Origin of the sequence: Snodgrassella gandavensis, from assembly GCF_914768025.1 — a bacterium.
GTDB lineage: Bacteria > Pseudomonadota > Gammaproteobacteria > Burkholderiales > Neisseriaceae > Snodgrassella > Snodgrassella gandavensis.
The window spans coordinates 230,687-346,029 of sequence record NZ_CAJZCE010000001.1 but is presented as its reverse complement, the minus strand read 5'-3'; the positions used below and the strand labels follow the sequence as shown (position 1 = coordinate 346,029).

Sequence of the window (115,343 nt, the reverse complement as noted above, 5' to 3'; positions counted from 1 at the left end):
CGAAAAGCGGTATACCTTTGTCAATAAGCTGTCGGATAAGCGGTAAAGTGGTATGGTCTCGAGCCGTGTCCTGTAGTGTTCCTTCACGTACAGTGGCTTCGCCATACCATTGTGGATCGATATTGGAATATGAGCCAGGTAGAAAAACACCATCTACCAGTGTTAGCAAACGCTGTAATACAGTTTGGTCAGCTAGTGCTGGTAGCAGAATCACATCGCCGACACTATCCTGCACGGCCTGTATGTATTTTTCGCCCACAGCGTGAAAATTCCACTTACCCATCTGCTTCACATCACACGGAATACCAATAACTGGACGCAATTCCATAAATCAGTCTCAAAGTTTTAATAGTTAAGAGAATTTCCGAATTCTGTATTGCATAATCCCATGCCGTGAAAAAAATGGCAAGAATTCTTAAGTTAAAGTATCGGAGTGAAATTTTTTCTGTTTGCATGCTCTGAAAGATAATGCCAATTGCACGCGAGAATGAACATTTTTCTTGTCTGTCTGAACTAAATACTCACACTAATATGGCTGACAACAATAAAAAAGCCCTGAAAATTTTCAGGGCGAAAATACACAGAATTAAGCAACTTTAGAACCGGCGCTGTAACTTTGCTGCCAGAATAATACTTGCGGCTAGTTCTTCAATCGATTTATGAGTCGTATTGGTATAAGGAATATTAAAACGGCGAAACATATCTTCCGCGGTTAAAATTTCACGCCGGCAATTATCTCGGCTGGCATAGCGTGAATCAGGACGTCGCTCCGAACGGATATGATGCAGGCGGTCAGCGTCAATAGTTAACCCATATAATTTTTGCCGGAACGGCTGTAGCATTCTAGGTAATTCACTGCTTTCCAGATCTTCAGGAATAAGGGGATAATTGGCAGCGCGAATACCATACTGTAGTGCCAGATACAGGCAGGTAGGGGTTTTACCACTGCGGGATACACCCATCAGAATCACATCGGCTTTTTTTAATTCCCGGTCTGTAATACCATCATCATGATTAAGGGTAAAATTAATTGCCTCCATACGCTTGTCGTAACGTTCTGTGTCATGCATGCCATGGGTGCGGCCGATAGAATGATTGGCCTCGGTGGCCAGCTCATCTTCTAGTTCTCCAATAAAAGCATCATAAAAACTCATATGCAAACCGGCACTGGTTTTAATCAATTCGCGAACATTTTCATCAACAATACTCGAAAAAACCAGCGGGCGTGTTTCACAATGGCTTGCAGCATTATTGATTAAAGCAACAATTTCACGTGCTTTTGTTTCCGTGTCTACAAAAGGATAGGTAGCACGTTTGAATTCAATATTGTCAAATTGATTCAGCAAAGCCAGCCCCATACTTTCAGCTGTAATCCCGGTGCGGTCGGAAACAAAAAAAACTTGGCGTACAGGTTTCATAATTATTTATACAATCAAAGTTAAAGAAATTGCGACAGTTGAATAGATTGCCTATTGTAAATGAAGTTTTCCCTTAACTCATGTTTCAGTGTTGGCTTTTTTCAATAACTGGTTTGGAAAAATAAATCACATTGAACTTGCGCTATTGCGGCATATATACGCAGATTTTAAGCTGAATTTGTCATATATTTAAATTTAAATTGTTAATAAATAAATTAAATTGATATATTCAGCTAAAAAATCGATATTGTAATTAAAATACTTATGCTATCAATGATTTGTAGGTAAAAGATGTTTGACAAAAGCTAAACTATATTCACAAAGAGCAGATAAATAGCCAAAAATACATGACATTTTATATCTGACTAGTTAGAATAGACCGTCTTCAACTTTCACACTCCACACTGGATAACCATCATGGCCGGTAATAACGTAATCTGGTTTGAAAATTTGCGCATGACTGATGTTGAAAGCGTCGGCGGCAAAAATGCTTCTCTTGGCGAGATGATTTCACAGCTCACCGAAAAAGGTGTGCGTGTTCCCGGTGGTTTTGCTACCACTGCCGAAGCGTATCGCAAATTTCTTGCTTACGAAGGTTTGAGTGAACGGATTAATAACGAACTCAATGCACTTGATGTCGATAATGTTGCCGAATTGGCAAGAGTAGGTAAACAAATCCGTCAATGGATTATGGATACCCCCTTTCCGCCTGAACTAGAATCAGATTTACAGGCTGCATGGGAAAAAATGGTAGCAGATGCCGGTACAGACCAGATTTGCGTGGCTGTGCGCTCTTCTGCTACTGCTGAAGATTTACCGGATGCCTCTTTTGCAGGACAGCAGGAAACATTTTTGAATATCAGTGGCTATGAAAATGTCAAGGAAGCCATGCATCATGTATTTGCTTCCCTGTATAATGATCGTGCCATTTCCTATCGAGTTCACAAGAATTTTGCTCATGATGTAGTAGCACTTTCTGCTGGTGTACAGCGCATGGTACGTTCTGATAAAGGCGCATCCGGCGTAATGTTCACCATGGATACCGAATCCGGATTTGATCAGGTGGTATTCATTACTTCATCCTATGGCTTGGGTGAAACCGTAGTACAGGGTGCAGTAAACCCTGATGAATTTTATGTACATAAGCCTACTCTGCGTGCAGGCCGCCCGGCTATTCTGCGTAAAACCATGGGTTCAAAACTGATCAAAATGGTTTTCACCGATGCGGCACAGGCAGGTAAGTCTGTTCAAACCGTAGATGTAGAGCCTGCTGAGCGGAAAAAATTCTCTATTAGTGCGGAAGAAATTACCGAGCTGGCTCAGTATGCGCTGATTATTGAAGAACATTATGGCCGTCCGATGGATATCGAATGGGGACGTGATGGTATTGATGGCAAACTGTATATTCTGCAAGCTCGTCCTGAAACCGTAAAATCACAGGAAAATAACAGCCGCGTACTGCGTCGCTACCAGATTAACGACAAATCTGCCATCCTGGTTGAAGGTCGCGCCATTGGCCAGAAAGTGGGGCAGGGCAAAGTAAGACTGGTTAAAAGCGTTGATGAAATGGACAAGGTTTTGCCAGGTGATGTGCTGGTAACCGACATGACTGACCCAGATTGGGAGCCAGTGATGAAACGCGCTTCTGCCATTATTACCAATCGTGGTGGCCGTACCTGCCATGCTGCTATTATTGCGCGTGAACTGGGTATTCCAGCCGTAGTAGGGTGTGGTAATGCAACTTCTGCCTTGCAGGATGGTCAGGAAGTAACAGTATCCTGTGCCGAGGGTGACACTGGCTATGTTTATGAAGGTTTATTGAAAGTTGATGTTAATGAAATACCTCTAGACAATATGCCTGAATCACCAGCCAAAATCATGATGAACGTAGGTAACCCAGAGCTGGCTTTCAGCTTCTCCGGCTTACCTGGTTATGGTATTGGTCTGGCACGCATGGAATTTATTATTAATCGTCAGATTGGTATCCACCCGCGCGCCTTGCTGGACTTTGACCAGCAGGATGAGCAAATGCAGGCCACTATCATTGACCGTATTGCTGGCTATACCTCTCCAGTAGATTTTTACGTTGATAAAATTGCTGAGGGTGTTGCTACACTTGCTGCTTCCGTTTATCCGAAAAAAGTGATTGTGCGTATGTCTGATTTTAAGACAAACGAATATGCCAATCTGTTGGGTGGTAACAAATACGAACCACATGAAGAAAATCCGATGCTGGGCTTCCGTGGTGCAGCACGTTATGTGTCAGATGATTTCAAAGACTGCTTTGCGCTTGAATGTAAAGCCCTGAAATATGTCCGTGATGAAATGGGTCTGACCAATGTTGAAATCATGATTCCATTTGTACGTACCTTAAAAGAAGCAGAACATGTAGTTCGTGCCCTGAAAGATAATGGTCTGGAGCGCGGTAAAAATGGCTTGCGCCTGATTATGATGTGCGAATTGCCAACCAATGCTGTACTGGCTGAACAGTTTCTGAAATACTTCGATGGCTTCTCTATTGGTTCTAACGACATGACTCAGTTAACTCTGGGCGTAGATCGTGATAGTGGTGGCCCGATTGCTGGCACTTTTGATGAACGCGACCCGGCAGTTAAAGTGATGTTCAGTCTGGCAATTCAGGCTTGTCGCAAGTTAAACAAATACATTGGTATTTGTGGACAGGGTCCATCTGACCATGCGGATTTTGCCAAATGGTTGATTGAAGAAGGAATTGAAACCATTTCTCTCAATCCTGATACCGTGATTGAAACTTGGTTGTATCTGGCAAAAGAATTGAAAAAATAAATTTTTCAATTAATTATGCCCAAGGCCGCTAGTTAACAACTAGCGGCCTTTATTTATTACTGGCTGAATGCATAAATTTTTCGCACAAGAATTCTATTAGAACGGCTGAAATGCCGGTTGTTATTAGTGAATCAATTCCAATTAATGCTGGAAATTTCTAGTGCAAATTACCTAAATTTTTGCAATACAAATTTGATATTCACCCAGTATATTTATGAAATAATAGCATTGCAGAGAAATCCCGATGTGGTTACTGAGCTGGGTGGTACTGTTTTGTGCTCTGAATAAAGTATAAACCACTGATATTAATATACATATACTATTATACTATGCACCAAAACAGTCTATACTGAGCTAACGTTTTATTCATGATTCAAACAAAGATTTCTAAGCACTGCTCTGGCTAAAAATATCAGTAGAAAGGTGTGTAAACATAAATACACCGATAAGCAATTAAAGTATTAGAAAAAATGGCCTTGTTCAATTAAAACTAGGTATTTTTTATGATGATATTAAATCAATGTAGCAATACAATCACATGACAATGGTAATCACATAAATAAAATAGAGGTCACAGAGGTATTGAAAAGAGACGGATCATCACCTTATGATTATTTCTTGATTTCCAGGCAAAAAAGTAATTTGTCTGCTTAATTTATAAAAAAAGCAATGTATAGACTACATTGCTTTTACTAGTTTTAGGTTAGGCGAATAATCAAAAAATCAATTTAACTTCAGATTTTATTTTTTGGATTATGGTCTACAAAAGTACGATCTGGATAATCATCATTTTTAGTAAATGTACGGTTAAAATTACCTTTAGATATTGTGATATTGCCATTGGCCCATAGCACAATATCCTGCTTTACACTACCCATACTTTTCCACTTGGCAGATTTATCTAAGCGCCATTCCAATGGAATAGTCAACTTCATGCTGCCACCATTACCGATATCGGCTTTGGGGTCGTTATCACCTCCGCCCACAATATCAAAGGTATTAGCAATATTGATTGTATTACCTATAGCTTTAAAATTAACTTCCTCACCATTTCCTGTGCATTGGGTATCACCAGGTATGTGTATATGGCAGTTTGGACCTTTACTTGCATCCTTAAAATAGCCTGTATTGACTGAGGCACAGTTCAATTCACGTACTAAAACATTGCTAAAGTTAACTGAGATGGGCAGTAGTTGAATTCGTAAGCCAACTAACCCTTCATAAGTGCCCTTTGAGTGATAAAGCATCGAACCTTTCCCCTCTAACGGTTTATAATCCTGATATTTAGCCAGTGAATATCGGAGCATTTTAGGTTCTACAATAGTAAATGTGATACTATTCTTAATGGTTTTACCTTTACGTTTATAAGAAGCGGTAATGGTGCAGATACCGCCTTTATCTCTGGCTCGGATACATAATTCTTTAGCTTCGCGCTTGACGATACTGACCAATTTACTATCAATACGCCATGTTACGCCAACATTGGATTTGATGGTGACCACTTCGCCCACACCGATGTTTCTACGTGAGCGCGGAGCTGGGAAAGTATTTTCGGTTTCTGAGGTTAGCTCAATTTCACCATCCTCATAAGCCACCATTTCATAGTTATAAATGTAGCCGGCTATGACAGAATCCAGATCATCATCGCTAAAGACTTTGCCTCTGGCAGTGACACACCAATCAGTGCGATCTGATAATGTTACAAATTCTCCTTTATTAAGGGCGCAATGTTCCATAGGTGGCAGACCTTTTAAGGTAGAGAGTGGTAACTGGGGGCCGCCTAAAGGAGCCAAGGCAAAAACACTGATAACTTTATCGTTGTTTCGGTGTAGTTTATGGTTATTTGAATTATCCATTAATGTAATTCCTTTCTATTTTTCCAGTAGATTAAGTTTTATTATGTAGTGCTGCTCAATAGCAGTATCAGTACATTGGCAATCAATATCTTCAAAAAAACCTGCAGTTTGGCATGGCCGATGATGCGGGTATCCATCTGCGGGTAGTTTCGTATCTGTTATTTTAGGAAATGTATGCCAAGTGCGGTAATTATTTCACAACAATTGTTATTTTATGTCAAAATTTTTTACAAAAAATAACAATTTTATAAATTTTATTTAACTATATTTTGTTAAGTATAGATACATTGAGCCAATTACAGATATTTCTTCAATATTATAAAGTAAATCATACTGTGCGGTGATTCTGCTCAACTCTGCTGCTATAAGAATATTTTTTAACTTGTCGGAGCTAATACTGTTAGCCAGATGAGCTTAATATCCGATATATGTAGTTATGCTGGCTGCTATATTCTGCATTTCACAGTCTGGTGCTTGCATTTGTACTTTGTCTTTTTTAATCATTACAGCTATTTCCGTTTGCTTTCTTATTTAGAAAAATTATCATTTGTAATATAGGGAAATATAATTCACCTATATTGCTGGGTTTGGCCAAAACCCATAGTATTTTCAGAGCGGTGGTACCGTTATCAAAATTTAAAGCAAAAACTATTACGCCCCAAATACATAAATATCACATTATCCAAAACATAAAACAGGCTTTTAACCACAATTCAAATATTGTTGAAAAACCTTATTTATAATTTGCTCAAAAAATTTAAACAATTGTGCAGTTTATGTGCAAAAAATTTCAAAGCTGAGTTTGTAATTTTTGATATTTTTACCTCTATAACTAACTGTATTTCAATATTTTTTTTTGTATTACGCAGAATCGAAGAGGTGTTTTAAGATTGGTAGGTTGATTTTTAATCAATCATATAAAAATAAAACAGTAGTAAGTCTTGATGATTCAAGAATGAGTTAAAGTATATTTATTTTTTAGTCGGATAGGGTATCTATTTTTCAACGATGGTTTTTATTTCTTATCTTTTTATCTGAGGTTTTTACTGGCTTTTGGGCAGCCAGTCCCAGCGCCTGATTCCATTTAGCTGGGTCTTTTACCAAATCAAGAGCAGCTTTTAATTGTGCATCTTTAGCTGGATTGGGCTCGTGTCGTGCAAGCCAATCTTCTTCTTAATTTCCACACAGCACCAACAAATAAACGCTAAATATGAATAAAAAAAGCTGAACCCTGTAAAATCACAGGATTCAGCTTTGCTCATAAATATACTTTATAGACCTTTAGATTTCAAGCGTGCAGCATGTTCCAAATAAAGTTTTACCGGGTCTGGTTTAATCGGATGCGCACCAGCAATTTGATTGACTGCATCGAAATGATCCATCTGGTAGTTAGAACAGATAACTTTACCCAAGTGAGTGCTATAACGGCCAACCAGACCATCATTTTGTCTACGCTCTTTTTTGAAGAAAGTACCTAATGCAACCAAAATAGCATGCGATGGATCTGCCAGATTTAAACCTTCATTAACCGGGTTTGATTTAATAATACCACTCCAAGAATAGTAGTAAACACCATTAGTTTCTAGCTCTTTACCCTCGCCACCCCATCGGTTAGGCAGACCTTGCGGATATTTTTTATTAAACGCGTTAGTACCTGCAGTTGACAAGCTTTGTAGTGCGCTTCTAAAGTCTTGTGGTAAAAATGGCTTAGTACTAAATAGACCAATAAACTTCATAAATGTTTCAACAATCATATCAGCAGCAGGGCCAACCAATTTGCCAGAAAGAATTTCCAACATTAAATCTGCAATTTCAGAACCGAAATTCACACCATTTACAGAAGTTACTGAACCGACTATTTCTGGATGGAGCGCAGCAACATAACGGCAAGTAGGCGCACCTTGGCTATGACCAATCAGATTTACTTTTTGGGCACGTGTTTTGTTCAGTATTTTTTTAACTTCAGCCAGCAACTGTTCACCACGGATTTCAGTTGAATTAGTAGCTGAAATTGCAACAGTATAAACTTCAGTACCTTGTTTTTTTAGAGATTCAGCAATATTAAAGAAATATGGGTATCCCATAATTCGGTCGAAACCAAATAACCCATGGACAAGTACGATTGGATATTTTGTTTTAACGAGTTTTTTGCTAGGTTTGATAGGTACCAGACCTTTTAAGGTAGTGCTAGCTTTATCGTTGTTGCGGTGTAGTTTGTGTTTATTTGAATTATCCATTAATGTAATTCCTTTCTATTTTTCCAGTAGATTAAGTTTTATTATGTAGTGCTGCTTAATAGCAGATCAGTACATTGGCAATTGATATCTTCAAAAAAAACCTACAGTTTGGCGTGGCCGATGATGCGGCTATCCAGCAGTGGGTAGTTTCGTATCTGTTATTTTAGGAAATGTATGCCAAGTACGGTAATTATTTCATAACAAATGTTATTTTGCGTCAATTTTTTTTACATAAAATAACGATTTTAAACTTTATATTATATTTTAACTATGTATTGTTAAGTGTAGATAGTTTAGTTACTGCAATAAAGAGCATCTACTGTGCGGTGATTCTGCTTAATTTTGCTGCTATAAGAATATTTTTACTTGTCGGGGCTATACTGCTAGCCAGATGAGTTTAATATCCGATATATGCAGTTATGCTGGCTGCCATATTCTGCATTTCACTGTCTGGCGCTTGCTATTTGAACTTTGTCTTTCTTAACCATTACAGCTATTTCCATTTGCTTTTGTATTGAGAGTAATTATTATTTTCAATAAAAGAAAATGCAATTTACCTATATTGTTGGGTTTGGCCAAACCCCCTAGTATTTGCAGAGCGTTTGTACCGCTGTCAACATTTAAAGCAAAAACTATTACGCCCCAAATACATAAATATCACATTATCTAAAACATAAAACAGACTTTTAACCAGAATAAAATTCAAATATTGTTAAAAAACTTTATTTATAATTTGCTCAAAAAATTTAAACAATTGTGCAGTTTATGTGCAAAAAATTTCAAAGCTGAGTTTGTAAATTTTGATATGTTTACCTCTCTAACTAACTGTATTTCAGTTTTTTTTCATTGCGCAGAATCACAGAGGTGTTTTAAGATTGGTAGGTTGATTTTTAATCAATCACATAAAAATAAAATAGTAGTAAGTCTTGATGGTTCAAGAATCAGTTAAAGTATATTTATTTTTTAGTCGGATAGGGTTTCTCAGTAAAGCCTAATATAAAGTATATGCCCCCTCAATAATTGATATAAAAAAGGCGTAGAAATGCACTAGGAATTCTTGGCTGAATTAAGTAGGTTTGCGGATAAATTTAATTCACTGTTTATAATGCTAAAAAAACAGATAGCAAAGCTATCTGTTTTTCAACGATGGTTTTTATTTCTTATCTTTTTTATCTGTGGTTTTTACTGGCTTTTTGGCAGCCAGTCCCAGCGACTGATTCCATTTAACCGGGTCTTTTACCAAGTCAAGAGCAGCTTTTAATTGTGCATCTTTAGCTGGATTGGGCTCGCGTCGTGCCAGCCAATCTTCTTCATCTTTTTTCTTGCTATCTTTTGATGCAGCATGGGCTTTAGTATCTTTAATGCCATCTTTATTGGCTTTATCATCAGTATCCTGAATGGCAGGTTCACTGGCAGTAGCCGGCAGAGTAGTTTTTTTCTGACTACCTAATAGTTCGCCGTTAACTTCTTTGCCTCCCAATGGATTACTCAGATGTCCACCCAAATCGGCCTCGCGGCTTTCAAATTTGCGATTTTTATCTTTTACCTCTACATCAGGTACGATGCCTTGTGCCTGTATAGAGCGGTCATTAGGTGTGTAGTATAAAGCTGTAGTTAGTTTAACCGCGCCACCATTGGATAATGGGATAACGGTTTGCACAGAACCTTTACCAAAGCTCTGTGTACCTACAATCACGGCACGCTTGTAATCCTGTAATGCACCGGAAACGATTTCTGAAGCCGAAGCAGTACCTGAATTGACTAAAACTGTGATTGGGATGGTTTTCAGTTCATCAGGCATATTAATCAGTGGGTCATTCCCTTTTACAACATAATCCTTTGGAATCGCTTTTAAGACCATTCCTTCTTTTTTATCCCGGTTTTTGGTGCTGACTACTTTTACTCCGGGTTTTAGGAATACTGAAGATACGCCAACAGCGCTATTTAATAAACCGCCGGGGTCATCACGTAAATCCAGTACCAGCCCTTTTAGCGGCTGCTTATTCTGTTGTTCCAGATTCTTGATGGCATCAGCCAGCAGGCTTACTGTGTGTTCTTGGAACTGGGTGATACGTATATAGCCATAATCTGGTTCCAGTAGTTTGTAGCGTACACTTTTAACTTTGATGATTGCCCTTGTCAGGTGTACCACTATAGGCTGGGTCTCATCTTTACGTGCCAGTGTCAGTGTTATGCTGGTTCCGGGTTTACCACGCATTTTTTTCACGGCTTCGGTAGCTGTCATGTTGCGGGTAGATTCATTGTTGATTTTAACAATGTAATCCCCACTTTTAATTCCAGCGCGATCAGCCGGAGTATCCTCAATTGGTGCCACGATTTTAATCAGCCCGTCTTCCGAACTGATCTCCATGCCCAAACCACCAAATTCACCTGTGGTGCTTTCCTGTAAATCAGAATAATCTTTACCTGTCAGATATTCGGAGTGCGGGTCAAGGTTATTGACCATGCCTTTCATTGCACCTTCCAGAATTGCATCATCGGTTTTATTCTCGACATAATTGGCTTTAATCTGTCCATATACTTCAGCCATAGTATGCAGAGATTGTACAGGTAAAGCTTCGGATTTTTCATTGGCATAACCTTGTACACTCAGGGTAAGAATCACGCCACTGAAAGCACCTAATGTGTACAAAGCAGCTTTTTTTAATCTAGATTTAGCCATTATTTCTGTTGTTCTTTCTGATAACGACAATAATTCAAGGTATAAATATTCTGTTTATAACAGGAATTCATAAAAATTTAAAACCGGGCAAAGTGTACACTATAAAGTCACCGAAGGTAATAAAACGCTATAGTCTGCGTTAATGTAACCATGATAATGGGTTCATTGCCTGATTATGGTAACGAATCTCAAAATACAATCCGTTCTGGGCGTCTGGTAATTTACCACTTATACCAATGTTTTGACTAGCGCTAACTATACTGCCGGCAGAGACATTGACTGAAGACAAACCCGTATAAATGCTGATATAGCCTTCACCGTGATCAATAATGATGGTATTGCCATAGCCCTGTAAAAAAGCCGCATAGGCAACGGTACCACTGGCAATGCTATGTACCGCAGCATTATTGCAGGCAAAAAACAGGCCTTTCCAGATACCTCCATTTGGTCTGCTTTCACCAAATTTTCCGGTGATGGTGCCATTAACTGGTCGTGGAAGGCGTCCCTGTTTTTGTGCCAGTCCTTTGTTTACCGGTGCTTTGATGCTTTCCGTAGCCTGTAATGCCATATCTTCAGCAGTTAAAGTAGAAGGTAATCTGCTGCTGTCGGTATCAGTATTATTAGTGGTGGTAGCTGTATTATGCGATTGAGTGGAATTTTTAGGCTTCCCCGTGTTTGGTCTGGCGGGTTTTGCAGGAACCTGTGCCAGACGCCGCATAGTTGCCTGGGCAGACAGGCGGCTTAACAGGTTATTCAATCGTTTTTCATCGGCTTTTAATGATTGAAGCTGCTTATTCTGTACTGACAATTGCTGGTTAAGAATACTGGATTTATTTTGCTGGCTTGCATGCTGGGCATGCAGTTTGTTAATGAGTTGCTGTTGTTTTTGCTGTAATGCAGCTAGCTGCTTTTGTTGACTGTTAATCGCCTGTTGCTGGTCATGCATGCGCATTTGCTGTTCACGCAGTTGCTGAATAACCTGCTCATTTGCTTCATTCAGATAGCGAATATATTGCAAAGAGCGACCTTTTTGGTCAGAAGGATCTTTTTTCAGCATTAAATACACACTGTTGGGCTGACGGTTGCGGTAATGTGCATTGAGCAGACGTGCTATCTGGGTCTGGGTTTCAGCAATCTGAGTGCGGGTTTTATCCAGACTGGTTTGCAGCAAGTGTAATTGCCGCATACTGGTTTGCTGCTGCTGCTGAATACGGCCAAGTTCATTTTGGGCACGCTCTAGCTGCTGACGGGTTGCAGCCATTGAGGCATCTATTTTTTTCTGTTCTAGCGTGGTTTTACTAATCTGGTGCTGTGTTGCTGATATGGCTTGATGAACCTGTTTCAGTTCACCGGTGGGTTGTATTTTCCCGTTACTGGCCGCCATGGACACAGAAGTAGCAATGCTGCAACAGACCAGAGAAAGTCTGGATAGAGATTTCATTATTTATCTGCAAATTTTATCAGGTTTTGGCCAGTCATCTCTGCTGGTGGGGTTAGGCCCAGTGCAGTTAATAGTGAAGGAGCCACATCTTTAAGTGCACCGCCAGAATGGATGGTAGCTTTACGTCCAATATAGATAAATGGTACTGGTTCTACTGTATGCTGAGTATGAGGCTGCTGATTCTGTTCATCATACATGTGCTCACAGTTACCATGGTCAGCTGTGATGATAACTTCTCCGCCGGCGGCCAGTGCTGCATCAACCACGCGAGCTACACAACTATCCAATGTTTCCACTGCTCTGATGGCGGCATTAAGTGAACCAGTATGGCCAACCATGTCACCGTTGGCAAAATTACAGATAATAACGTCATGGCGATGGTGTTGCAGACTGTCAATAATCTGCTCAGTAATGCCAATGGCACTCATTTCCGGTTGTAAATCGTATGTGGTGACTTTGGGCGAAGGTATCATAATCCGTTCTTCGCCGATATAAGGTTCTTCCCGTCCGCCACTGAAAAAATAGGTTACATGCGGGTATTTTTCTGTTTCGGCTATACGCAGCTGGCTAAGTCCCTGTGCAGCCAGAAATTCGCCCAGACCATTATTTACTGATTGGCGTCCGAACATGACTGGATAGGCAAACTGTGTGCCGTAAGCGGTAATGCTGGCAAAATATCCAGGTTGTACCCGATGCTGACGTTCAAAACCGGTGAAATCGGTAAAGGTGAGTGCCTGAGTTAATTCACGCGCGCGATCGGCACGGAAATTGAGAAATAAGATGGCATCGCCATCGATCAGACCAGCCTGTGGACTGACAACTGTGGGTTTGACAAACTCATCCTGTTCGCCCCGGGCATATGCTGCATCTAACGCGGCTGTGGGAGTGGCAGCCTGATAGGGGGCATCGTCAAACAATGCATTGTAGGCAGCCTCTACACGATCCCAGCGGTTATCCCTGTCCATGGCAAAAAAGCGTCCAACCACTGCTCCACATAATACTTGCGGGTGTTGCTGCATATAACGTTCCAGACGTTGCAGATAGGGACGCGCACTTTGAGGTGGGGTATCACGGCCATCTAGAAATGGATGAACAACAATTTTCTGCATGCCTGCGGCTATTGCTGCATCCATTACTGCAAAAAAGTGTTCTATGTGGCTATGAACACCCCCGTCAGAAAACAGTCCTAACAGGTGCACAGTGCAATTAGGATTATCCCATGCCTGCTGCAATACTGAATTGTGTTCAAGAGTATGGTCTTCAATCGCCATATCAATGCGGGTGATATCCTGTGGCACAATCCGTCCGGCACCAATATTTAGATGACCTACTTCGGAGTTACCAAATTGTCCTGTGGGTAAACCAACCATGCGCTCGGAAGCATCAATAGTGCCATAGGCATAATGCTGACGATAGTTATCGATATGAGGTGTATGTGCCAGCAAAATAGCATTGTCGTCACCTTCGGCGCGATGGCCGAAACCATCCAGAATTAAAAGAACAATGGGTTTGGTTAATGACACAGTTGGCCTTTCTGTGATGGTGTGTTGGCTATCCTGAAAAAGGTTGCCAGTACTATCTGTGTGAATATGGTTTTAAGAACCGGATAAAACAATCCAGTTTAGAGTAAGATATGATTATAACGAAAAGCACTGTCTTGAGAAACTGCCAGACAGACCCAACTTAACGATAAATTAACTCTGTATAGTCTGATATCATTTTCATGGACAAGCACAATATGGTTGCACAACAAGTCGCTCCTTCCAGTTTTTCTCTGGCTAATCACTTTCTGATTGCCATGCCGGCAATGGAAGATCCGTTTTTTAAAGAAAGCGTAATTTATCTGTGTGAACATAGTGCAGAAGGTGCAATGGGCATTATTGTCAACAAACCATCGCCAATTATGATGGATTTGTTGTTTGATTCTGCCAAGACTCCTACGCCAGAGCGTTTTCATGGTCAGAATGTACTGATGGGTGGTCCAGTTCAGGTAGACCGGGGCTTTCTGGTACATACTCCTGCTGGTTCATGGGAAAGCAGTTTAATGGTCACTGATGATATTGCGATGACTACTTCTCGCGATATTATTATGGGGCTTACACAGGAAAATGAAGTAAACAAGGCTGTAGCCACAATCGGCTATTCCAGCTGGTCGGCAGGGCAGCTTGAGCAGGAACTGGCAAACAATAGCTGGATTACGACGCCAGCTGATATGCAGATTCTGTTTGATATGCCATATAAGCAACGTTATAAAGCGGCCTTACAGTTATTGAATATTGATATTACTAATTTGAGTGTCTTGGTGGGTCATGCCTGAGTCAATTATACCTTCTTTACAGTGTGGTACTGTTTTAGGCTTTGATTTTGGTGCCGCGCGAATTGGCGTGGCTGTAGGTGAAGCGGAGCTGTCTACGGCGCATCCGCTGGAAACCATTGCTGTTGTTAGTAATGAAGAACGTTTTACCCGTATTGCGGCGCTAATTAAAGAATGGCAGCCTAAGGCTCTGGTCGTGGGTTTGCCCACGCATGCGGATGGTACAGCCGATGAGGCTACCGCATTATGCCGTCGATTTGGTAACCGGTTACATGGCCGTTTTCATTTACCAGTCTATTGGGTAGATGAGCGCTGGACTTCTGTTGTGGCCGATAGTCTGTTAAGTGAGGCCAGAATATTTGGCAAGAAGCGCAAGCAGGCATTAGATCAGGTTGCCGCCCAGAATATTCTGGCCACTTTTTTCAGTGCCGGTGGCTGTCTGGCCAGATTAGATTAACTATCTCTTTCAGTTTTAGTAGTTTTTGTTCATGTTTTCTATAGCTGGCTAAGTTAGATTCAGTCTTTCATCTGGATGTATGTCTGCCTGAGTTTTTATTCTGTTTTAACTGTTTGTCTGATAATACTATTTCATTTTTGTGTATTTATTAGTTATTTCAATCATCTGAAATAAGCCTTTCATCACAAAATATGGTTTTATTTTATTGAATCCGGCGATAAACTTAACCGTATTAAGTAGAGAAACGGTTTAATCAGACTAGGATAAATAATGAGCACAGACAGTAGCATAAGCCTTAATACTATTGAGGCCAAAACCAAAGCCAATATTCTTGCCGAAGCATTACCCTATATCCGACGCTTTTCTGGGGTCACCATGGTCATTAAATATGGCGGTAATGCGATGACTGACCCACAATTGAAAGAAAGTTTTGCCAAAGATGTGGTGTTGCTGAAATTGGTGGGTATTCATCCGATTATTGTACATGGTGGTGGCCCACAGATTAATGAACTGTTACAGAAAGTAGGCAAAGAAAATCATTTTATTCAGGGAATGCGTGTCACTGATAGTGAAACCATGGATATTGTGGAAATGGTGCTGGGCGGCTGTGTTAATAAGGAAATCACTTCTTTGCTGAATCTGCATGGCGGGCATGCAGTAGGAATCACTGGTCGGGACAATCATTTTATCAAAGCTAAAAAATTGTTTGTCACCACGCCTGAGAATACTCAGCAGGACATCGGGCAGGTGGGCGAGGTTGAGGCAATTGATACTGCCTTGATTAAGGAAATGGTAGAGCACGGCTATATTCCTGTTGTTGCGCCTGTTGGTGTAGGTGAGCAGGGTGAGGCATTTAATATTAATGCTGATGTAGTGGCCGGCAAGCTGGCAGAAAGCCTAAAAGCAGAAAAGCTGATTATGCTGACCAATACCATCGGAGTACTTGATAAAAACAATCAGTTATTGAGTCGATTAACCCCGGCTGATATCAATGCTTTAATTGCTGATGGCACCTTGCAAAATGGCATGCTGCCTAAAATCAATGCTACATTGCAGGCTGCTATGCATGGTGTGCACAACACTCATATTATTGATGGGCGCGTTCCTCATGCTTTGTTGCTGGAAATATTTACTGATAAGGGTGTTGGGACGATGATTCTTGGCCGGAATAAGCAGGCTGAATAAACTGTTTTTATCAGCTTATCAATATTTAATTATTGTGTAATTAATGATTTAATAAAATTTAAGCAGAAAATTTGTTTAAAAAGCTTGACAGTAAAATTACAAACGCTATAATTTCGCCTCATTCCCTGATAGCTCAGTCGGTAGAGCGACGGACTGTTAATCCGCAGGTCCCAGGTTCGAGCCCTGGTCGGGGAGCCAGATTAGAAAAAGCACTCAAATCTTTGAGTGCTTTTTTCATTATTGATGCTATTGATTATTCACCAACTTTAAGCAGCTTCACATCGAAGATTAATACGCTGTTAGCCGGAATGGCACTCGTTGGACTTTGTTCACCATAGGCCAGATTTGCAGGAATATAAAAAGTAAATTCGCTGCCTTCAGACATTAATTGCAAACCTTCAGTCCAGCCCGGTATAACGCCATTAAGCGGAAATGTGGCTGGCTGATTATTCCGTTGTGCGGTGCTGTCAAATACAGTGCCATCTATTAACCGGCCTTCGTACTGAACGGTAACCATATCCGTGGCTTTAGGTTTCTTGCCTGATCCTTCATGATTAATTTTGTATTGTAAACCTGAAGCGGTGGTTTTTACACCTGATGCCGTTTTATTTTTGGACAGAAACTCATCTCCAGCCACCTGTGGGTTTCGGGTAGCCGAAGTAGAAGCAGCTACCGGCTCACTGCTGTTATTTTTATAGCCATTATCAGTGGAATTACAGGCTGATACAGCCAGCAGAGTGGTGATCCCCATAATAGTAAAAGACAAGCGTTTCATAATTTCTCTCTAAAACATTGGAAGAAGAGTAATTATAGCAGCATCAGGAAAAACAAACTTTCTGCTCTGCATAAAAAGTTAAGCAAATACAAGACGCGGACGTAAACCTTTATTTAAATGGAATTTGTCATTTTGAACAGATAAAGGCATATATTTCAGGTACTGTGTTTTGCCGATATTGGTTAAACCCAGTTGATAATGGCTATTACTCATAGATGGGCTGATCTGTAATACGCTGAAAACAAATTTTTCTGAAAGTGTAGCGGATTATGGTTACTTATGCTGGTAACCAGTCTCGTCAGATTAAATCGGCTTTAGCTGTAACTGTTGTCTTTTCGATACCTTTGGTCTTTAATTTACATTAGTATACTAAATTTAATAATAAGGTAAATATACAGCCTGAATAACAGTATAAAGTTAAAAATAAATGGTTAATATAACAATAAAAAAATTATATTAACTTGAATTGTGGTTTGGCTGAACTGCTCCGCTGAGCAGATTAAAAAAATTGTTATGCCTATTTAATCGCACAGTATTTCCAGATGTCAGATTTTCATTTTGCGGGTATGCTTGTCACCAGTGTTATTCGAATGTTGATAATGGCTTGACACTATCAGACCTGAAGAATAGAATTGCTTCCTATAAGAAGATGTCAATTCTAAATCTTTGTTTAATGTCTATAGCGGCAGGTTAAAACCAAATCGACTTTCAATAAAAACCTTACCATTCTTTTGCATGCACCATGTATATAAGGCTCGGTAACTGGAATTATTATGAGTCTGCCGACTCATTTTATCTTGAATTCTAATAAATAAGTTCATTTATATCTTTATGCACGTTTCTGAATTACAAAACCTACATGTGTCTGAATTATTGGGCATAGCTGAAGAATTTGGCATTGAAAATGCCAACCGTTTGCGTAAACAAGACCTTGTTTTTGCGATTGTGCGCATTAAAATGAAGCAGGGAGAAGCGTTTACCTGTTCCGGTACGCTGGAAATACTTCCTGACGGCTTTGGTTTTCTGCGCAGTATGGATACATCCTATCTGGCCGGCCCGGATGACATATATGTCAGCCCCAGCCAGATTCGCCGTTTCAATCTGCATACTGGTGACACGATTGAAGGCAGCGTACGTGTACCTAAAGACAACGAACGTTATTTTGCACTGGTACGCCTCGATAAAATCAATGGTGATAACCCAGATGTGTGCAAACATAAAATTCTGTTTGAAAACCTGACCCCATTATTTCCAGACCGCCAGTTTGTGCTGGAGCGAGATATTCGCTCCGGTGAAAACCTTACTGGCCGCGCCATTGACCTGATCGCTCCGATTGGTTTTGGTCAGCGTGCCTTACTGGTCGCACCGCCGAAATCCGGTAAAACGGTGATGCTGCAAAACATTGCGCATGCGATTACCGCTAATTATCCCAAAGCAGAACTACTTGTGCTGCTGATTGATGAGCGCCCCGAAGAAGTAACTGAAATGACCCGCTCTGTACGCGGTGAAGTGGTTTCTTCCACTTTCGATGAGCCAGCTACCCGCCATGTACAAGTAGCAGAAATGGTAATTGAAAAAGCCAAACGTCTGGTGGAACACAAAAAAGATGTGATTATTCTGCTGGATTCAATTACCCGTCTGGCTCGTGCTTACAATACGGTTATTCCTGCTTCTGGCAAAATTCTTACCGGTGGTATTGATGCCAATGCCCTGCATCGTCCCAAACGCTTTTTTGGTGCAGCCCGCAATGTGGAAGAGGGTGGTTCATTAACTATTATCGCTACAGCTCTGGTTGAAACTGGTAGCCGTATGGATGATGTGATTTATGAAGAGTTTAAGGGCACGGGTAATATGGAATTGCATCTTGATCGACGCATGGCTGAGAAACGTCTGTTCCCGGCAATCAATATCAATCGTTCCGGTACCCGTCGCGAAGAGTTGCTGGTTTCCAATGAGCATTTGCAGAAAATGTGGCTGTTGCGTAAATTTCTGCATCCAATGGATGATATTGAGGCAATGGAGTTTATTATTGATAAATTAAAACAGTCTAAAAATAACGCGGACTTTTTTGATTTAATGCGTGGTAGCAAATAGCCAAGTATTCTGGCTTACTTAAACCGTGTTTAGTTTATAAACACGGTTTTTTTATTTAAGCCAGTATCGCTATAATCAGGCGCTATTTCAGCTTGGCTGGTTAGGTAAACAAGTATACTTACTACCGAACTAAGTGTGTATACGAATTTTTAATATTCAATATGTTATCTTGGGGAGACAGTTTTCCTGTTAATACAGTCAGTATTGAACAACAAGCAGGAGTAGTTGAGTACACAACAATTGAACCATACCAATATAATGCAGTATGGTTCTGTTATCTATGCTAAGGTATGGCAAGAATGAGCAGAAGATATATATTTGTCTGCTAGCTTAAAAACCAATATGCCTGATTAAAGCTTAAGCTCGTGTACGTGTACACCTTCTGCATCAACAGCCAGATAACCACCATAATTTTCAGCCCAGTCTTGTATCACATAACGCTTGAAAGCCTGATTGTTTAGCTGTGATTCATGCACGGCCGGACGGTGAGTATGACCATGAATCAGCGTAGGTAGCGTGGCCTGAGCATGGCTGGCCATCAAGGTATGAATGGCACTTTCAGTCACATCGGATATTTCGCTTTTGCCTTCATTATTCTTGCGTGTTTCACTCATCTGGCGAATTTGTCCGGCCAGTAGACGGCGTTCAGCGATAGGTTTACTTAGTACAGCCATTTGCCATAGCGGGTTGCGGGACTGGGTGCGAAATTGCTGATAGGCTACATCATCAGTGCATAACTCATCACCATGCATGATTATATAATCGTGGCCATAAAGATTTATCCGTTGAGGTGCTGTAAGTAGTTTAATACCGCTTTCTGCCGCAAATTTTTCGCCAAGCAAAAAATCGCGATTACCATGAATAAAATAAACTGGGGTATTTGCAGTGAAGACTTTCAGTTCATTTTTGATGTGGCGGATAAAATCATTGTCGTCATCATCACCAATCCAGACATCAAAAAAATCGCCCAGAATATACAGTGCATCAATATTACCTTGCCATTGTTGCAGGCAGCGATGAAATAATTCATTTAATGGCGGTGTTTGTTCGGATAAATGTAAATCAGAAATAAAGATAGTGGTATTCATGGTTTGTTTTATAGAAGTATCAGGCTAAAAAATCAGTATACTGTTGTGCATCAAAACCAACCAGTACGCGCTGGTTATTTACCAGTACTGGGCGTTTAATCACAGAAGACTGGCTAATCATCAGATCAATGGCAGCTTCATCGCTGCTTAGTGCATTTTGCTGCTCACTGGTACTTAATTTGCGCCATGTAGTGCCTTTACGATTAATCAGTGTTTCTTTGGGGATGTGTGTAAGCCAGAACTGGATATCTGCGGCAGTAGGCGGTATTTTTTTGAAATCGATAAATTCTGCGTTAATATGCTGTTCTGCCAGCCACTGACGCGCTTTTTTTACTGTATTACACTGGCTAATACCGTAAATTCGGATATTCATGGATGAAAACCTGTATGTTCAGATAGGTTGGTATTATACCGGTTTGCCCATACTTGCTTAAGTGTTGGTTTTATGCCGATTGGCCATTCAATATTGCTTTAGCAGGCCTAAGGTATACTGGCTACATTGCTAATCTGGCATATTGGCAGTATGCTTTACTCAGGCCAGTTTTTATTTTTGATGAGGAAAGCCAGAATGAAAAAGATCAGTATACTTGCTATCAGCCTGTTACTGGCAGCCTGTGGTAGTAAGCAGGAGGCAAGTAACCGTAATTTTAGTGAAGCGATTGATGAATTTGCCAAAAATGATAAAGTTTGTCTGGCCGTTAATCTGGTGCTGGATAATGCTCAGGGTGATATGAACAATATGGTAACCTTAGGCAGCAAAGAAATTCGCATTGCCAGAAAAAATGGTGAGGGTGATAAAGTTAATAAAACTGCTCTGAGACAGATGGATATTCTTACTGATGCAGATCTATACGAAAAAGGTAAAGATTCCACCCTGATTGTTAACGGCGGATCGGATATTCCGCAAGCTGTGTACTATCGTACCAGTAAAGGTGAAGCCAATATATTGAATAATGCACAGGGTAGTTTGCTGTGTCTCGGTACACAGAAGGTCGATAAAATCATACTTTTTACAGAACCAACGCCCGCAAATGGAGTAACCATTTCCAAAGTGGTTTATGATGCAAAGCTGGTACCAGAAAAATGGGCTAAAGATTTACTCAAAACTACCGATGAAAACTGGTGGAAATCTTTGCAGGAACCTCAGCGTCGTACTGCGGTACTGGTTTTAACCGATAAAGGCTGGAAAGACGAACGGGTATTGCACTAGGTGAAGATTCTTTGCCTACTTGCCTATAAATGATAGGCTGCTTTAATCAAAAGTCGGTAACAGAATTATCTGTTTGATAAATTCGGTTGATTTGGAACTGTTACGCAGCTAAATCAAGTTTGGTAATTTGGCCGGCTAGCCAAAAAAATATCTCCAGAAAATTGTTTTAGTCTGGAGATATTTTTTTGTATTAGCAGGATAGACTGCACTAATTGGGTTTTATACCACGGCTTCTTCCTTGCGTTTCGGTGGTTTAACCAGATTCTGCCGGTTTAAGCCAAACATCAGCAGTAACGGGCTGGCTACCAGTACGGAAGAGTAAATACCAAATACAATACCAATGGTTAAAGCCATGGCAAAACCATGCAAGGCTGCGCCACCAAAAACCAGCATAGAAATAACCATTGCTTCAGTGGAACCGTGAGTGATGATAGTTCGGCTCATTGTGGCGGTAATGGCGTTATCGATGATGGCCGGAACACTTTTACCGCGCATATGCGGTTTGCGGAAATTTTCCCGGATACGGTCGAATACCACCACGGATTCATTCACTGAATAACCGAGCACGGCCAGTACACCAGCCAGTACGGTGAGAGAGAACTCCCAGCGAAACAAGGCAAAGCAGCCTAGGATAATCACTACATCGTGCATGTTGGCAATGATGGCAGAAACAGCAAATCGCCATTCAAAGCGCATGGACAGGTAAATGATGATGCCAATAACGACCATGCCCAGAGCTAACAGGCCATGGGTAACCAGCTCTTCACCTACCTGCGGCCCGATAAATTCAACCTGGCGCAGATTCACACCTTCCTGATGCTGTTTGAGCAAGTTCATTACCTGATTGGACAGTTGTGCAGAGGTCATGTTGGCTTTATTGGGCAAGCGTATCATGATTTGCTTATTGGTACCCAGCGCCTGTACCTGCACCTCGCCGAGTTTCAGTCCATCCAGCTCACTGCGAATTTTATTTAAATCTGCACTTTGCTTGAATTCCACTTCCATCACAGTACCACCAGTGAATTCCACAGAAAAATTCAGCCCACGAGTGACAAGAAAAAATACGGCCAGAATAAAAGTTATTAATGAAATCGCCGTTGTCAGCTTGCCATAGCTCATAAACGGGATATCACGTTTGATTTTAAAGAATTCCATAATTAATTAAGCCTTACTTTTTACCTGTAGTGGCGCTATCAGCAATCCAGATATGGCCAATGGACAGCATTTTCAGTTTACGTTTGCGGCCGTACCACAAATTAACAATGGCACGTGAAACCACTACGGATGAGTACATGGAAGTGAGAATACCCAGACAGTGCACCACGGCAAATCCACGAATAGGGCCTGAACCGAATATCAGTAATGCCAAACCGGCAATCAGTGAGGTGATGTTTGAATCCACAATGGTATGCCATGCGTGATCATAACCGGCATTAATTGATATCTGTGGTGTATTGCCATGGCGTAATTCCTCGCGAATACGCTCGTTAATTAATACATTCGAGTCAATAGCCATACCCAGTGTAAGGGCAATGGCGGCAATACCTGGGAGTGTCAGAGTAGCCTGCATAGCAGACAGAATGGCAATCAGAAACAGCAAATTGCATGACAGAGCAACAACCGAGAACACGCCAAACAGCCGATAGTAAAGCATCATGAATATGGCTACGACCACAAAACCCCATAGGGTCGAATGGAAGCCCTTGCTGATGTTTTCTTTACCTAGTGATGGACCAATGGTGCGTTCTTCGATAATTTTCATTGGTGCTGCCAGAGAGCCGGCACGCAACAGCAAGGCGGTATCGTTGGCTTCTGCAATATTCATATTGCCGGAAATGATGGTTTTGCCACCAGGAATCGGTTCGTTGATTACCGGTGCTGTAATGACTTCTGCCTTGCCCTGATCAATGAGTACCATGGCCATACGTTTGCCAACGTTGTTGCGGGTAAGGTCGGCAAAGATGCTGGCACCAGTGCTATCAAAGTTTACACTTACACCCGGTTGCCCACGATCGTTGAAGCTGGCCTGTGCATCATTGATGTTATCTCCAGTAAGCTCAACTTGTTTGCTGACCAGTGTTGGGGCACTGTTGCCGGTTGATGGCAACAATTCATAGCCATCTGGACTATGTCCCTGCAATGCTTGCTGATACTGATTGGGATCGTCACTAACCATACGCACTTGCAGGGTAGCTGTACGGCCAATAATATCTTTGGCTTTGGCTGTGTCCTGAACACCTGGCAGTTGTACCACAATCCGGTTTGGTCCGGCCTGCTGAATAACAGGTTCTGCTACGCCCAGTTCATTAACGCGGTTATGCAGGGTATTGATATTCTGTGTTACTGCATCAGTGCGGATTCTGGCTAAAGCAGTATCACTCAGACTTACAATCAGGCGGTCACCATTCTGAGTGAGTGTGGCGTCGTTAAGATATTTTTTTAATCCTGATACGGCTGTCGTGGCATCGGTAGCAGACTGGAATGGTACTACCAGTGTTTGTCCGTTTTTAACAATATTACCACTGCGGATTTGTAATTTGCGCAACTGGCGACGAATATCCCCAGCATAGCTATCGAGCGTTTTATCTACGGCTGAATTCATATCAACCTGCATGGTGAAATGCACACCGCCGCGTAAGTCTAAACCCAGAAACATAGGCTTGGCGTGAATTTTTTCCATCCATTCCGGAGTATTGGCCAGCAGGTTTAAAGCCACGATATAGCCATCGCCAAATTTAGCCGCAATGGCGTCTCGTGCTTTGAGTTGGGTTTCTGTATCACTAAAACGCACTTTCAGGCTGCCATCGGTGATGAACATACCCTGATGTTGGATATGGGCAGCAGTCAGTGCTTGTTTTACCGTATTTTCGGTTTGCTCATTAATGGTAATGGCCTGACGGTTGGTAGAGATTTGGACTGCCGGTATCTCGCCAAAAAGATTGGGAATGGTATATAACAGTCCCAGTATGATTGAAACGATGATAAGCAGGTATTTCCACAAAGGATAACGATTCATATTTGCTGCCTTGCTTGCAGACTGTTGTTTTACAATTTAGGTAAAGAAAACAAAGGCCGCAACTGCATAGCTGCGGCAGGGAAACTGATTTATTCTGGTACTTTGCCACTGATGGCATTGCGTTCGAATTCAACTTCTACTTTCGGAGCAATTTCCAGAGTGAAGTATTGTTCATTAACTTTGGTAATTTTGCCGACAATACCAGCCAGAGTGATTACTTTATCGCCTTTTTTCAACTCAGTTAGCATCTGCTGATGTTTTTTATGCTTGCTTTGCTGCGGGCGGATTATGAGAAAATAAAATATAACAAGTATTAGTAAAAGTGGTAAAAATTGCATGAGCCCACTCTGGGAACCGGCAGTGTTGGCAGCATAAGCAAAATCAATCATGGGGGTACTCCGTATGATTCAAGTAAATAACGCTATTAAACCAGATATTGTAATCGGCAATGGTAATTTTATCCAGTTTTGCGCAGCACTATCGGTAAATAAACGGCCTCAGGCTATAATGATTGCTAAAGCAGGTTTAATTCTGCCATTGAGGTAGTCTTTTCAGCGGTGATAATGAAATGATCCAGTAAGCGTATTTCCAGCAGATTCAGTGCATCTTTTAGCTGTCTGGTAAAGTGTATATCATTTGTCGAGGGCATCGTCGATTGCCCCGGATGATTATGCGCCAGAATGATTGACGCAGCGCAATGATTTAAAGCGGCTGCAGCAACTTCGCGGGTATATACTTTGGCTTCATTGATGGTGCCACGTGCCAGTTCGATGGTATGCATTAATTCATTGCGCTGATTCAGCAATAATGCTACGCATACTTCCACTTTTTCATGGCCTATGTGCAGCCGCAGGAAATCAGCTACGGCTTTGGGTTGGCTAAAAACAGGACGGCGTTGGATTTCTTCTGCCAGCATACGCCGGCTGATTTCGCGAATAACGGCAAATTGGGTATAACTGGCCACGCCCATGCCACGATGCTGACAAAGCTGCTGGCAATCAGCTTCAAGTAAGGCACGCAAGCTACCCATTTTTGCGATAAGCTCACGTGCAAGGTCTACCGCACTCATGCCATGTGTACCGGTGCGCAGTAAAATGGCAAGTAACTCAGTATCGCTCAAGGCAGCAGCACCCAGTTTGAGAAGCTTTTCCCGTGGACGATCGTGCTGCGGCCAGTGTTTAATGCTCATTATTACGTTGTTGTCATTTAAAGACACAATCATAATATAACTTTACAATAAAATGAACTGGCTTTTTGTTAGATTTTTTCACTTTACTAACTGCTTCGAATTCAGATTAATTTAAAGTAAAGCTATTCTGCTTGGTTATGATAGCGTTTATATGCTTGTTTAAAATGATGTTCCACTATTTCATTTGGTTTTTTATCGCATAAGCTAAAAAGCACAATGGCGATAGAGGCAAACAAAAAACCAGGAATAAGCGAATACAGATTAAACCAGTTAAAGTTGATCCACAGTAGTACCGTTATAGTGCCGGTTATCATACCGGCTAGTGCGCCATTACGTGTCATGCGTGACCAGAATACTGAGAAAATAATAATTGGACCAAATGCCGCACCAAAACCAGCCCAGGCATGGCTCACCAAATCCAGAACGCTATTATTTGGATTAATCGCTAATAAGATGGCTATTACGGATATTAGTAACACCATAATCCGCCCAACCCAGACAAGCTCTCTTTGTTTTGCTTGAGGTCTGAAAAAAGCGCGATAAAAATCTTCTGTTAAAGCACTTGAACAGACTAATAACTGGCAACTTAAAGTGCTCATCACCGCAGCTAGTATTGCTGCCAGCACAATACCTGCAACCCACTGATTAAACAATAATTTTGACAGTTCTATAAAAATGCGTTCATGCTTGCCATTATTAACCAGATAAGCCAGCTCAGGATGCTTGGCAAAAAATGCTATTCCAAAAAAACCAACAGTAATAGCGCCGGCCAAGCATAAAATCATCCATGACATACTAATGCGACGTGCATTTTTCATCACTTCATGTGAATCAGCAGCCATAAATCTGGCTAAAATATGCGGCTGTCCAAAATAGCCTAATCCCCAACCAAGCAACGAGATTATTGCAATAACATCCACATGAGCAAAGAGGTTTGTATAATCTGGATTAAGGGATTCAATATAAATTATGGCGTCCGAAAAGCCGCCAGCGTTTATCATCACCATAATCGGCGTTAAAATCAGGGCAAACATCATCAAACTGGCCTGAATGGTATCTGTCCAGCTAACAGCTAAGAAGCCACCAATAAATGTATAAGTAATGGTCGCACCGGCACCTGCTAACATAGCCCAGCCATAACTCATACCAAAGGTACTTTCAAATAATTTAGCACCAGCAACTACCCCTGACGCACAATAAATAGTAAAAAAGATAAGAATGATAAGCGCTGAAATGATACGCAGTAACGAACTGTTATCATTGAAACGATGAGCAAAATAGTCTGGCAAAGTTAACGAATTATGGTTGATTTCAGTAAAAACACGTAATCGACCTGCAATCAATAACCAGTTTAAATAAGCACCAGTTATCAAACCGATGGCAATCCAGCTTTGTGAAATACCAAATAAAAATACAGCACCCGGTAGCCCCATGAGTAGCCAGCCACTCATATCAGAGGCTCCAGCAGAAAGTGCGGTTACCACACTGCCAATACGACGCCCACCCAAAATATAATCACCAAAATTTTGCGTTGATCGATACGCAAAAAAACCGATTACAATCATTCCTAAAATGTACACAGCAAAGGTGACAATCATTGGTAAGGACATATCTTAGAAAAACCCCGTTTATGAAATTAGAAAAATAGTGGGCTAGTTTTATCACAAAAGCATCATGCCAGAAAGCAGACAGTTTATTAAAGTTAATTCACTCTACTTTAGCTAAGCCGATAAAGATTCAAACAGAACAAAGTGGTAATAGATTACTGCTTCAATAAGCATTTGCACATATGAATCTCGATAAAAAGCCAAATTTAGCCTGCATATAATCGACATATAAAGTATATAATATTTTATATATACACTGATTATAATTATTGTGTGAAACAGGCAACTTGAATTCAAGTTATAGGAAGATTAAAAGTTTATATTTAAAATATCCAATGACTAAGACTATCTGTCAAATCCACATTTGAACTACGTATTGCTACAATACTTTCGGTTCAAGCCACAAATGTAAATGTTAACAAAACCATTAAACTACTATTGTTACTGCCAACCTGCTGAGCAAATTTTAGCGTTAGAATGGGTAAGATCCAAAGTTATATTTGCACAATAGATAAAAAGGTTTATCGGTGGTGACGATTTTTAAGTAAGTGCGTTACGTTTTTAATCCTGTGTTTATTGTATCTAAAACGTCCTGTCTGGAAGATGGTTTTTATCAATATTCATTGATAATAAATGAGTTATTAAATATTAATCATTGGCTTTGTGAACATAAAAAGCCAGCTTAGCAACGCCAAACTGGCAAACATTTGAAGCAGTGTGGGCAATACCATACTTCGTTTTTGCCAAATTTAGAGAAAATTTTGTTGGAAAGGTTTCATGGTAAAACAAAAAACTCAGTTTCAATGTCGCAGTTGTGGCGGTAATTCACCCAAATGGCAGGGACGTTGTCCACATTGTGGCGAATGGAATACGCTAGAAGAAACGAAACTCTTACCCACGGCTGCGTCCAATAGTCGCTTTCAGTCATGGGCTGTCGGTCAAACGCAGGTGCAGTTGCTGGCAGAGGTGAGTGCGGTTGAAATACAGCGTACTGCTACCGGTATGGGGGAGCTGGACAGGGTGCTTGGAGGCGGGCTGGTAGAAGGTGCGGTTATCCTGCTAGGCGGAGATCCGGGTATTGGTAAATCCACTTTATTGCTGCAAACAATAGCCCAGATGGCAGAAAAAGAATCGGTATTGTATGTTTCTGGCGAGGAATCGGCACAGCAGGTTGCGTTGCGTGCGCAGCGCTTGGGCGTACAGGCAGACAGAGTGCATTTGCTGGCAGAAATCAGAGTTGAAGCGATTAGTGCAGCTATTGCGCGGCAGCAACCAAGAGTGGTGGTGATTGATTCGATTCAAACCATGTATTCCGACAGTATTACTTCTGCACCCGGTTCAGTATCGCAAGTACGCGAATGTGCTGCCCAGTTAACTCGTCTGGCTAAACAGCAGGGTATCAGTATGCTGCTGGTTGGACATGTAACCAAAGACGGAGCGATTGCCGGACCACGTGTGCTGGAGCATATGGTAGATACGGTGTTGTATTTTGAAGGGGAAACCCACTCAAATTACCGCATGATTCGGGCGATTAAAAACCGTTTTGGCGCCGCCAATGAACTGGGTGTTTTTGCGATGACGGAAAAAGGACTAAAAGGGGTGTCTAATCCTTCGGCGCTGTTTTTATCCAGCTACCGTGATGACGTACCCGGTTCCTGCGTGCTGGTAACACAGGAAGGTTCGCGTCCGCTACTGGTAGAAATTCAGGCATTGGTTGATGATGCACATGGCTTTGCGCCCAAGCGGTTAACTGTGGGGCTGGCACAGGAGCGTCTGGCCATGTTGCTGGCTGTGCTGAACCGCCATGCCGGTATTGCCTGCTACGATCAGGATGTATTTCTGAATGCCGTCGGTGGCGTAAAGATTACGGAGCCGGCTGCCGATTTGGCCGTTATTCTGGCCATGTTGTCCAGTTATCGTAACCGCCCCTTGCCAGAAAAGCTGATTGTATTTGGTGAGGTTGGTTTATCTGGTGAAATTCGCCCCGTACCACGCGGACAGGAACGGCTGCGCGAGGCAGAAAAGCTCGGATTCACACATGCCATTGTTCCAGCGGCCAACTGTCCGAAACGAGTAGCTGATTTTCCGGGTTTGACTATTATCGGGGTAAACTCGGTTCAAGAAGGTGTAGATGCTACCCGCCGCGAGTAATTTTATATTTGCCTGAACCTAATTAAAAGGATAGGCTTAAACCTGTAGGTGCTATTGCCTAATATAAAATTCTGGAGATGAAGATATGTCACAACCAATTAAGCTAGTTGCCATGATGGAACTGAAAACCGATGCATGGCCGAATATTGCGGCAGCAGTTGAGCGGTGTGTGACTCTGTCACGTCAAGAACTGGGCAATATATCTTATACAGTTAACAAGGACTTGGATAAGACTGATCGCATTGTATTTATAGAATGCTGGGCTAATGAGGCTGCGATTGATGAGCATAACAGTACCGCTCATTTCCAAAATCTGATTAAGACTGTTGAGCCATATTTGCGTGAACCCATGCAATTATTAAAATTAAGTGAAATTACTACCTTTTAAGCCAGCTAAATCTGTATTCTGCCTAGTAATCACAGATAATACGGGCAGAATTTGTGATTTTGACAAACCGTTTTTGTCGGATTAATTAATTGGTGTTTTCAGACAGTAGTTAATAGTCAGGCTTGAACTATATTTTGGTAACATATGATGAAAACCATTCAAATTGAAGGACAGCAAGCTGCTTTAGGCAATATTTTTTGTATCGGACGAAATTATTCAGAACATGTGAAAGAATTGCAAAATGCCAAACCTGACGAACCAGTTGTATTTCTGAAACCAACTTCTTCTCTGGCTCAGGCTGGCGATAATATAAAACTTCCTGCTTATAGCCGGGATGTACATCACGAGTGTGAGCTGGTTATTTACATTAAAGATGATGCTATTGATGTAGACGAAGATAAAGCGCTTAACTATGTAGGCGGTTATGCCATTGGTTTGGATTTAACTGCACGTGATGTGCAGGCAGAACTAAAAGGTAAAGGGCTGCCATGGGAGAAGGCCAAAGGGTTTCCTACCGCTGCCTGTGTTTCACACTTTATTACACCAGATAAGGTCAACGATATCCAGACGCAGGATTTTTGCCTGAAAGTTAATGGGGAAATACGCCAGCAGGGCAATAGTCGCGATATGATGTTTTCCTGTCGGCAGATTATCAGTTATTTATCCCGTGTTTATGGTTTGCAGGCTGGTGATATTATTTATACCGGTACACCAGCAGGCGTTGCCGCAATTAAATCTGGCGATGAACTGGAATTAATCTGGCCGGAAAAAATTATGCTTAAGTTTAAGGTGGCATGAATTTATTCAGCCTGATCGGTAATATTCAAGCGCAGTGGTAATAAACTGCGCTTAAGTTTTTCACACCACCCTAATGGTTACAGTATCCGGCCAGTTTACTGCCGGTGCAGCATAGTGAAATTCCCCCTAATCTTTACAGTGCCTTTATAATAACGTGTTTTTAAAAGCTGAAATCCTTTCCATGCTTAGTAAACCGTTTTCAGTCCGACTACCTCTATGGTTAATCCTGTATTTTATTTTGTGGACTGTATTACCATTTGCGCTTTCTGCCAGCTACCCGCTAGACGTGCCTGAAGGTATTTACTGGGGGCGTGAATGGCAATGGGGATATTACAAACATCCACCACTTTCAAGCTGGATACTGTATTCTTTCTATCATATTTTCGGACACATCGGCCCGTATATTCTCAGCCAGTGTACTATTGCGCTGAGTTTGTGGCTGGCTTATCTGTTTGGAAGACGCTTGATGAGTCCGAGGAGAGCATTTGTCGGTGCTCTGTTTTTATTGGCTATCTTTTACTATACATGGCCTTCACTGGAATTCAATCATAATATAGCGCAAATGCCAGTATGGCTTGGCTTGGTATATATATTTTATCTGGCTACCCGAGAAAATCGCTGGCGATACTGGTTGCTGTTTGGTTTGCTGGCTGGCGCTGGTATGCTGGTGAAATATACTGTTGCCGTACTGATTATTACCATGGTACTGTATTCACTGTGCACATCATATCGTCGCTTATGGTTAACAGCAAAACCGTGGCTGGCAATACTGATAGCCTTACTGGTTTTTGCTCCTAATGTGTACTGGCTGATGCAGCATAACTGGTTACCATTGACCTATGCTTCCGCCCGTTCTGCCGAGGACGCCAGCCGCAATGGTCATCTGGCTGCTTTTGGTTATCTGGGAACACAGATAATCAATCATCTGCCCCTTTTACTGATTCTGCTTTTTACCCGTACACGCCTGAGCTTGCGCACGCCCGTTCAGATATTGCATCGGTCTGATTGGCATTTCCTGTTATGGATGGGGCTGGCTCCTACATTGATACTGGCTAGTGCCGGACTGATTTTCGGGCTTGGTTTGCGGGATATGTGGGGTATGCCGATGTGGGGGATATCTGGATTGATCATAGTTACCCTCATTCCTGAACAGGTATTCGATAAAAAAATCAATTCTTTGCTAAAAGGCATAGTCATCTGGGCTTTAATCGTCACCATATTAATGGCTACTTATGTGCAATTTGGTGCCCGTATACGTCATAAGCCTTCACGCATGGACTGGCCACAGGTTACACTGGCCACACAGGCTGATAAACAATGGCAAACGCTTTCCTCATGTAAACTGGACAGTGTGACTGGTTCAGACTGGATAGTACTACTGGTTGCTTCCTATTCAAAATTTGCCCCATCGGTAATGGTGTCGGGCAATGCTGCCTATTCACCTTGGATGAGCGATAATCGTTTGCAGCAGCATGGCACACTGGCTTTATGGCCAGCCAATGAGCAGCCGAAAGTGCCATGGTTACAGCCTTTAGCTCAGCAGCCTGATTTGATCATAAAACAGGGGGAGTGGACAATCGCATGGAGTAAATTGCCTGATCGTGAACCGCTTAAAGTAGTCTGGCAGGCTTATATTCCCAGAGAATGTTTGAAATAACAATGTATTTATTTGTTGCAAAAATGAAATTGGGTATTATCTATAAGTAGTCTGTAAGGTAAATTATATGGATAAAAATATCATTGGTTTAAGCATTATTCTACCAATATATAATGATGCGGCCGCAGTAGGCCGTTTTTTGCCGGAATTATTTACATTTACCAGCCGGCAGGAAAAATCTTGTGAAATCATTCTGGTTGATGATGGCAGTACAGATCATTTGACTGCTACGTATGAGCAGCTCAGGCAACAGCTACCGGCCAACACTGCCTTGCGACTGGTACAGTTTTCACGCAATTTTGGCAAAGAAGCAGCGCTGACTGCCGGACTGGAACAAGCGCAGGGTGAGCTGGTTACCATGATGGATGCTGATGGCCAGCATCCAGTATCAGTACTTGAGCAGATGCTGATTTTGATGCATACCAATAATGTAGATGTGGTAGCAGCAGTACAGACCTCGCGCGAACACGAAGGGTTATTAATCCGAACATTGAAAAATAGTTTTTACCATTTTATGCAGGATACGCATCGCTATGAGCTGACACCTAATGCCGGTGACTTTCGCCTGATGAAGCGCAGAGTGGTACAAGCTCTGCTTCAATTACCTGAGCGTCAGCGTTTTATGAAAGGACTGTATGCATGGGTTGGTTTTTCTACCATTTACATTCCATTTCAGGCATCGTTGCGCCAGACTGGTAAAAGTAAATTTAACTATTTCAGTCTATTTGAATTAGCCCTGATAGGCATTACATCATTTTCACAACGGCCGTTACGCTGGATTTCCCGGATGGGACTGATTATTTCCCTGCTGGCACTAATCTATGGCCTGTGTATTGTGGCTGATACTTTATTTTTTGGCAAAGACCTTGCCGGCTGGCCGACTTTAGCTGCTGGAATTATGTTTTCTGCCGGAATTCAGTTGGTTTGTCTTGGTGTGATTGGCGAGTATATTGGCCGTATTTATGAAGAAGTAAAACAACGGCCGCTTTATCTGGTGGATAAAGTATGGGACAGCCGCGAACAAAAATGAAAATCACCTCCAGACAGGGATTCTGGTTTGCTCTGGTAGGGGGAATTGCTGCTGCTATGCATTTTTTCTGTTTGGTACTACTGGTACAGTATGCTCAGCTTGTGCCTGTTTTAGCTAATCCATTGGCTTTCCTGTGTGCTTTTGTCATCAGCTTTATAGGACATTATCGCCTTACCTTTAGCCAGACGCAGCATTCATGGTTTCAGGCTCTTTGGCGCTGGTTATGCAGTGCCGTTGTAGGTTTTGGGCTTAATCAGATTTTATTTATGACTGGCATAAAATGGTTTGGCAATCAGGCCTACTGGTGGTTATGGTTTATTGTTACCATTATAGTAATGGTTTTGTCTTTTATTCTGGGTAAATTCTGGGCCTTTAATGAGAAAGTAAGCCATGAAGCCAGTAATGATTAATGTAGATGATTTAGGTTTGTCGGCAGCAGTAAACGAAGCTGTATTGCGGTTAGCACAAATGGGGCGCATACAGGCGAGTAGTTTCATGAGTCTGGGTACAATTGCGGCAGATGAAGTGGCTGAACTAAAAAAACAGCATATCGATATCGGTTTGCATTTTGATTTAACTGGTTTTGCAGGTTTGGGTAGCCTGAAACAGGTTTTAATCAAATCTTACTTACATGCATGGCCAAAAACAATTTTGCAGGAGGCAATTAATCGCCAACTTGATGCCTTTGAAGACAAAATCGGGGGTAAACCGGTTTTTATAGATGGGCATCAGCATGTTCATCAGTTTCCGCAGATACGTTCTGTTTTGCTGGAGATTATATTACAGCGTTATGGATGTGATGTTGCAGTACGCAGCACTAAAAGCACACAGCACGATATCAAAGCACAAATAATTCACGCTCTTGGCGGCTATCAGCTAGATAAATCATTAGAGCAAGTACACATCACACATAATTGTGCTTTCGCTGGTATTTACAACTTCAATGCAGATATCAAAATCTTACAGGCCAGATGGAAAGAATGGCTTGGCAGTGCCTCAAAACAGGGTTTGCTGATTATGTGTCATCCCGCGGTTCCATCAGCCAGCTGGAACGATGAAATTAAAAGTGCGCGTGAATATGAATGGCAATGGTTGCAAAGTGAAGCGTTTATTCAGTGCTGGCAGCAGCATCATTGCCAAGCAATTAACTGGCAAGACCTTCGACAGAAAAATCTTTGTCACTAAGCAGTAACCCATTGATAAACGATCTCAGCCATTTTAACTATTATTTACAGTATAATTGTGTTTTTTAGCTCTTGGCATGAAAAATTCAATCAGCACGTTCATGATTTATCAAGTACACTATCTGTATTGCATTGCAACTACATCATCTGGAATTAAATTGCACTGGGTATTTTAAGGGTCGTTATGATCATATTTGAAAATATAAAAAAAACTTATATCAAAAATAAACAGCAAGTACATGCCTTGAATGATATTAATCTCACTGTTGATACGGGAGATATATTCGGGCTGATTGGTTGGAGTGGCGCAGGTAAAAGTAGCTTAATCCGTTTGGTAAACCAGTTAGAGAAACCTACCGCCGGCACAGTGTGTGTAGACGGAGTTGACTTAAACAAACTGGATGCCACAGCACAACGTGCGCACAAGAAAAAAATTGGTATGATTTTCCAGCATTTTAATTTGCTGGAGTCCAAAACAGTAGCCCAGAATATAGCCATTCCACTGGTTTTACAGGGCTTAAAACGTGAAGAAATTGACCGTCGGGTTGATGCAATGCTGTCGTATGTTGATTTGGCTGGCAAAAAGCACAGCTACCCCGGTCAGTTATCCGGTGGTCAAAAGCAGCGTGTCGGAATTGCTCGTGCCTTGATTACCGAGCCATCCATATTATTGTGTGATGAAGCAACATCTGCACTGGATCCGCAAACCACTTTATCGATATTAAAATTATTAAAGCAAATCAATAGTGAACGTAATATTACAATATTACTGGTTACACATGAAATGGAAGTAATCAGCTCAATTTGTAATAAAGTGGCCGTAATGGAAAAGGGTCAGGTAATTGAGCAGGGTTCAGTACTGGATATTTTTTCGGCACCACAGCAGGAAACCACGAAAAAATTCGTCAGTACTGTAATCAATGCCGAAATACCGGAAGCAGTACTTGACAGTTTGGTTGAGCAAGATAACATCTTCCGTCTGGAATTTCTCGGCAATTCAGCGAGGGAGCCGGTAGTAAACGAGCTAATATTAAAACAGCTGGTGGAAATCAATATACTTTTTGCCAATATGCGTGAAATAGGCGGTGTTGTACTGGGAAGCATGTTTATTCAGATGAACGGTACTGAAATAAATGTAGAACAGGCAGTAGCATTTTTACAGACAAAAGGCGTTCGGGTTGAAAGGGGCGGTGTATGAATCAATGGTTTGAAACCTCGTTAACTGCTGACCAGTTTGGTACAGCATTATTGCAGACCTTCAACATGGTCAGCATTGCATTTGTGCTGGGTTCAATATTGGGTACAATTTTAGGCGTATTATTATTACTTACCCGTCAGGGAGGCGTATGGCCAAAACCAATATTGTATAACTTGTTAAATATTATTATTAATATTGTCCGCTCATTACCTTTTATTATTCTACTGATTTGTGTATTGCCGGTTGCCAGCTTGATTATTCATACCTCTATTGGCACCAAAGCAATGATTATCCCTCTGATTATCTTTGTTTCCCCCTACATAGCACGCCTGATAGAAAATTCATTATTGAGTGTGCCCGCCGGGATTATTGAAGCAGCCCAATCAATGGGTGCCACCAATTTCCAGATTATTCGCTATTTTATTTTACCGGAAGCAATGCCTTCTATTCTTCTGGCTTTAACCACAGCACTAATTGGTTTAATTGATGCAACAGCTATGTCAGGTACTGTTGGCGGTGGTGGTATAGGTGATTTAGCAGTTAATTATGGGTATCAGCGGTTTGATTACGTAATTATGATTGCTACTGTCATTGTGCTGATATTGATTGTGCAATTTATTCAGACTTTAGGTAACTGGCTCGCAGTTAAAGCCAAAAAGAATTGACCTATAAAAAACGGCTTTGAAAAAAAGCCGTTTTTTTTTGTGCTTACATGCTTATAATTTTTTAATCTTTATTTATAAGCAGCCAATCTTTTAATATTGTGCAGCTATCATTAGACTACGCAATCTAATAATATTTAAAAAAAACTGTGTCAGACAATATCATTTAATATTATATAGTTAGATATTATGAGATTCACCTAAACAATGATAAGACCAAATACAAAACATTAATCTCTATTCAGAATGAACTAAATTTTTTTGTTTTGTGCAAGTTGTGGGATTTAAATCATACCTAAACCGGAGTAGATAGCATGAAGCTAGTAAAGTATCTTTCTATTTTGATAATAGCCTGCTTGGCACTGGCAGCCTGCCAACAGGATAAAAACAATAGCAAACAGATTATTATTGGTACCTCACCAGGACCCTATAGCCAGCTTTTTCTTGATGCAGTAAAGCCGATTCTGGAAAAACAAGGTTATCAGATTAAACAGATTGATTTTTCTGATTTACTACAGGCTGATATTGCTTTACAGCAAGGCAGTGTAGATATTAATGTCGATCAGCATACTGCTTACATGCTCGCTTTTAATCAAAACAAAAAAGCCAGTCTGGTGGCTTTAACACACATTCCGACCGTACCTACAGCAATTTATTCTAAACGTCATGACAATTTGCAGGCAATAAAAAAAGGCAGTGCCATCGCAGTACCCAATGATCCAGCAAATGCTGCACGAGCATATCGTCTGCTGGCGAAAGCAGGCTGGATTACCCTAAAACCCCTAGCTAATCCAGGTATGATTTCTAAAAATGATATCAAAACTAATCCCTATCAGTTGAACATTACAGAGCTAGACCCAGGCAATATCCCAAGAACATTGTCTGATTTCGATTACTCAGTGATACCGGGAAGCAGAGCCTATGCGGCCAAAATTAACCCTGATCTTGCCCTTTTGCAGGAAGATATAGTACCGGCATTTGAACTGGTGGTAGCAGTAAGAGCGGATAATGTACAAAAGCCATGGGCTCAAGCAGTGAAATCAGCTTATAACTCAGCTGAATTCAAACAGTATATGCAAACACATAATACCAAGCATTACTGGTACATACCTAAAGAAAGCGACTAAATCAAAGCTCAATAAAAAAACTGCCTTTTTCAAGGCAGTTTTTTTAAATTGTTTTATAATTAATGTTTAATCAGGCTGCGAAGCGTTTTTCTACTTCACTCCAGTTAACAATTTCCCAGAAATTACTTAAGTAGTTTGGGCGACTGTTACGATAATCAATGTAGTAAGCATGTTCCCATACATCACATGTTAACAGCGGAGTATTAGTACTGGTAAGCGGAGTGGCTGCGTTACTGGTGGATACCAGATCAAGCTCGCCAGCCGGTGTTTTTACCAGCCAGGCCCAGCCTGAACCAAAGGTACCTGCTGCTACTTTATCGAATGCCTCTTTAAACGCATTAAAGCTGCCCCACTTAGCATTGATTGCCTTGGCCAAAGCGCCGTTTTCTGTCAACGCTACACCATTCGGAGCAAAACCAAACCAGTAAAAAGTATGATTCCAAGTTTGCGCTGCGTTATTAAATAGCCCACCTGAAGATTTTTTTACAATCTCTTCCAGAGGCATGTTTTCAAACTCAGTACCTTTAATCTGGTTATTCATATTGGTGATATAAGTCTGATGATGCTTACCGTAGTGGTATTCCATTGTTTCTTTGGAAATATGTGGTGCCAATGCATCAAGAGCATAGGGCAGTACTGGTAATTTATGTTCCATGGTTGAGATTCCTTTTGATTAGGTGGTTTGTTAGTGCTTTGCAGTGTGTTTATGCGTTCAGGCAAATTAGATTAATTTGCAAATATAAAAAACGGTTAACTCACCTTAAACCATTATATGGCTCATTAATGATTGTAATACACTGCTCACATCAGCGGCAAATAAACACGCGCTTAATGGTAAAATTAAAAAAGGGTCATTAAAGTTAAAAGACATGGAAGAAATCAATATAAGCAGTGAAGAGGCAAATCAGTTAGCAGTACCTCCACACTCAATGGAAGCAGAGCAGTCCGTTCTGGGTGGCTTGATGCTGGAAAACAGCGCTTGGGATCGAATTGCAGATTTAATTGATGAAGATGATTTTTATCGTTATGAGCATCGTCTCATATTCAGGGGAATCAAAACTCTGGTTGAGCTGTCGCGCCCGGCTGATGTGATTACAGTACAGGAGGAGTTACAACGGCGCGAAGAGCTTGAGCCAGCAGGTGGTCTGGAATATCTGATTACTCTGGCGCAGAATACACCTTCAGCAGCAAACATCCGCCGGTATGGAGAAATAGTGCGCGAGCGCTCCATTATGCGTCAGCTAGCACAGGTCGGCACACAAATTGCCCGCTCAGCTTATAGCCCACAAGGTAAAGATGCAGCGCAGATGCTGGATGAGGCAGAAAATAGTGTATTCCAGATTGCCGAATCAACCGCACGTTCAAAACAGGGTTTCTTAAGTATGCCTGTGCTGTTGAAAGAAGTGGTAACCCGAATTGATTATTTGTATTCGCGTGACAATAAGAACGATGTGACGGGCGTGTCAACTGGATTTATTGATCTGGATAAAATGACATCTGGTCTGCAACCTGGTGACCTGATTATAGTTGCCGGTCGTCCTTCTATGGGTAAAACCGCTTTTTCCCTGAATATTGCTGAACATGTAGCCATTTCGGAAAAATTACCAGTAGCTGTATTTTCAATGGAAATGGGTGGCGCACAGCTGGTACTACGTATGCTGGGTTCAGTAGGCCGGGTTGATCAAAGTGTACTTAAAACCGGACAGTTGCAAGATGAACATTGGGGCAAGCTGAATGATGCCGTAGTTAAACTAACTGATGCACCAATGTTTATTGATGAAACCCCTGGATTGACCGCACTGGAAGTACGCGCACGTGCACGGCGACTGGCACGGCAGCAAGGTGGTAAACTTGGTCTGATTGTTCTTGATTACTTACAGTTGATGTCTGGCTCGGGTAGATCCGACAACCGCGCTTCAGAGCTGGGTGAAATTTCCCGTTCTCTAAAATCACTAGCCAAAGAGTTACAAGTTCCCATCATTGCTTTGTCACAATTATCGCGCACAGTAGAGCAAAGAACGGACAAACGGCCAATGATGTCCGATTTGCGTGAGTCTGGCGCAATTGAACAGGATGCAGACCTGATTATGTTTATGTATCGTGATGAATATTATCATCCCGATAGTCAGTTTAAGGGTTTAGCAGAATGCATCATCGGCAAACACCGTAATGGACCAACCGGAAAAGTCCATCTAACCTTTCAAGGTCAATTTACCAAATTTGACAATGCAGCCATGCCTGATGGGTATTTTGATAATTAATTTTGTTTTCTGTCCAAATAATTAGTCCAAAGCAGGTGAAATGTTGTAAAATTAACTGAAAATAATTGTACATTAATTTATGTCTGGCAATTTTAGGGTTGAAATTATGTTTTCATCCAAACCAAAAAATACTGGTTTTACCTTAATCGAAATGTTAATTGTTATTGCAATTACAGCCATACTGGCTGCAATTGCTTTACCGGGTATGGAAAGAATGATTGCTTCTCAGCGAATCAACAATCGTGCGGATCAGATGTTTGCTTTGTTTCAGTTTGCCCGAGCTGAAGCTATTCGTACCGACAAGCCGATATTAATCTGTCCTACAGTAATCAGGAAAAATACGGCAAATCCCAATGCCTGCAGCCAGTTTAATAATTATCAGAATGGATTGGGCTGGCAAGGATTTTTGGCGTTTAATGATGCAGATATGGATGGAACTTACAAAGCAAATCCAACAAGTCCAGATTCTCCTGTACGTGTTGTTGCCTTGAATCAAAATACTGACAATATTAATAAAATCAAAGTAAAGCTGAGATGGCAAACCTGTAATGCTAGAGTCGCATGTGGTGGCACTATAACTGGGAATAAGGTACTGGGTTTTATGCCAAATGGCCGGTTTGGTATTGGTAATGGAGAAAAGGCTGATGACTGGTCTATTGGACAATCGAACCTAGTAATAGAAATTATTGATAGTCGTAATGTGAATATAAACCGGCGTATTGTCATTACCCCAAGTGGCAAGCCGGTGGCATGTAAGAATGGAGCCGATAATACCAATTCATTCTGTACCGTGCAGTTGTCTTAATTTTGGAATATAGGGAACTTGATATGTCACAGCATAATATTAAAAAGACAAAATACCGTTTGCATGCTTGCCAATCACAGCGTGGCACTACTATAGTTGAAGCAATAGTAGCCATATTTGTACTTTCTTTCGGGGTGCTTGCTTTGATGTTAGCGCAGATTACTGCAGTAAATACGTCAATTAATGCGGCAAATCAAAGTGAGGTAACCAGAGCAGTGCAAAATTATGTAGAAGAGATGCGCTCTCGCCCTGGTTTATTGATTACAGAAAGTATTGACGCTAACGAGACCAAAATACAATATATTACTAAAGATTATTCTCAATATGCCACCGAAAATATGGGGACTTGTTCAAACAAGCTGAATATTCATCTCATCAATGCAAATATAAATAGTTGTACCATTAATCCTGATGGCAAGATTACTGTTACATGGGGTGGACAATCTCTGGGTAATAATGCAAGTGATGCAAATGATGAATTTTCATATACTTTAACAGTAGGCCAATCATGAAAAAATCTTATCATGTACAGATTAATCAGGATAATGTAGAAAGTAAATTTAACTCTCATTCTGTGGTTATTTTACATAAACAGCGCGGATTCAGTCTTATTGAAATAATGGTGGCCTCAATTATCAGTATAATTATACTACTGGCCGCCAGCTCAACATTTTTAACTACATATAAGCTGAAAGAAGAGGTTAAAACAAGAATCAATTATGAGCAGGATGTCAGAAATGCAGCAAATCTGTTACGTAGTGATGCTCGCAAGCTAGGTAATTTTGGTTGCCTTAAGCCAATAGATCCAAACGACGCCTTAGATGAGATATTCGAAGGTTCTTTTTTGGATGATCGTAACAATCAGTTTGTATCAACCAAATTTAATTTTGGTCATTATCCAAGTGTTTTAGTTACTCCACTTGCAGGTTCTAAGCCACTGCTAATAACATATCTTAATGAAGAGTATGCCAGTACTATGACAGCCGAAGATTGTATTGCAGATGAAGATTTAGGTGAAGACGACATTATAGATGCCGCCCTATATGTAGTTGGTACCACAAATGACAATCCAGTACCTGGATTATACCGTGTAAATTATGATGGTAATAAAGCCAGAGAGGCTCCTACTTCAGGAAAGTGGGGTATTCCCCAGCTCCTTGTTAGTAATGTAACCAATATACACTATAGCTTTAATTATGATGGACATACTGATGCAACCTGCCCAAAGCCTAATTCTCCTGTTCAACCAGTAGTTAATCCTGTAAGTGATGATAAGCTTAATTTGGAGTTTGACAAACCACCTGTACTAATAACAGCAACCTTGACAATAAATCCGCAGCCAGCAAATCCAAACGGAAATACTGTGAATTATGCCATTAAAGCAATGGTTAGACAGGGTGAGGTTTGTATTAATAATCAGGTTCAACAGTAAATACTTAAAGAGTTCTAGAATAATGGCTACAGACATGAAGACTAATTATAAAACTTTACCAGACAAGCAATCCGGCTTTGCACTGTTTTTAGTGCTTATTATGATGATTGTAATTGCTTTTCTAGTTATTGCTACTATGCAGAGCACCTCAATGGATACTCGGACAAGTGCCAATGATAGTGACCATCAGTTTGCTCTTCAGAATGCGCAATTAGGAATAATTGCAGCAGAAGATCTCATTAGTAGCTGGCCTGCTCAAGTTGGTGCTACTGGAAATAAAATAGTATTTTCCTGCAACTGTAATAATGGTTTATGTGCAGCCAAGAATATACAACCATCAATAGCCAATAGTAAATTGGCAACTATCGAAGAAAATTGTGACAGATTGGAACATGTCTGGTTGAGAAATAATGTATTTACCAATACAGCGAATGATCCTTCCATTCCTTCATCTCAATCAGAGACCAGAGATGAAAAGAAATATCGATATGTTATAGAATATCTAGGACCTGATAAAGTTGCTGGAGTAGGTATATATTTATTTCGCATCACTTCCAAAGGATGGGGGCGTAATGAATCTACAAACAGCATAGTTGAGGAAACTGTACAGGCTGCCCTATACGATAATTGATTTAATGAAATAAATGTAAAGATTGAATTTTATGAGCAATAAATTTTTAAATAGTGGTTTTACCTTAATAGAATTGATGATAGTTGTGGGTGTTATTGCTGTATTGTCTGCTATTGCTTTGCCCAGCTATAGAATTTATGTTGAAAAAGCTAATTTGGCAGATGCTAGCACAAAATTAACAAATCTTAGTCAAAAAATTGCCGAACGAAAATTACAATTATTTAATGGTGACAGTTTTGTTCAAAGTGATCTAAGTGCTATTGTGGAGCAGGAAGTTGGTAGCGACAGTAAATATACTATCGGGGTTAGCTGTCAGGACGATAACGATTGCTCAACTTATCATTTATATGCCGAACCCAAAAGTGGTAGTAATTTGAAAAAATCAGTATGGATGGGAAATAATAGTGGCCTATATATTTGTGATATAAGCAGTGTAAGTAGCATTATTGATGCATCCGGTGACGCTAACTGTACGAAACAATAAAGCAATTATTTCATTATAAAATTTTAGAATTTATAAGACGGATTTTTAACTCGAAATAATAACAGGATTTATTATATTGATTGTTAAACATTTATTTGCATAGAAACTTTAAATTTATTTAAATTTTATATGAATTCCTGTTTTGAATTCATACAGGGTAAGTGGGTTCATTAAAACTTAATGAATCATTTACTATATTAAACAGGAGCACATTTCCGGTTTAGTACACAATAGTGAATACAAAATCGATTAAGTTCACATACGATAAAATTTTAATTTTAAAAAAGAAACGTAGATAGTTTAATTAACTGTTAACCATTAACGTAAACAATTATTAATCCAGTTCTGACGCTGTTGATGATTTAAAACCTGTAAAAAATCATACTGAACTTTCAATTCATCTACATCCTGCTGCATTCGCGGCATATAATGGTTCAGCACATAGCGTTTGGCTTCTGCTTCATCAAATTTTGGTTGCATCAAAATTTGATTCAATTGCTCATTTTTACGTTTGCTATTTGCTGTGTGTTGTAAGTTTGTATCATGATTTCTCTTATACTGCATCCTAATGAATCTAAGCCGTGCTTTTTGCATTTGAGTTAGTTCAAGCTTGCGGATATCACAATTAATTTGTCCAGAAGCAAAAGTGGGGCAGACAAATGTCAATATAATAAAACCAGTACAATAGCATGCTATTTTTTGCCAGCATGGGACTACCATTCTGTTCTCCCTTTCATTTCTATTGAACGCTAAGAGTATACTTTAATAGCAGTCAAGCACCTATAATGGTAGTAAACTTGCGTAAATTATACAAATTACCACAGGTCTTTTATATGAATAAGTTAATGAAATCAGATTTTATTATCGCACCCAGTATCTTATCTGCTAATTTTGCCTGTCTGGGCAATGAAATTGCTTCAGTAATTGATGGTGGCGCTGACTGGATACATTTTGATGTAATGGACAACCATTATGTACCAAATCTTACTTTTGGTCCTATGGTTTGTCAGGCTGTAAAGCCTTATGCTTCTGTACCAATTGATGTGCATTTGATGGTTGAACCAGTAGACGAAATGATTAATGCTTTTGCTGCTGCAGGTGCCAATATTATTACTTTTCATCCTGAAGCGAGTCGACATATTGACAGAAGCTTAAGCCTGATAAAAGCAGCAGGTTGTGAGGCAGGGCTGGTATTGAATCCGGCTACACCAATTCATGTATTGGCGGAGGTAATAGACAAGCTTGATGTAATATTGTTGATGTCTGTTAATCCGGGGTTTGGTGGACAAAGTTTTATTCCATCAACGTTGAAAAAAATAAGTCAGGTTCGCGTGCTGATCAATGAATATGCAAGAGAAACTGGAAGATACATTCGTCTGGAAGTAGATGGGGGTATCAAGATTGATAATATAGCTCAGGTAGCCGCGGCAGGTGCTGACACATTTGTGGCAGGCTCTGCAATTTTTGGACATGATGACTATGCTAAACAAATAAAAGCCATGCGAGCACAACTGGCTGAGATAAATTAGCGATTAGTCATTTGGCATTTTGTTCAGATATAAATAGCAATATCGAATTAATATATTGATTATCATAATTTATTGATTTTTCAATGGTATACTATTTATATTTCTTTAAGATTTAAATAGTTTTATAAAAAAGCAGTCTGCTTGGATCAGACTGCTTTTTTATTGTTACAAGTCAGAGCAATACAATTGAATTTTAATGAGCCTCATCCCAGTTATGACCATTTCCAACATCAGCAATTAATGGTACCTTTAATTGAGCTACATCAGACATCAATTGTGGTAAATGACGCTGCAAGGTTGATAATTCAGATTCAGGTACTTGCAATACGAGCTCATCGTGTACTTGCATAATTAGTTTTGTATGCATTTTTTCCTGCTCCAGCCAACTTTGTACAGCAATCATGGCGCGTTTTATTAAATCTGATGCAGTACCTTGCATTGGTGCATTGATTGCAGCTCTAAATGCTCCAGCACGTTCTGTAGCATTGCTACTATTTAAGCCGGGCAAATAAAGACGTCGTCCGAAAAGTGTTTCTACAAAACCATGCTGCAATGCCTGTTCTTTGGTTTTTTCCATATATTCATGAACCCCCGGATAACGGCTAAAATAGCGGGAAATAAAATGTTGTGCTGCCTGAAGTTCAATTCCGAGTGATTTGGCCAATCCATATTCACTCATGCCATAAATTAAACCAAAATTAATCGTTTTAGCGTAGCGTCGCTGTTCTGCAGTTATCTGATCCTGACTGATTGCGAAAATTTCCGCAGCTGTACGCTTATGAATGTCTTCATTATTGCGGAAGGCATCAATCAGGGTAGTATCATTGGCAAGATGAGCCATAATGCGTAACTCAATCTGAGAATAATCTGCTGAAACTATGAGTTGGCCGGGTGGGGCGATAAAGCTTCTTCGTATACGCCGTCCTTCTTCAGTGCGTACAGGAATATTTTGCAAATTAGGATTGTTACTGGCCAGACGGCCAGTAATGGCAACAGCCTGAGCATAAGTAGTATGTACGCGTTCCGTGTGTGGATTTATCAGCTGAGGCAATTTATCCGTATAAGTAGATTTGAGTTTGGCCAGACTACGTGTCTGCAAAATAAGTTTGGGGAGAGGATAGTCGGCTGCAAGTTTTTCCAATACAGCCTCATTGGTTGAAATACCTCCAGAAGAGGTTTTTTTCAGTCCAGAAGTAGGGATACCCATTTTTTCAAATAGTATGGATTGCAGCTGTTTGGGAGAGTTTAGATTAAAAGGCTGGCCGGCCAGCTGATAAGCTTGTTCCTCCAGTTTAACTAGTTGCGTACCAAGCTCGTGGCTTTGCTGAGCCAATTCGTGACGATCAATTAATACCCCGGTACGCTCCATAATGCATAAGATGTTTTCAACTGGAATTTCCAGATTATGATAGAGCTCAAGCTGAGCTGCATCCATTTGCTGTCTGAGTAAAATTTCAAGACGTAAGGATACATCCGCGTCTTCTGCGGCGTAGTTAACGGCATCTTCCAATGCTACATCAGCAAAACTGATTTGTTTTGCTCCTTTACCACATAAATCTTCATAGTGAATGGTTTGCCAGTCAAGATGTCGTAGTGCCAGCTCATCCAGACCATGTCCCAAATGGCTTTCAACAATATAAGAAGCCAGCATGGAGTCACCAACAATGCCTTTTAAATTAATATTATAATTAGCCAGTATATGTTGGTCGTATTTGATATTCTGGCCGATTTTTCCCAGCTTATCAGCTTCTAAATAAGGTTTAAGGGCATTCAGAACCGTTTCAAGTGGTAATTGTTCACTAACTGCAGTAGGGCTGTGACCAACAGGAATATAAAATGCCTTTCCTGGTTCCAAAGCAATACTGATACCAACCAGATTAGCATTCATTGCATCCAGACTATCAGTTTCTGTATCCAGAGCAATAGTGTGTATTGAATCTAATTGTTTCAGTAATTCAGCCAGTTGTGTGGTTGTGATAATAGCTGAATATTGTTTAGGAATGTTTTTTAAATTATCTGCATCTGATTTGTTCTGTATAATTTTGTTATTGGTATCTTCATTAATTTCCGTCTCGCCAAACAGATCGTTCACAGGCTGCAAAATAGTTGTATTCTCTTCATGATGTGTCTGCGCTTCTTTTAACCAGTTTTTAAATCCCAGTTGCTGAAAATGGGGAATTAATTCTGCCCATGCCGGCGTTTGTCGCTTTAGGTCTTCAAGACCATGTGGCAATTCCTGTTGCAAGTTTATATCTGTTTTAATAGTGATTAATTGATAGGATAACGGTAATTTTGGTAGTGCTATACGTAGATTTTCACCAACTTTTCCTTTAATATCATTAGCATGATCAATGATATTTTGTAAAGTTCCATATTCCTGTAACCATTTAACCGCGGTCTTGGGACCACATTTATCTACGCCCGGTACATTATCAACCTTGTCACCGATCAGGCTAAGATAATCAATTATCTGATCAGGCTTGACACCAAACTTGTCTAATACGCCCGTAGTATCAAGCTTTTCATTATTCATGGTATTTACTAGGGTAACCTGATTATTAACTAGTTGAGCCATATCTTTATCGCCAGTTGAGATAATGACCTGATAGCCGGCTTTTTGTGCTGAATAGGCTAATGTGCCAATGACATCATCAGCTTCTACACCATTTATAGATAAAACAGGCCAGCCCATTAGCTTAACCAACTCTGGTAAAGCTTCAGCTTGCGGTCGCAAATCTTCCGGCATCGGTGGACGATTGGCCTTATATTCAGGATAAAGCTGATGACGGAAATTTTCACCTTTAGCATCAAATACGCAACAGGCATAATCGTGTGGTGTGTCCAGCCGCAAGCGGCGTAACATGTTTAATACACCGTATAAAGCACCTGTAGGCATACCCATTGGACTGGTTAATGGTGCCATAGCGTGAAATGCTCGATATAAATAAGATGAACCATCAACCAGTAATAACGTTTTTTTCATAGTAATTCCAGAAATATCAATTTTTAGCTCATAAGCCACCTGAAATTAAATCAGCAGGTTTCAATTAGCTTTAACTTATAATCGTGTAAGCTTTTCTAATTCCGTTTTGCTTAAAGGCTTTAATTAATGTGTATTTTACGATAAAAAATATTGTTAGTAATTTTAAACTATGGTTTTGTTGGTAAAGCCAGTAAATAAAACACGGAAAATTTGATAATCACTGAACCAATTTGGCTGATTCGTTATAGCCACTATAATGCAGATATAAAGATTGTTTATTTCGCATAATATATATTATGTTAAATTTTTAACACTAAACTTGAATTGATTAAAGTTTATAATTTACAAGCTTCTTCGCGTACTAACCTTTTAGTTTATTTATCCATACAAGCAGTTGTTGTATATCTTGCCGCTAGCTCATTTTCTCTGATTATTTTTTTCTGTTTAAATCCCTATAGTAATTACGAATCGTACCTCTAAACGTGTCTTGTGGATGTTCAATCATTTTTTTTGCAAGTTTATCTAAATCCTTACTATGATAAAGATCTAAACACTTTAAAAAATCAAATTTAATGCCTTTTATCTCAGCTTCAGCCAATGGATTAAGGTAATTACGTGACAAATAAGAATCAATTATTCTAATTTCTGCATCTATGCTTTTGTCCATGTTGTAATAAGTCCATTCAATTAATGCACTTACACTACTACCTGCATCCATTGAAGCAATGTCCCCATAGGCTTTTGCTAAACAATTTCCTAAAACCATATCCTTATAGTTTTGAATAAAAGTACGGTTTACTGCTTCAGGTGTCATGGAGTTAATGCTTGATGCATTACAAATCAATGGTAATAAAATTAAATAATAACTACACAGGATTTGCATTTTAAACTTTTTCATTTTAGCTCCCAGAAATTGGCTTGAATTGTTATGTGTCTTGCTTCTTATTTATTTGCACTGATTATTTTTTTCTATTTAAATCCCTATAATAATTACGAACTGTACTTCTAAATGTTTCTTGTGGATGTTCAATTACTCTTTTTGCTAAAGTATCTAATTCTTTACTATGATAAAGATCCAGACATTTTAAAAAATCAAATTTGATATCCCTTATTTGTATCTCAGCTGATGGATTTAAATAGTTGCGTGATAAATATGAATCAACCATTTGAATTTCTGCTATTATGCTTTCATTCATATCATAATAAATCCACTCGCGTAACGCAGTTACACTACTTCCTGCATCCATTGAGGCAATTTCACCTTCTTGATAAGCATTAGCTATACAATGCGCTAACACCATATCCTTGTAGTTTTGAATAAATGTTCTGCTAGGCGCTTCGGGTGAAGTAATTTTATCGCTTTAAATCTCTATAATAGTTATGTAATGAACTCTTGTAAGTCTCATGTGGATATTCAACCATTCTTTTAGCTAGCTTATTTAAATCTTTGCTATGATAAAGATCTAGGCATTTTAGGAAATCAAATTTCACCCCTTTTATCTCTGCTTCAACGAGTGGATTAAAGTAATTTCGTGACAGATATGTATCTACTAAATCTTGTATCGCTTTCGTACTTTCTTCCAAATCATAGTAAGTCCATTCCTCTAATGCACTAACACTGCTTCCTGCGTCTATTGCAGCTAATTTATCATCATGATAGGCATCTGCTATACAAAATGCCAAAACCATGTCCTTATAGTTTTGAATAATTGTTCGCTTAGGTGCTTCTGGTGATGTGATATTATTGTTTGAAGCATTACAACTAAATGATAATATAATCATTAAACAAGCACTTATGATTTGCATTCTAAAAATTTTCATAGCAAACTCCAAAAATTAGCCCGTTCTGCGATATAAGTTGATTCAGGTTCATTAAAATAACAACTGTCATAACACTTATAGCCGTTGAATAAGGTAGCATGACCTGTAGCATCAGACCAACCGGAAACTTCAAATAAAATTATCCCTTTTTTAGTCAGACTGAGCTTTGGGTCTTGATGAGTTACATTACATGCAACTTGGCCACCAATGATGTTAGCAACTCTTTGGCGTCTTTCTTCTAAATTATCAGCTTTATTGTAAATAATCTCAGAAGCAGCCCATGCTTTATCAAAAAGTAGGCGGATATCTTGTGGTGCAGCCAATCTGAATCTCCTTATATATGTTATGTTCAGATTTTGCATTTGAGATATTTGCTGCGAAACTTAAATATCAAAAGCATAAAAATTTCGCAGCTGATTTAGGGCATTTTTCCTGTTTATTACTACTTTACAGGTTATAGCTACCTAAATATTGTTTTTTTAGGTTACTGCTGTTGCCAACGCAACTGAGATTCACGAATAACTTTTTTAGCTTCGTCGATATCGCCCCAGTGTGTTACTTGAGTGGTGCCTGCCTTTTTCAGGTCTTTGTAGTGATTGAAGTGAAATTCAATCTGTTTAATCAATTGTGGCGGTAAATCTGCCAAGGTTTGAATGGCATTACCATTGTTGCGATCATCTGCCGGTACAACAACTACTTTGTCATCAACTTCACCGTCATCAACAAATTTCATCACGCCAATAATCCGCGCTTCTAGATAGATACCAGTGCTTAGAGGCTGGTCGGTAACGATTAAAGCATCCAGTTCATCGCCATCCTCGTCTAGTGTTTGCGGGATAAAGCCATAATTAGTTGGCTTGGCGAAAATAACCGGCTCAACACGATCCAGTTTCATTGCGCCAAGTTTGCGATCCCACTCTATTTTATGGTTGGAACCAGCAGGGATTTCTACTACTACATTGATAATACCGCCGTCTACATTACCGGCATCCAGAATCTGATTAAAATCTGCCATGATTATATGTCCCGCATTTAAGTTTAAGTGGCCGTATTGTAAACAATGGTTTTTTGTTTGCCCATATTTTATTAGATATTTATTGGATAAAATTTTAAAAAGCCAAACCATATCAGGTTTGGCCTTTTCCATTAAGACTAAATTTTATAACCATTTAGTTCTTTGATTTGGGCTTTAGATTTTTTATCACCAATTCTCATAATTTATTTGAGTTTTGATAAGGTTGTTGGCTGTCGGTCTAAATATACTGTAATAATTGGTTTTAGAAGATTAACAATATTATGACAAACAATTGTCACAATTCTGTCACACAAACAAACCAGAGGAAGAAGTTGTTACAGTAGAGATGATGCGTAAAATGTTGAAAGAAATGGAAGATAAATGGTGGGTCGTCAGGGGATCGAACCCTGGACAAATGGATTAAGAGTCCACTGCTCTACCAACTGAGCTAACGACCCATCTATATAAGTGGGGAATTATACGCTTCTTTACATTGAAGGACAATATCTACTGCTATGTTTTAATGTATTGCCCTTCTCTGCTTTTAAGTTTTTAAGTAATTATTAGATTTTAATCATGTAGGTTTTTGGTGCTCATGCCCGCAATACGCTTAGGCCGCCCAGATAAGGCTGTAAAGCTGCTGGAATGTTGATGCTGCCATCTTCATTCTGGTGGTTTTCCAGTATTGCAACCAAGGCTCTGCCTACGGCTAAACCAGAGCCATTTAATGTATGTACCAGCTGGTTTTTGCCATCGCTGTCTTTGAAGCGTGCCTGCATGCGGCGTGCCTGAAAATCTTCGCAGTTTGAGCAGCTTGAAATTTCGCGATAGGTGTTTTGTGCTGGTATCCACACTTCCAGATCATAGGTTTTGGCCGCACTGAATCCCATATCACCTGTGCATAATACGATTACCCGATATGGTAATTCCAGCAGCTGAAGAATTTTTTCTGCATGGCCAACCATTTCTTCCAGTGCTGCATAGGAGTTTTCTGGGTGCTGGATTTGCACCATTTCTACTTTATCAAACTGGTGCTGTCGAATCAGTCCCCGAGTGTCTTTACCATATGAACCAGCTTCAGAACGGAAGCAAGGTGAATGTGCGGTTAATTTTTTGGGTAATTCATCTTTACTTAAGATGCGCTCACGCACGGTATTGGTTAGGGTGATCTCTGCGGTTGATATCAGGTATTGTTCCTGTGTATTTTCTTTATCTCCGCTGCTAACTTTATACATGTCTTCAGAAAATTTGGGTAACTGCCCTGTACCAACCAAAATTTCTGGATTAACAATGTAAGGGGTGTAATGCTCTATATAGCCATGCTGCTGTGTATGGGTATCAAGCATAAATTGCGCTAATGCTCGGTGCAATCGCGCTATCGGGCCGCGCATTAATGCAAATCGTGCTCCAGACAGTTCTGATGCGGTTTTAAAGTCCAATCCTAATGGTTCACCTAAGTCGACATGATCTTTAACCTGAAAATCAAAATGCTGTGGTGTGCCAACGCGACGAATTTCAATGTTGTCGCTTTCATCTTTTCCTACAGGAACATCGCTATGAGGCAGATTGGGGATAGTCTGGATTAAGTTATTTATCTGGTTCTGTATGCTCTGGTAATTTTGGTCGGTTTGCTCCAATTCTGTTTTAATCTGGGCAACCTCTGCCATTACTTCGCTGGCTTCGTTATGTTTGCCCTGTCCCTTTAGTGCGCCAATCTGTTTGGACAGGTTATTGCGTTTGGCCTGTAATTCTTCTGTACGCATCTGTAATTGTTTGCGCTGCTGTTCCAGATGGGAAAAAGCTGCGGTATCCAGATTGTAGCCGCGGGTTTGTAATCTTTGGGCAATACTATTGATATCTTGACGGAGTAATTGAATGTCTAGCATGATAATAATGTCTTTAGTGACGAGTTATGGCTATTATTGTAAACGATTAGTGGCTGTAATGGAGGGTTATCATTTATCTGGCTAACTGGCTTTATATATTTTGCTGTGCAGCCAGCTGCTTTGTTTTCAGGATAAATTCAGTTTGTTTCGCTTTAGCCTTACCTGAATCAATGGCGCTGATGGCTAAATCTACGCCCTCTTCCAATGAAGAGGTGATATCGGCAGCGTAAATTGCGGCGGCAGCATTAAGTACGACTATATCGCGACAGGGGCCTTTTTCGCCGTTTAATACTGCATTCATAATATGCAGAGATTCTTCGCTATTAGATACTTTTAAGGGTTTCAGATCTTCAATAACAGGTATATCAAATTGTGCTGGATGAATATCGTATTCCATTATGGTGCCATTTTTCAGTTCGGCAACGCGGGTGGTACCTGTGAGCGTAATTTCATCCAGACCATCACTACCGTGAACCACTAAAACATGTTTGCTGCCAAGCTGTTTTAACACCCGCGATAGAATGCCGACCAGATCGATATGAAATACTCCTAATACCTGATTGCAAGCTCCTGCTGGGTTGGTAAGTGGTCCAAGTATATTAAATATAGTCCGTACACCTAGTGCCCGGCGTACAGGAGCTACATAGCGCATGCTGTTGTGGTGGTTGGGTGCATACATGAATCCAACACCTAACTGGTCAATGCACTCCCCTACGTGTTCGGGTGTTAATTCTAGTGCTGCGCCCATGGCTTCGATAATGTCGGCAGAACCACTGGACGAAGATACGGAACGTCCACCATGTTTTGCTACTTTGGCACCCGCAGCAGCCACGACAAACATACTGGTTGTGGAGATATTGAATGTATGCGCATTGTCACCACCAGTACCAACGATGTCAATCAGATGTTCATGCTGCTGCACCGGAACTTTTGTTGCAAACTCGCGCATTACTGTAGCTGCGGCTGCAATTTCTGATACGCTTTCTACCTTGATACGTAAACCGATAAGAATGGCGGCAATAACTTCGGGTGCTACTTCTCCATTCATAATCTGGCGCATTAAATCGGTCATTTCATCATAGAATAATTCGTTATTGTCCAGAAGACGGTTAAGTGCCTGTTGCGGCGTAATCATATTAATTCTTTCTAAAAGTAACTAGTATGTTAAACGGCTTTATTACTTCTATTACTTTTGATGCTGTTGCAGAAAATTACGCAACATTTCATAGCCGTTTTCGGTAAGTAATCCTTCGGGATGAAACTGAACGCCTTCGATGGCGTGAGTTTTATGCCTGATGCCCATAATCTCATTATCATCTGTCCAAGCGGTAATTTCGAGACACTCAGGCAATGTTTCTTTTTCGATAACCAGACTATGGTAGCGGGTACAGTTTACGGGGTTGGGCAAGTTGGAAAAAAGAGGGCTATTGTGATGGTAAACGGGAGAAATTTTACCATGCATAACATTTTTGGCACGTACTATCTTGCCCCCGAAAGCATACCCAATACTTTGATGCCCCAGACAAATTCCCAGAATAGGTATTTTGCCCCCAAAATGTTTTATGGTCGCTACTGAGATACCTGCTTCTTTTGGGGTACAAGGCCCAGGACCGATGACAATTTTTTCTGGTGCCAGGGCAATTATATCTTCCACAGTGATTTCATCATTGTTTTTAACGATTATTTCTTCGCCTAGCTGGCCAAGGTATTGCACGATGTTATAGGTGAAACTATCGTAATTATCAATGAATAGCAGCATTAGCCATGCCTTTTAAGGGTAGTATGAAATTGTGTATAACCAGTTTGTTTGCGGTTTCAGAGTAAGCTTTCTAGAGGTAGCCATGAGAGCATTTTGACCCATATGCGCTGCCAAATACTGGTATCGGGTTCATGATGATAAACCTTGGTTTGATTTTTGTCGTTGGTTTTCAACCATTCGAGTTTGCCTTGTGCTGAAAGTTTTACCTGATAGGTTACATCTGGCAATGCTTCGTTGATGGCCTGATTCATGAATTGTGCCATCTCGGGTGACTGGATAACTACACCCATTTCTGTATTAAGTCGAGCCGAACGCGGGTCAAAATTGAGTGAACCAATGTAGAGCTGCTGCCCATCTATGGTAAAGGTTTTTGCATGCAGGCTTGATTCAGAGTTACCTGTAAAAGCCCGATCACGTGGCCCTTTTAAGAATCCCTGATTTTTAAGTTCATAAATCTCAACACCCTTTTTCAACAGGGGGGTACGGTAGTGTACATAGCCAGAATGTACGGCCGGTACATCAGTTGCGGCCAGTGAGTTGGTGAGGACACGCACTCTTACGCCCTCTTCTCTGAGTTTGAACAAATATTCCAAACCAGTTTGTGTCGGCACAAAATAGGGTGTGATAACCAGCAAATCTTTTTGTGGTTCTACAACAGATGCAGCAAGTGCATTCAGGGTTAAACTGGCTTTTTCATATTTGATTACAGGTGATTGAGCTGTATCTGGTGCAACTAAAAGACTGTCAGTAGGCTGGGTGGTGTTTGATTTGTTTTTGCCTTTGGGCAAAGCCTTGTCTGGATTGTCGCTTACTAGAATCAGATGTGCCCACTGGTAATTGAGAGAACCGTCCAGTAATCGGTTGATGAAGTTGTCGCGGTTGTAGGCATGACCATAGCTATCTGCTCGTAAATAGTTAAAACTTCGGCGCTTGAATACTGGCATACTGGCCTGTAGTTTGTTACGACGGTGGACGATGCTGCTGAAATCATACGCTGAAGCACTGTTCCAATAGCGATCGAAATTATTGGATACCTGATTGACAATTGGTCCTATAGCCAGAATGTCCAGATCGACAAACAATGTACCTTTACCCATATCAAAATATTCATCGCCGATATTGCGTCCACCAAGAATAGTTATCTGATTATCGGCTGTGATTGATTTGTTATGCATGCGCCGATTTAAACGGGCAAAATCTGTTATATAACTTAATGCTCGCCAGTGTCGGTGCACAAACGGATTGAATAAACGTATCTGGATATTGGGTTCTTGATTTAGGGCGGTTAATACTTTATCCAAACCAACGGTATTGTTATCGTCCAGCAGTAAACGAACTTGTACACCACGTTGAGCGGCTAAGACTAATTCATGAAAGAGTAGCTGGCCAGATGTGTCATTACGCCAGATATAATACTGTACGTCCAAACTATGCTCTGCGGCGCGAATCAAAGCCATACGTGCTGCAAATGCCTCATGACCATCGTCTAAAGGATAGAGGCCAGATAATCCCGGGTGCTGGGTGACCAGAGAAGCGTTAGCGTAAGCTAGAGAAGAAGGGATATCAGCAGCTATATGAGTTTCGACGCTGCGCCCTTGCAGTGAAGGCAAACTTTGACAGGCATTTAGCATGCATAGTAAGCAAAGATTCAGACATAAGGTACAGACATGATTAATATATTTGCTGTTCATGTGTGTACCGTATGTGGTTTATCCAACTGAAAACTAAAAACTGCATATTGCCTGAATAAATTTATAAACCTAAATCTTGCCATAAGGCATCAACTTTGGCTATGGTTGCTGCATCTTTGTGTATTACCTTACCCCATTCTCGATTCGTTTCTCCCGGCCATTTGTTGGTTGCATCCAGTCCCATTTTGCCGCCAAGTCCGCTAATGGGGCTGGCAAAATCCAGATAATCAATCGGGGTATGATCGATTAAAGTGGTATCTCGGACTGGATCCATTCGCGTCGTAATAGCCCAGATAACTTCTTTCCAATCCCGTATATTGATATCATCATCTACAACAATAATGTACTTGGTATACATGAATTGACGCAGATAGCTCCAACAGCCCATCATTATTCTTTTTGCGTGCCCGGCATATTGTTTTTTCATGCTGACAATTGCCATGCGATAGGAGCATCCTTCTGGAGGCAGATAAAAATCTATAATTTCAGGAAACTGTTTTTGCAGCAACGGAATGAATACTTCATTTAATGCGACTCCCAGTACTGCTGGCTCGTCAGGGGGTTTACCAGTATAGGTACTGTGATAGATAGCATTTTCCCGCATGGTAATGCGTTCCACTGTGAATACCGGAAAATAATCCTGCTCATTATAGTAACCGGTATGATCACCATACGGGCCTTCAAGCGCCATTTCTTCTGGCTGTATAACTCCTTCCAGTACGATTTCTGCTCTGGCTGGAACGTGTAAATCATTGCCGATACATTTTACCAGTTCGGTACGTGAACCGCGTAATAAACCGGCAAACTGGTATTCGCTGAGACTGTCCGGTACAGGAGTAACTGCTCCCAATATGGTTGCTGGATCACAACCCAATACTACTGATACTGGATAAGGTTTATCAGGATGTTTCTGTTTGAATGCCTGAAAATCCAGTGCGCCGCCACGATGAGCCAGCCAGCGCATAATGAGTTTATTTTTACCTAGTAATTGCTGCCGGTAAATGCCCAGATTCTGGCGTTTTTTTTCTGGTCCGCGTGTAACGGTTAATCCCCAGGTAATGAGTGGAGCCGCATCTTCTGGCCAGCATTTCTGAATAGGTAACTGTGTTAAATCAACAGCATCACCGTCAAGGATAATTTCCTGACATGGAGCTTTTTTTACGATATGTGGTGCCATGCTCCATAAATCTTTGAGTAATGGCAATTTGGAAAAAGCATCTTTGATGCCTTTTGGAGGTTCTGGTTCTTTCAGATAAGCGAGGGTTTTGCCTATTTCCCGTAACTGGTTGGTATTGTCTGCACCCATACCCATTGCTACACGTTCAGGTGTGCCAAACAGATTGGCCAAAACCGGAAAACGATATGGTTTTCCAGCCTGACTGACAGGTTGTTCAAATAGCAAAGCCGGCCCCTGTATGTGCAATACCCGATCAGCAATTTCTGTGATCTCCAGATGGGGAGATACTGGGGTGTGAATCCGCTTTAATAGTTGTTGCTGTTCAAGAACGGTAATGAATTCACGTAAATCACGATATTTCATGACATGAACTTTCAAATTTTATTTGCTGTGCAATTGCTGCTGTACGCTGCTGTATTCACCTTTTAACAGCTGAGGCATGGCAGTCAGGGATTTTTGTATCGCCTCAGTTATTAAGGCCTGCTCCTGTGCCTGCGGCTTGTTTAATACATAATGCACAACTAAATTACGGTCACCCGGGTGGCCGATTCCCAGCCGAAGTCGGTAAAAATCTGGTGTACCCAACCATGCCTGAATATCTTTTAAACCATTATGGCCGCCATTGCTCCCGCCTTTTTTAAATCTAATCTGACCACAGGGAATATCCAGTTCATCATGAATAATCAGTATTTCTTCGGCTGATATTTTGTAGAATTTAGTCAAAGCCTGTACCGCAGTACCTGATTTATTCATATATGTAGATGGCTTGAGTAGCCAGATTTCACCTTCATTCAGGTTAACTCGTGCTACTTGACCAAAGAATTTTTTTTCTTCTTTTAAGCCGGTTTTCCATAAGCCGGCCAATTCATCGACAAAGTCGAAACCTATGTTGTGTCGTGTATGTTCATATTCTTTGCCCGGATTGCCCAGACCTACTATGAGCCGGATATGAGACATATATGTTCCTCAGTATGTATAGCAAGCTGAATAAATAAATTTAAAATAAAGAAACTAGTCTTTCTGCTGTGCCCGTCGCCGCCGGTTTTCTTTTGGGTCAATGAGCAATGGTTGATAAACTTCGATGCGATCCCAGTTGCACAGTACATATTCATCTTTAATTTTTTTACCAAATATACCAATAGGTACTGTATGAAAATCAGTTTGCGGGAATTTTTGTGGTAAGTCTGACTGCAGTAATGCCTGACGCGCACAGATTCCAGCGGGAACTTTTCCCTGCCACAGATGCTGGTGCTCAGCCGTAGCATAAACTGCTTCTATAATGATGTCAGTTATCATAACGCTTGTCAGCTTCCTGAATGAAGGCATCCACCAGTGTAGTGGCAATGTGGTTGAAAACAGGACCAATCAGGGCTGAAAGCACGGCATTTGAAAATTCATACTCTAGACGAAAATCGATTTTGCAACCTAAATTATCAATAGGGGTAAACTGCCAGATACCTTCCAGCTTGCGAAAGGGACCATTGAGTAAGCTCATCTGAATTTGAGTTGGTCTTTGATTGATGTTTCTGGTAGCAAAGGATTGACGTATTTTCATGTAATCCATATGCAAAACGGCTTCCAGAGATTGTTCATCCCGCTTTAAGATATCTGTACGATTGCACCAAGGTAAAAATTTTGGGTAATCTTCTACTGCGTTGACCAGATCAAATATGTGTTCGGCACTGTGTAACACCAAAACGCTTTTTTCAACTGTTTTCATTTTTTGTCACATTAATGGCTTATATGATGAAATTATCTGCATGCTGTTGAGGCTGCTAGAGTCAAAAATAAATGCTTGATTTCTGTCCATGCATCACCATCTTCTACACCTTTAATTAGCCGGTCGATATGCGCGCATGTCTGTAAGGCACTAAGTAAATGTTTAACTCCGATACGTCTGGCAGCCTGTGGCGCCAGAGTTTGTTTGTCACCCCATAAGCGCAGGCTTTGGCGTAATTCACTGATGGATTTACCTTGCTTTAATGCTGCAAGCAAACGTAACAAGGTACGAATATCTTCGCTGATAACCCATAACAACAATACAGGTTCATTGCCTTCTGCGGCCAAACCATCAAGCAGACGCAACATACGCTCTGAGTTCCCGCTCATCCATGCTGTAGACAATTGAAATACATCGAAACGTGCTACATTGGCCACTGCTGCCTGTGCTTCAGCCAAGGTAACCACATGGCCTGCAGGATGAATTAGCGCCAGTTTATCAATTTCCTGCCGCGCTGCTAAAAGGTTACCTTCAACTTTGTCTGCGAATAATGCCAGCGCATCATTGTCGATGGCCAGTTTTTGTTCTGCCAGACGTTTTTTTATCCATTGCGGTAAGGCAGTCTGGCCGACTGCTTTTGCATCATATACCTGAGCAACTTTAGTCCAGCTTGCAAACCATTTGCTCTGCATTTGCTGGCGCTCTAGCTTGGGTAGTATCAGAAGCATACAAGTACTTTCCGGCAATTGTTCTGCCAACTGTTGTAGCATTGCAGCACCTTCTTTACCGGGTTTGCCAGAGAGTATATGCATTTCCAGTAATTTCTTATCAGCAAACAGGCCAACAGACTGTACCGAAGCCAACAGCGACGTCCAGTCGAAACCGCTTTCAATAACCACAGTTTCACGCTCGTTATAGTGCTGCTCGCGCGCGGCTATACGAATGTTGTCTATAGCCTCTAGCCGCAACAAATCTTCTTCACCATGAATCAGATAGGCTGCGGCTAGGGGCTGGGTAGATAAATCACTCATTCAGTAATCACGGGCAGAAAAGCCAGACGGCGTACAATCTGCTCGGCTGCATCAGTGCGCATATCACGCCAGATCATGCGTTGTTCATCTTCTTTAGCCAAGACTTCATGATCTGAGTAATCCATATAGCGATTTACAGTTACCTGAATTGGATTTCCCAGTGGTTGATCATGGCGATAAGCTTGTACACTAACGTTCAGTGTTAACAAGTATTCGCTGGTTCCACCAGACAAATCTGCTGCTGATGTAGACGAATCCTGAGTAGCTGAAATGACTTTAAGCACCACATCCGGTTTTTCGGTATCCACGATAACATCTGGCTGGCGCCGCAATACTACCTCCAGTGCTCGTTGCATACTACCGCCATCAATTTTCCAGCTATGATAAGGCATTGGCGCATCAAATGCAGAAGTGCCTTTCAGATGAAAGCCACAGCTAGTTAATCCGAATAGGATAGCCAGTACCAGCCAGTTTTTCATGTTTACTCCTTATAATACCTAGGCCAGTTTGCTACGCAGTAAAGACTGAACCTGTTGTGGATTGGCTTTACCACGTGAAGCTTTCATGACCTGCCCCACCAAAGCATTAAATGCTTTTTCTTTGCCAGATTTGAATTCTGCTACAGATTTCTGGTTATTGGCGAGCACTTCATCAATGATCAGCTCAATTGCACCAGTGTCTGTCATTTGTTTCAGGCCATCACGCTCAATAATAGCATCAGCAGCCAGATCACTGTCCCACATGGTTTCAAATACCTGCTTAGCCAGTTTGTTACTTAATGTATTGTCTGCAATCCGACTTATTAAACCCGCCAGACGTTCAGCAGTGATTGGACTGGCGGAGATATCCATACCGGCTTTATTCAGTGCGGCTGCAAGTTCGCCCAGCATCCAGTTGGCGACTAGCTTGCCATGCCCGCTTAATTTAGCTGCCTGTTCAAACCAGTTAGCCTGAATATGATTACTGGTTAGCAACCGTGCATCATAGTCAGAAATGCCATATTGTTCGATAAATCGGGTCGCCATTTCTTTTGGCAGCTCTGGCATAGCTGCTTTAGCGGCATCCAGCATGGCATCCGTAATGATTACTGGCAATAAATCAGGATCGGGAAAATAGCGGTAGTCATGTGCATCTTCTTTGCTGCGCATGGCTCGGGTTTCACCTTTATTGGGATCAAACAGACGTGTTTGTTGGATAACTTTGCCGCCATCCTCAATCAGTTCAATTTGCCGCTCCACTTCATAATTAATCGCCTGTTCCAGAAAACGGAAAGAGTTCAGGTTTTTGATTTCACAACGGGTGCCGAATTCTGTCTGCCCTTTGGGGCGTACGGAAACATTGGCATCAATACGGAAAGAACCCTCTGCCATATTACCGTCACAAATATCCAGCCACGTTACCAGACTGTGCATTGCTCTGGCATATGCAACAGCATCGGCTGCCGAACGCATTTCCGGTTCGGATACTACTTCGAGCAAAGGTGTGCCGGCGCGATTCAGATCAATACCTGTATAGTGTTCAAATTCATCATGGATAGATTTACCGGCATCTTCCTCCATGTGTGCTCTGGTTACGTTAATGGTTTTTACTTCATCACCTACTACAATTTCCAGCTGGCCATGTTCTACGATAGGCAACTCTAACTGGCTGATTTGATACCCCTTGGGTAAATCAGGATAAAAGTAGTTTTTGCGATCAAAAACATTTTTTCGGTTAATCGTGGCACCTAATGCCAGCCCAAGCTTGATGGCTTTGTTAACTACTTCACGATTCATTACTGGTAAGGCACCGGGCAAGGCACAGTCCACTACATTAGCCTGAGCATTAGGAGCGGCACCAAATGCAGTTGATGAACCACTAAAAATTTTTGACTGTGTATTTAACTGAACGTGGATTTCCAGACCGATTACAGTTTCCCAATTCATTCTGTCTTCTTTCAATTCGTATGCTGGCAGTTATTGTGCAAATGGTGTTCTGGTATGCCAGTCACTATTTTGCTGAATCTGGTGCGCAACACCAAGCAAACGGCTTTCTGCGAAATAGTTACCGATGAGCTGAACACCTACAGGCAGTCCACTGGTGGTAAAACCAGCAGGTAACGCTATACCCGGCAGACCAGCCAGATTAAGTGAAACCGTGTAAATATCAGACAGGTACATTTGTACCGGATCATTGTTATGGCTTCCCAAGGCAGGTGCCGCAGTAGGTGCAACTGGTGCCAGAATAATATCGCACTGGTTTAGTGCAGCCTGAAAGTCATTTGCGACCATCCGGCGTAATTTTTGTGCTTTCAGGTAATAGGCATCATAGTAACCATGCGATAGAACGTAAGTGCCGATCATGATACGACGTTTCACCTCATCACCAAAACCTTCTGCACGGCTGTTGCTATACATTTCATCCAGATTACCAAATTCAGCTGCGCGATGACCATAACGTACACCGTCATAACGTGACAGGTTGGTACTGGCTTCAGCCGATGCAAGTACATAATAGGCTGGAATGGATAATTCAGTATGCGGCAAGGTGACATCTACAATCTCTGCCCCCTGTTTTTTCAGTATTTCTATAACATTATCAATAGATGTATGTACTTGATTATCCAGCCCCTCACCAAAAAATTCACGTGGCAGGCCTACTTTCAGTCCTTGTAACGGACGGTTCAAATCCCGGGTATAATCTTCTTTATTGCGTTCGATGCTGGTGGAATCGCGTTCATCAAAGCCTGCCATGCTATTGAGTAACAGTGCACAGTCTTCTGCGGTTTGTGCCATTGGCCCGGCCTGATCAAAGCTGGAAGCATAAGCAATCATACCAAAACGGCTGACCAGACCATAAGTGGGTTTCAGACCGGTAATACCGCAGTGTGAAGCAGGCTGGCGGATAGAACCACCAGTATCTGAACCGAGTGCCGCAGGAGCCAGACGCGCAGCAATAACCGCGGCTGAACCACCAGAAGAACCACCGGGCACATGCTCATGCTGCCATGGATTACGAGTGATGCCATAGTAGGAAGACTCGGTAGTCGAACCCATAGCAAATTCATCCATATTGGTGCGCCCGAGAGTAACCATGCCTGCATCAAGCAGATTCTGTACTACTGTAGCCGTATAGGGAGCGATAAAATTGTCCAGCATTTTACTAGAACAGGAACTGCGCCAACCCTGCTGACAGAAGATATCTTTATAAGCTATGGGCACACCTGTTAACGCTGTAGCTGAACCCTGTGCCAAAAGTGTATCAGCAGCTTTGGCTTCAGCAATAGTGCGTTCTTTATCCAATGTTATATAGGCATTCAGGCTGGTATTGCCCTCTGCAATTGCAGCCAGATATTCCTGCGCCAATTCGCTGGCCGAAGCCTGTTTTGATTGCAGTAAGTCACTGCACTGTTTCAATGTATAAGTTTTTGGCATAATGGTTATATAGCTTTCAGGCAACACTTGCTAGAGGCTGCCTGCGATAAATTCAAACGAAATAATATAAGGTTATTGTCATGAAACATGAGCTTATTCGATAACCTTGGGTACGAGATACATATCCTTGTCTACCAGAGGAGCGCATGACTGTAATGCACGGTGTTCATCTTTTTCAGTAACGATATCATCACGTAAACGTAATGCCACTTCATGTGGATGCGCCATCGGTTCAACCCCATCTGTGTTGACTTCCTGCATTTTTTCGACCAGATCGAATACATGATTAAGTTCTGTCAGCATATTATTTCGCTCTGCTTCTGAAAGACTCAAGCGAGAGAGGCGTGCGAGCTTATCTACATCACTTAATGTTAAAGCCATCAAAAATCCTTAAATTTGATTTAGCAAAACGAGCAAACTGCGGTATCATTGCGCGTTCTGATTCGGTTATTACATATTGTCGAATTATAACCGAAAACCCTATTCTTTGGCGCATTGATTTGCTTTGGTTAATGTGCCACACAACAGCTTTTGCCATACTTATAATTTAAAAGTTCATTAGGACAGCCTCATGTTTCGCTTTTTTACCAAATATTTATCCAATGATCTGGCTATTGATCTCGGTACAGCCAATACTTTGATTTTTATTAAAAATAAAGGGATTGTACTGAATGAGCCGTCAGTTGTTGCCGTGCAAAACGATACCATAAATGCTAAAAATGGTATGCTGGCGGTAGGTACTGCAGCAAAAAAAATGCTGGGACGCACCCCGGGTAGTATTCAGGCAATCCGGCCGATGAAAGATGGGGTGATTGCTGACTTTAATGTCACTGAAAAAATGCTCAAGCAATTTATCAAAAAAGTAAACAATAGCCGCTTTACTGCACCACGTATTGTTATCTGCGTGCCTTGTGGTTCAACTCAGGTTGAGCGCAAAGCCATTCGTGACTCTGCTCTGGCTGCTGGAGCGTCAATTGTTAATCTGATTGAAGAACCAATGGCCGCAGCTATTGGTGCAGGTTTACCTATTGAAGAACCAACTGGTTCCATGGTAGTTGATATTGGTGGCGGCACAACTGAAGTGGGTGTGATTTCTCTATCAGGCGTGGTTTATTCTCATTCAATCCGTGTAGGTGGAGATGCGTTTGATGAAGCAATCATCAACTATGTACGACGCAATTACGGTATGCTGATTGGTGAATCTACTGCTGAAGAAATCAAGAAAAGCATCGGTTCAGCTTTTCCCGGTATGGAAGTTAAGGAAATTGAGGTCAAAGGCCGTAATCTGGCTGAGGGTATTCCCCGCGCTTTCACAATCAGTTCAAATGAAGTGCTGGAAGCGCTCACTGAACCATTAAACCAGATTGTGCAAGCCGTTAAAAATGCACTGGAACAGACGCCACCGGAACTGGGTGCAGATATTGCCGACCGTGGTTTGGTGCTGACTGGTGGTGGTGCATTGCTGAAAGGTTTGGATCGACTGCTGTCAGAAGAAACCGGTCTGCCAGTGATGATTGCTGAGGATCCGCTGACTTGTGTTGCTCGTGGTTCTGGTCATGCACTGGATATGATTGGTAAAATGAATTCTGTATTTGTATCCAATCCTTAAACACTGTAATGTTGTTTTAATGTAATTAATAATGGCAGAGCCTTCACTTAATTTTGTCCACAATGGCCTGCGCAGTACCAGTAAACTAGTTGTTTTGTCACTGGTTGCGGTTGCATTGCTGTTGCTTGATAATCGTTATGATGTGGTTAAAATTAGCCGCAATTATATCGGTACAGCTTTATATCCACTGCAATGGCTGGCTATGCAGCCAGTTAATGCTGTTTCTAATGGCATGGTTTTTTTTGAAAAACAGCAAAACCTGAGCAATGAAAACAAGATGTTAAAGGCGCAAAATGCGCAACTGAAACTGCAAATCAGTCAGTTGGATGTACAGTTAAAATCTATAGTTAGTCTGGATCATCTATCCCAACTCCAGAAAGCAGCGCTACCACAGGCACAAGTGGCACAAATTGTATCCAATGGTGCCAATCCACTGGCTGACCGTTTCATTATTGATAAGGGCAGCCACCATCAGATTCGACAGGGCGATGCGGTGAGTGACGAACATGGGTTAATTGGTCAGATTACATCCGTTCAGCCATTGAGTTCTGAAGTGACACTGATAACCAGCAGTAATACAGTTATTCCGGCGATGGTGATGCGAACCGGTGTACGAACGCTGATTTATGGCCATTCAGGCAGCCTGGATCTGCGCTATTTCCCAGCCAATGCAAGCCTATTGCGTGATGACTTACTGGTCACCTCCGGAATGGACAGTATTTATCCGGCTGGTATACCTATTGCTAATGTGACACAGTTACAAAGCGGTAATGGCTCGCCTTATTATCGTGTACAGATTGAACCTGTTGCCCAGTTACACAATAGCAATTTTGTACTGGTTATTCCACAAAAGCATGGGCAGACTGCTCATTATTCTGCTGATGTAGCAGTTACTAACCCATCCTCTGCCAATCATGACTGAAGTTGACAGCCTGCACCGTCATACCCGAAAACGGCTTATTGTATTGAGTCTGGTGGTTGCATTATTTCTTGACCTGATTCCTTTTCCCCAGCCTCTGGCTGGCTGGTTACCAGCCTGCACAGCCATGATAACTTTGTACTGGAACTTACACCGGCCAAAAAATATTGGTATCGGTATGGCTTTTGTACTTGGTCTAGTAATGGATGTTGGCCTTGGTACACCGTTTGGGCAACATGCATTGGGTTTAATGGCGGCAGTATATCTGATTGAGCAAAACCGGCATCAGATACTTGGTTATCCCTATGGATATCAGGCTCTGACGATTTTTGGCTGTCTGATGCTGATGACATTTTTATTGGTGATTGTACATTTCTTTTCAATCCATCAGTTTACTGGCTGGAATCTGTTTGTTTCTCCATTCATCAGCGCTCTGCTCTGGCCTCTTTTATCCAAGTTCATGCTTTATCTCGCCTATTCCAGACGTCTATGAAAGCACTGCAATTTCGAACCAAAAAAAAACGCCCATCCAAACCTGCTCAATATGGTGATCTGGGGTTGCGGATTGCGGTTGCTTTTATATTGATTATCGTCTGCTTCTGCATGCTGATTGCCCGCTTTGTCTATTTGCAGGTAATTAAATATGACGACTATGTTATTGCTGCCACTAACAATCGCATCTCGCTGATACCCACCCCACCAATACGAGGTGAAATAGTTGATGTTAATGGCGTGGTACTGGCACATAATTATCCAGCCTATTCGCTGGAAATCATCCCAAATCAGGTGCATGGCAAACTTGAAGATACAATCAATGCGTTACGTGCGTATGTAGATATCACACCCAGTGACCTGAAACGTTTTAAAAAATTCCGTGCCGACTATCGTTCCTATGACAAAGTGCCATTAAAACTTAAGTTGACCATGGAAGAAGCCAGCCGGCTTGCTGCTGAACTGTATCGTTTTCCCGGTGTAGAAATTAATGCACGAACCTTTCGGGATTATCCGTACGGCGAATTGCTGGCACATATAGTGGGCTATATCGGACGCATCAGTGACCGTGATATAACTGCTCTTGATAAAGCCAATCTGACTGCGTTATATCGTGGTAGCACACATATCGGCAAAATGGGACTGGAAGAATACTATGAGCGACAGCTACATGGTGTTCCAGGCTATCGTGAAGTTGAAAAAGATGCGCAAGGTCATATTGTCCGTACAATTAAAATAGTACCAGCAATTCCCGGACAAACGCTTCGTTTAGGGCTGGATATCCGCATGCAACAGGAAGCAGACCGCCTGATGCGTAATAAACGGGGTGCTCTGGTCGCTATCAATCCGCAAACGGGTGCAATACTGGCAATGGTGTCTAAGCCAAGTTATAACCCGAATTTATTTATCGATGGAATTGATACGGACACGTGGAAAAGTCTGAATGAAGACTGGCGCCATCCCTTATTGAATCGTGCTACACAGGGGATGTATCCGCCCGGTTCTACTTTCAAACCATTTTTGGCTATGGCGGCACTAGAAAGTGGCAAGCTTACCCAAAGTACAGTTTTACCTGCACCAGGGGCTTGGAGTATCCCAGGTTCTACCCACCAGTTTCGCGATGCAGCCCGTAGTGGACATGGTTCGGCCAATTTAAGTAAAGCTATTCAGGTTTCGTCGGATACATTTTTTTATCGCCTAGGTTATGAAATGGGTGTAGACCGTATGTCACCTTATTTAGCTCAGTTTAATCTGGGCAAACAGACTGGTATTGATATTAATCATGAATACGCAGGGGTATTGCCTACGCGTGCTTGGAAAGAAAAAAGATTTGCCCGAAGTAAGCCACAGGCACGGGTATGGCAACCGGCAGATAGTGTGAGCATGGCCATCGGACAGGGCTATAATGCCTACACTCCTTTACAGATAGCTTTTGCTACAGCAATTCTGAGTAATGATGGCATAGTCTATCGTCCTCATCTGGTGCAGGCTTTGCTCGACCATAATTCACAAAAAATGACTTTAATCGATCCGCAACCGGTTCGAACATTACCATTTAAGCGCAGCAATTTTGAATATGTTAAGGACGCCATGCAAAAGGTATTGAAACCGGGGGGCACTGCTGCGGCTATCGGCTCAGGTTTGAGTTATACCATGGGTGGCAAAACCGGTACAGCGCAGGTAGTGCAGATTAAACAGGGTGCCCGTTATAATGCTGCGGCGCTGAAAATGCAGCTACGTGATCATGCCTGGTTTATTGCTTTTGCGCCGGCTGATAAGCCACAGATTGCCATTGCCGTTATTCTAGAAAACAATGGCTGGGGGGCAACAGCTGCACCACTTGCCCGGCAATTGGCTGATTTTTATCTGTTGAAATTAAAAAATCTACCCAGTACTGGCCAAACAACCAATGCTTCAGATTTACCAGTGAATGATTTATCCAATAATGCCATGATGGATGCGCGGCGGCATGATGAACATAGTCAGGCTGCTTTGCCACCATTACTGCGCGCTTATCGTCCCCAGTCTGGCTTGTGAGATAAATGATGATTAATGAAAAACAATGGTTCAAACGCTTTTGGTACAAATTGTGGGCACCAATGGATGTGTGGCTGTTTTATGCCATGTTGATTATTTATGTAATGAGCCTGTTCCTATTGTATTCTGCCGATGGACAGGATTTTGGCCAACTGGAAAATAAAACTCTACATACCATTCTCAGTTTTATTTTATTGTGTGGGATCGCTCGTACTCCGCCACAGATATTAAGTAATTTTGCTTTACCATCGTATTGTCTGGGTATATTGCTGCTGATTGGTGTACATTTTGTCGGAATCACCGTAAATGGTTCTACCCGCTGGCTGAATATTGGTATAGCTCGTATTCAGCCTTCGGAAATCATGAAGATTGCGGTTCCTATGTTATTGGCATGGTATTTTCAGAAAAACGAAAGTAATATTCGCTGGTATCACTACAGTATTGCCTTTGTACTGATTTTTATTCCGGTAGCACTGATTTTAAAACAGCCGGATTTGGGTACGGCTACGTTAATTATGGCTTCTGGTTTGTTTGTGATATTTTTCGCCGGTTTACCGTGGAAGGTCATTATCTCAGCGATTGTTGGTTTCGTCGCTATGCTGCCTGTAATCTGGAATTATGGGATGCATGATTATCAGCGCATGCGGGTTTTAACTTTGCTTGATCCCACGAAAGACCGCCTTGGTGCCGGATATCATATTCTGCAATCAATGACGGCAATTGGTTCTGGCGGCATCTGGGGCAAAGGCTGGCTGGAAGGTTCACAAACTCATCTTGATTATATTCCTGAATCAACAACAGATTTTATTTTTGCAGTATTTGGTGAAGAATTTGGCTTGATCGGAAATATTCTGCTAGTAACAGTATATACATTTATTCTTATGCGTGGATTATATATTACCTTTAAGGCACCTACTCTGTATTGCCGTACTTTGGCAGGTGCTTTGACCATGACTTTGTTTTGCTATGCATTTGTAAATATGGGCATGGTTAGTGGTATTTTGCCTGTGGTTGGAGTGCCTTTGCCGCTGGTGAGCTATGGTGGTACCGCTACTTTATCGGTAATGGTTATTCTGGCGATGCTGATGGGTATTAGTAATCAGCGCAAACAGTAATAGCAGATGGCTTCCTGATTGGTACTTTTTGACGACTGTAGTAAAAAAATCGAAACCTTTTATTAGGTTTCGATTTTTTTGTATAAATATAAAGCTAAATCTATATATCTATCTAAGCTTTTTTACTTGGGTCTGTGAGTTAAGACTTCATCAATCAGGCCATATTTTTTCGCTTCCTCAGCCGACATAAAATTATCGCGATCAGTGTCTTTTTCAATTTGAGCCAGTTTTTGACCGGTATGGCGTGCCAGATGTTCGTTTAACTGTTTTTTCAACTTGAGTAATTCACGCGCATGGATTTCGATATCCGAAGCCTGACCACCTAATCCACCACTGATAAGGGGTTGATGAATCATGACGCGACTGTTTGGTAAAGCAAATCGTTTACCTTTGGCTCCAGCCGACAGGAGGAAGGCACCCATACTTGCAGCCTGCCCCAAACATAAAGTTGCCACATCAGGCTTGATGAAATTCATGGTATCAAAAATGGACATACCGGCCGTTACTGACCCGCCCGGAGAGTTGATGTAAAGAGAGATATCCTTATCAGGATTTTCACTTTCCAGAAACAGTAACTGAGCTACAACCAGATTGGCAGTTTCATCGGTAACTGGACCAACCATAAATATAATCCGTTCTTTGAGCAGGCGCGAATAGATGTCATACGCACGTTCTCCGCGGCCACTCTGTTCTACAACCATAGGTACCAGACCCAGATTTTCAATATGTGACATGTTTTTTCCTCAATTGAAATAAAAGCACCCAAGCAGCTTCACAACTACTTCGGTGCTTTGGTCGTTGTTTAATGCGTATTACATTCAGGCCTGAGCCTGTTGTGCCATAACTTCATCAAAAGACAGTACTTTATCTGCCACTTTTGCTTTGCTTAAAACGTAGTCAACCACATTCTGCTCTATAGCCAGTGAAGTAGGTGCCTGCAAATTCTTTTTATCGCTATAATACCAGTCGATAACTTCTTGCGGGTCTTCATAGCTATCAGCAAACTCATTGATTACGTTACGTACTTGTTCTTCAGATGGTTCCAGCTTTTCTTCACGCACCAGTTCACCCATGATCAGGCTGATGGCCACACGACGGCTAGCCTGCTCATTGAACATATCCAGTGGCAATTCCAGATCTTTCTGATCCATGCCTTGTGCCGCAAAATTTTCTTTCATGCGCGCGGCCATGGTTTTTGCTTCTTCTGTAATCAATGATGAAGGAACATCAACCGGAGTGGCAGCCAGTAAAGCATTAATGGCACTGTCTTTAGTCATTTCACTTACGCGGCGGTTTACTTCACGGCTGACATTTTTCTTGATTTCAGCACGCATTTTTTGTACATCGCCATCTTCAATACCCAGTGATTTGGCAAATTCTTCATTTACTTCAGGCAGCACTGCTTCAGAAACATTTTTCAGTGTAATGGTGAAAATAGCAGTTTTACCGGCCAAATCCTTGCTCTGGTAATCTTCTGGGAATGTAACGGAAACTTCTTTTACATCGCCCTCTTTCATGCCAGCAATACCTGCTTCAAAGTCAGGCAACATCTGGCCTTTGCCCAGCAGGAAGGGGTAATTTTCGGCAGTTCCGCCTGCAAATGCTTCTCCATCAATTTTACCAGCAAAATCGATGATAACCCGATCATCGTTACGCGCTTCACGTTCCACATGATTGAAACGGGTACGTTGCTGGCGCAGGATATTGACGGTTTTGTCAATTTCTGCGTCGCCAATTTCAGTACTGAATTTAGTGACTTCCTGAGCACTCAAATCACCGATTTTGATTTCAGGAAATTCTTCAAATACTACGGCAATTTTGTATACTTTTTCATCATCCTGATCTGCATCTTCTAGTGCAGTAAGACTTTTCAGGCCGGCAACTTTCAGTTTTTCAGCTACGATGGTGTCTTCAAATGCTTTATGGGTCATTTCATTCAGCACTTCATCGCGAATGCCATAACCATACATGGAATCAATCATTTTCAGCGGAGCTTTACCCGGACGAAAGCCATCAATACGGGCACGTTTCTGTGCCACTTTCATGCGTGCGTTAACTTTTGCTCGGATGTCTTCCCAGTTCAGAGCCAAAATGATTTTACGCTCTAAATTATCTAGTTTTTCTACTGTTACGCTCATCGTAAACCCTTAGATGTCGGTTGATCTGATTTGGTTCATTTGTCTTAAAAGTACTGCTTGGGCTGTACGTACACGGGCATTCACTCATGCAGACAAAAATTAAATGGCAAGTGTACCATAAGCCTTTATAAAAGCCTATGTAATGGCAAAACACTTTCAGCAGTTTATGGCTGATTAGCTGTGCTGATCTATTTTCATTATTCTTTCTACTTCATGCCAATAGCCATCGGCGTGTTGTTGTACCAATGCTATCATGCCCTGCCTGATTTGCTTAATCTGATTGAAATTAACAATTGCATTGCTGCTTACGCGTACTGGTGATAGAAAGGATAAATGATCAATTACATAGAAACGATTGTGCTCCTGAAATTCAAATTCTGCCCAATTTTCAATATAACGCCCCTGCCAGCATAAAGGATGTAACGGTGCCTCAAAGTGCTGGTTGGCTGAGGGTGTGAATAGCATGCCACGGATAATACTGGCGTGCTGCAACTGGCTGAATCCAAGCATCAGATCTTTCAAAGCAGTTTCAGCAGCAGGCTGAGTACTTAATGCTAGTTGCTGCTTGATTTTGTACATTTTATCAATTAGCCGGTCTGCTTTATTCAGACCAATAAAGCTTTCTGCTTTGCCTGACTGGCAACCATAATATTTGCAGGTTAATTCCAGATGAAAAATCTGGTCATTTAGCTGCACAATGAAATCAAAAGCTCCTACTGTGCGCTGACTATCCTGAACAGGCAAATTATGAGCAATTAGGCGACTGTGTGGTGCATGTAAAAACCAGTAGTAAAGTAAACGTTCTGCATATACCCCCAGATGAGTCTGGTAAGCACCATGTTGTTTCAGAAACAGGTACAGATTATCCGGCTGCTCATCCAGTGACAGCAGAAACCGAAATCCCTCATCCCCTAATAATATCGAAACTGGCAGCTCAGCAGACGATATCCAAGGCGCTGGCGCGGTCAGCAAGCTGGCCAAATCACGTACAATCGTTTTATTCAGACGCCACCAGATTGGATCAGAAGCATAATTCATGAGATTTTCTCTTCCTATATAGACAGATTGTGCACTTGGGTGCTAATCGTGCTTTTTCTGTATTTGCTGATTTATGGTGTTATAAAAGCCACGTAAGACATCAATATCTTCTGTGTTTAGCTGGGCTCGGTCAAACATGGCCGCCATGCGTCGCATTAGCCGTTCTTCATTGCGACGGTTGAAGAATCCGGCAGTGCTCATCACCTGACGTAAATGCTCTACCATACTGCTCGTCTGCTGATGTGTAGCCAGATTTCGTTCTTGCTTTAAATGAGCCATGCTGATATCAACGTGACTGAACAGCTCATAACAGATTACCTGTACCGCTTGTGCCAGATTAAGGGAAAAATAATCCGGATTACCACTGATGGTAATCAAACGATTGCAGCTTTGTACTTCTTCGATACTCAAACCAAAAGTTTCATTACCAAATACGAGTGCTATTTTCTGCCCTGCACGCGCGGCATCAATTAGTGATGGCATAATTTCGCGTGGCGTATGCAATGGTGCAGTCAGTTCTCGGCGGCGGCTGGTTAATGCACAGGACAATGTTGTATCTGCCAGTGCTTCATTGAGTGAGGCAACGATTCGCGCATTTTCCAGTACATCACGTGCACCTGATGCAAGAGTAAAACTTTCTTCAGGCAGAACGAAAGCAGCAGGATTTGCAAGATCAAATACAGCGGGTTCTGGTGTCATTGGAGTCTGCATCAGATTCGGTGCAACCAGTGTCAGTCTGTTTAACCCCATTGTTTTCATGGCTCGTGCTGCTGAACCAATATTTGCCGGATGGCTGGTTCGGGTAAGAACAACAGTAATGTTATTAAGAAAATCGGGAAGTATGGGTTTATTCATGTTTGCAATTAAAATAGGGGTGATGCACTCAGGCAGCTGAACACAGATAGATCCTATATATTATAGCAAAATCATCCTGTGCAAACGGTAGGTCTGGTGTGCCGGTTTGGGAAAAAGCATTTTTTGCCGTATAATTGTTTTCTATCTATTCTGTTTAATTGCCGCAATATTTTTGAGATGCGGCATTTGTTCTTTAACATACGTCATTTTGTATCTGTTTTAAGCTGTTATCAGCCCTATCACGAGAATTAGCATGAATCCTATTTTAACTACTGCCTGGAAAGCAGCACGCAAGGCCGGCCAAATGATGCATCGTGCCAGCAGCAATTTAAATACTATTAAAATTGATAATAAAGCTGCTAATGATTTTGTTTCAGATGTTGATCGTGAGGCAGAACGTATTATTGTTAACACTCTTCAGGAAGTATACCCGCACCATGCCATTTTAAGTGAGGAAGCTGGTCATCTGGGTAACAACAATGCTGAGTATCAATGGATCATTGATCCACTGGATGGAACCACCAATTATTTGCATGGTCATAAACAGTATGCCATTTCAATGGCATTGCTGCACAAAGGGATTTTAACTGAAGCACTGGTTTATGCACCGGAACAAAATGATTTATATGTGGCCAGCCGCGGTCAAGGTGCACTGCTGAATGATAAACGCATTCGGGTGAGTAGCCGCATTGATTTGTTACGCAGCCTGATTGCAACGGGCTTTCCCGTTGTTGACCAGAGCATGATGGATACTTATCTGGCCATTTTAAAAGATGTGCTGGCAAAAACCGCCGGTGGCCGCCGTGAAGGGTCTGCGGCACTGGATTTATGTAATGTTGCCTGTGGCCGTGTAGATGGATATTTTGAGTTTAATCTGAAACCATGGGATATTGCGGGTGGTGCTTTGATTGTGCAGGAAGCCGGCGGTATTGTTACCGACATGCAGGGCGAGCAGACTTGGCTGGATAGTGGTGATATCGTGGCTGCTAATCCGAAAATTCTGGCACAGTTATTGCAAATAATTGCACCTCATTTAGCAATATAATATATTTTATGGTGGTTTATGCAGTTAAACTGCTACCACCAGATTTTATATCTGTCTTTAGATAGGGGTAATAGTCATGAAAAAGATTCTGTTTACCACTTTGTTAGCTTCGTATGCAGGTCTGGTACTGGCTCAGGGTATTGTAGCTAGTAATGCATGGGCGCGGTTCAGCGTACCCGGTATGTCTTCCAGTGGTGTATTTATGGATTTAGACAATCATTCTGATAAAGATGATGTGTTGCTGAGTGCATCAACTCCTGTAGCAATGTCCAGTGAAATTCATGAAACTGTTGAGGTTAATGGTGTGATGAAAATGCGCCCGCTAGCGCATGGACTGCCATTGCCTGCTGGACAGGTGACCCAGCTTCAGCCGGGCAAAATGCATATTATGTTGATGGGGTTGAAAAAACCTTTGACAAAAGGGACTACTATTCCGGTGCGGCTGACCTTTCGCCATGCCAAACCAGTTACGCTTAATGTGCCAGTAAGTATAGCCCCGGCCACTAAGACAGATGCGACTATACCAGAACATTCACATATGCATCATTAAGTTGGCCGGCTAGCTAGTTAATTGAACTGGCCGACCTAAATGCCAAATCTGAGTTTACTCAGGTAACTATATGTAAATTTTTGTTTAATCAATGCTGTATTTTCAGCATTGATTATATTTGCTGTCAGCAGTGAATATTTCTCAAATATAGTCGCATAGCAGGCAGATTACTGCTTTTTGAAAATAATTTAATTTTAACTATTTATGATTTCCTTATTGCATTCAGGCAAATTCTGGCTGAAATTGATGGTATTTAGCTGTCTGGGCGTCTTTTTGCTCTTGGCCATCGATATGGCTGTGCTACATTATTTGTTTAATGCAGAAGAAATTAATAAACGAGCTAATGCGCTCGTGGCTGAGAGTGGCCGTCAGGTTATTTTTGACCCGGATATCAGCCGTTCAATATTTCCACGCCCAACGGTAATCTTACATCAGGTACATATTCAAAATAAAGCCACCAAAACAGATGATATCAATATTGGTAATATGAAAATCGGTCTGAGCTGGCAAAGTCTGTTTGGCCGTCTGACTATTGAAAAGTTACAGCTGATGGATACAGATATCAATCTGATTCGAAATAGTCAGGGGCACTGGAATCTGATTGATTTATGGCAAAAGTCACATAAAGGCCAGCAGCTACAGATTAATCGCCTGATTCTGGATAATGCTAGTCTTCGCATCCATGATGGGCTTAATCTACAACAGATTAATCAGTTAAATTTAAGGTGGCATAATCTTGGCAGCACCAGTCTGCTTCAACTGAACGGTTTGTTAAGTGGTGAAGATATGCAAACCACGCAATGCCAACTGAGTGCCGTATACCACCCAGATGCCGTCATGCAATGGCAGGATGTTAAACTCGACGTAAAAACCAGCTTGCCTACTTTGGGTGATAGTAATGGTCAGTGGCATTTTGATGCTCGCTGGCTGCCGCAACAGCAGTTATTCCAGACATCAGCCGTACAATGGCAGTGGCACAGCCAGCGTAATCAGCTACATGTCACAGGTAACGGGCAAAACTGGCAGGTAGGATGGGCCAAGCTGTTTTTACCGCAGTTAAATGGTGTGGCCACTGCACGTATTGGCGACAATGAGATTAATGCAACATTATCTGCCAGTAATACCAGCTGGTTGCAGAATCATTGGTCTCTGCCCCAGTTTCAAATCGATAGTGGCTGGCAAAGTCATTTATATCAGACTGCGCTGACCCTGAGGGGTCAGCTATCTTGGCTGGATATGCGTCATTGGAGAATTGACAATTTTTCGATTAACAGCCATCAGGATACAGTGGATGCTTTGCCCAATTCACGTTTTATCAGTGATTTATCAGGTATCGTACAGGGTGATGATGCCGGTAATGGTCAACTTAATCTACAAGGTCAGTTTGATAATCAGCCTGTCAATATTGCGTTGAATTATCAAACTGACCGGCATTTAGGGAAAATAAGCGGCAATATTCACCTTGTGCAGTTGAATTTACGCCCTTACGTAGAAACGATTACAGGTCTGCTACCAGCCGATTGGCAACAACTCTGGCTTCGCTGGTTCAAAAACAATTCAGTTAATACACAACTGACTATCGACTCCATCCTCACTCCTACTGTGCAACTGGATCAGTTTAAAACCCAACTAGCCTTGGATGCGCGCACTTTCACACTGGAACCAATCAGCCTGCAAATGTATGGTGGTAGCAGTAATGGTATGTTGCAGGTAACTAATACCAATCCATTAACCTGGAAAGTACAACAACATACAAACCGTGTGCAAATTAAGTCTTTTCTACAGGATACATTTGGTTTGCATAATCTGGATGGCATGGGTGATGCAGATATTGATTTTCATGGTATTGGCATGAGCCGCCAGCAATGGCTGTCCAGCCTGAGCGGACAGGCACACATCCAGATTCATCAGGGTGTCTGGAATGGTATTGATATCAATAATATTCTGCAAAACAGCGATAACCAGACCACAGTGGCCTATAATGAAACCAGTCAAACACCGTTTCGGTTTATCAGGCTGGCTATTCCATTTAATAATGGATACACAAAAAACAGTCGTATCGAATTGCATGCCGATAATTTTGATATTAAAGGTACGGGCAGTGTTAAGTGGCTGCAACAGCAGATGGATTACAACGTGCTGATTGCTACCCGACGGGCAAAGCAGCAAAATCTGTTGCCATTACGTATCAATGGCTCATTTACCCGACCAGCGTTCACCATTGACTATCAGCGCTTAACTGCTGGCTTGCATACATCGCAGCAAAAGCAGGATAGTTTGCGGCAAACATTACAGCAGCAATGGTTATGGCTGAATCAGGGAAGCAGTGCATCATCTGAAAACCATGAACCAGCGCACCTGCCATGAGTATTTACGTTTTTCATGGATGGCCACAGCCAGATGAGTTAGCCCAGCAGCTAGGCAATGATGAGCAAGTAGAGATAGTGATTGTTGCCGAAAAGTGGCCGGAATCTTTGCTTGCAAAATCATCAGCCGGCCAGACTATTGTGCAGCAATGGCTTGAAGCAAAAATATTCTGGCAGCAGCAACCCGTTTTCAGCTATCCCTTTCGTGATGCTGGTAAATTTACGCTCATCCAACCGCAGGTATACGAGCAATGGGGGCAGTTTAATCCCGGTATGGCCTACACCACACCGGTATATTCTAAATTCATTTACAAACCCTGGCTTACCTTGCCGCCACCGCTACCGGTTAAATCTATAGTGGTTATTGGTGCTGGTATCGCCGGAGCAGCCACCGCTTTTGCGCTGGCGAAACGCGGTATAGCAGTAACAGTAATTGAGCAGCACGCAATTGCCAGTGCCGCATCAGGTAATCACCTTGGCCTGTTGTATGCAAAAATTTCAGCACATGCCACAGTGCAAACGGAATTATTACTGGCCAGCTATGGCTACAGCCGTGCACTTCTCAAGAACTGCCTGCCTGTCGGGCAAGGCTGGCTGGATTGTGGTGTTATCCATCTGGATTACAACGCCACCGAAGAGAAGCGTAACACTTCGCTGGCTCAACAAAACCCTCAGAGCGCACTCTTTCAGACCGTTACCAAAGCAGAGGCAGGCCAGATTGCTGGTATGGATGTGCCATATAGTGGCCTATGGTGGCCGTATGGTGCTGCGATTAACCCATTTAGCTTGATTCAGGTTTTACTCAGGCATCCGCTGATACAGGTGTTAACGGCTACTAAAGTAAATACGATTTCCCGCCAGAATGATTTATGGCAGGTTGCCTGTCAGAACCAGCAAAAATCGTTTTATCTTGATGCATCTCATATTGTGATTTGTGCCGGCGCTGAGAGTAATTCCCTGTATCCTGTTGCAGGCTGGCCACTGCACAAGATACGCGGGCAGACAACCACTGCCAGCATGCACTCAAAAGCAACTCATCTAAAGTGTGCGCTGAGTGGCAATAGCTATATCACACCAGCATGGCAAGATAAACTTTGCTTTGGTGCTACATTCCATCCTAACCAAACTGATGATAGTTTGTCTGCCGAGGATGAAAATCTAAACTGGCAACAATTACGCCAATGGCTGCCACATCTGGCCGCAGATTTATGTCCAAACGCCAGCCCCCAAGGACATGCTGCAATACGCTGTGATGCTTACGACCATTTACCAGTGGTAGGGCCTGTTGGTGATACTTCTGCCATGCTGGTGCAGTATGCGCAATTACGTCTGGACAAAAACTACCCGCTTACTCAACCCTGCCCGTGGCAACCGGGTATATTTATCAATACAGCTCATGGCAGCCGCGGTCTGGTGACCGCACCACTATGTGCAGAAGCCATAGCCGCCACTATGCTTGGCCTGCCATCACCATTATCAGTTCGGCTGCAACAGGCACTCCACCCTAACCGTCTGCCCATTAGATCGCTAACACACCACCAGTCATTCCAGTTGTCGATTTAAACATAATAACATTTTGCACAGCCGTAATGTTATAGGGTATCATTATTGTAATGTTATATAGTAACATTTATTATCAGGCTGAATCGGTAAAGGCATAATATGTTTTCTCTTTTGCTGTGTGGAGTGGGTAAACGCTTATCTTGGGTGGGCGTGATTCTGGCATTGCTGTGGTTGATGTATGCGTGGGCAGTGTGCGCATCATGAGTATTCAGGTTGACAATGTTACCGTGAGCTATCGACAACGACCGGCTATCCATCATATCAGTATCGATTTTAATTCTAATGAAATGTGGGCAATATTCGGCCCCAATGGTGCGGGTAAATCGACACTGCTGAAAGCCATCATGCATCTTGTTCGCCTTGATAGCGGCCAGATTCGCTGGCCACAATTGCAACGGTCTGATATTGCCTATTTGCCACAACAATCCGACATTGATCGCAGCCAGCCAATGAGTGTATTTGAGCTGGTAGCAATGGGTTTGTGGTATGAAACCGGTTTTTTTTCCGCAGTCTCCGCAAGCATGCATCAACGTATTCTTGATGTATTAAATCAGGTAGGCATGTTGCAATATAAGGAACGCAGCATTGCCCAGTTATCCAATGGCCAGTTTCAACGTGTATTACTGGCACGCATGCTGATTCAGAATGCCAAAGTACTGTTGCTGGATGAGCCATTTAATGCCGTAGATGCCGCCACTACTTTTGCCTTGCTGGATATTCTCAGAGCACACCAGCAACAACACCAGTGTACCGTGATTACTGTTTTACACGATTACGAACAGGTACAAGCCTATTTTCCCAATACCCTACTGATTGCGCGTGAAAAAATTGCCGCAGGAAAAACTGACAGTGTATTAACGGATCAATATCTGCAACAGGCTACAGAAGCCATGCAGCAATATGAACAAAACCAGTGGTGTGACAGGTAAATCAATGAATATTGTCAATTTTCTTCTAGAGCCCTTTGCTGATTACGATTTCATGCGTTTTGCCCTGTGTTCGATTGTATTTCTGGCTCTGGGAACTGCACCCGTAGGTGTTTTCCTGATGATGCGTCGCATGAGTCTGGTCGGTGATGCACTGGGACATGCCATTTTACCGGGTGCCGCGGTAGGCTATATGCTCGCAGGTTTGAGTCTGCCTGCAATGAGTATAGGCGGCTTTATAGCCGGCCTGCTGATGGCTTTGCTAGCAGGGCTGGCCAGCCGCTTTGCCAATGTGCGCGAGGATGCCAGTTTTGCCGCCTTTTTTCTCACCTGTCTGGCGCTTGGGGTAGTTTTGGTGAGTAGAGGTGGTAATAGCGTAGATTTACTTAATTTATTGTTTGGATCCATACTTTCAGTAGACCGTGCGGCATTAACATTGGTCGCTGTTGTCAGCAGTATAACCATGCTGGTACTGGCCGTTATCTATAGGCCACTGATGCTTGAAAGTATCGACCCTTTGTTTTTACGCTCTGTAAATGGCAAAGGTACACTGTGGCATATTATATTCTTGATACTTGTCGTATTGAATCTGGTATCGGGTTTTCAGGCTTTAGGCACACTGATGTCGGTAGGATTAATGATGTTACCCGCCATCAGTGCGCGTTTATGGCATAAAACCATGGGCGGCATCATGACCATAGCTGCCGCTATTGCAGTGGTGTGCGGTTATGTAGGCCTGTTATTGTCTTACTATATTGATTTGCCTTCTGGCCCCGCCATTATTCTGTGCTGTGGCTTTGTCTATATTTTGTCATTATTTATTGGCAGCGAGAGCGGTATTTTATGGCGTTTATACAGACGCCAGCGCCATCATATTGCCTGAAAAAAACAGATTACTGATTCATAAACCTATTTTAGGAGATGTGCTAATGAAACGTGGCTTTTTTATCTGCCTGTTAACCTTATGTCTGACGGGCCTTGCCCGCATGATTTATGCCGCACCTATACCCGTCATTACCAGCTTTAGTATTCTGGGTGATGTTACTCAGCAAATTGGTGGCGAACGTGTTCAGGTACACAGCTTGATTGGTACCGATCAGGATGCACACATGTATCAGTTGGTAAGCAAGGATTTGCGTGCAATGCGTACGGCCAAACTGATTTTACTGAATGGTTTGGGACTGGAACCTTTGTCTTTACAACGTGCCGCCCAGCAAAGCCGTGTTTCCCTGTTTGTCGTTACTCAGGGTATTCAGCCTTTGATGATGGCTGATGATGGACACGATCATCACCAGCACACCGACCCACATGTCTGGAATGATCCTGTTTTAATGCAGACGTATGCGCGTAATATCGCCAATGCCCTGATTAGTGTAGACCCACAAGGTAAAGCCTACTATCAGCAGCGGCTAGCAGCCTACCAACAACAACTTGCAGGATTAAACACCTGGGCCAGCAAAATGTTTAATGCCGTCCCGCCAGAAAAACGCAAAGTACTGACCGGGCACGATGCTTTTGCCTATATGGCAAAGCGCTACCAGATTCAATTTATCGCTCCACAAGGTGTAAGCACAGAAGCAGAACCGTCTGCGCGACAAGTAGCAGCAATCATCAATCAGATTCGCCGCAACCATATTAAAGCCATTTTTATTGAAAATATTAAAAATCCAAAAATGGTACAGCGAATTGCCAGTGAAACCCAAACCAAAATTAGCGGCCACCTGTATTCTGATGCACTGAGTAAAGGCGCACCTGCTGCAACTTATATTGATATGTTCCGTTATAATGTCAATGCTTTAAGTGCTGCCATGAAATAAGCGGGCAAATAAACGCATAGCTCAATCCACTTACATGCTTGGTTCATGCGTTTGCTTTTAATTTTGCAGAGCCTGCCGCCAGTTATGTATATTAGACTGGCGGTTTTGCTCAAAATTTTCCAGCATTTCCAATTCAAAGCGCGAAAAACCGGCCTGTTCACGTGCATCAATATTCACATAGCCACGAAAAATAAATAAATCATAGCGGCTGAGTAAGCGCCGGAATAAAGCCAATGGTTCCAAACCACGCAGCGTGCATAGATACTGATACCAGTAATTCCCCACCTGCACATGCCCCACCTCATCGCGATAGATAATATCTAACACGGCACAAGTGGCATCATCACCCTTTTGCGCTATCTTAGCACGCATTCCCGGAGTAACATCCAGTCCACGCGCTTCCAGCACTCTAGGTACAAGAGCCATACGCAGCAGTGGGTCGAATGCAGTTTTATAGGCCATGTCCCACAAATGATTATTCGCGGAAAAATCACCATAATCATAGCCTGAGGCCTGTAAACGCTGCCGCATAAGCTGGAAATGATGTGCTTCTTCGGCAGCAATCCGCACCCAATCACGCGTAAATTCTTCTGGTAACAGCCGAAAACGATAGGCAGCATCAAGCGCCAAGTTGATTGCATTAAATTCAATGTGACAAACTGCATGCAATAAGGCTGCATAACCCTCTGCTGTCGTAAACTTGCGGCTTTTGACTTTGGCTGGCGGTACCAGCTTTGGCCGCACCGGATGACCAGCCAAACGAAAATCTTTAATTACAGCAGTTTCATCCCGTTGCAACGCATTGGCTGGTGTTTGTAAACATAACTGTTGTGCCGCATTGCTCAGGGCACATTTTTCATCTGGCAGACAACTTAATAAGGCAGATTCCAGCAAGGCAGCAATAGACATTTTCAAAAACAGGCATAAAGTAAATTACAGTTCAGTATACATGCCCTGCACGAGCAAAATAAACCATCATTTAGATAGATTTTACCTTGCATATAGTGGAAATCACCTAATCGTTTTACAATATAAAATCTTGAACATGAAAAGGATAAATATATGAATTATTCACGCACACTTAAAGGTACCCTACTTGCGCTGGCCTTGTCAGCCACATTTCCTGCTATGGCAGATGACAATTGGCAAACCTGTAAAGAAAAGCAGCAACAGATTGAGAAGCAATTACAATATGCTCGTGCCAATAATAATCAGAAACAAATTAATCGTCTTAATACCCAGAAAGCCAATATTCTCCAAAACTGTAGCAACGAAAACTTACGGCAGAAATATACCCAGAAACTCGATAAATTAACCAATAAAATTAATGAAACCCAGCGCAAACTGGACAAAGCTCATGCCAAAGGCGATAGTAACAAAATTACTGACTTGCAAAATAAACTGAATGAGAATAAGGCAAATCTTCAACAGGCAAAACAGAACTTTGCCCGTTTCGAGCAAGCAGCCAAGCAGTAAATGGATCAATCCATACTAATGGAAAAATTGATAGGATTACGATTTTTTCCGTTAGAATTCTATTGCATGATTACTTTACTTAGATGGTACCTATGCCAATATTGTCTTAATCTTTAAATATAATTTAAAAGTTAACATTATTAATTTGTAATTTTATTTTGCCCACTGAGGCAAGCGGTTACTTGCCTGATATGCATAAAACTTCATTGAAAATAGCCACTTGATCCATCAAAATGGTTTTGCTTGTTTACAGCACTATTGTGCCGAAGTAGTCAAACAGGCAATTTCTGTTTCAACTTTAGCCGCGAACAGCTAAAATATTCATTAATAGTTTAGCAAAGGAGTGATTAATGCGAATTTTGAGCAAAGCTGTGCTTAGTGGCATTATGGCTATAAGCAGTGTACTGGTTAGTGCAGGTGGTTTAGACACCCTGCAAAAATTTAATTCAGATACAGATGGTATTTCTGGCCAGTTCACCCAGACAGTTCACAGCAAAAAACGCACGCAAACAACATCTGGCACATTTGCCATTCAACGCCCGGGGCTTTTTCGCTGGGAATACACGCAGCCTTTTAAACAGACAATTGTCGGCGACGGTAAAACTGTCTGGTTATATGATCAGGATTTGGCTCAGGTAACCAAACAAGAGCAAAACCAGACAATTGGTGATTCACCAGCAGCCATTCTTTCCAATAAATCAGCACTGAATGCCAATTATTCCCTGTCAGATGATGGCAGTAGCGATGGTGTCGATTATGTGCGAGCCATACCGAAACGCAGTAATACCGGTTATCAGAATATTCGTATCGGTTTTCGTGGCGATAATCTGGCCAACATGCAGCTAAAAGACAGTTTTGGTAATCAAACCACCATCACATTCAGCAAAATCAATATCCATCCGCAATTTAACCGCAGTCAGTTTAAATTTACACCACCCAAAGGTGTCGATGTACTGACCCAGTAGCAAGCACAATTAAACAAACAGGCAGGTGTTACCTGCCTGTTTTATTTCACTATCAGCAACGGTATACATATGAACGCCCATTGTGGGTGCTGCGACACCAGCGTGGCCTGAACATCATCCAGTTCATATCATCATCCCATCTGCGCTGCATTGCCCAGTCTCGCGCCTGTTGTAACCTGATCTGACTCACATAATTGTCCCAAGCCAGTTTGTAACAACTCCGAAAAATCGGCAGATTAACCTTTTGCCGATATTCTTCCGCTATTTTCGCATTGGCCGGATCAGAAAAAAATGCCGGATTTTGCATTTGTGCCTGCATCAATTCGGCAGTACGTGCATCACATTGTGCCGCCAAATCCAGCTTCAGCTTCTGTTCAGCAGCTTTTTCCGCTGCCGCCCAGGCAGCTTTTTGTTCCGGTGTAGCACAAGCAGCCAGCACTAAGCCCATCAAGCCCAAAGTGAAAATTCTACACCAATGCATATTAATTCCTTCTATCCAGCCAGTTAACGCATATTTATCATTATACGCCAGTATATTATGTCGTTCAGAAGCTATTTTGGCATAGTCTCTAACCTCGGCTTGCGCTGCCAGTAAGGCCGGTAACTGTGTAATAGCTGCCAGCGCACCGGCCGTGCCGATAAAATAGTTTGCATGCCTCCCATCCGGTCTGTGCGCAATAAGGTAATACCCTCCTGTGCCAGTAACTGCTGTACCTGAACATGCGGGTGGCCATATGGATTGGCAAAGCCGGCACTGGCAACAGCATATTGTGGTGCCACTGTACGGATAAAATTCACATCACTGGAGTGACGGCTGCCATGATGGCCTAAAATTAAAATCTGGCTGAATAAATTATCGTTATAAGCAGCCAGTAAAGCACGCTCGCCCTTTTTGCCCAAATCACCAGTAATCAGGATGGCTTTATCGGCACTTACAACGCGTAACACGCAGCTATATTCATTTTTTCCGCTTTTGGCCGCCACTGGCTGATTAAGAAACTCAAACCATACCCCATCCCATTGCCAGTTCAAGCCGCCTCTACATGCTTGCACTGGAAAGGAATATGCTTGTGGTTGTCCGGCAATAATACTTTGTGGTTGCAGATGCTGCTTAATCAGCGTTGCACCGCCATCATGGTCGCTATCATTATGCGACAGAACCAGCGTATCCAGCCGTTTAATACCAGCAGCACGTAAATTGGGCAACAAGGCAGATTGCGCCGCATAAGCAGTACCAGTATCAAACAATAATTCATGTTTCGCCGTACTGATACTTACGGCCAAACCCTGCCCAACATCCCATACCCTGATAACCGCTTCACCCAGTGCTGGACGCGGTGGCCGATAGCCAAGCAATAAAAGTAAAATTAACAGACATAATGGACGTAAATACCAGCCGCGTGGCAGCAGTGACAGCAAAACGGCAATAAGCGCCAGCAGCCATAACGCCAAAGGAGCATGCGCCGGATAATATTCAGGTGCATAGCCAGCTACCCAGTGTAGCAGGCGCATAGTTTGTTCGCTCAGATACGCGGCAAGAGTACGCAATATATCAATTGGTACAATCAATGACAGTAAGGCCAACGGCACCAGTACCAGCGTGAACCAAGGAATAGCCAGAGCATTGACCAGCGGCGATATAAGCGGTACCGAACCAAAACAAAAAGCCACCAGTACAACCGAAGCCAGCCCTGCTGCCCATTGCGCCAGTACTAACTGACGCCATTTAGCACCATGGCCATAGCCCTCACCAGCCCACATTAACACAGCAACCAGCAGAAAAGACAGCCAGAATCCAACGCTTAATACAGCCAAAGGGTCAAACAACAACACAATCGCCATCGTTAACCACCATACCTGAAAGGCTCGTAAATACCCGCGTCGCCAAGTTAAAGCCAGAATAATAATCATCAGCATACTGCGCTGGGTGGGCACAGCAAAACCGGCCAGTGCACTATAAACAATGGCTGTCAGCACAGCCGTGCAGCGAGTGTATATCCATGGCTGGTGAATGCGTATGGGTAAATACTGTAAACATTTACCACATAACCATGCAGCCAGCATGGCCAGCATACCTACATGCAGGCCGGAAATGCTAACCAGATGATTCAATCCAAGTGGACGAAATATTTGCCAGGCTTCGGCTGGCAAAGCAGACTGCTCACCGACAGCAAGTGCTTTTAACAAGGCTACACCCTGCGGGTAAGTGTGAGCCTGTGCCTGCCAGCGCGCACTACACCACAGACGCCAGCGTGCAAGCCATTCCTGCCAGCCAACTGAGGCGGGTAACGCTTTACGCTGCCCTTTGACAACAGTTGCCATCGCACCAATATGATTGGCCAGTGCCCAAGCTTCCTGATTGAAACCAACCTTATTGCTTTCGCCGATAATCGCACGTACTTTTGCCCTTACCAGCCATCTGCTGCCCGGCGGCCATTGCTGTTTTGTGTAATCCGTTAATAGCCATTGCTGCTGTTGCCCGTTGGGTAAACTTACCTGAGCTACAAAGCGGCTGCGCTGCTTATCCTGCTGGGGAATATCCGTGACTTTAATCACGACATTGTGTAACTGTGCTTTATCAGTTAATGGCCATTGCTGTTGCAATATCATATCAGTACGCCATAATGCAAATATCACGCCAGCGCAAATCGCACAGCCATAACGACACCATAGCCAGCCCGGCCACACAGTCAACACAGCCAGAATAAACAAAGCACTTAGCCATGGCAAAATTACAGACTGAGGTAATAAGTAAGAGCCACAAACACCCACAACCCACCATGGCAACCAGGCACAGGCAAAACGGATTTTCGCCATATAAACAGCTACAACTCCCCAAAAGATATAATTAATTTTATATTTATACTATGTACATTATACCAAACAAATTAACATAAAATGTCTTTGTAATTTATTCATCGTTTAATCGGTGTAATTCTAAATTAACCTCAGAAAACTTATTAGCTCAATCTTAAAGCCATTCAAGTATTAAATACTGACTACAGCATCATCTTTAAATCAAATAATAAAATAACATATCAACTTTCATCTGCTTATTTAAATAAAAACAAACAGTTTGAAAGAAGTAAATCATATAACAGCTTATACAAAACAGCGGACATCAACACTGAGATTTGACCATAAACAATTACACACTTGCATCAGATGAATCACAGGTTTGGCCAGATAACGCCAGCTTATATTTCCAAAACGACCTGCCTAAAATTAAATTTAATTAACATCAGTAATAGCCACTGTGAAAACAACCAAATGTAGGTATAATATAACGTTTGATAATCGTAAGCTGACCTGATTAAAAGGATTTAACTACACTATGGCGCAACAGCCTGCCGAGAGCGGAAAACTGAAAAAATCCTTAAAAAAATACATGCTCACTGGCGTGCTGGTATGGCTGCCCATCATTGTGACAATCTGGGTAATCAGTTACATCATTGGCATGGCGGATCAGCTCGTCAATATTTTACCGGCACGCTGGCAACCACAGGCATTCTTAGGATTTAAACTCCATGGTATAGGTTTGCTAGCTGCGCTGATCATTGTATTTTTTACTGGCTTACTGGCAGCAAATATGCTCGGGCGCAGAATATTAGCTGCTTGGGATGCATTTTGGGGGCGCATTCCGGTTGTAAAAAGCATTTATTCCGGTGTCAAAAAAGTATCTGAATCATTATTGTCAGATTCGCGTCAGTCCTTCAAAACACCGGTACTGATACCCTTTCCGCAGCCAGACATCTGGACGATCGGATTTGTATCTGGCCATATACCGGATAACATTGCGTCTGCCCTGCCACATCAGGCTGATAACACGCCAGCAAACGAATTCATTTCTGTATACGTACCTACCACGCCCAATCCTACCGGTGGCTACTATATTATGGTCAACAGTAAAGATGTACGCGAAATCGACATGAGCGTGGACGATGCACTGAAATATGTTATTTCACTAGGCATGGTACAGCCAGACGACCCCCCACATAAACAGTCATTACAGGCTATTTTCCCGCTACACAAACCAGCCAAACCCCACTAGTGCCGGATTTGGCCGGGACAATATTCCTGATGACACAATTAACCGTAATCACTGCAACAAAGGCATCAAAATGCGAACCAACTATTGTGGCTTAATTAACGAGCAATATCTCGATCAAACCGTCACCGTAAAAGGCTGGGTACATCGCCGTCGCGACCATGGTGGTGTAATATTTATTGACTTGCGTGACCGCGAAGGCATCGTACAGGTTGTGATTGACCCTGATACACCAGAGGCATTTACTCTGGCCGACTCTGCCCGTAATGAATATGTACTGAGCATTACTGGCCGTGTTCGTGCACGCCCGGATGGTACCAAAAACGACAAAATGATTTCTGGCGGCATTGAACTATTAGCCAAAGAAATAGAAATACTTAATACCGCTGCCACCCCTCCTTTCCTGATTGATGACGAAGGCATTAGCGAAAATGTTCGTCTTACCAACCGGATAATCGATTTGCGCCGTCCGGTAATGCAGAATAATCTGCGCCTACGCTATCGTGTGGCTATGGCTGTGCGCCGTTATCTGGACAGCCAGGGATTTATCGATATCGAAACACCGATGCTTACCCGCTCTACTCCGGAAGGTGCCCGTGACTATCTAGTACCTAGCCGTGTATTCCCGGGTGAATTTTTTGCGTTACCTCAATCACCGCAATTATTCAAACAGTTATTGATGGTGGCAGGATTTGACCGTTACTACCAGATTGTTAAATGTTTCCGTGATGAAGATTTACGTGCCGACCGTCAACCTGAGTTTACCCAAATTGACTTGGAGACTTCGTTCCTTAGCGAGAACGAAATCATGGATATCACGGAAAACATGGTTAAACTGGTATTTCAGGAAGCATTGTCTGTCGATTTACCCACTTTCCCACGCATGAGCTGGCACGACGCCATGTTCCTGTATGGTTCAGACAAGCCTGATTTACGGGTAAACCTGCAATTTACCGAGCTCACAGATGTCATGAAAACGGAAGAATTTAAAGTATTCCGTGCTGCTGCCGACATGAAAAACGGCCGAGTTGTAGCATTGCGTGTACCTAATGGCGCCGGATTGAGCCGTAAAGAAATAGATACTTATACCGAGTTTGTAGGCATCTATGGTGCCAAAGGTCTGGCTTATATCAAGGTTAACGATATTAGCAAGATAAACAATAGCGAAGACAGTGGCTTGCAGTCTCCGATTGTGAAATTCCTCTCTGATAGCGCATTGCAGTCAATTATTGAAAAAACCGGTGCCCAGAATGGCGATATCATTTTCTTTGGCGCAGACAAGGCTAAAGTCGTGAATGAAGCCATTGGTGCCCTGCGTGTCAAAATTGGCCATGAACACGGTGCGGCCAATGGCTACTTTACCGAAGAATGGCGCCCATTATGGGTAGTTGATTTCCCCATGTTTGAATATGATGAGGAAGAACAACGTTGGTCCTCCATGCATCACCCGTTTACTGCACCCAAGACTGGCCATGAAGATTTACTGGTAAGTGCACCCGAACAATGCCTTGCCCGTGCTTATGATATGGTATTAAACGGCTGGGAAATCGGTGGTGGTTCCATCCGTATCCATCGTGCCGACATTCAGGAAAAAGTATTTGCTGCACTAAAAATTACACCAGAAGAACAACAGAACAAATTCGGTTTTCTACTAAGCAACCTGAAATTCGGTGCGCCACCTCACGGTGGTCTGGCTTTCGGTCTGGACCGTCTGGTTACCCTGATGGCTGGAGCCGACTCCATTCGTGACGTTATTGCTTTCCCGAAAACCCAACGTTCACAGGACTTGCTGGTAGATGCACCAAATCATGTAGATGAAAAACAACTGCGTGAATTAGGCTTGCGCTTACGTCAGAAAGCTCAAACTGAAGAACAGAATTAATTGCTTTTGCTTTATGCAATAAAAAAACTGCCTGATAGCTGTCAGGCAGTTTTTTATCGGAATCATCATTGATGATGAGAGTTAAATCAGAGCGTTTTAAAATTCACAGCACTGGATTAAGCCGAATATTATCAATAATTGATTAATCAACGCTTTTGCAGCCATACACCCGATTCAATATGTGGTGTAAAAGGAAACTGGTCAAACATCGCCGCCCGCTTAACTTCATGCGTAGTTAGCAATATTTGCAGATTTTCGTGCAAAGTGACAGGATTACACGATACATAAATGATATTGTCAAATTTTTGCAATAATTCAAGCGTTGCCTGATCAATGCCGGCTCGTGGCGGATCCACAAAAACCGAGCTGAACTGATAATCAGCCAGATAAATTTGCTCGCTCGCCAAACGCTGGAAAGCCCTGACACCGGTATAAGCCTCAGTAAATTCTTCAGCCGACAGCCGAGCCAAAGCAATATTATTTATCTGATTAGTTTCAATATTCCAGCGCGCAGCCTGTACAGAGGTTTTTGATACTTCTGTAGCCAGCACCCGGCGAAAATGGCGGGACAGAGGCAGAGTAAAATTACCATTGCCACAATACAGTTCCAGCAAATCTCCGCTATTAATCGCTTGCGCCACATTCGTAGCCCAGCTCAACATAGACTGACATACTTCTGCATTGGGCTGAGTAAAGCCCCCTTCCAACTGCTTGTACTGAAATACCTCATGATTAACAGTTAACTGCTCAATAACATAATCTCGTTCCAGAACTACTTTCTGACCGCGACTGCGTCCCAAAATCTGAATACCCAGTTCGGCTGCCAATATTCTGGCCGCCTGAACCCAGCTATCGTCCAATTTTTTGTGATAAATCAGCGTTACCAGCGTGTCACCTGCCAGTGTGGTTAAAAACTCAACCTGAAACAGCCGTGCTTTTATCAGCTCATTGGCCTGTATGCTGTCTAATAGCTTTGGCATCAGTGAATTAATATTTTCATGAGCAATAGTAAAATTACGCAACTTGCGTACATTACTGGCACTGGCTTTTTCACCCGGCGTAAACATAGCATAACTGCACCCATCCCCATCATGCCAGATGCGAAACTCGGCACGCATCCGGTAATGCGATGCAGGCGAAGTAAAAACCTGCACCGGTGGAAAAGCACAGTCTGCAAATAAATTATCCAGATAAAGCTGTTTATCAGACAGTTGTTGTTCGTAAGCGGCAGTTGTCATGAAATTATTAGGCAAAGCAAAAAGGTGCCATTATAACAAACCCCTGTTTATTCCCGCACATCACGCTGAGTTTGCTGACCATAATCTTCGGCTGCAATCATGGCAGCAATTTGTTGTGCCGTATCTTCAGCACTCTGTAACTGATTTTTCGCTTTTAAATTAATAAAATTATGTACCAGCGGAAATTTTTCTACCTCGGCAGAACGAATATTCTGCTGCATATTCGTATCCACCACCCCAGGTGCAATGCTGGCAATACGCACGCGCGGATGCTTCTCGGCTGCCACTACCGCTGCATGCTGATCCAGTGCTGCCTTGGTAGCACCATAAACACTCCAGCCTGCTATCGCATGGCGGCCGGCACCGCTACTAATATGGGCAATACGAATGTCGGCTTTGGTGGCAGCCGCAATCACGGCATTGGTTAACAACAATGGCGCAGCAATATTTACCGTTACGGCATTAATAATTGCATCATAATCCTGCTGGCCAGCCAGTGCATTTGGTTCCACCATCCCGGCATTATTAATCAGAATCACCTCATTCTTGTTTTCCAGATTATTCTGCCAACTGGCTGATTGTACTAATGCAGCCATAGCCTCTGCATCAGCAAAATCAATTGCATATTGCAGTAATCGTTCAGGCGGATTGTCCCAGCCATGCCGCGACAGGCCAACCACCCTGATTTCCTGAGTCAGATAGTATTCAGCCAGAGCGCGCCCCAAGCCACGACTATGGCCAGTAATAATCACACAATTTTGCATATCAAATTCCTTTTTCCAGATTAACCAGATTGGTAGAGTGACACTGGACGTCAAGCAAATCCATAGCCGATGAGCATACCGGTAACTACACTACCACTGGCCTTTAAAACCATAATCATTCTAAAACAGCTTGATATACATTGCGTAGAAGATTCACACCTGCGCGGCACAAAACCATCTATTTATCATTTAAAAAATATTAGCATATTCAGGATTGATAGCGTATTATCGCAATTTTGATACTGAGAGAAAACCAATTCAGACGGATCTTAACTTCAGATAATAAACAGTATAGCACAAACAGAAAAACTGCATCCGTCCGTAAACCTATTTCCGCTTCATGTAAATTTTACAATTTAAAAATGGTAAGCAATATAGCATTAAATACTATGTTTCATTGCAAAACTCAACCTTGCTACTAAAGGAAACTACTATGTCCTTGAGCACTATTCGTCATGACTGGGCTCTGCCTGAAGTAATGCAATTATTTCAATTACCTTTTAATGATCTTATTTTCAAGGCTCAAACCGTACATCGGCAATACTTCAATTCCAATGAAGTACAGGTTTCAACCTTATTATCAATCAAAACAGGTGCCTGCCCAGAAGATTGCAAATACTGTCCTCAGTCCGGCCATTACAATACAGGATTAGATAAAGAAAAATTACTTGAGGTACAAAAGGTCATAGAGAAAGCCAAAGCAGCTAAAGCAATAGGTTCCACCCGTTTCTGTATGGGTGCTGCATGGAAACATCCTACGGCTAAAGATATGCCTTATGTCTTAGAGATGGTAAAAGGCGTGAAAGCATTAGGCATGGAAACTTGTATGACTTTAGGTAAATTATCACCAGATCAAGCCTATGCCTTGGCCGATGCCGGACTAGACTACTATAATCACAACCTGGATACTTCACCAGAATTTTATACTCATATCATCACCACTCATACTTACAGTGATCGATTACAGACATTAGCTCATGTAAGAGAAGCAGGTATGAAAATTTGCGCAGGTGGTATTCTGGGGATGGGAGAATCAGTCGAAGATCGTGCTAATTTATTAATCCAGCTAGCGAATTTAGCAGAACATCCAGAAAGCGTTCCCATTAATAATTTAGTTAAAGTTAAAGGCACACCTCTGGAAAATGAACCAGATATAGACCCGTTTGATTTTATCAGAATGCTTGCCGTCGCCCGTATTATGATGCCTAAATCCTATGTGCGATTATCGGCAGGACGGCAACAAATGAATGAGCAAACCCAAGCACTAGCCTTTTTAGCAGGCGCTAATTCTATATTCTATGGAGATAAATTATTAACAACAGCTAATCCCCAGATAGAAAAAGATCAGGCATTACTTATTAAATTAGGGATTAAGCCAGAACCACGACAAGATTATGGCGATGAAGTGCATCAAGCCGCTATAGAGCAAGCTATTATTGAGCAAGGTCAAACTAATATGTTTAACGATAGTACCAATGCTTAACCACAAGTTATATTTAGCTGTTCATCAAGCAAAGCAAAAGATTCATAAGTGAAAATCAATGGCCAATCACTATTTAGCTTTTTATAGTAATAACTATTTAAGATTGGCTAATCATTCTGATTTAACAAAAATTCCAACAAGGTGCTAAACGAAGAAGTAATCAAAATACAATTTTGCCGAATAGATTTAATCATGCCTCTTTGCTGGGCGGGAATTTGTTAAGTAGTGCTACTTAGCCTTATCAGCACATTAAATTCCACTACACCGGTATTATTAATCAAAACCATATCATCCTTGTTTTCCAGATCATTTTGCTCGCTGGCCAATTGTCATCATGTGGCCTAAATCTTAGTATCGGCCAAATCAATTATATATCACCGTACTGCTTCTGGCAGCTAGAACCAGCATGGTTCATCGGGCAAACAATTTTGATTTTCTGAGTCAGATAATATTCAGCCAGCCCACACCCAAACCACCATGATGATCGGTAATTATCACACCGTCTGCATATCAAATTCCCTTTTCATGATTGGCCAGATTTATAGTAGGATAACAGGCATTAATCATTCTCTTTACTTATGAATACGCCATTAACAACACCACCGCTGGCACCTAAAACCATAGCCATTCTTAAACAGCTTGATATACATTGCGTAGAGGATTTACAGCAGCGTGGTGCCATTACCGCTTTTTTACAGTTTAAAAACATTAGCACCAGTAGTACTGAAAGCGTGTTATGGCAATTTATCGCTTTAGTGGAAAACCGTACCGCGCAGAGCTTTAGTGCCGAAGAGAAAACATTTTGGCGTCAACAGATAAAGCAGCATCCACCTGTAGCCCTGTTTCCGTCTGCAAAAATCATGCAACACTGGATGCAACAGGCATTACATGCAGCGCAGCAGGCACAGTTACTGAATGAAGTGCCGGTAGGTGCAGTTGTGGTATACGAAAATAATCTTATTGGTTATGGCTATAATCGCTGTATTACCGACCATAATGTCAGCCACCATGCTGAAATTCAGGCGCTGGCAGCGGCCAGTAGCACGCTGGGCAATTATCGCTTACAAAATTGTGATGTATATATTACTCTGGAACCTTGTGCCATGTGTGCCAGCGCCTTAATACAGGCCAGAGTGAAAAGAGTAATTTATGCTACTGCCGAAACCAGAACCGGTGCTGCTGGCAGTGTGATTAATTTATTTGCTAACCGCCAGCTTAATACGCATACCGCAATTCTGGGCGGTGTACTGGCGGCTGAATCCAAAGAATTATTGCAGCAATTTTTCCGGCACAAACGCCAATCTGTTCAAATAACAGATATATCTGCTGGCAGTACAGAGATATAAACAAGCGACTACGACATACTACAAGCATGATATACAAAAATATATTATTTAAAATAAGATATAAGTAAATCACGGCCAAAGCTGCAAATCATAATACATAACACGATAATGAATCCTTTACGTATTAATTCACTGCCACCAATCATAGCCAGTCTGCTTCCGATTAGTCCGCCTGTTAAATTGGCAGCAGCCAGTGGAATTGCCCAGTGCCACACCACGTACTGGTTTGGAATGAAGAAAGCCAGCGCGGCCAGATTGGTTGTCAGGTTGATGACTTTGGATGAAGCGGTTGCCGTAATGAAATCAAAGGCAAAAAAGCGCACAAATACAAAAGCCAGCAAACTACCGGTACCCGGGCCCAAAATACCATCATAAAGGCCGATTAATGCCCCCATAAAGAGACCAAAAACATATTCGCGCCGACTAAGATGGCTGCGACGCTGAACCTGTCCGAGATCTTTTTTCAGAAAAGTATAAACCGCCATCACAATTAAAATAACCAGAATGGACGGTTTCATCCATGCTGTGGGCAGATACACCACAATATGCGAGCCCAGATAGGAAAAAACAAACGCAAGCACGGCTGCTGGCAACAGCATTGCCCATGGCACAGGTATACGTCGAGTGTATTGTACGGCAGCTACCAGCGTACCACTGGCTGATGCAAACTTATTGACGCCCATGACAATAGGCACAATGGTATGCTTTGGTAAAGCATTAAAAAGCCCGGGTATCTGCAACAGCCCGCCACCTCCTACAGCAGCATCCATCAAACCGGCACTAAAACCGATGATTAACAACCTCCAGATATGAGCATCACTGAACCATTCCACGATTAATCCTGTCTAGCGCATAGCGCGGGTAGTAATACGTTGCATTAGTTCCTGCTGATTACGTGGCAATCCGTCTTCACAGAAAGTCTGATACAGCACTGAGCGTACTCTATCCAGCTCATTCAGGGTGGTACCGATTACTTTCCATTGACTGTTGCGTGGCTGTATCCAGCGTTTATTGACATCATCACCAAATCCAAATACTTTCATGCGTCGTGTGGGGCAATGGATGGCTTCGGCAGAGAGATTATTGATACCCTGTTTAGACTGCTGGTTCAGAATATAATGTATTGTATGGTCAGTATTAATATGAATACTGTTCAGCATTAATTTGGGCTGGCCTGTATAAGTCTGGCTGATATAGAGATTAGCCCACTGTTCGTTACCTGCTGGATAGGCAGGTATCGGCACAGCATTTTCTTCCCATGCCTGATTTTCATCCGGGCCAATATAATGTTCGTTATACAGGGTTTCCTTGCGTGCCAGTGCCAGAGCACAAACACCAAGCAGCAAAGTTGCGAACATAGTTTTGGCAATATTCATACCCAAGTCTCCGCGGCTAAATATTTTATCCAGCCATATATGTTTGGAAAAAGTATTGGCACATTGTAGCCAAAATTAAAGGCTGCCTGCGATTAAAATTAAATTCGCAACAGACAGCCTGAGTAGAATATTAAAGTTTTAATGCTGCCAGTACCTGAGTTTTAACTGCTTCTACCGGCTGTGTACCATCTACTCGGATATACTCCGGTGCCGTAGCACCATCCTGTTTACCATAAAAATCAATCAGTACTTCTGTCTGTTCGTGGTAAACCTGCAAGCGTTTCTTAATGGTTTCCTCCTGATCATCGTCACGCTGAATTAGTGGTTCACCCGTTTCATCATCAACACCGCTTACTTTTGGTGGATTATATATTACATGATAGGTACGACCTGAAGCCTGATGCACACGACGACCTGACAGACGCTCAATAATCACATCATCCGGTACAGCAATTTCCACCACAGCATCCAGATGCACACCGGCTTTTTCCATAGCTTCGGCCTGAGCCAGTGTACGTGGAAAGCCATCAAACAAAAAGCCATTGGCACAATCAGGCTGAGCAATACGTTCTTTAACCAGACCAATAATAATGTCATCACGCACCAAACCACCGGCATCCATAATTTTTTTAGCCTCAATACCCAATGGCGTACCTGCTTTAACTGCTGCACGGAGCATATCGCCGGTTGAAATTTGCGGGATATTGAACGCAGCGGTAATAAACTGTGCCTGTGTGCCTTTGCCGGCTCCAGGTGCACCTAACAATAAAATTTTCATTTCAACTCCTGAATGTGTCTATACTTTAATTTAATACACTGTAAATAATCATATTTATTTGTATATATCCGGCCAACTGGCACGTACCCGTTCCAAATCTGCCAACGTATCAACCCCAGCCGCGGGCGCGTGAGATGTAATTTGTACCGCGATGTTGAAACCATGCCATAACACCCGTAGCTGCTCAAGCGATTCAGCCTGCTCTAATGGGGATGGTGTCAAATCAGAATACTGGTGCAGAAATTGTACCCGATAACCATAAATACCAATATGGCGATATACCGGTATATCTTTCGGCATCATTTCGGCACCGCTGCGCATCAGCTCACGCGGCCAAGGAATGGCTGCGCGGCTGAAATACAATGCATTGTGCTGGCTGTTCAGCACTACCTTAACACAATTAGCGTCAATAAAATCTGCGTAATCAGTTAATAAGTGTGCGGCTGTAGCCATTGGGGTACAGCTTTGCTGTAGCTGTGCTGCCACTGCATTAATCAGTTCCGGTTCAATCAGGGGCTCATCACCCTGCACATTGACTACACAGTCACTTCCGGCCAAATTTAAAATGCTGGCTGCTTCAGCCAGACGTGTGGTGCCACTTTCATGCTCTGCGGCCGTTAATACGGCTTCAATACCATGAGCCTGACACGCAGTCTGAATGTCTGCATGATCTGTGGCCACAACAACTTTACTGGCTTTACTTGAGCGGGCGCGCTCAGCCACCCGCACCACCATCGGTTTACCATGAATATCGGCTAAAGCCTTGTTTGGCAGGCGGCTGGAAGACAGGCGCGCCGGAATCAATACAACAAAATCACTCATGCGTCGGCTGTACATTCTTCGTCAGATAACTCGCGTGCTTCATTTACCAGCATATAGGGAATACCGTCTTTAACCGGATAAGCCAGCCGCGAAGCCTTACACCACAACTCCTGTTGCTGTGCATGCCATTGCAATTTTCCCTTACATTGGGGGCATACCAGAATATCCAGATATTTTTGATCCATTTTCTGTCCTTAGTACCACAACAGTGGTAAGCGATATCTATCGTTTTTCATTCAGCCTGATGTCTGAATGAGGCATTGCCAGTTAATAATTTACACATAACATCAATGAATGACTTTACCATATATTGAAATGGTGATACAGGGTACGTTGAAATATTCAGCCTAAACAGAAATTCCTCTCCTGCAATACCAGCCAAACCAGTCTGTGCAATCCATAAATGCTGTGCGAACAATTTACAGAAATTTTACCAGTACCCAGTGTTCATGGCATCTTTTTCATCACGATAACGTCTTTATTGTAGCAGTACTGTGTAATTGTAATCGGAACTGAATAAATTCAGCCAAATCGGGGCAGATTTGAGCCGAGAGAGGCAAAACCCAGATATTATGTTGCAAAGGCATGGTCAGCTTAACTGCATCTTTTTCGGTAATAAATATCACATCTGCTTCCGGCCAGTCTGTTGGTTCAATTACAGCATGGTCGTTTAGCGCAATAGTTTGCTTCAGATCAATGCCTAAAGTTTGTAGTGCCTGAAAAAAACGCTCTGGTCGGCCAATAGCAGCGATGGCCGCACAATGCTTGCCTGCAAACTCTATTGCTTGTGCTGTCTGCCGCGGCTGGTTCAGGCAATAAAAATCAGCATAATTTAATGTGCTGTAGCCACACCACTGTGTTTTTAGCATGCCAAACTGCTGTGCTCGCTGCATGGCTATTGCATCGCCCTGGCTGAATATTACGCCATCAACCAGGTGCAAACGGCCAAGTGATTCACGCAACGGGCCATTGGGTAGCAAATCCATTGTTTTACCAATATCCGCCGCTGGAAACACCACAATTTCCATATCCCGCTTGAGAGCATAATGTTGCAGGCCATCATCGCTTAGCAGAAGCTGCAAATCCGGGTGTACCTGTAATAGTGCTTTACCCGCAGCCTCGCGTGTACTGGCAACGGCAATCGGTGCCTGAGTTTGCTGAAACAGCATCAGCGGTTCATCTCCGGCTTCTGATGCCGTAGTACAGGCATTGATAATTACCGTATCTGTGCTGGAACGCCCATAGCCACGGCTGATGATACCAACCTTAATCTGCCGCTGCTGCAACGCCTGCACCAATGCAGCCACTAAGGGAGTTTTACCCACGCCGCCAACATGAATATTGCCGATTACCACTACCGGACAGGACAGTCGCTTACTCGGCAATAGCCCAACTCGATAGAGCCAGCAGCGCAGCATCGCTATTATCTGAAAAACCCGTGCCAGCGGCCATAACAGTATGGTCAGCCCTGTCTGTGGATGCTGCCAGTGGCGTTGTATCAAACCGGCTAACCAGCCCATAATTCTGCTCATAAATGACAAAATGGCACTATACCACGGTGTATATACAGAACTGAAACCCAGTAAAAAAGGCCGTATAATATCTACACCACAAAATCGCTCGAAATAATGGTGTTTTTTATGTCTGATTTCTTTGCTCCAGCTGCATTAAGTGTCTCTGAACTCAATGCATGTGCCCGGCAATTACTTGAACAGAATCTGGTTGGTTTATGGATTGGCGGTGAAGTTTCCAATCTTACCCGTGCCGCCAGCGGACACTATTATTTCTCTTTAAAAGATGCCCGTGCACAGGTCAGATGCGTACTGTTTAAAGGCGTGGCACAGCAACTTAGCCGGCCTTTGCAGGAAGGCGATGATCTTGAGGTAGCCGGAAAAATCAGTATTTACGAAGCCCGTGGTGAATTTCAGATTACCATTAATGCTGTGCGGCATAAGGGTTTGGGACAGTTATATGAAGCTTATGAACGTCTGAAGCAACAATTAACTGCGGAAGGTTTATTTTCTCCTCAACGCAAACGCCAGTTACCGCCCCATCCGAAAGTGGTGGGTGTGGTCACCAGTCTAGCCGCAGCAGCTTTGCGCGACGTGGTGACAACTTTACGTCGGCGTCATAGTGGCATCAGCGTGATTGTCTATCCAACGGCGGTACAGGGAGCCGGCAGTGAACAGCAGATTGCATCTGCCATTGCCACTGCCAACGAGCATGCGCAGGCAGATGTACTGATTATCTGCCGCGGCGGCGGTAGTATTGAGGATTTATGGTCTTATAATGAAGAAATTGTGGTACGGGCTGTGGCCGATAGTACTATCCCTACCGTTAGCGGTGTTGGCCATGAAACCGATTTTACCCTAACCGATTTTGCTGCCGATGTGCGCGCACCTACACCAACTGCGGCCGCAGAACTGGTCAGCCCGGATATGGCACAATTACGGCACACTGTTGCTCAATGGCAAACCCACATTCGCCAATTGTTGCAACAGCGCTATTATGATGCTTCACAGAAACTCGACTGGTTGGCACGTCAGTTAAAGCACCCGCAACAAAACTGGCAGCAACAGCAGCAGCAACTATCAGACCTGCAACGCCAGTTACAGCTAAGTATGCAACGTCAGATCAGACAGCAACAGCAAAATCTGTTACAGCAACAACGCAGTTTAAACAGCTTGCGCCCACAAACTACTCATGCGCAGCAGGCACTCGCCTACCGCACACAGCAGTTGCAGCAATTTTGGCATCATATTCTGCTGCGTGCACAGCAGCGCCTACAACAGCAAGCTTCCGTGCTAGAGGCTGTTTCACCGTTGCAGATTCTGGCCAGAGGCTATAGCGTAGTAACCAATCAGCGCGGACAGGTTATTAGCGATAGCAGCAAACTGAAAACCGGCCAGTATCTTAATATCCGCTTTGCTACAGGTGAACGCCGTGTACAGGTGGCTCCGCCCAAAGTTCAGTCTGATTTATTTGATAATTAAGCTTTTGCTGATTTATATAAAGCATTTTAAAACAAGAAGATAATTATCAAAAGGTAATATCCATGAAGCTTAGTTTTATACGCTATTTAATCCTTTTCTCTTTTTTCATATTTCATTCAGGAAGCGTATATGCTGTAAATATTAAAGGACTTTGGACCAATAAAATTTATTTAGATAATAGCGAAATACCATATAGTACTTTTTCAATACAGTTAAAAATAAATACCGATGATACCGTAGCGGGAGAGTTGTGCTCAATTGCTCATTTTGGTAATAAAATAGATTGTCATATAAGATTCAAATCCCGGCTGGCGAATAATCAAATTAAGGTTCATTTTGATAGTACTTTTGGTGGCAAAGACGGTATAGCAATCATTACTTTACAGAGGCATAATTTAAAATGGGATTTAATTACTGCGCCAAATGGAGAATATTATTTTGACAAAAAAGCCATATTGCATCCTGTAAAGATTAAGAATTAAAAAACTTATATTGGCAAAATTAACCATCACAAAAATTTGTCTGAAATACAGCGTATAGATAGTCATCCAAGTAATCAATTAAAACCGACTATTTAAATTCATTCATTAAAATTCTAAATAAACAAGCTATAACCGTATAATACTGAAAGGCACAAATATGAAACTATTGATGATACTAACGATTTTATTGTCTTTCACTTGCTCCGCTGAAGAACTTACCCGTGATTGCTTATATGCTAATAATTATGAATCAGCGAGATATACAATTAAAATCGTTTCTTGTTGTAAAGAAGGAGAATTAGATTGTGATAATGTTTATTATGAAGGCACAAAAAAGAAAGATAAAGCTTTTATACAGTTGAAAGGAAAAACAATAAATGATTATTTATCTCATCGTCTTTTAGGCTATCAATTTCAAAACAATGATTATTTATATATTGTTCAAGATAATTCATTAACAATATATAAAAAAAATAAATTATTACAAAAAGATTTATTAAATCTACTCCATAATTAATTATATTATTTTTTTAAGTTGAAGAACCAAAAAATCTTCACACAGAAAAAATTAAACTTTTCTTTCTTGTGGTTCCCGCCCAACCCAGTCACAGACAAATTGCCAAGCCACCCTGCCCGAGCGACTGCCACGACTCTGGCTCCAGTTAAGTGCAGCACGTCTGGCTATGTCATCCAAGTGTAAACCAGCTTCTTCCAGCCAGTTTTCTACTGCCTGCAAATAGGCATTCTGGTCGAATGGGTAAAAACTCAGCCACAAACCGAAGCGATCAGATAATGATACCTTTTCTTCTACCGCCTCCTGTGGGTGGACTTCGCCACCACTACCAGTCTGTGCAAGGTTGTCGGCCATATATTCAGGCATCAGATGCCGACGATTGGAAGTAGCATAAACCAGTACATTGTCACAGCGCTGTGACAAGCCACCATCCAGCGTAGTTTTCAATGCCTTGTAAGCATCGTCGCCGTCTTCAAACGATAAATCATCACAAAAAAGAATAAATTTTTCTGGCCGTTGCGCCAGCATAGTAAGCAACGCGGGTAAAGTGAGCAAATCACTTTTATCCACTTCCACCAGACGTAAGCCCTGAGCAGCATATTGATGCAATAATGCTTTAACCAGTGATGATTTACCCGTACCACGCGCACCTGTCATTAATACATTGTTTGCTGGCCGGCCAGCAAGAAACTGTTCGGTATTGCGCACCAGCTGGCGTCGTTGTTCATCTACTGCAGCCAGACAGTTCAGGGCAAAAGTGTGTGGATGGGGCAGGCTTTCCAGAATGCCCTTATTACCCAGCCTATGCCAGCGATAAGCAACCGCCGTCCAGTCTGGCTCCTGAGCTAATGGTGGTAAGATGGCGTCCAGCCGCTGTAATACAGTGGCAGCCAGTTCTATCAGTTCCCTACGTTTCATCTCTAGTTTCCTTTTGCTTTAACTCGTGGTGTTATGCATGCTTTTGCAATAACAAAGCATATGGCGCATTATGTACCCGATTAATAAAAGCATATTTTAATACCGCTATCTGCTGTTGTGGTAAGCCGGCAGCCCATTCCTGTACTGCGTGAGCTTCAATTCTGCCCTGCTCATGCCCCGGATATAAAACCGCAGCCAGCACCCCATTAATCGCCAGATGAGCTAATCCGGCCTGCATGGCTTGCAGTGTTGTAGAGGCTTTAGTAGTACAGTTTTTGTCTGCTCCCGGTAAATAGCCCAGATTAAACATAATGGCACTAATTTCACCCTCAATATAATCATCCAGATGCTCATGCCCGGCCTCAATCAGCTCAACCCGTTCACGCATGTCTGCATTGACCAATCTTTTACTGGTTGCCTGCAATGCAGCTTTCTGGATATCAAAGGCCATTACCTTACCCTGTTCGCCAACACATTTGGCCAGAAAAAGAGTATCGTGCCCGTTACCCGCTGTAGCATCTATCACCGTATCACCAGCCTGCACCACTTGCTGAATACTGGCATGTACAAAGTCCAGAATATTTAAGAGCATAAACCCACTACTACCTGCTAGCTGATGCAGAGCAATGTCTGATTACATTTATAAACAAATACATGTCAAGGATATCAAAATATTTCTATATTAACAAAATACCTGCACAAACTGAGTGAGCTGTTTTCTTGCCTGTACAGCGGTATCTGGGCAGATAAATATTTATATTTATTAAACCTTACATGCCCAATTCTCGTAAAAAACGAATATCGTCAGCCCAGCCAGATTTAACTTTTGCCCAAACCTTTAAAAATACTTTGGTTTCAAACAGCTTTTCCATATCCAAGCGTGCTTCAGTGGAAATTTTTTTCAGTTTTTCCCCACCTTTACCAATCAGAATACCTTTCTGGCTGTCTTTATCCACCAGAACTGCAATATAAATCTGGTATAGCCCATCCTCTTCGGCAAACTGCTCCACTTCAACGTTCATGGCATATGGCAGCTCTTCACCCAGATAGCGAAACAGCTTTTCGCGCACAATTTCCATAGCCAGAAATCGTGCCGATTTATCTGTTACCATATCTTCAGGATAAAGCGGGATTCCCTGTGGGAGCATGGGTTTGAGTGTATGTACCAGTTGGGCAACACCCAAACCATGCTTGGCACTCACCAGTGCCACCTTGGTAAAAGTAAAAGCCTGCTGTACTTCTTCAATAAAAGCCTGCATGACACTTTGGTCTTTTGCTTTATCCTTGTCTACCTTATTAACGACCAGCACCACGGGAATACGCTGCGGTAATTGCTGCAATACTTCGCGATCTGCATCAGAAAAGCGTAATGCCTCAATCACAAAAACAATCACATCTACACCAGCTACTGCTTCAGTAACATTCTGATTCAAACGATCATTCAGTGCATTACGGTGATAAGTCTGAAAGCCTGGCGTATCAACAAAGATCAATTGCGCTTCATTATCGGTATAAATACCATTAACTCTATGGCGGGTAGTCTGAGCTTTTTTACTGGTAATACTGATTTTCTGGCCAATAAGGTGATTCATTAATGTCGATTTACCCACATTCGGGCGGCCGACAATGGCAACAAAGCCACAGCGAAAATTGTCTGACGGAGATGGATAATTATGACTAGGCACTTCAGACATACACTCTTTCCAAAAGATATAAAATAACCACAGCGTAGCGAATAATAAACTGGCATTTTCCAAAATATGGAATTTTAAAAGACAATAAATTTACCAATGCAACGTTGCAAAAACAGATTATAGGCTATGAATCTGCATAGTTAAAAATAGAAACTAGTGTATTCCTGAATAATTGCTTGTTCTGCAAGTTTTCTTTACCCATTTTATACCGCGTTGAATCTTCAGCACATCAGCATTGCTGCCGTGCTACACATAAGGCTTAGAGCAAATTACATTTTACAAATTAGATTCTTACAACTTGACTAATCAATATTTTCAAATAGTTTATGGACAATAAACGGATGAAGTATTGAAACGGGCAACATATACAAACACCCCCAGAAATTATGATTTCTTACTGATGCAACCAGATAAAGCATGTTTTTACCGGGATTAGAAGTATTCTCAGTAATCCGCACGCATACGCAAACGTCCAAATGCGAATCTTTCACAATCAAAGTAAGCTTATCCGCAGTGTCTTCGGTTATGGTAAAAAAATGAGCTGTATTTATCTGGCCGGATTTATACTTGTCCTCATTCAGATTAGTAAACCCTTGTATAGCCCGCACGCCTGCCGGTTTGACTAGAATATCCCTAAGCTTAAATAACATCCTTAGCCATTCGGGCTGATTAGATGTCATCATTTTATAAGCTTCATATGCTGTAATATTTTTGCAAATTTCTTTCTTCTGGCAATCCAGATAATCCAATTTTTCTGCAACCAGAGTAACATTATCAGGTAGCTCAGTCAGCGTTTTGGAAATTGTCGTTTGCCTGTTAATCATTTTTTTCCTTATCGATATAAATATTTAAGTAATCTGAGTGCTTATACAGGGAATACTGATTTTCCAGTGAATTGGATGATATTTGCCCATACTGGAATACTTGACACTGGCTAATCAACAGCTCAATTTTCGTTATTGAATAATTGATTTTTTAACAGGAATATATCTTTTCTCTAGCTTATTCCAATGATATATCATAGATACCTTTTTTGCGTTACCCTTTTCCGACCAAAGAATATCTTTCATTCCATCATGTGACGTTGGCAGAATTCTAATAATATAAACATTTTCATGAATTTCATGGTCACGTGTGCCATCTTCATGCCATTCTCCTGCATAATTAGCAAAGTGATACGTCGGTGCATTGAAAACTGGCAGTAATTCACCGTTAATCACAGCAAATAATGTTACTGATTCATCAAGAGCTCCTCCGCCTGCATAGCCTGTAGATGTATTATGCCATACACCAAAAGCTAATACATCCGAGCTTAATCGATATGGAGCAAAATCATAACGCCTCGGATTTCCAATAACCTGCACACCTGAATCATTATTCAGAAGAAAGCCACTGTTTTCCAGATCAGTACCGCTTTCAATCCATGGCTTAGCCATCAATGAAAAGCCTTTTATCTGATCAAAATGCAACACAGCAATGACTGTTTTACCTTTTTCCAGATAATGACAGTGATCGTTATTATCTTTCTGAATACTAGAACAGGCTATAAAAATATAGGTATCAGGTTGACTTGGCCATGCCTTAATGCCCGCAAAATGCCAGTTTTCCTCACCTGCCTTCTTCGCATCGACTAAAGCCAGAATTTTTTTAAATTCATCTGATTTTGAAAAAAAATCACGACCAAAATAATCAATTGGCTTTACATCCTCCAGCTCCTCTGCAACAAATTCCCGACCAGCGGAATGGTTAATATTGGGATAGACTTCGTCAAGAGAATGCACTGTTTTTGCCCATATACTATGGCTTAGTAACAGGGCAAGAAACCATAAAAATCTCATCTGTATACCGATTATGGTTGATAATTTATTTTTTTCGAATTTTTGCTGACGGAAAATTCTTTTCTAACCAAGCCAGAGCCGTCTGTGCCGTTTGCTGTTCTGCTTCACGTCGGCTATGTCCTGCTGCTTCAGTTTGAAAACCAGTTTCTCCCAAATCACATTGCACTACGAATTGCTGATCATGCGCATCACCAATCTGGTCTACAATTCTGTATTTGGGCAATGGCATATGCCTTGCCTGTAGGGCTTCCTGCAACCGTGTTTTTGCATCCTTACCACTATTTTGCGGATTGATATGCCGGATTCGTTCTGCATATAAACGGCGTACCACAGCTTCGGCTGTATTGAAATCGGCATCAAAACTCACAGCGGCAAACAATGCCTCCATTGCATCTGCCAGTGTGGACGGACGCCTAAAGCCGCCGCTTTTCAATTCGCCGCTACCCAGCAACAGAGCATCACCTACTTTTAATTCAGTTGCGATTTGTGCCAGTGTTTCCTGATTCACCAGATTAGCACGCATTCTGGACAGCTCACCTTCTGTCAGGCGCGGAAACGCCTCAAACAGCATTTTGGCTACAGAATAATTCAAAATTGAGTCACCAATAAACTCAAACCGCTCATTGTGTAACGCGCTGTAACTACGATGGGTCAATGCCTGTTGCAATAATTTCGATTGCTTAAAATGATAGCCAAACATTTTTTGAACATAACCCAAAGCATTTTCATGCCGTACATCAGTTTTTTTCATTTAACTTTCTTTAATAATGAATTAATTATCTTTCAGGCAGAACTCTTTAATCAATCTGTACTATCAGAATCAATATAGTGTTGCCGCATAGACAAAGCGCAAGACTGAATCTTGCGCTTGAAATCAGACATTACTGAATTTTGGTGCCGATTCGTTTCATATCACCCATATTCAGCCATATCAGAAACGCTTTGCCTACAACCAGTCTGTCATCTACAAAGCCCCAGTAGCGACTATCTTCACTGTTATCGCGATTGTCACCCATCATGAAGTATTTTCCAGCCGGAACGGTACAACTGAATCCACTGCCATCAGGATAATAGGTACACAACTCACGATTGGAAAAAGACCGTACACCTTGAAGAATAACTGAAGGCTGTTGTGGCATTTTTAACACTTCAACCAATTTATTATCAAGCTGTTCAGTCACTTGCTGAGCCTGAATTGGCATTGTGCCAAAATTGGGTACCTGCTCTGCATAGTTGTATAGCTTCTGCTCATCTATATCGTTGACTACCTTACCATTGATTGTCAGTGTTTTATCCTTATAAGTGATAACATCACCCGGTAAACCTATCACCCGTTTAATATAGTTTATCCGTGTATCTTCTGGATAATTGAATACCATCACATCACCGCGCTCAACTTTGCTTACGGGAATCAGTACATTATTCAGAATCGGCAGGCGAATACCATACACAAATTTATTCACCAGAATAAAATCACCGGAAATCAAACCCGGGCGCATTGAGCTGGATGGAATTTGAAAAGGTTCTGCCACAAAAGTACGCAGTATAAACACCAGCAAAATGATGGGAAAAAAACCACTCATATAATCTGTAAAGTGATTATCGTCCATCTGGCTGGGATTCTTTTTCTGCCGGCGCCGGTGTACAAACCAGGCTATACCAGTAAATAGCACAAATAGTAACAATACTGCGGTAAAACTTATCTGTGTTGATAACAGACCAAAAGCACCGACCAGTATCAGCAGATAGCCCCATTGCAATGCGCCACTCCACTCACCATTTTCCTCGCGCACTTTTGCGCTTTTGAAAAACAGCAGAATACCCAGCACCAGAAGTACTGCTGCACCTATAATCATCGTATTCGACATGTATTAATCTCCAACCTGCAAAATCGCCAGAAAGGCAGTTTGCGGAATTTCCACATTGCCTACCTGTTTCATGCGTTTTTTACCGGCTTTCTGTTTTTCCAGTAATTTTTTCTTGCGGGTAATATCACCGCCATAACATTTTGCCAGCACATTCTTGCGCAGCGCCTTAACATTTTCGCGGGCAATAATCTTACCGCCTATTGCCGCCTGTACGGCAATATCAAACATCTGGCGGGGAATCAGTTCACGCATTTTTGCTACCAGTTCCCGGCCGCGATGAACTGAATTACTGCGATGCACAATCAGACTTAGCGCATCAACCTTTTCACTATTCACCAGAATATCCAGCTTCACCAAATCCACAGCTCTGAATTCAAGGAATTCATAATCCAATGAAGCATAACCGCGCGAAGTAGATTTCAGTTTATCGAAGAAATCCATTACCACTTCATTCATCGGCATATCATAAGTCAGCATTACCTGCCGCCCCATATACTGCATATTTTTTTGTACACCGCGTTTCTGGTTGCATAGTGTCATTACCGCACCCACATATTCCTGCGGCAGCAATATGGTTGCAGTGATAATGGGTTCATAAATCGCATCAAGCGTACCGATGTCCGGTAATTTGGATGGATTCTCAATTTCAATGCGTTCGCCACTTTTCAGCAACACTTCATATACCACTGTCGGCGCAGTGGTAATTAAATCCATGTCAAATTCGCGTTCCAGCCTTTCCTGCACAATTTCCAGATGCAACAGGCCGAGAAAGCCGCAGCGAAAACCAAAACCCAGTGCCTGAGAAACCTCTGGCTCAAATTTCAGTGCCGCATCATTAAGCTGTAATTTTTCCAGCGCTTCGCGTAGCGCATCATAGTCGTGGCTTTCTACCGGATAGAGGCCAGCAAACACCTGTGGCTGCACCTCTTTGAAGCCGGGTAAAGGTTCACTGGCCGGCTCACGTGCCAAAGTAATGGTATCACCCACTTTGGCTGACCCCAATTCTTTGACACCAGTGATCAGAAAGCCTACATCACCCGCTTTTAACTCTTGTTTCTGCACAGATTTCGGGGTAAATACGCCTAGCTGTTCAACCTGCGTTTCAGCACCCGTGGCCATGAAGCGGACTTTATCTTTCAGGCGCACGGTACCATCCACCATGCGTATCAACATCACTACGCCAACATAATTATCAAACCATGAATCAATAATTAATGCTTTTAATGGTGCCTCAGCCTTTCCAGTAGGCGCGGGAACTTTCTTGACAATTTCTTCCAGTACATCTTCAATACCGATACCACTTTTAGCCGAGCAGCGCACAGCTTCCATGGCTTCAATGCCAATAATATCTTCTATTTCTTCGATTACCCGCTCTGGTTCCGCTGCCGGTAAATCAATCTTGTTCAGTACCGGCAGTACCTCTACGCCCAGATCTATTGCAGTGTAGCAATTAGCTACAGTTTGTGCTTCTACACCCTGCGAAGCATCCACCACAAGCAATGCACCTTCACAGGCCGACAGCGAACGCGATACTTCATAAGAGAAGTCCACATGTCCCGGGGTATCAATCAGATTGAGCTGATAAATCTGCCCATCACGCGCCTTATACTGCAAGGCTGCTGTTTGTGCCTTGATGGTAATGCCGCGTTCTTTTTCAATGTCCATGGAATCGAGTACCTGAGCACTCATTTCCCGATTTTCAAGACCACCACAATACTGAATGAAACGATCAGCCAGTGTAGACTTCCCATGGTCAATATGGGCGATAATGGAGAAATTGCGTATATTGTTCATGCAAGCCAATGATTAGTTAATTCAATCAATAGTATCCCAGTATCTTTAATACCCAGACACCGGAAAACCAGAAATAACTGCTTATTTTAACGGAATGTGCTCAAGTGCGCCGAAGAATTTATAGCAAACAAAAAATTTTTTTATATTAACAAATAAATCGGATTCAATTCACATCAATATCATCTATTTGCTCTTTAACGCCAAACAGACTATATCATTGACATAAATAACCATTATCATTTATTCTGCAAGATGCATTCCAATTAATGCTGAGCTTTAGTTATATGACTATAACTTTATTAAAAAGAATCACTAAATATACCTTTTATAGCATAATAGCCATCATTATTTTTCTGATACTTCTTTATCATTGGGTAAGCAAACAGGCCGCACCTTATACATTCACAGACAGCAATCAGCTCAGTCCTCGCACTGTAGGTCTTGTATTAGGTACGGCAAAATATCTGCGCAATAGCAAACTAAATCCTTTTTACCAATATCGTATTGCAGGCGCTGTCAAACTTTACCAACAGGGAAAAATTAAACATTTGCTTTTGAGTGGAGACCACTCCCGCAAAAACTACAATGAACCAGAAACTATGCAGCAAGACTTGATTCGGGCAGGTATTCCAGCTTCATCCATGACACTGGATTATGGTGGGTTAAGGACTTTAGACTCTATCCTTCGAGCCGAAAAAATTTTTCAGGTAAACAGTTTTACCATTATTACGCAACGTTTTCATTGTGACCGCGCCATACTTATTTCCCGAAAACATCAACTAGATGCGCAATGCTATGCAGTAGCCGCTCCAACCGGCAAGAATTATGTAAAAGTAATATTCCGTGAAATTTTAGCACGAGTCAAAGCTGTTAGTGACCTATATATCAAACACAAACAACCCAAATTTTTAGGCCAGCCGGAACCAATATTTCCCTCTGCACAACACTAGCTGACTACTCTGAAAACACCGATAATATAAGCTCGCAGGCAATAGCAATACTCTCAACCAGCAAGATAGATACTCGACATCGAAAATCAGCTACAAAAAGAATACAATATACCTAGTTTAAATTAGTGGCTCATATGAAAGTGGTTTCATGCTTAAAATTAGTACCCAGTTTGATGGCGGCAATGTAGAAATTGTAGATGCTCAAAATCCTGACAATATTCAACTGAGATTACCAAAAGACAACGCAGCCAATATTCGTCAATGGTTTTATTTCCGCGTACAGGGCGTAGCCTACCAGAATCTTCAGCTACACTTTATCAATGCTGCTGAATCTGCCTATCCAGCCGGCTGGGAAGATTATGAGGCAATGTGCTCTTATGATCGCGTTAACTGGTTTCGCGTTCCAACAACTTACGAAAACGGAATACTCAGCATTAATCACACACCATTGGCAAACAGTGTTTATTACGCTTATTTTGAACCGTATTCCTATGAACAGCATCTTAATTTACTTGGCGATTCACAAAGTAGCGGACTGTGCCAAATAGAAGACTTAGGCAGTACACTGCAAGGACGTGATATTAATTTGTTAACTATCGGCAATCAAGCAGCCAGTGATCTGAAAATATGGATTATTGCGCGCCAGCATCCGGGCGAAACCATGGCAGAATGGTTTATCGAAGGATTACTCAATCGTTTGCTTGATCATCAGGATTCAACTGCTCGCGCATTATTGGATCAAGCCACTTTTTATATCGTTCCTAATATGAATCCAGACGGTTCTGTATTAGGAAATCTGCGCACTAATGCAGCCGGTGTTAATTTAAATCGTGAATGGTTACAGCCCAGCATGGAGCGCAGTCCAGAGGTTTCGGTAGTTCGTCAAAAAATGCATGAAACCGGCGTCGATTTATTTCTGGATATTCATGGTGATGAATCAATTCCCTATGTATTTCTTTCCGGTAATGAGGGCATACCCTCTTTTGATGAGCGCCTGTATACATTACAGGAACAGTTCAAGCAGGCCTTTCTGATGGCCAGCCCAGATTTTCAGGATAAATATGGTTATGAAAAAGATGCACCGGGCGAGGCAAATCTGAATATGGCTACATCTTATATTGGTGAAACTTTTAAATGTTTAGCCTATACCTTGGAAATGCCATTTAAAGATAACCATCAGTGGCCAGATGATGACTTTGGCTGGAATGGACAGCGTTCTCTGCGTCTGGGTGAAGCCATTCTAAGCCCGATCTATGCCATACTTGACAGTTTGCGTTAATTTCCACATGTTGTATCCTAAGCTTGACCATGTTTCAGAATTTTTTTGTATTTTTTAGTAAAATCAAATGATTAAAAATTACATGCGCAGCATAATAAAGCTGGGTTATTTGTAATCATGTTGTCTATATTCATTATCAATGCTTAGGAAACAATCATGAAAAAAAGCATACTTGTATACAGCATCATCAGCGTTCTTTCTCTGGCCGCCTGTTCACGTGAGGATTCAACCTCATCACCGCAATTAAGCTGTAATAGTGAACAGTTACGCAACCAGATTCAGCAAACCCTGCAAACCGGCATTGATAACAATGCGCGCCAGTTTGCCCAAAATGACAGCCGCCAGTTTGTGGATGCCGAAAAAGTAATCGGTGCCAGCCATGAGCTGAATATTGCTTTATCAGATGGTAAGTTAGATAAGGACAGTAATGGTAATCCAATTTGCAGCAGTGAATTAAAGATTACTGTTCCAGCCAATATCTGGCAACAAATTCAAACTAATGCACCACTGTTATTCGGTAAATCAGATTTCATTGCACATCTGAATCAGCAGTTACAGGGCAATGAAGTTACTTTACATGACAGCATTTTCACCAAGCCCGTAAAATATGCTCCCGTTGCCGGCAATACCAATGCAGCCTCAACTACCAGTGCTGCCAGCAATTTCGATCAGGCAGGTATTCAAACATTAGGTACAGTTTTGGGTAATGCTCTGCTACCATATGGTATCAAAGATACCGTGGTTATTGCTGGCCATACTTACAATCGCGCCGATGCTATTACCCTGATTACCAATCCTAATGCAAAAGTTTCGCCCATAGACCAGCTAAGCCCAACTGCGCAAATGGCCAGTGCCATTCTTAATGGCCATATACCTGCTATGGACAGCAACAATCAGGCCGACAGCGGCAATCATACAGGCGAAAACAGCAGCAAACCAACTGAGATTACGGCTAACCAATTGCAACTGGCACGGGATAATAACCGCAATGCCAATAGTGTTATCAATACGCACTGGCGTAATCTCGATGATACTGTACGCAAAACGTTACAGCAGGAAGAGCAGAAATGGATAGCCCGTAAGAACAGTCAATGTCAGGAAAAAGCTGCTAAAGCAGACACACCTGCTCATGCAGAATTCCTGCGACTGGAATGTGATACACAGATGACTAATGAACGCATTAAGTATCTGAGTGGCTACGCCTTACATTAATCCATAATTGCAAACTGGGCACCAGTAATGTTATTTATTGCTGGTGTCTGTTTTTAATCTGGTTATTTATCATTTATTGTATAAAGATATATTCTGGACGTTAACCACAATATCCATATAATACATAAGATCGCCCTGCCAGAAGTTTATACACTGATTTGAAACAGGTAAAAATATTGACCATTTCAAGTTAAAGTTTGAAGAATAGCAGTACGGTAAGTTAGCTTACATTCTCCATATTGGTTCATATACCAGCGAAAATAGTACAATACAAAAGTTAGTAGCTTCTATTTTATTTAATGAATTGAAAATCATTAAAAATATTAATGAAAATATAAATTTATCAGCTCCAACCAATACAGCACAGGATAAATTGAAAACATTCATTCTATATCGCATAGGGTAATATGTCAGAACGAAAAATAATCCATATTGATATGGATGCCTTTTACGCGTCAGTAGAATTGCGCGACCGTCCTGAACTAGAGAACAAACCCGTAGTGGTTGCCTGGGATGGGCCCAGATCGGTTATCTGTGCTGCTTCGTATGTGGCACGCCAGTATGGTTTGCATTCAGCCATGGCTGTCACCACGGCCAAACGCTTATGCCCTCAGGCAATCTATATTTCACCAGATTTCAGTAAATATCGCGCTGTATCACAGCACATCCATAGTATTTTTAACCGCTATACTCAACAGATCGAACCTGTATCACTGGATGAAGCTTATCTGGATGTAACCAGCTATCAGGGAATATTACCCTATGCACGTGATATTGCGCGCGAAATACGCGCCACTATACTGGCAGAAACTGGCTTGACAGCTTCGGCTGGCATTGCACCCAACAAATTTCTGGCTAAAATCGCTTCCGACTGGCGTAAACCCAACGGCCAGTTTGTTATTGCGCCCTCACAGGTTATGGCCTTTTTGCACAAACTGCCATTAGGTAAAATTCCCGGTGTCGGTAAAGTTACCGAACAAAAAATGCACGCCTTAGGCTGGACGACAGTCGGTGATTTGAGTCAGGTAAGCCTGTCTGTTTTAGTGCACCATTTTGGCCGCTGGGGTTATCGGCTGTTTGATTTGGCTCAAGGTCGCGATGACCGTGAAGTGATGGCTGAACGTGACCGTCAGCAAATTTCTACTGAAATTACACTGAATGATAACGAAAATCTGACTGAAATAGCCCATCATCTGCCTGAACTGGCGCAGACGCTGGTTAAAAACATGCAATATAAACAGCTTCAAGGTAGTTGTGTCACATTAAAATTAAAAAATACACATTTTCAGATTTATACCCGCTCTCAAACCTATTCATCTCCTTTACCAGATGCGTCAGCCCTGATTGCCGCCGGACAGGATTTACTTAAACGCATGCCTAACGACAGTGCTCTGTTTCGACTGATAGGTCTGGGTGTCAGCCACTTTCATCAGCACGAATACCAATCCGATTTATGGGCACAGGAGAGCACTTACTAAACAATTTTGGCCTAAATGTTAGCTGTATCCGCATTTTTCTGCCTAAAGCTGATTTGCGACTACATCGCACTACATTTCTCTGGCCTAAGTTAACAAAATAAAGGATAATTACTTCGACAGACTACAAACGGAAGTGTGTAGTCCCCCATCAGAAAAAGTAACATCACAGGAGTTACCATGAGTCACATTAAAGTGCCGACAGAAGGTCATAAAATCGTTTCCGGTCAAGCCATCCCGAATGATCCTATTATTCCCTTTATTGAAGGCGATGGTATTGGTGTTGACATTACACCAGTGATGAGAGAGGTTATTGACGCAGCGGTAGCCAAAGCTTATAACGGTGCTAAAAAAATCGTCTGGATGGAAGTCTACGCTGGCGAAAAAGCGACTAAAGTTTATGGTGAAAATGTGTGGTTACCAGATGAAACGCTGGAAGCCATCAAAGAATATAAAGTAGCTATCAAAGG

Annotated in this window: 107 protein-coding genes, 2 tRNA genes and 1 pseudogene (2 of these 110 running past the window's edge); 50 read left to right on the top strand and 60 right to left on the bottom strand. The window is 42.1% G+C overall.

Annotated elements, in window-relative coordinates; genetic code table 11:
- On the bottom strand, positions 1-328 hold the start of the coding sequence (locus tag MJ764_RS01630) for a gamma-glutamyl-gamma-aminobutyrate hydrolase family protein (protein WP_239324020.1). The gene continues 443 nt to the left of window position 1, outside the view; 328 of the gene's 771 nt are visible here — the first part of the coding sequence; it begins with the start codon at positions 326-328; its stop codon lies beyond the left edge, outside the window.
- 268 nt (positions 329-596) lie between these two features.
- Complete coding sequence (gene ppsR, locus MJ764_RS01625; protein WP_239324018.1) at positions 597-1,418, bottom strand: posphoenolpyruvate synthetase regulatory kinase/phosphorylase PpsR; 822 nt, start codon at positions 1,416-1,418, stop codon at positions 597-599.
- 417 nt (positions 1,419-1,835) lie between these two features.
- Here ppsR and ppsA point away from each other — a divergent pair, with 417 nt between their 5' ends.
- Complete coding sequence (gene ppsA, locus MJ764_RS01620) at positions 1,836-4,223, top strand: phosphoenolpyruvate synthase (protein WP_174828611.1); 2,388 nt, start codon at positions 1,836-1,838, stop codon at positions 4,221-4,223.
- Between the two features lie 734 nt (positions 4,224-4,957).
- On the opposite strand, the gene MJ764_RS01615 is transcribed toward ppsA, so the two are convergent.
- From MJ764_RS01615 to gpmI, 5 genes are all read right to left on the bottom strand, one after another.
- Positions 4,958-6,079, bottom strand: coding sequence for a hypothetical protein (locus MJ764_RS01615; RefSeq protein WP_239324016.1), 1,122 nt, complete (start codon positions 6,077-6,079; stop codon positions 4,958-4,960).
- A 1,271-nt stretch (positions 6,080-7,350) separates the two neighbouring features.
- A complete protein-coding gene (locus MJ764_RS01610) occupies positions 7,351-8,316 on the bottom strand; it encodes an esterase/lipase family protein (RefSeq protein WP_239324014.1) in 966 nt (321 codons plus the stop codon).
- Positions 8,317-9,469: 1,153 nt separating this feature from the next.
- The gene (locus MJ764_RS01605; RefSeq protein WP_239324013.1) at positions 9,470-10,999 is read right to left on the bottom strand and encodes a S41 family peptidase; all 1,530 of its coding nucleotides are present in this window, start codon (positions 10,997-10,999) and stop codon (positions 9,470-9,472) included.
- Between the two features lie 139 nt (positions 11,000-11,138).
- Positions 11,139-12,440 (bottom strand): murein hydrolase activator EnvC family protein, encoded by a 1,302-nt coding sequence (locus MJ764_RS01600; RefSeq protein WP_239324011.1) that lies wholly within the window; start codon positions 12,438-12,440, stop codon positions 11,139-11,141.
- Entirely contained in the window at positions 12,440-13,963 is a 1,524-nt protein-coding gene (gene gpmI, locus MJ764_RS01595; RefSeq protein ID WP_239324009.1) for a 2,3-bisphosphoglycerate-independent phosphoglycerate mutase, read from the bottom strand. Before gpmI ends, MJ764_RS01600 begins: the two co-directional genes overlap by 1 nt.
- 215 nt (positions 13,964-14,178) lie before the next feature.
- Here gpmI and MJ764_RS01590 point away from each other — a divergent pair, with 215 nt between their 5' ends.
- The 4 genes from MJ764_RS01590 to MJ764_RS01575 all read left to right on the top strand — a co-directional run bounded on the left by MJ764_RS01590 (position 14,179) and on the right by MJ764_RS01575 (position 16,594).
- Complete coding sequence (locus MJ764_RS01590) at positions 14,179-14,757, top strand: YqgE/AlgH family protein (protein WP_239324008.1); 579 nt, start codon at positions 14,179-14,181, stop codon at positions 14,755-14,757.
- Positions 14,750-15,211: a Holliday junction resolvase RuvX gene (ruvX, locus tag MJ764_RS01585; protein WP_239324007.1), complete on the top strand. Its 462-nt coding sequence runs from the start codon at positions 14,750-14,752 to the stop codon at positions 15,209-15,211. The genes MJ764_RS01590 and ruvX overlap by 8 nt, the downstream gene beginning before the upstream one ends.
- A 270-nt stretch (positions 15,212-15,481) precedes the next feature.
- On the top strand, positions 15,482-16,396 hold the full coding sequence (gene argB, locus MJ764_RS01580) for an acetylglutamate kinase (protein ID WP_239324006.1): 915 nt from the start codon (positions 15,482-15,484) through the stop codon (positions 16,394-16,396).
- 122 nt (positions 16,397-16,518) lie between these two features.
- Positions 16,519-16,594 (top strand) — tRNA-Asn (locus tag MJ764_RS01575).
- A gap of 55 nt (positions 16,595-16,649) precedes the next feature.
- Here the strand turns inward: MJ764_RS01575 and MJ764_RS01570 are convergent.
- A pseudogene (locus MJ764_RS01570) lies at positions 16,650-17,066 on the bottom strand (FKBP-type peptidyl-prolyl cis-trans isomerase); the annotation flags it as partial.
- 936 nt (positions 17,067-18,002) lie between these two features.
- On the opposite strand from MJ764_RS01570, the gene rho reads away from it, so the two are divergent.
- Complete coding sequence (gene rho, locus MJ764_RS01565; protein ID WP_100113446.1) at positions 18,003-19,265, top strand: transcription termination factor Rho; 1,263 nt, start codon at positions 18,003-18,005, stop codon at positions 19,263-19,265.
- Between the two features lie 350 nt (positions 19,266-19,615).
- Here rho and MJ764_RS01560 read toward each other — a convergent pair whose 3' ends face one another.
- Positions 19,616-20,353: a UDP-2,3-diacylglucosamine diphosphatase gene (locus MJ764_RS01560; RefSeq protein ID WP_239324005.1), complete on the bottom strand. Its 738-nt coding sequence runs from the start codon at positions 20,351-20,353 to the stop codon at positions 19,616-19,618.
- Between the two features lie 19 nt (positions 20,354-20,372).
- Positions 20,373-20,726: a Spx/MgsR family RNA polymerase-binding regulatory protein gene (locus MJ764_RS01555; protein WP_239324004.1), complete on the bottom strand. Its 354-nt coding sequence runs from the start codon at positions 20,724-20,726 to the stop codon at positions 20,373-20,375.
- Positions 20,727-20,921: 195 nt separating this feature from the next.
- Between MJ764_RS01555 and MJ764_RS01550 the strand changes: the two genes are divergently transcribed.
- Positions 20,922-21,563, top strand: coding sequence for a hypothetical protein (locus MJ764_RS01550; RefSeq protein ID WP_239324003.1), 642 nt, complete (start codon positions 20,922-20,924; stop codon positions 21,561-21,563).
- Between the two features lie 219 nt (positions 21,564-21,782).
- Here the strand turns inward: MJ764_RS01550 and secF are convergent, their stop codons facing one another.
- The 5 genes from secF to putP form a co-directional block, all read right to left on the bottom strand.
- Entirely contained in the window at positions 21,783-22,718 is a 936-nt protein-coding gene (gene secF, locus MJ764_RS01545) for a protein translocase subunit SecF (protein ID WP_239324002.1), read from the bottom strand.
- A gap of 13 nt (positions 22,719-22,731) precedes the next feature.
- Positions 22,732-24,579 carry a protein translocase subunit SecD gene (gene secD, locus MJ764_RS01540; protein WP_239324001.1) on the bottom strand — a complete coding sequence of 616 codons (1,848 nt, stop codon included), beginning with the start codon at positions 24,577-24,579 and terminating at the stop codon, positions 22,732-22,734.
- A gap of 89 nt (positions 24,580-24,668) precedes the next feature.
- Complete coding sequence (yajC, locus tag MJ764_RS01535) at positions 24,669-24,968, bottom strand: preprotein translocase subunit YajC (RefSeq protein ID WP_239324000.1); 300 nt, start codon at positions 24,966-24,968, stop codon at positions 24,669-24,671.
- Positions 24,969-25,093: 125 nt separating this feature from the next.
- Complete coding sequence (radC, locus tag MJ764_RS01530) at positions 25,094-25,768, bottom strand: RadC family protein (RefSeq protein ID WP_239323998.1); 675 nt, start codon at positions 25,766-25,768, stop codon at positions 25,094-25,096.
- Between the two features lie 122 nt (positions 25,769-25,890).
- Complete coding sequence (gene putP / locus MJ764_RS01525) at positions 25,891-27,378, bottom strand: sodium/proline symporter PutP (RefSeq protein WP_239323996.1); 1,488 nt, start codon at positions 27,376-27,378, stop codon at positions 25,891-25,893.
- A 774-nt stretch (positions 27,379-28,152) separates the two neighbouring features.
- On the opposite strand from putP, the gene radA reads away from it, so the two are divergent.
- From radA to MJ764_RS01475, 10 genes are all read left to right on the top strand, one after another.
- Positions 28,153-29,526, top strand: coding sequence for a DNA repair protein RadA (gene radA / locus MJ764_RS01520; protein ID WP_239323994.1), 1,374 nt, complete (start codon positions 28,153-28,155; stop codon positions 29,524-29,526).
- A gap of 85 nt (positions 29,527-29,611) precedes the next feature.
- Positions 29,612-29,914: a putative quinol monooxygenase gene (locus MJ764_RS01515; RefSeq protein ID WP_239323992.1), complete on the top strand. Its 303-nt coding sequence runs from the start codon at positions 29,612-29,614 to the stop codon at positions 29,912-29,914.
- A 144-nt stretch (positions 29,915-30,058) separates the two neighbouring features.
- Positions 30,059-30,712, top strand: coding sequence for a fumarylacetoacetate hydrolase family protein (locus MJ764_RS01510; protein ID WP_338053798.1), 654 nt, complete (start codon positions 30,059-30,061; stop codon positions 30,710-30,712).
- Positions 30,713-30,893: 181 nt separating this feature from the next.
- Positions 30,894-32,369, top strand: a complete 1,476-nt coding sequence (locus MJ764_RS01505) for a glycosyltransferase family 39 protein (RefSeq protein ID WP_239323990.1) — start codon at positions 30,894-30,896, stop codon at positions 32,367-32,369.
- 67 nt (positions 32,370-32,436) lie between these two features.
- Positions 32,437-33,399: a glycosyltransferase family 2 protein gene (locus tag MJ764_RS01500; RefSeq protein ID WP_239323988.1), complete on the top strand. Its 963-nt coding sequence runs from the start codon at positions 32,437-32,439 to the stop codon at positions 33,397-33,399.
- Entirely contained in the window at positions 33,396-33,809 is a 414-nt protein-coding gene (locus tag MJ764_RS01495) for a GtrA family protein (protein WP_239323987.1), read from the top strand. The genes MJ764_RS01500 and MJ764_RS01495 overlap by 4 nt, the downstream gene beginning before the upstream one ends.
- Positions 33,790-34,584 (top strand): ChbG/HpnK family deacetylase, encoded by a 795-nt coding sequence (locus MJ764_RS01490; protein ID WP_239323985.1) that lies wholly within the window; start codon positions 33,790-33,792, stop codon positions 34,582-34,584. Before MJ764_RS01495 ends, MJ764_RS01490 begins: the two co-directional genes overlap by 20 nt.
- Before the next feature lie 243 nt (positions 34,585-34,827).
- On the top strand, positions 34,828-35,781 hold the full coding sequence (locus tag MJ764_RS01485; protein ID WP_239323983.1) for a methionine ABC transporter ATP-binding protein: 954 nt from the start codon (positions 34,828-34,830) through the stop codon (positions 35,779-35,781).
- Positions 35,778-36,446 (top strand): methionine ABC transporter permease, encoded by a 669-nt coding sequence (locus MJ764_RS01480; RefSeq protein ID WP_239323981.1) that lies wholly within the window; start codon positions 35,778-35,780, stop codon positions 36,444-36,446. Before MJ764_RS01485 ends, MJ764_RS01480 begins: the two co-directional genes overlap by 4 nt.
- Before the next feature lie 311 nt (positions 36,447-36,757).
- Entirely contained in the window at positions 36,758-37,570 is an 813-nt protein-coding gene (locus MJ764_RS01475; RefSeq protein ID WP_239323979.1) for a MetQ/NlpA family ABC transporter substrate-binding protein, read from the top strand.
- A 70-nt stretch (positions 37,571-37,640) separates the two neighbouring features.
- Here MJ764_RS01475 and MJ764_RS01470 read toward each other — a convergent pair whose 3' ends face one another.
- The gene (locus MJ764_RS01470) at positions 37,641-38,225 is read right to left on the bottom strand and encodes a superoxide dismutase (RefSeq protein WP_239323977.1); all 585 of its coding nucleotides are present in this window, start codon (positions 38,223-38,225) and stop codon (positions 37,641-37,643) included.
- A gap of 214 nt (positions 38,226-38,439) precedes the next feature.
- Here MJ764_RS01470 and dnaB point away from each other — a divergent pair, with 214 nt between their 5' ends.
- The 6 genes from dnaB to MJ764_RS01430 all read left to right on the top strand — a co-directional run bounded on the left by dnaB (position 38,440) and on the right by MJ764_RS01430 (position 43,183).
- The gene (gene dnaB / locus MJ764_RS01465) at positions 38,440-39,831 is read left to right on the top strand and encodes a replicative DNA helicase (RefSeq protein WP_239323976.1); all 1,392 of its coding nucleotides are present in this window, start codon (positions 38,440-38,442) and stop codon (positions 39,829-39,831) included.
- Between the two features lie 106 nt (positions 39,832-39,937).
- A complete protein-coding gene (locus MJ764_RS01455) occupies positions 39,938-40,636 on the top strand; it encodes a pilus assembly FimT family protein (RefSeq protein WP_275415217.1) in 699 nt (232 codons plus the stop codon).
- Between the two features lie 23 nt (positions 40,637-40,659).
- A complete protein-coding gene (locus MJ764_RS01450) occupies positions 40,660-41,148 on the top strand; it encodes a type IV pilus modification PilV family protein (protein ID WP_239323974.1) in 489 nt (162 codons plus the stop codon).
- Entirely contained in the window at positions 41,145-42,068 is a 924-nt protein-coding gene (locus MJ764_RS01445; RefSeq protein WP_239323972.1) for a PilW family protein, read from the top strand. Before MJ764_RS01450 ends, MJ764_RS01445 begins: the two co-directional genes overlap by 4 nt.
- 22 nt (positions 42,069-42,090) lie before the next feature.
- Positions 42,091-42,699, top strand: coding sequence for a pilus assembly PilX family protein (locus tag MJ764_RS01440; RefSeq protein ID WP_239323970.1), 609 nt, complete (start codon positions 42,091-42,093; stop codon positions 42,697-42,699).
- 31 nt (positions 42,700-42,730) lie between these two features.
- A complete protein-coding gene (locus MJ764_RS01430; protein WP_275415216.1) occupies positions 42,731-43,183 on the top strand; it encodes a type IV pilin protein in 453 nt (150 codons plus the stop codon).
- Positions 43,184-43,501: 318 nt separating this feature from the next.
- Here MJ764_RS01430 and MJ764_RS01425 read toward each other — a convergent pair whose 3' ends face one another.
- Positions 43,502-43,903, bottom strand: coding sequence for a Spy/CpxP family protein refolding chaperone (locus MJ764_RS01425; RefSeq protein WP_239323969.1), 402 nt, complete (start codon positions 43,901-43,903; stop codon positions 43,502-43,504).
- Between the two features lie 125 nt (positions 43,904-44,028).
- On the opposite strand from MJ764_RS01425, the gene rpe reads away from it, so the two are divergent.
- Complete coding sequence (gene rpe / locus MJ764_RS01420; RefSeq protein WP_239324084.1) at positions 44,029-44,712, top strand: ribulose-phosphate 3-epimerase; 684 nt, start codon at positions 44,029-44,031, stop codon at positions 44,710-44,712.
- 193 nt (positions 44,713-44,905) lie between these two features.
- Here the strand turns inward: rpe and polA are convergent, their stop codons facing one another.
- From polA to gatC, 20 genes are all read right to left on the bottom strand, one after another.
- Positions 44,906-47,695 carry a DNA polymerase I gene (gene polA, locus MJ764_RS01415; RefSeq protein ID WP_239323968.1) on the bottom strand — a complete coding sequence of 930 codons (2,790 nt, stop codon included), beginning with the start codon at positions 47,693-47,695 and terminating at the stop codon, positions 44,906-44,908.
- A 430-nt stretch (positions 47,696-48,125) separates the two neighbouring features.
- Positions 48,126-48,593: a type VI secretion system amidase immunity protein Tai4 gene (locus MJ764_RS01410; protein WP_239323967.1), complete on the bottom strand. Its 468-nt coding sequence runs from the start codon at positions 48,591-48,593 to the stop codon at positions 48,126-48,128.
- 61 nt (positions 48,594-48,654) lie between these two features.
- Positions 48,655-49,014 carry a type VI secretion system amidase immunity protein Tai4 gene (locus MJ764_RS01405; RefSeq protein ID WP_275415221.1) on the bottom strand — a complete coding sequence of 120 codons (360 nt, stop codon included), beginning with the start codon at positions 49,012-49,014 and terminating at the stop codon, positions 48,655-48,657.
- A gap of 34 nt (positions 49,015-49,048) precedes the next feature.
- The gene (locus tag MJ764_RS01400) at positions 49,049-49,516 is read right to left on the bottom strand and encodes a type VI secretion system amidase immunity protein Tai4 (protein WP_239323965.1); all 468 of its coding nucleotides are present in this window, start codon (positions 49,514-49,516) and stop codon (positions 49,049-49,051) included.
- Positions 49,513-49,839 (bottom strand): T6SS effector amidase Tae4 family protein, encoded by a 327-nt coding sequence (locus MJ764_RS01395; RefSeq protein WP_239323964.1) that lies wholly within the window; start codon positions 49,837-49,839, stop codon positions 49,513-49,515. The genes MJ764_RS01400 and MJ764_RS01395 overlap by 4 nt, the downstream gene beginning before the upstream one ends.
- Positions 49,840-50,000: 161 nt before the next feature.
- Positions 50,001-50,531: an inorganic diphosphatase gene (locus tag MJ764_RS01390; protein WP_239323963.1), complete on the bottom strand. Its 531-nt coding sequence runs from the start codon at positions 50,529-50,531 to the stop codon at positions 50,001-50,003.
- A 382-nt stretch (positions 50,532-50,913) separates the two neighbouring features.
- Positions 50,914-50,989 (bottom strand) — tRNA-Lys (locus tag MJ764_RS01385).
- Between the two features lie 135 nt (positions 50,990-51,124).
- Positions 51,125-52,417 carry a serine--tRNA ligase gene (gene serS, locus MJ764_RS01380; protein ID WP_239323962.1) on the bottom strand — a complete coding sequence of 431 codons (1,293 nt, stop codon included), beginning with the start codon at positions 52,415-52,417 and terminating at the stop codon, positions 51,125-51,127.
- A gap of 91 nt (positions 52,418-52,508) precedes the next feature.
- The gene (trpD, locus tag MJ764_RS01375; protein WP_239323961.1) at positions 52,509-53,552 is read right to left on the bottom strand and encodes an anthranilate phosphoribosyltransferase; all 1,044 of its coding nucleotides are present in this window, start codon (positions 53,550-53,552) and stop codon (positions 52,509-52,511) included.
- A 51-nt stretch (positions 53,553-53,603) separates the two neighbouring features.
- Positions 53,604-54,176 carry an anthranilate synthase component II gene (locus MJ764_RS01370; RefSeq protein WP_239323960.1) on the bottom strand — a complete coding sequence of 191 codons (573 nt, stop codon included), beginning with the start codon at positions 54,174-54,176 and terminating at the stop codon, positions 53,604-53,606.
- A gap of 56 nt (positions 54,177-54,232) precedes the next feature.
- Entirely contained in the window at positions 54,233-55,867 is a 1,635-nt protein-coding gene (locus tag MJ764_RS01365) for a phospholipase D family protein (protein ID WP_239323958.1), read from the bottom strand.
- A gap of 61 nt (positions 55,868-55,928) precedes the next feature.
- Complete coding sequence (ubiD, locus tag MJ764_RS01360) at positions 55,929-57,407, bottom strand: 4-hydroxy-3-polyprenylbenzoate decarboxylase (RefSeq protein ID WP_239323956.1); 1,479 nt, start codon at positions 57,405-57,407, stop codon at positions 55,929-55,931.
- 18 nt (positions 57,408-57,425) lie between these two features.
- Positions 57,426-58,001, bottom strand: a complete 576-nt coding sequence (gene pth, locus MJ764_RS01355) for an aminoacyl-tRNA hydrolase (RefSeq protein WP_239323954.1) — start codon at positions 57,999-58,001, stop codon at positions 57,426-57,428.
- A 54-nt stretch (positions 58,002-58,055) separates the two neighbouring features.
- Positions 58,056-58,340 carry an RnfH family protein gene (locus MJ764_RS01350; protein WP_239323952.1) on the bottom strand — a complete coding sequence of 95 codons (285 nt, stop codon included), beginning with the start codon at positions 58,338-58,340 and terminating at the stop codon, positions 58,056-58,058.
- On the bottom strand, positions 58,330-58,764 hold the full coding sequence (locus MJ764_RS01345; RefSeq protein WP_239323950.1) for a type II toxin-antitoxin system RatA family toxin: 435 nt from the start codon (positions 58,762-58,764) through the stop codon (positions 58,330-58,332). The genes MJ764_RS01350 and MJ764_RS01345 overlap by 11 nt, the downstream gene beginning before the upstream one ends.
- A 32-nt stretch (positions 58,765-58,796) precedes the next feature.
- A complete protein-coding gene (gene holA, locus MJ764_RS01340; protein WP_239323948.1) occupies positions 58,797-59,795 on the bottom strand; it encodes a DNA polymerase III subunit delta in 999 nt (332 codons plus the stop codon).
- The gene (locus MJ764_RS01335) at positions 59,792-60,274 is read right to left on the bottom strand and encodes an LPS-assembly lipoprotein LptE (RefSeq protein ID WP_239323946.1); all 483 of its coding nucleotides are present in this window, start codon (positions 60,272-60,274) and stop codon (positions 59,792-59,794) included. Before MJ764_RS01335 ends, holA begins: the two co-directional genes overlap by 4 nt.
- Positions 60,275-60,292: 18 nt before the next feature.
- Entirely contained in the window at positions 60,293-61,735 is a 1,443-nt protein-coding gene (gene gatB, locus MJ764_RS01330) for an Asp-tRNA(Asn)/Glu-tRNA(Gln) amidotransferase subunit GatB (RefSeq protein ID WP_275415214.1), read from the bottom strand.
- Between the two features lie 15 nt (positions 61,736-61,750).
- Entirely contained in the window at positions 61,751-63,208 is a 1,458-nt protein-coding gene (gene gatA / locus MJ764_RS01325) for an Asp-tRNA(Asn)/Glu-tRNA(Gln) amidotransferase subunit GatA (RefSeq protein WP_239323943.1), read from the bottom strand.
- Between the two features lie 93 nt (positions 63,209-63,301).
- Positions 63,302-63,589 (bottom strand): Asp-tRNA(Asn)/Glu-tRNA(Gln) amidotransferase subunit GatC, encoded by a 288-nt coding sequence (gatC, locus tag MJ764_RS01320; protein WP_239323940.1) that lies wholly within the window; start codon positions 63,587-63,589, stop codon positions 63,302-63,304.
- A 190-nt stretch (positions 63,590-63,779) separates the two neighbouring features.
- On the opposite strand from gatC, the gene MJ764_RS01315 reads away from it, so the two are divergent.
- Genes MJ764_RS01315 through rodA form a run of 5 tightly spaced genes read left to right on the top strand, consistent with a single transcriptional unit; the run spans position 63,780 to position 69,380 of the window.
- Positions 63,780-64,817 carry a rod shape-determining protein gene (locus MJ764_RS01315; RefSeq protein WP_239323933.1) on the top strand — a complete coding sequence of 346 codons (1,038 nt, stop codon included), beginning with the start codon at positions 63,780-63,782 and terminating at the stop codon, positions 64,815-64,817.
- 31 nt (positions 64,818-64,848) lie between these two features.
- Positions 64,849-65,739, top strand: coding sequence for a rod shape-determining protein MreC (mreC, locus tag MJ764_RS01310; protein WP_239323931.1), 891 nt, complete (start codon positions 64,849-64,851; stop codon positions 65,737-65,739).
- The gene (gene mreD, locus MJ764_RS01305) at positions 65,732-66,229 is read left to right on the top strand and encodes a rod shape-determining protein MreD (protein ID WP_239323929.1); all 498 of its coding nucleotides are present in this window, start codon (positions 65,732-65,734) and stop codon (positions 66,227-66,229) included. The genes mreC and mreD overlap by 8 nt, the downstream gene beginning before the upstream one ends.
- Positions 66,226-68,265, top strand: coding sequence for a penicillin-binding protein 2 (gene mrdA, locus MJ764_RS01300; RefSeq protein ID WP_239323927.1), 2,040 nt, complete (start codon positions 66,226-66,228; stop codon positions 68,263-68,265). The genes mreD and mrdA overlap by 4 nt, the downstream gene beginning before the upstream one ends.
- A gap of 8 nt (positions 68,266-68,273) precedes the next feature.
- On the top strand, positions 68,274-69,380 hold the full coding sequence (gene rodA, locus MJ764_RS01295) for a rod shape-determining protein RodA (RefSeq protein WP_239324082.1): 1,107 nt from the start codon (positions 68,274-68,276) through the stop codon (positions 69,378-69,380).
- A 122-nt stretch (positions 69,381-69,502) separates the two neighbouring features.
- On the opposite strand, the gene clpP is transcribed toward rodA, so the two are convergent.
- The 4 genes from clpP to MJ764_RS01275 all read right to left on the bottom strand — a co-directional run bounded on the left by clpP (position 69,503) and on the right by MJ764_RS01275 (position 73,411).
- Positions 69,503-70,114 carry an ATP-dependent Clp endopeptidase proteolytic subunit ClpP gene (clpP, locus tag MJ764_RS01290; protein ID WP_100089530.1) on the bottom strand — a complete coding sequence of 204 codons (612 nt, stop codon included), beginning with the start codon at positions 70,112-70,114 and terminating at the stop codon, positions 69,503-69,505.
- Positions 70,115-70,198: 84 nt separating this feature from the next.
- A complete protein-coding gene (gene tig / locus MJ764_RS01285; RefSeq protein ID WP_239323925.1) occupies positions 70,199-71,518 on the bottom strand; it encodes a trigger factor in 1,320 nt (439 codons plus the stop codon).
- Between the two features lie 174 nt (positions 71,519-71,692).
- A complete protein-coding gene (locus MJ764_RS01280; protein ID WP_239323923.1) occupies positions 71,693-72,556 on the bottom strand; it encodes a DUF1853 family protein in 864 nt (287 codons plus the stop codon).
- Positions 72,557-72,598: 42 nt separating this feature from the next.
- Positions 72,599-73,411 carry an RNA methyltransferase gene (locus tag MJ764_RS01275; protein WP_239323921.1) on the bottom strand — a complete coding sequence of 271 codons (813 nt, stop codon included), beginning with the start codon at positions 73,409-73,411 and terminating at the stop codon, positions 72,599-72,601.
- Positions 73,412-73,664: 253 nt separating this feature from the next.
- Here MJ764_RS01275 and MJ764_RS01270 point away from each other — a divergent pair, with 253 nt between their 5' ends.
- The 7 genes from MJ764_RS01270 to MJ764_RS01240 all read left to right on the top strand — a co-directional run bounded on the left by MJ764_RS01270 (position 73,665) and on the right by MJ764_RS01240 (position 81,678).
- Positions 73,665-74,456, top strand: coding sequence for an inositol monophosphatase family protein (locus MJ764_RS01270; protein ID WP_239323920.1), 792 nt, complete (start codon positions 73,665-73,667; stop codon positions 74,454-74,456).
- A 76-nt stretch (positions 74,457-74,532) separates the two neighbouring features.
- Positions 74,533-75,006: a copper chaperone PCu(A)C gene (locus MJ764_RS01265; RefSeq protein ID WP_239323919.1), complete on the top strand. Its 474-nt coding sequence runs from the start codon at positions 74,533-74,535 to the stop codon at positions 75,004-75,006.
- Positions 75,007-75,252: 246 nt separating this feature from the next.
- Positions 75,253-77,373 carry an AsmA family protein gene (locus tag MJ764_RS01260; protein WP_239323918.1) on the top strand — a complete coding sequence of 707 codons (2,121 nt, stop codon included), beginning with the start codon at positions 75,253-75,255 and terminating at the stop codon, positions 77,371-77,373.
- Positions 77,370-78,935, top strand: coding sequence for an FAD-dependent 5-carboxymethylaminomethyl-2-thiouridine(34) oxidoreductase MnmC1 (mnmC1, locus tag MJ764_RS01255; protein WP_239323917.1), 1,566 nt, complete (start codon positions 77,370-77,372; stop codon positions 78,933-78,935). The genes MJ764_RS01260 and mnmC1 overlap by 4 nt, the downstream gene beginning before the upstream one ends.
- A gap of 200 nt (positions 78,936-79,135) precedes the next feature.
- A complete protein-coding gene (locus tag MJ764_RS01250; RefSeq protein WP_239324080.1) occupies positions 79,136-79,864 on the top strand; it encodes a metal ABC transporter ATP-binding protein in 729 nt (242 codons plus the stop codon).
- 4 nt (positions 79,865-79,868) lie between these two features.
- Positions 79,869-80,744 (top strand): metal ABC transporter permease, encoded by an 876-nt coding sequence (locus MJ764_RS01245; protein ID WP_239324079.1) that lies wholly within the window; start codon positions 79,869-79,871, stop codon positions 80,742-80,744.
- A 46-nt stretch (positions 80,745-80,790) separates the two neighbouring features.
- A complete protein-coding gene (locus MJ764_RS01240) occupies positions 80,791-81,678 on the top strand; it encodes a metal ABC transporter substrate-binding protein (protein ID WP_420853908.1) in 888 nt (295 codons plus the stop codon).
- Between the two features lie 57 nt (positions 81,679-81,735).
- Here MJ764_RS01240 and MJ764_RS01235 read toward each other — a convergent pair whose 3' ends face one another.
- Positions 81,736-82,587, bottom strand: coding sequence for a ferritin-like domain-containing protein (locus MJ764_RS01235; RefSeq protein ID WP_420853907.1), 852 nt, complete (start codon positions 82,585-82,587; stop codon positions 81,736-81,738).
- Positions 82,588-82,740: 153 nt separating this feature from the next.
- On the opposite strand from MJ764_RS01235, the gene MJ764_RS01230 reads away from it, so the two are divergent.
- Positions 82,741-83,154 carry a DUF1090 domain-containing protein gene (locus MJ764_RS01230; protein WP_239323915.1) on the top strand — a complete coding sequence of 138 codons (414 nt, stop codon included), beginning with the start codon at positions 82,741-82,743 and terminating at the stop codon, positions 83,152-83,154.
- A 350-nt stretch (positions 83,155-83,504) separates the two neighbouring features.
- Positions 83,505-84,119 (top strand): outer membrane lipoprotein periplasmic chaperone LolA, encoded by a 615-nt coding sequence (lolA, locus tag MJ764_RS01225; RefSeq protein ID WP_275415212.1) that lies wholly within the window; start codon positions 83,505-83,507, stop codon positions 84,117-84,119.
- Between the two features lie 52 nt (positions 84,120-84,171).
- Here the strand turns inward: lolA and MJ764_RS01220 are convergent, their stop codons facing one another.
- Both MJ764_RS01220 and MJ764_RS01215 read right to left on the bottom strand, forming a co-directional pair.
- Positions 84,172-84,600 carry a hypothetical protein gene (locus MJ764_RS01220; RefSeq protein WP_239323914.1) on the bottom strand — a complete coding sequence of 143 codons (429 nt, stop codon included), beginning with the start codon at positions 84,598-84,600 and terminating at the stop codon, positions 84,172-84,174.
- A gap of 71 nt (positions 84,601-84,671) precedes the next feature.
- A complete protein-coding gene (locus MJ764_RS01215; RefSeq protein WP_239323913.1) occupies positions 84,672-86,936 on the bottom strand; it encodes a DNA internalization-related competence protein ComEC/Rec2 in 2,265 nt (754 codons plus the stop codon).
- 517 nt (positions 86,937-87,453) lie between these two features.
- Between MJ764_RS01215 and MJ764_RS01210 the strand changes: the two genes are divergently transcribed.
- Together MJ764_RS01210 and aspS are read left to right on the top strand one after the other, a co-directional pair.
- Positions 87,454-88,170, top strand: coding sequence for a DUF502 domain-containing protein (locus MJ764_RS01210; RefSeq protein ID WP_239323912.1), 717 nt, complete (start codon positions 87,454-87,456; stop codon positions 88,168-88,170).
- Between the two features lie 70 nt (positions 88,171-88,240).
- Positions 88,241-90,049, top strand: a complete 1,809-nt coding sequence (aspS, locus tag MJ764_RS01205) for an aspartate--tRNA ligase (RefSeq protein ID WP_239323910.1) — start codon at positions 88,241-88,243, stop codon at positions 90,047-90,049.
- A gap of 146 nt (positions 90,050-90,195) precedes the next feature.
- On the opposite strand, the gene trmA is transcribed toward aspS, so the two are convergent.
- Together trmA and MJ764_RS01195 are read right to left on the bottom strand one after the other, a co-directional pair.
- The gene (trmA, locus tag MJ764_RS01200; protein ID WP_239324076.1) at positions 90,196-91,287 is read right to left on the bottom strand and encodes a tRNA (uridine(54)-C5)-methyltransferase TrmA; all 1,092 of its coding nucleotides are present in this window, start codon (positions 91,285-91,287) and stop codon (positions 90,196-90,198) included.
- Between the two features lie 47 nt (positions 91,288-91,334).
- Entirely contained in the window at positions 91,335-92,051 is a 717-nt protein-coding gene (locus MJ764_RS01195; RefSeq protein WP_239323908.1) for an SDR family NAD(P)-dependent oxidoreductase, read from the bottom strand.
- 433 nt (positions 92,052-92,484) lie between these two features.
- On the opposite strand from MJ764_RS01195, the gene bioB reads away from it, so the two are divergent.
- Both bioB and tadA read left to right on the top strand, forming a co-directional pair.
- Positions 92,485-93,534 carry a biotin synthase BioB gene (gene bioB, locus MJ764_RS01190; protein ID WP_239323906.1) on the top strand — a complete coding sequence of 350 codons (1,050 nt, stop codon included), beginning with the start codon at positions 92,485-92,487 and terminating at the stop codon, positions 93,532-93,534.
- Between the two features lie 578 nt (positions 93,535-94,112).
- Positions 94,113-94,880, top strand: coding sequence for a tRNA adenosine(34) deaminase TadA (gene tadA, locus MJ764_RS01185; protein WP_239323904.1), 768 nt, complete (start codon positions 94,113-94,115; stop codon positions 94,878-94,880).
- Positions 94,881-94,924: 44 nt separating this feature from the next.
- On the opposite strand, the gene MJ764_RS01180 is transcribed toward tadA, so the two are convergent.
- The 6 genes from MJ764_RS01180 to lpxK all read right to left on the bottom strand — a co-directional run bounded on the left by MJ764_RS01180 (position 94,925) and on the right by lpxK (position 99,388).
- Complete coding sequence (locus MJ764_RS01180) at positions 94,925-95,716, bottom strand: sulfite exporter TauE/SafE family protein (protein ID WP_420853910.1); 792 nt, start codon at positions 95,714-95,716, stop codon at positions 94,925-94,927.
- A 9-nt stretch (positions 95,717-95,725) separates the two neighbouring features.
- Complete coding sequence (locus MJ764_RS01175; RefSeq protein ID WP_239323902.1) at positions 95,726-96,256, bottom strand: CNP1-like family protein; 531 nt, start codon at positions 96,254-96,256, stop codon at positions 95,726-95,728.
- 130 nt (positions 96,257-96,386) lie between these two features.
- Complete coding sequence (gene adk / locus MJ764_RS01170) at positions 96,387-97,034, bottom strand: adenylate kinase (protein WP_239323900.1); 648 nt, start codon at positions 97,032-97,034, stop codon at positions 96,387-96,389.
- A 54-nt stretch (positions 97,035-97,088) separates the two neighbouring features.
- Entirely contained in the window at positions 97,089-97,856 is a 768-nt protein-coding gene (gene kdsB / locus MJ764_RS01165; protein ID WP_239323898.1) for a 3-deoxy-manno-octulosonate cytidylyltransferase, read from the bottom strand.
- On the bottom strand, positions 97,853-98,041 hold the full coding sequence (locus MJ764_RS01160; protein ID WP_100089508.1) for a Trm112 family protein: 189 nt from the start codon (positions 98,039-98,041) through the stop codon (positions 97,853-97,855). The genes kdsB and MJ764_RS01160 overlap by 4 nt, the downstream gene beginning before the upstream one ends.
- Positions 98,042-98,320: 279 nt before the next feature.
- Positions 98,321-99,388 (bottom strand): tetraacyldisaccharide 4'-kinase, encoded by a 1,068-nt coding sequence (gene lpxK, locus MJ764_RS01155; protein WP_239323896.1) that lies wholly within the window; start codon positions 99,386-99,388, stop codon positions 98,321-98,323.
- Positions 99,389-99,496: 108 nt separating this feature from the next.
- On the opposite strand from lpxK, the gene xseA reads away from it, so the two are divergent.
- The 3 genes from xseA (at position 99,497) to MJ764_RS01140 (ending at position 101,848) form a co-directional block, all read left to right on the top strand.
- On the top strand, positions 99,497-100,849 hold the full coding sequence (gene xseA / locus MJ764_RS01150) for an exodeoxyribonuclease VII large subunit (RefSeq protein WP_239323894.1): 1,353 nt from the start codon (positions 99,497-99,499) through the stop codon (positions 100,847-100,849).
- 62 nt (positions 100,850-100,911) lie between these two features.
- On the top strand, positions 100,912-101,331 hold the full coding sequence (locus MJ764_RS01145) for a hypothetical protein (RefSeq protein WP_239323892.1): 420 nt from the start codon (positions 100,912-100,914) through the stop codon (positions 101,329-101,331).
- Positions 101,332-101,488: 157 nt separating this feature from the next.
- Positions 101,489-101,848, top strand: a complete 360-nt coding sequence (locus MJ764_RS01140) for a hypothetical protein (RefSeq protein ID WP_239323890.1) — start codon at positions 101,489-101,491, stop codon at positions 101,846-101,848.
- Between the two features lie 51 nt (positions 101,849-101,899).
- On the opposite strand, the gene MJ764_RS01135 is transcribed toward MJ764_RS01140, so the two are convergent.
- The 8 genes from MJ764_RS01135 to lepA all read right to left on the bottom strand — a co-directional run bounded on the left by MJ764_RS01135 (position 101,900) and on the right by lepA (position 109,957).
- Complete coding sequence (locus MJ764_RS01135) at positions 101,900-102,763, bottom strand: ATP-binding protein (RefSeq protein WP_239323888.1); 864 nt, start codon at positions 102,761-102,763, stop codon at positions 101,900-101,902.
- A 31-nt stretch (positions 102,764-102,794) separates the two neighbouring features.
- Positions 102,795-103,355: a tRNA 5-(aminomethyl)-2-thiouridylate-methyltransferase MnmM gene (gene mnmM, locus MJ764_RS01130; RefSeq protein ID WP_239323886.1), complete on the bottom strand. Its 561-nt coding sequence runs from the start codon at positions 103,353-103,355 to the stop codon at positions 102,795-102,797.
- A gap of 178 nt (positions 103,356-103,533) precedes the next feature.
- Entirely contained in the window at positions 103,534-104,457 is a 924-nt protein-coding gene (era, locus tag MJ764_RS01125; protein ID WP_239323884.1) for a GTPase Era, read from the bottom strand.
- A gap of 302 nt (positions 104,458-104,759) precedes the next feature.
- Positions 104,760-105,281, bottom strand: a complete 522-nt coding sequence (locus MJ764_RS01120) for a DUF2867 domain-containing protein (RefSeq protein ID WP_239323872.1) — start codon at positions 105,279-105,281, stop codon at positions 104,760-104,762.
- 132 nt (positions 105,282-105,413) lie between these two features.
- Positions 105,414-106,295, bottom strand: a complete 882-nt coding sequence (locus MJ764_RS01115) for a hypothetical protein (protein WP_239323869.1) — start codon at positions 106,293-106,295, stop codon at positions 105,414-105,416.
- Between the two features lie 25 nt (positions 106,296-106,320).
- On the bottom strand, positions 106,321-107,046 hold the full coding sequence (rnc, locus tag MJ764_RS01110) for a ribonuclease III (RefSeq protein ID WP_420853906.1): 726 nt from the start codon (positions 107,044-107,046) through the stop codon (positions 106,321-106,323).
- 130 nt (positions 107,047-107,176) lie between these two features.
- A complete protein-coding gene (gene lepB, locus MJ764_RS01105; RefSeq protein WP_239323868.1) occupies positions 107,177-108,163 on the bottom strand; it encodes a signal peptidase I in 987 nt (328 codons plus the stop codon).
- 3 nt (positions 108,164-108,166) lie between these two features.
- On the bottom strand, positions 108,167-109,957 hold the full coding sequence (gene lepA, locus MJ764_RS01100; RefSeq protein WP_239323866.1) for a translation elongation factor 4: 1,791 nt from the start codon (positions 109,955-109,957) through the stop codon (positions 108,167-108,169).
- A gap of 284 nt (positions 109,958-110,241) precedes the next feature.
- On the opposite strand from lepA, the gene MJ764_RS01095 reads away from it, so the two are divergent.
- From MJ764_RS01095 to icd, 5 genes are all read left to right on the top strand, one after another.
- Positions 110,242-110,907: a SanA/YdcF family protein gene (locus MJ764_RS01095; protein ID WP_239323855.1), complete on the top strand. Its 666-nt coding sequence runs from the start codon at positions 110,242-110,244 to the stop codon at positions 110,905-110,907.
- Positions 110,908-111,055: 148 nt separating this feature from the next.
- Entirely contained in the window at positions 111,056-112,186 is a 1,131-nt protein-coding gene (locus MJ764_RS01090; RefSeq protein WP_239323853.1) for a M14 family metallopeptidase, read from the top strand.
- Between the two features lie 156 nt (positions 112,187-112,342).
- The gene (locus MJ764_RS01085; protein WP_239323851.1) at positions 112,343-113,398 is read left to right on the top strand and encodes a lysozyme inhibitor LprI family protein; all 1,056 of its coding nucleotides are present in this window, start codon (positions 112,343-112,345) and stop codon (positions 113,396-113,398) included.
- Between the two features lie 407 nt (positions 113,399-113,805).
- Positions 113,806-114,876 (top strand): DNA polymerase IV, encoded by a 1,071-nt coding sequence (dinB, locus tag MJ764_RS01080; protein WP_239323848.1) that lies wholly within the window; start codon positions 113,806-113,808, stop codon positions 114,874-114,876.
- 177 nt (positions 114,877-115,053) lie between these two features.
- On the top strand, positions 115,054-115,343 hold the 5' portion of the coding sequence (gene icd, locus MJ764_RS01075) for an NADP-dependent isocitrate dehydrogenase (RefSeq protein WP_239323841.1). The gene runs 949 nt beyond the window's last position; only the first 290 of its 1,239 coding nucleotides appear in the window; its start codon is at positions 115,054-115,056; its stop codon lies off the right edge, out of view.

Coding starts and splice junctions, on each gene's coding strand:
- mreC (WP_239323931.1), top strand. CDS start 64,849: ATGGCAGAGCCTTCACTTAATTTTGTCCACAATGGCCTGCGCAGTACC.
- ppsR (WP_239324018.1), bottom strand. CDS start 1,418: ATGAAACCTGTACGCCAAGTTTTTTTTGTTTCCGACCGCACCGGGATT.
- MJ764_RS01510 (WP_338053798.1), top strand. CDS start 30,059: ATGATGAAAACCATTCAAATTGAAGGACAGCAAGCTGCTTTAGGCAAT.
- MJ764_RS01470 (WP_239323977.1), bottom strand. CDS start 38,225: ATGGAACATAAATTACCAGTACTGCCCTATGCTCTTGATGCATTGGCA.
- MJ764_RS01445 (WP_239323972.1), top strand. CDS start 41,145: ATGAAAAAATCTTATCATGTACAGATTAATCAGGATAATGTAGAAAGT.
- lolA (WP_275415212.1), top strand. CDS start 83,505: ATGCGAATTTTGAGCAAAGCTGTGCTTAGTGGCATTATGGCTATAAGC.
- MJ764_RS01615 (WP_239324016.1), bottom strand. CDS start 6,079: ATGGATAATTCAAATAACCATAAACTACACCGAAACAACGATAAAGTT.
- holA (WP_239323948.1), bottom strand. CDS start 59,795: ATGAGTGATTTATCTACCCAGCCCCTAGCCGCAGCCTATCTGATTCAT.
- MJ764_RS01390 (WP_239323963.1), bottom strand. CDS start 50,531: ATGGCAGATTTTAATCAGATTCTGGATGCCGGTAATGTAGACGGCGGT.
- MJ764_RS01195 (WP_239323908.1), bottom strand. CDS start 92,051: ATGCAAAATTGTGTGATTATTACTGGCCATAGTCGTGGCTTGGGGCGC.
- lepA (WP_239323866.1), bottom strand. CDS start 109,957: ATGAACAATATACGCAATTTCTCCATTATCGCCCATATTGACCATGGG.
- MJ764_RS01350 (WP_239323952.1), bottom strand. CDS start 58,340: ATGATAACTGACATCATTATAGAAGCAGTTTATGCTACGGCTGAGCAC.
- aspS (WP_239323910.1), top strand. CDS start 88,241: ATGCGAACCAACTATTGTGGCTTAATTAACGAGCAATATCTCGATCAA.
- lepB (WP_239323868.1), bottom strand. CDS start 108,163: ATGTCGAATACGATGATTATAGGTGCAGCAGTACTTCTGGTGCTGGGT.
- MJ764_RS01550 (WP_239324003.1), top strand. CDS start 20,922: ATGAAAAAGATCAGTATACTTGCTATCAGCCTGTTACTGGCAGCCTGT.
- argB (WP_239324006.1), top strand. CDS start 15,482: ATGAGCACAGACAGTAGCATAAGCCTTAATACTATTGAGGCCAAAACC.
- clpP (WP_100089530.1), bottom strand. CDS start 70,114: ATGTCACATATTGAAAATCTGGGTCTGGTACCTATGGTTGTAGAACAG.
- MJ764_RS01490 (WP_239323985.1), top strand. CDS start 33,790: ATGAAGCCAGTAATGATTAATGTAGATGATTTAGGTTTGTCGGCAGCA.
- tig (WP_239323925.1), bottom strand. CDS start 71,518: ATGAGCGTAACAGTAGAAAAACTAGATAATTTAGAGCGTAAAATCATT.
- MJ764_RS01455 (WP_275415217.1), top strand. CDS start 39,938: ATGTTTTCATCCAAACCAAAAAATACTGGTTTTACCTTAATCGAAATG.
- MJ764_RS01495 (WP_239323987.1), top strand. CDS start 33,396: ATGAAAATCACCTCCAGACAGGGATTCTGGTTTGCTCTGGTAGGGGGA.
- MJ764_RS01505 (WP_239323990.1), top strand. CDS start 30,894: ATGCTTAGTAAACCGTTTTCAGTCCGACTACCTCTATGGTTAATCCTG.
- xseA (WP_239323894.1), top strand. CDS start 99,497: ATGTCTGATTTCTTTGCTCCAGCTGCATTAAGTGTCTCTGAACTCAAT.
- MJ764_RS01265 (WP_239323919.1), top strand. CDS start 74,533: ATGAAAAAGATTCTGTTTACCACTTTGTTAGCTTCGTATGCAGGTCTG.
- MJ764_RS01555 (WP_239324004.1), bottom strand. CDS start 20,726: ATGAATATCCGAATTTACGGTATTAGCCAGTGTAATACAGTAAAAAAA.
- secF (WP_239324002.1), bottom strand. CDS start 22,718: ATGGAATTCTTTAAAATCAAACGTGATATCCCGTTTATGAGCTATGGC.
- MJ764_RS01260 (WP_239323918.1), top strand. CDS start 75,253: ATGGTATTTAGCTGTCTGGGCGTCTTTTTGCTCTTGGCCATCGATATG.
- bioB (WP_239323906.1), top strand. CDS start 92,485: ATGTCCTTGAGCACTATTCGTCATGACTGGGCTCTGCCTGAAGTAATG.
- MJ764_RS01090 (WP_239323853.1), top strand. CDS start 111,056: ATGCTTAAAATTAGTACCCAGTTTGATGGCGGCAATGTAGAAATTGTA.
- mrdA (WP_239323927.1), top strand. CDS start 66,226: ATGAAAGCACTGCAATTTCGAACCAAAAAAAAACGCCCATCCAAACCT.
- MJ764_RS01400 (WP_239323965.1), bottom strand. CDS start 49,516: ATGAAAATTTTTAGAATGCAAATCATAAGTGCTTGTTTAATGATTATA.
- MJ764_RS01095 (WP_239323855.1), top strand. CDS start 110,242: ATGACTATAACTTTATTAAAAAGAATCACTAAATATACCTTTTATAGC.
- ruvX (WP_239324007.1), top strand. CDS start 14,750: ATGCCTGAGTCAATTATACCTTCTTTACAGTGTGGTACTGTTTTAGGC.
- MJ764_RS01440 (WP_239323970.1), top strand. CDS start 42,091: ATGGCTACAGACATGAAGACTAATTATAAAACTTTACCAGACAAGCAA.
- MJ764_RS01430 (WP_275415216.1), top strand. CDS start 42,731: ATGAGCAATAAATTTTTAAATAGTGGTTTTACCTTAATAGAATTGATG.
- MJ764_RS01120 (WP_239323872.1), bottom strand. CDS start 105,281: ATGATTAACAGGCAAACGACAATTTCCAAAACGCTGACTGAGCTACCT.
- MJ764_RS01240 (WP_420853908.1), top strand. CDS start 80,791: ATGAAACGTGGCTTTTTTATCTGCCTGTTAACCTTATGTCTGACGGGC.
- mnmM (WP_239323886.1), bottom strand. CDS start 103,355: ATGCTCTTAAATATTCTGGACTTTGTACATGCCAGTATTCAGCAAGTG.
- MJ764_RS01280 (WP_239323923.1), bottom strand. CDS start 72,556: ATGAATTATGCTTCTGATCCAATCTGGTGGCGTCTGAATAAAACGATT.
- mnmC1 (WP_239323917.1), top strand. CDS start 77,370: ATGAGTATTTACGTTTTTCATGGATGGCCACAGCCAGATGAGTTAGCC.
- MJ764_RS01160 (WP_100089508.1), bottom strand. CDS start 98,041: ATGGATCAAAAATATCTGGATATTCTGGTATGCCCCCAATGTAAGGGA.
- MJ764_RS01275 (WP_239323921.1), bottom strand. CDS start 73,411: ATGAATAAACCCATACTTCCCGATTTTCTTAATAACATTACTGTTGTT.
- putP (WP_239323996.1), bottom strand. CDS start 27,378: ATGTCCTTACCAATGATTGTCACCTTTGCTGTGTACATTTTAGGAATG.
- MJ764_RS01475 (WP_239323979.1), top strand. CDS start 36,758: ATGAAGCTAGTAAAGTATCTTTCTATTTTGATAATAGCCTGCTTGGCA.
- MJ764_RS01315 (WP_239323933.1), top strand. CDS start 63,780: ATGTTTCGCTTTTTTACCAAATATTTATCCAATGATCTGGCTATTGAT.
- mreD (WP_239323929.1), top strand. CDS start 65,732: ATGACTGAAGTTGACAGCCTGCACCGTCATACCCGAAAACGGCTTATT.
- lpxK (WP_239323896.1), bottom strand. CDS start 99,388: ATGAGCAGAATTATGGGCTGGTTAGCCGGTTTGATACAACGCCACTGG.
- MJ764_RS01135 (WP_239323888.1), bottom strand. CDS start 102,763: ATGAAACGTAGGGAACTGATAGAACTGGCTGCCACTGTATTACAGCGG.
- gatC (WP_239323940.1), bottom strand. CDS start 63,589: ATGGCTTTAACATTAAGTGATGTAGATAAGCTCGCACGCCTCTCTCGC.
- MJ764_RS01410 (WP_239323967.1), bottom strand. CDS start 48,593: ATGAAAAAGTTTAAAATGCAAATCCTGTGTAGTTATTATTTAATTTTA.
- era (WP_239323884.1), bottom strand. CDS start 104,457: ATGTCTGAAGTGCCTAGTCATAATTATCCATCTCCGTCAGACAATTTT.
- MJ764_RS01085 (WP_239323851.1), top strand. CDS start 112,343: ATGAAAAAAAGCATACTTGTATACAGCATCATCAGCGTTCTTTCTCTG.
- MJ764_RS01210 (WP_239323912.1), top strand. CDS start 87,454: ATGGCGCAACAGCCTGCCGAGAGCGGAAAACTGAAAAAATCCTTAAAA.
- MJ764_RS01560 (WP_239324005.1), bottom strand. CDS start 20,353: ATGAATACCACTATCTTTATTTCTGATTTACATTTATCCGAACAAACA.
- MJ764_RS01450 (WP_239323974.1), top strand. CDS start 40,660: ATGTCACAGCATAATATTAAAAAGACAAAATACCGTTTGCATGCTTGC.
- MJ764_RS01250 (WP_239324080.1), top strand. CDS start 79,136: ATGAGTATTCAGGTTGACAATGTTACCGTGAGCTATCGACAACGACCG.
- MJ764_RS01215 (WP_239323913.1), bottom strand. CDS start 86,936: ATGGCGAAAATCCGTTTTGCCTGTGCCTGGTTGCCATGGTGGGTTGTG.
- rho (WP_100113446.1), top strand. CDS start 18,003: ATGCACGTTTCTGAATTACAAAACCTACATGTGTCTGAATTATTGGGC.
- ubiD (WP_239323956.1), bottom strand. CDS start 57,407: ATGAAATATCGTGATTTACGTGAATTCATTACCGTTCTTGAACAGCAA.
- yajC (WP_239324000.1), bottom strand. CDS start 24,968: ATGATTGATTTTGCTTATGCTGCCAACACTGCCGGTTCCCAGAGTGGG.
- adk (WP_239323900.1), bottom strand. CDS start 97,034: ATGAAAATTTTATTGTTAGGTGCACCTGGAGCCGGCAAAGGCACACAG.
- MJ764_RS01145 (WP_239323892.1), top strand. CDS start 100,912: ATGAAGCTTAGTTTTATACGCTATTTAATCCTTTTCTCTTTTTTCATA.
- MJ764_RS01605 (WP_239324013.1), bottom strand. CDS start 10,999: ATGGCTAAATCTAGATTAAAAAAAGCTGCTTTGTACACATTAGGTGCT.
- MJ764_RS01345 (WP_239323950.1), bottom strand. CDS start 58,764: ATGAAAACAGTTGAAAAAAGCGTTTTGGTGTTACACAGTGCCGAACAC.
- MJ764_RS01220 (WP_239323914.1), bottom strand. CDS start 84,600: ATGCATTGGTGTAGAATTTTCACTTTGGGCTTGATGGGCTTAGTGCTG.
- dnaB (WP_239323976.1), top strand. CDS start 38,440: ATGGAAGAAATCAATATAAGCAGTGAAGAGGCAAATCAGTTAGCAGTA.
- radA (WP_239323994.1), top strand. CDS start 28,153: ATGGTAAAACAAAAAACTCAGTTTCAATGTCGCAGTTGTGGCGGTAAT.
- serS (WP_239323962.1), bottom strand. CDS start 52,417: ATGCTAGACATTCAATTACTCCGTCAAGATATCAATAGTATTGCCCAA.
- kdsB (WP_239323898.1), bottom strand. CDS start 97,856: ATGAGTGATTTTGTTGTATTGATTCCGGCGCGCCTGTCTTCCAGCCGC.
- MJ764_RS01500 (WP_239323988.1), top strand. CDS start 32,437: ATGGATAAAAATATCATTGGTTTAAGCATTATTCTACCAATATATAAT.
- MJ764_RS01515 (WP_239323992.1), top strand. CDS start 29,612: ATGTCACAACCAATTAAGCTAGTTGCCATGATGGAACTGAAAACCGAT.
- rpe (WP_239324084.1), top strand. CDS start 44,029: ATGAAATCAGATTTTATTATCGCACCCAGTATCTTATCTGCTAATTTT.
- MJ764_RS01175 (WP_239323902.1), bottom strand. CDS start 96,256: ATGAATATTGCCAAAACTATGTTCGCAACTTTGCTGCTTGGTGTTTGT.
- MJ764_RS01365 (WP_239323958.1), bottom strand. CDS start 55,867: ATGAACAGCAAATATATTAATCATGTCTGTACCTTATGTCTGAATCTT.
- MJ764_RS01610 (WP_239324014.1), bottom strand. CDS start 8,316: ATGGATAATTCAAATAAACACAAACTACACCGCAACAACGATAAAGCT.
- dinB (WP_239323848.1), top strand. CDS start 113,806: ATGTCAGAACGAAAAATAATCCATATTGATATGGATGCCTTTTACGCG.
- tadA (WP_239323904.1), top strand. CDS start 94,113: ATGAATACGCCATTAACAACACCACCGCTGGCACCTAAAACCATAGCC.
- rnc (WP_420853906.1), bottom strand. CDS start 107,046: ATGAAAAAAACTGATGTACGGCATGAAAATGCTTTGGGTTATGTTCAA.
- MJ764_RS01370 (WP_239323960.1), bottom strand. CDS start 54,176: ATGCTGCTATTCATTGATAATTACGATAGTTTCACCTATAACATCGTG.
- MJ764_RS01235 (WP_420853907.1), bottom strand. CDS start 82,587: ATGTCTATTGCTGCCTTGCTGGAATCTGCCTTATTAAGTTGTCTGCCA.
- trpD (WP_239323961.1), bottom strand. CDS start 53,552: ATGATTACGCCGCAACAGGCACTTAACCGTCTTCTGGACAATAACGAA.
- MJ764_RS01335 (WP_239323946.1), bottom strand. CDS start 60,274: ATGAAAAACTGGCTGGTACTGGCTATCCTATTCGGATTAACTAGCTGT.
- MJ764_RS01115 (WP_239323869.1), bottom strand. CDS start 106,295: ATGAGATTTTTATGGTTTCTTGCCCTGTTACTAAGCCATAGTATATGG.
- secD (WP_239324001.1), bottom strand. CDS start 24,579: ATGAATCGTTATCCTTTGTGGAAATACCTGCTTATCATCGTTTCAATC.
- pth (WP_239323954.1), bottom strand. CDS start 58,001: ATGTCTCATATCCGGCTCATAGTAGGTCTGGGCAATCCGGGCAAAGAA.
- MJ764_RS01590 (WP_239324008.1), top strand. CDS start 14,179: ATGGTTGCACAACAAGTCGCTCCTTCCAGTTTTTCTCTGGCTAATCAC.
- ppsA (WP_174828611.1), top strand. CDS start 1,836: ATGGCCGGTAATAACGTAATCTGGTTTGAAAATTTGCGCATGACTGAT.
- MJ764_RS01245 (WP_239324079.1), top strand. CDS start 79,869: ATGAATATTGTCAATTTTCTTCTAGAGCCCTTTGCTGATTACGATTTC.
- MJ764_RS01140 (WP_239323890.1), top strand. CDS start 101,489: ATGAAACTATTGATGATACTAACGATTTTATTGTCTTTCACTTGCTCC.
- radC (WP_239323998.1), bottom strand. CDS start 25,768: ATGAGCATTAAACACTGGCCGCAGCACGATCGTCCACGGGAAAAGCTT.
- gatA (WP_239323943.1), bottom strand. CDS start 63,208: ATGCCAAAAACTTATACATTGAAACAGTGCAGTGACTTACTGCAATCA.
- MJ764_RS01480 (WP_239323981.1), top strand. CDS start 35,778: ATGAATCAATGGTTTGAAACCTCGTTAACTGCTGACCAGTTTGGTACA.
- polA (WP_239323968.1), bottom strand. CDS start 47,695: ATGAAAAAAACGTTATTACTGGTTGATGGTTCATCTTATTTATATCGA.
- MJ764_RS01600 (WP_239324011.1), bottom strand. CDS start 12,440: ATGAAATCTCTATCCAGACTTTCTCTGGTCTGTTGCAGCATTGCTACT.
- MJ764_RS01425 (WP_239323969.1), bottom strand. CDS start 43,903: ATGGTAGTCCCATGCTGGCAAAAAATAGCATGCTATTGTACTGGTTTT.
- MJ764_RS01270 (WP_239323920.1), top strand. CDS start 73,665: ATGAATCCTATTTTAACTACTGCCTGGAAAGCAGCACGCAAGGCCGGC.
- trmA (WP_239324076.1), bottom strand. CDS start 91,287: ATGACAACTGCCGCTTACGAACAACAACTGTCTGATAAACAGCTTTAT.
- MJ764_RS01230 (WP_239323915.1), top strand. CDS start 82,741: ATGAATTATTCACGCACACTTAAAGGTACCCTACTTGCGCTGGCCTTG.
- rodA (WP_239324082.1), top strand. CDS start 68,274: ATGATTAATGAAAAACAATGGTTCAAACGCTTTTGGTACAAATTGTGG.